Origin of the sequence: Arthrobacter sp. PsM3, from assembly GCF_030433895.1 — a bacterium.
Taxonomy (GTDB): Bacteria; Actinomycetota; Actinomycetes; order Actinomycetales; family Micrococcaceae; genus Arthrobacter.
On the sequence record NZ_JARUXE010000014.1, the window covers coordinates 1 to 101,467 of the forward strand.

Annotated in this window: 93 protein-coding genes and 3 pseudogenes; 58 read left to right on the forward strand and 38 right to left on the reverse strand. The window is 64.7% G+C overall.

The features are described 5' to 3' along the window. Positions 1-55 precede the first annotated feature (55 nt). The gene (locus QCD75_RS09305) at positions 56-796 is read left to right on the forward strand and encodes a RusA family crossover junction endodeoxyribonuclease (RefSeq protein WP_301227876.1); all 741 of its coding nucleotides are present in this window, start codon (positions 56-58) and stop codon (positions 794-796) included. 634 nt (positions 797-1,430) lie between these two features. Here QCD75_RS09305 and QCD75_RS09310 read toward each other — a convergent pair. The 3 genes from QCD75_RS09310 to QCD75_RS09320 form a co-directional block, all read right to left on the reverse strand. Then, positions 1,431-2,048, reverse strand: a complete 618-nt coding sequence (locus tag QCD75_RS09310) for a hypothetical protein (protein ID WP_301227878.1) — start codon at positions 2,046-2,048, stop codon at positions 1,431-1,433. A 272-nt stretch (positions 2,049-2,320) separates the two neighbouring features. Continuing rightward, a complete protein-coding gene (locus QCD75_RS09315) occupies positions 2,321-3,076 on the reverse strand; it encodes a hypothetical protein (protein ID WP_301227880.1) in 756 nt (251 codons plus the stop codon). A gap of 828 nt (positions 3,077-3,904) precedes the next feature. After that, positions 3,905-4,399, reverse strand: coding sequence for a hypothetical protein (locus QCD75_RS09320; RefSeq protein ID WP_301227882.1), 495 nt, complete (start codon positions 4,397-4,399; stop codon positions 3,905-3,907). A 666-nt stretch (positions 4,400-5,065) separates the two neighbouring features. Between QCD75_RS09320 and QCD75_RS09325 the strand changes: the two genes are divergently transcribed. The 8 genes from QCD75_RS09325 (at position 5,066) to QCD75_RS09360 (ending at position 15,094) form a co-directional block, all read left to right on the forward strand. Beyond that, the gene (locus QCD75_RS09325) at positions 5,066-5,554 is read left to right on the forward strand and encodes a hypothetical protein (protein ID WP_301227884.1); all 489 of its coding nucleotides are present in this window, start codon (positions 5,066-5,068) and stop codon (positions 5,552-5,554) included. 1,109 nt (positions 5,555-6,663) lie between these two features. Then, complete coding sequence (locus tag QCD75_RS09330; protein ID WP_301227886.1) at positions 6,664-7,719, forward strand: LacI family DNA-binding transcriptional regulator; 1,056 nt, start codon at positions 6,664-6,666, stop codon at positions 7,717-7,719. Positions 7,720-7,842: 123 nt separating this feature from the next. Next, the gene (locus QCD75_RS09335; RefSeq protein WP_301227888.1) at positions 7,843-9,162 is read left to right on the forward strand and encodes an ABC transporter substrate-binding protein; all 1,320 of its coding nucleotides are present in this window, start codon (positions 7,843-7,845) and stop codon (positions 9,160-9,162) included. Positions 9,163-9,256: 94 nt separating this feature from the next. Next, entirely contained in the window at positions 9,257-10,333 is a 1,077-nt protein-coding gene (locus QCD75_RS09340) for a carbohydrate ABC transporter permease (RefSeq protein WP_301227890.1), read from the forward strand. Next, the gene (locus QCD75_RS09345; RefSeq protein ID WP_301227892.1) at positions 10,330-11,250 is read left to right on the forward strand and encodes a carbohydrate ABC transporter permease; all 921 of its coding nucleotides are present in this window, start codon (positions 10,330-10,332) and stop codon (positions 11,248-11,250) included. Before QCD75_RS09340 ends, QCD75_RS09345 begins: the two co-directional genes overlap by 4 nt. After that, complete coding sequence (locus QCD75_RS09350; protein WP_301227894.1) at positions 11,247-12,887, forward strand: alpha-amylase family glycosyl hydrolase; 1,641 nt, start codon at positions 11,247-11,249, stop codon at positions 12,885-12,887. The genes QCD75_RS09345 and QCD75_RS09350 overlap by 4 nt, the downstream gene beginning before the upstream one ends. A gap of 416 nt (positions 12,888-13,303) precedes the next feature. Next, positions 13,304-14,032, forward strand: coding sequence for a hypothetical protein (locus tag QCD75_RS09355; RefSeq protein ID WP_301227896.1), 729 nt, complete (start codon positions 13,304-13,306; stop codon positions 14,030-14,032). Positions 14,033-14,470: 438 nt separating this feature from the next. Next, a complete protein-coding gene (locus QCD75_RS09360) occupies positions 14,471-15,094 on the forward strand; it encodes a DUF4190 domain-containing protein (protein ID WP_301227898.1) in 624 nt (207 codons plus the stop codon). 364 nt (positions 15,095-15,458) lie between these two features. On the opposite strand, the gene QCD75_RS09365 is transcribed toward QCD75_RS09360, so the two are convergent. Then, positions 15,459-15,635: a hypothetical protein gene (locus QCD75_RS09365; protein ID WP_301227900.1), complete on the reverse strand. Its 177-nt coding sequence runs from the start codon at positions 15,633-15,635 to the stop codon at positions 15,459-15,461. Between the two features lie 262 nt (positions 15,636-15,897). Beyond that, positions 15,898-17,205 (reverse strand): hypothetical protein, encoded by a 1,308-nt coding sequence (locus QCD75_RS09370; RefSeq protein WP_301227902.1) that lies wholly within the window; start codon positions 17,203-17,205, stop codon positions 15,898-15,900. Between the two features lie 385 nt (positions 17,206-17,590). Here QCD75_RS09370 and QCD75_RS09375 point away from each other — a divergent pair. Together QCD75_RS09375 and QCD75_RS09380 are read left to right on the forward strand one after the other, a co-directional pair. Then, positions 17,591-18,211, forward strand: a pseudogene (locus tag QCD75_RS09375) (alpha-amylase family glycosyl hydrolase). Beyond that, positions 18,163-18,363: a hypothetical protein gene (locus QCD75_RS09380; protein ID WP_301227904.1), complete on the forward strand. Its 201-nt coding sequence runs from the start codon at positions 18,163-18,165 to the stop codon at positions 18,361-18,363. Before QCD75_RS09375 ends, QCD75_RS09380 begins: the two are co-directional and overlap by 49 nt. Before the next feature lie 35 nt (positions 18,364-18,398). Here QCD75_RS09380 and QCD75_RS09385 read toward each other — a convergent pair whose 3' ends face one another. The 4 genes from QCD75_RS09385 to QCD75_RS09400 all read right to left on the reverse strand — a co-directional run bounded on the left by QCD75_RS09385 (position 18,399) and on the right by QCD75_RS09400 (position 22,315). After that, complete coding sequence (locus QCD75_RS09385; protein WP_367400643.1) at positions 18,399-18,851, reverse strand: hypothetical protein; 453 nt, start codon at positions 18,849-18,851, stop codon at positions 18,399-18,401. 118 nt (positions 18,852-18,969) lie between these two features. Continuing rightward, positions 18,970-19,653, reverse strand: a complete 684-nt coding sequence (locus tag QCD75_RS09390) for a GntR family transcriptional regulator (RefSeq protein WP_301227907.1) — start codon at positions 19,651-19,653, stop codon at positions 18,970-18,972. A 99-nt stretch (positions 19,654-19,752) separates the two neighbouring features. After that, a complete protein-coding gene (locus QCD75_RS09395) occupies positions 19,753-21,282 on the reverse strand; it encodes an APC family permease (protein ID WP_441005458.1) in 1,530 nt (509 codons plus the stop codon). Between the two features lie 67 nt (positions 21,283-21,349). Beyond that, a complete protein-coding gene (locus tag QCD75_RS09400; protein ID WP_301227908.1) occupies positions 21,350-22,315 on the reverse strand; it encodes an alcohol dehydrogenase catalytic domain-containing protein in 966 nt (321 codons plus the stop codon). 99 nt (positions 22,316-22,414) lie between these two features. On the opposite strand from QCD75_RS09400, the gene QCD75_RS09405 reads away from it, so the two are divergent. The 5 genes from QCD75_RS09405 to QCD75_RS09425 all read left to right on the forward strand — a co-directional run bounded on the left by QCD75_RS09405 (position 22,415) and on the right by QCD75_RS09425 (position 28,213). Next, on the forward strand, positions 22,415-23,758 hold the full coding sequence (locus tag QCD75_RS09405; RefSeq protein WP_301227909.1) for a glutamine synthetase family protein: 1,344 nt from the start codon (positions 22,415-22,417) through the stop codon (positions 23,756-23,758). An 8-nt stretch (positions 23,759-23,766) separates the two neighbouring features. Next, positions 23,767-24,471, forward strand: coding sequence for a type 1 glutamine amidotransferase (locus QCD75_RS09410; RefSeq protein ID WP_301227911.1), 705 nt, complete (start codon positions 23,767-23,769; stop codon positions 24,469-24,471). Positions 24,472-24,571: 100 nt separating this feature from the next. Next, positions 24,572-25,297, forward strand: a complete 726-nt coding sequence (locus QCD75_RS09415) for a gamma-glutamyl-gamma-aminobutyrate hydrolase family protein (protein ID WP_301227913.1) — start codon at positions 24,572-24,574, stop codon at positions 25,295-25,297. A gap of 118 nt (positions 25,298-25,415) precedes the next feature. Beyond that, positions 25,416-26,672: a cytochrome P450 gene (locus QCD75_RS09420; protein ID WP_301227915.1), complete on the forward strand. Its 1,257-nt coding sequence runs from the start codon at positions 25,416-25,418 to the stop codon at positions 26,670-26,672. Between the two features lie 35 nt (positions 26,673-26,707). Beyond that, complete coding sequence (locus QCD75_RS09425) at positions 26,708-28,213, forward strand: aldehyde dehydrogenase family protein (RefSeq protein WP_301227917.1); 1,506 nt, start codon at positions 26,708-26,710, stop codon at positions 28,211-28,213. 33 nt (positions 28,214-28,246) lie between these two features. On the opposite strand, the gene QCD75_RS09430 is transcribed toward QCD75_RS09425, so the two are convergent. Then, on the reverse strand, positions 28,247-28,909 hold the full coding sequence (locus tag QCD75_RS09430) for a GntR family transcriptional regulator (RefSeq protein ID WP_301227919.1): 663 nt from the start codon (positions 28,907-28,909) through the stop codon (positions 28,247-28,249). 157 nt (positions 28,910-29,066) lie between these two features. On the opposite strand from QCD75_RS09430, the gene gabT reads away from it, so the two are divergent. The 3 genes and pseudogenes from gabT to QCD75_RS09445 form a co-directional block, all read left to right on the forward strand. Next, a complete protein-coding gene (gabT, locus tag QCD75_RS09435; RefSeq protein ID WP_301227921.1) occupies positions 29,067-30,413 on the forward strand; it encodes a 4-aminobutyrate--2-oxoglutarate transaminase in 1,347 nt (448 codons plus the stop codon). Positions 30,414-30,477: 64 nt separating this feature from the next. Then, a complete protein-coding gene (locus QCD75_RS09440) occupies positions 30,478-32,001 on the forward strand; it encodes an aldehyde dehydrogenase (RefSeq protein WP_301227923.1) in 1,524 nt (507 codons plus the stop codon). A 176-nt stretch (positions 32,002-32,177) separates the two neighbouring features. Then, positions 32,178-32,855 (forward strand): annotated as a pseudogene (locus QCD75_RS09445) (transposase); the annotation flags it as partial. 437 nt (positions 32,856-33,292) lie between these two features. Here QCD75_RS09445 and QCD75_RS09450 read toward each other — a convergent pair. The 7 genes from QCD75_RS09450 to QCD75_RS09480 all read right to left on the reverse strand — a co-directional run bounded on the left by QCD75_RS09450 (position 33,293) and on the right by QCD75_RS09480 (position 39,427). Continuing rightward, on the reverse strand, positions 33,293-33,796 hold the full coding sequence (locus QCD75_RS09450; protein WP_301227925.1) for a flavodoxin domain-containing protein: 504 nt from the start codon (positions 33,794-33,796) through the stop codon (positions 33,293-33,295). A 24-nt stretch (positions 33,797-33,820) separates the two neighbouring features. Next, positions 33,821-35,119, reverse strand: coding sequence for an FAD-dependent oxidoreductase (locus tag QCD75_RS09455; protein WP_301227927.1), 1,299 nt, complete (start codon positions 35,117-35,119; stop codon positions 33,821-33,823). Then, positions 35,119-35,628 (reverse strand): HtaA domain-containing protein, encoded by a 510-nt coding sequence (locus QCD75_RS09460; RefSeq protein WP_301227929.1) that lies wholly within the window; start codon positions 35,626-35,628, stop codon positions 35,119-35,121. The genes QCD75_RS09455 and QCD75_RS09460 overlap by 1 nt, the downstream gene beginning before the upstream one ends. Before the next feature lie 342 nt (positions 35,629-35,970). After that, positions 35,971-36,738, reverse strand: a complete 768-nt coding sequence (locus tag QCD75_RS09465) for a GntR family transcriptional regulator (protein WP_301227931.1) — start codon at positions 36,736-36,738, stop codon at positions 35,971-35,973. 80 nt (positions 36,739-36,818) lie between these two features. Next, positions 36,819-37,991 carry a CaiB/BaiF CoA transferase family protein gene (locus QCD75_RS09470; RefSeq protein WP_301227933.1) on the reverse strand — a complete coding sequence of 391 codons (1,173 nt, stop codon included), beginning with the start codon at positions 37,989-37,991 and terminating at the stop codon, positions 36,819-36,821. Beyond that, on the reverse strand, positions 37,992-38,822 hold the full coding sequence (locus QCD75_RS09475; RefSeq protein WP_301227935.1) for an HpcH/HpaI aldolase/citrate lyase family protein: 831 nt from the start codon (positions 38,820-38,822) through the stop codon (positions 37,992-37,994). A gap of 38 nt (positions 38,823-38,860) precedes the next feature. Then, on the reverse strand, positions 38,861-39,427 hold the full coding sequence (locus QCD75_RS09480; protein ID WP_301227937.1) for a MaoC family dehydratase: 567 nt from the start codon (positions 39,425-39,427) through the stop codon (positions 38,861-38,863). Positions 39,428-39,651: 224 nt separating this feature from the next. On the opposite strand from QCD75_RS09480, the gene QCD75_RS09485 reads away from it, so the two are divergent. From QCD75_RS09485 to QCD75_RS09495, 4 genes are all read left to right on the forward strand, one after another. Continuing rightward, the gene (locus QCD75_RS09485; protein ID WP_301227939.1) at positions 39,652-40,815 is read left to right on the forward strand and encodes an acyl-CoA dehydrogenase family protein; all 1,164 of its coding nucleotides are present in this window, start codon (positions 39,652-39,654) and stop codon (positions 40,813-40,815) included. Positions 40,816-40,935: 120 nt separating this feature from the next. Further along, positions 40,936-41,247, forward strand: a complete 312-nt coding sequence (locus QCD75_RS22195; RefSeq protein ID WP_367400645.1) for a carboxyltransferase domain-containing protein — start codon at positions 40,936-40,938, stop codon at positions 41,245-41,247. A 551-nt stretch (positions 41,248-41,798) separates the two neighbouring features. After that, a complete protein-coding gene (locus tag QCD75_RS09490) occupies positions 41,799-42,152 on the forward strand; it encodes a hypothetical protein (RefSeq protein ID WP_301227941.1) in 354 nt (117 codons plus the stop codon). A gap of 96 nt (positions 42,153-42,248) precedes the next feature. After that, positions 42,249-43,130 carry a potassium channel family protein gene (locus QCD75_RS09495; protein ID WP_301227943.1) on the forward strand — a complete coding sequence of 294 codons (882 nt, stop codon included), beginning with the start codon at positions 42,249-42,251 and terminating at the stop codon, positions 43,128-43,130. A 165-nt stretch (positions 43,131-43,295) separates the two neighbouring features. On the opposite strand, the gene QCD75_RS09500 is transcribed toward QCD75_RS09495, so the two are convergent. Further along, positions 43,296-43,676 carry a VOC family protein gene (locus QCD75_RS09500; RefSeq protein ID WP_301227945.1) on the reverse strand — a complete coding sequence of 127 codons (381 nt, stop codon included), beginning with the start codon at positions 43,674-43,676 and terminating at the stop codon, positions 43,296-43,298. A 329-nt stretch (positions 43,677-44,005) separates the two neighbouring features. Here QCD75_RS09500 and QCD75_RS09505 point away from each other — a divergent pair, with 329 nt between their 5' ends. The 4 genes from QCD75_RS09505 (at position 44,006) to QCD75_RS09520 (ending at position 47,094) form a co-directional block, all read left to right on the forward strand. Then, positions 44,006-44,458, forward strand: a complete 453-nt coding sequence (locus QCD75_RS09505; RefSeq protein ID WP_301227946.1) for an SRPBCC family protein — start codon at positions 44,006-44,008, stop codon at positions 44,456-44,458. 51 nt (positions 44,459-44,509) lie between these two features. Next, complete coding sequence (locus QCD75_RS09510) at positions 44,510-45,268, forward strand: DinB family protein (RefSeq protein WP_301227948.1); 759 nt, start codon at positions 44,510-44,512, stop codon at positions 45,266-45,268. A 140-nt stretch (positions 45,269-45,408) separates the two neighbouring features. Then, positions 45,409-46,488, forward strand: a complete 1,080-nt coding sequence (locus QCD75_RS09515; protein WP_301227950.1) for a glycerophosphodiester phosphodiesterase family protein — start codon at positions 45,409-45,411, stop codon at positions 46,486-46,488. A 69-nt stretch (positions 46,489-46,557) separates the two neighbouring features. Next, positions 46,558-47,094, forward strand: coding sequence for a hypothetical protein (locus QCD75_RS09520; RefSeq protein WP_301227952.1), 537 nt, complete (start codon positions 46,558-46,560; stop codon positions 47,092-47,094). A gap of 119 nt (positions 47,095-47,213) precedes the next feature. Here the strand turns inward: QCD75_RS09520 and QCD75_RS09525 are convergent, their stop codons facing one another. Continuing rightward, positions 47,214-47,633: an ester cyclase gene (locus QCD75_RS09525; protein WP_301227954.1), complete on the reverse strand. Its 420-nt coding sequence runs from the start codon at positions 47,631-47,633 to the stop codon at positions 47,214-47,216. Between the two features lie 381 nt (positions 47,634-48,014). On the opposite strand from QCD75_RS09525, the gene QCD75_RS09530 reads away from it, so the two are divergent. The 6 genes from QCD75_RS09530 (at position 48,015) to QCD75_RS09555 (ending at position 54,530) form a co-directional block, all read left to right on the forward strand. Next, the gene (locus tag QCD75_RS09530) at positions 48,015-49,025 is read left to right on the forward strand and encodes a sigma-70 family RNA polymerase sigma factor (RefSeq protein ID WP_301227956.1); all 1,011 of its coding nucleotides are present in this window, start codon (positions 48,015-48,017) and stop codon (positions 49,023-49,025) included. Positions 49,026-49,155: 130 nt separating this feature from the next. Beyond that, positions 49,156-50,565 (forward strand): MFS transporter, encoded by a 1,410-nt coding sequence (locus tag QCD75_RS09535; protein WP_301227958.1) that lies wholly within the window; start codon positions 49,156-49,158, stop codon positions 50,563-50,565. 47 nt (positions 50,566-50,612) lie between these two features. Then, positions 50,613-51,314: a FadR/GntR family transcriptional regulator gene (locus tag QCD75_RS09540; protein ID WP_301227960.1), complete on the forward strand. Its 702-nt coding sequence runs from the start codon at positions 50,613-50,615 to the stop codon at positions 51,312-51,314. A gap of 66 nt (positions 51,315-51,380) precedes the next feature. Beyond that, a complete protein-coding gene (locus QCD75_RS09545) occupies positions 51,381-52,526 on the forward strand; it encodes an acetamidase/formamidase family protein (protein ID WP_301227962.1) in 1,146 nt (381 codons plus the stop codon). Then, the gene (locus QCD75_RS09550; protein ID WP_301227964.1) at positions 52,523-53,779 is read left to right on the forward strand and encodes an amidase; all 1,257 of its coding nucleotides are present in this window, start codon (positions 52,523-52,525) and stop codon (positions 53,777-53,779) included. Before QCD75_RS09545 ends, QCD75_RS09550 begins: the two co-directional genes overlap by 4 nt. After that, positions 53,772-54,530 carry a YoaK family protein gene (locus tag QCD75_RS09555; RefSeq protein WP_301227966.1) on the forward strand — a complete coding sequence of 253 codons (759 nt, stop codon included), beginning with the start codon at positions 53,772-53,774 and terminating at the stop codon, positions 54,528-54,530. Before QCD75_RS09550 ends, QCD75_RS09555 begins: the two co-directional genes overlap by 8 nt. Here the strand turns inward: QCD75_RS09555 and QCD75_RS09560 are convergent. Both QCD75_RS09560 and QCD75_RS09565 read right to left on the reverse strand, forming a co-directional pair. Next, entirely contained in the window at positions 54,454-55,815 is a 1,362-nt protein-coding gene (locus QCD75_RS09560; protein WP_301227968.1) for an MFS transporter, read from the reverse strand. The genes QCD75_RS09555 and QCD75_RS09560 overlap by 77 nt on opposite strands. Before the next feature lie 174 nt (positions 55,816-55,989). After that, positions 55,990-57,015, reverse strand: coding sequence for a LacI family DNA-binding transcriptional regulator (locus tag QCD75_RS09565; RefSeq protein WP_301227970.1), 1,026 nt, complete (start codon positions 57,013-57,015; stop codon positions 55,990-55,992). Positions 57,016-57,178: 163 nt separating this feature from the next. Here QCD75_RS09565 and QCD75_RS09570 point away from each other — a divergent pair, with 163 nt between their 5' ends. The 3 genes from QCD75_RS09570 to QCD75_RS09580 all read left to right on the forward strand — a co-directional run bounded on the left by QCD75_RS09570 (position 57,179) and on the right by QCD75_RS09580 (position 60,738). Beyond that, complete coding sequence (locus QCD75_RS09570) at positions 57,179-58,114, forward strand: dihydrodipicolinate synthase family protein (protein ID WP_301227972.1); 936 nt, start codon at positions 57,179-57,181, stop codon at positions 58,112-58,114. Positions 58,115-58,229: 115 nt separating this feature from the next. Further along, positions 58,230-59,627 carry an MFS transporter gene (locus QCD75_RS09575; RefSeq protein ID WP_301227974.1) on the forward strand — a complete coding sequence of 466 codons (1,398 nt, stop codon included), beginning with the start codon at positions 58,230-58,232 and terminating at the stop codon, positions 59,625-59,627. Between the two features lie 679 nt (positions 59,628-60,306). Continuing rightward, on the forward strand, positions 60,307-60,738 hold the full coding sequence (locus QCD75_RS09580; protein ID WP_301227976.1) for a hypothetical protein: 432 nt from the start codon (positions 60,307-60,309) through the stop codon (positions 60,736-60,738). Between the two features lie 300 nt (positions 60,739-61,038). Here the strand turns inward: QCD75_RS09580 and QCD75_RS09585 are convergent, their stop codons facing one another. The 5 genes from QCD75_RS09585 to QCD75_RS09605 all read right to left on the reverse strand — a co-directional run bounded on the left by QCD75_RS09585 (position 61,039) and on the right by QCD75_RS09605 (position 65,838). Further along, positions 61,039-61,641 carry a class I SAM-dependent methyltransferase gene (locus QCD75_RS09585; protein ID WP_301227978.1) on the reverse strand — a complete coding sequence of 201 codons (603 nt, stop codon included), beginning with the start codon at positions 61,639-61,641 and terminating at the stop codon, positions 61,039-61,041. A gap of 130 nt (positions 61,642-61,771) precedes the next feature. After that, the gene (locus QCD75_RS09590) at positions 61,772-62,539 is read right to left on the reverse strand and encodes an amino acid ABC transporter ATP-binding protein (protein WP_301227980.1); all 768 of its coding nucleotides are present in this window, start codon (positions 62,537-62,539) and stop codon (positions 61,772-61,774) included. Further along, the gene (locus QCD75_RS09595) at positions 62,536-63,573 is read right to left on the reverse strand and encodes an amino acid ABC transporter permease (protein ID WP_301227982.1); all 1,038 of its coding nucleotides are present in this window, start codon (positions 63,571-63,573) and stop codon (positions 62,536-62,538) included. Before QCD75_RS09595 ends, QCD75_RS09590 begins: the two co-directional genes overlap by 4 nt. A gap of 6 nt (positions 63,574-63,579) precedes the next feature. Continuing rightward, positions 63,580-64,482 (reverse strand): ABC transporter substrate-binding protein, encoded by a 903-nt coding sequence (locus QCD75_RS09600; protein ID WP_301227984.1) that lies wholly within the window; start codon positions 64,480-64,482, stop codon positions 63,580-63,582. Between the two features lie 84 nt (positions 64,483-64,566). Continuing rightward, positions 64,567-65,838 (reverse strand): alpha-hydroxy acid oxidase, encoded by a 1,272-nt coding sequence (locus QCD75_RS09605; protein ID WP_301227986.1) that lies wholly within the window; start codon positions 65,836-65,838, stop codon positions 64,567-64,569. Between QCD75_RS09605 and QCD75_RS22200 the strand changes: the two are divergent. Beyond that, positions 65,838-66,008 (forward strand): annotated as a pseudogene (locus QCD75_RS22200) (helix-turn-helix domain-containing protein); the annotation flags it as partial. The gene QCD75_RS09605 and the pseudogene QCD75_RS22200 sit on opposite strands and share 1 nt — an antisense overlap. A gap of 42 nt (positions 66,009-66,050) precedes the next feature. Here QCD75_RS22200 and QCD75_RS09610 read toward each other — a convergent pair. Together QCD75_RS09610 and QCD75_RS09615 are read right to left on the reverse strand one after the other, a co-directional pair. Beyond that, positions 66,051-67,403, reverse strand: a complete 1,353-nt coding sequence (locus QCD75_RS09610) for a diacylglycerol/lipid kinase family protein (RefSeq protein ID WP_301227988.1) — start codon at positions 67,401-67,403, stop codon at positions 66,051-66,053. 70 nt (positions 67,404-67,473) lie between these two features. Continuing rightward, on the reverse strand, positions 67,474-67,809 hold the full coding sequence (locus tag QCD75_RS09615) for a cupin domain-containing protein (protein WP_301227990.1): 336 nt from the start codon (positions 67,807-67,809) through the stop codon (positions 67,474-67,476). Between the two features lie 191 nt (positions 67,810-68,000). On the opposite strand from QCD75_RS09615, the gene QCD75_RS09620 reads away from it, so the two are divergent. Together QCD75_RS09620 and QCD75_RS09625 are read left to right on the forward strand one after the other, a co-directional pair. Next, positions 68,001-69,761 (forward strand): RecQ family ATP-dependent DNA helicase, encoded by a 1,761-nt coding sequence (locus QCD75_RS09620; RefSeq protein WP_301227992.1) that lies wholly within the window; start codon positions 68,001-68,003, stop codon positions 69,759-69,761. 159 nt (positions 69,762-69,920) lie between these two features. Next, positions 69,921-70,676, forward strand: a complete 756-nt coding sequence (locus QCD75_RS09625; RefSeq protein WP_301227994.1) for a hypothetical protein — start codon at positions 69,921-69,923, stop codon at positions 70,674-70,676. A gap of 13 nt (positions 70,677-70,689) precedes the next feature. On the opposite strand, the gene QCD75_RS09630 is transcribed toward QCD75_RS09625, so the two are convergent. Then, entirely contained in the window at positions 70,690-70,995 is a 306-nt protein-coding gene (locus QCD75_RS09630) for an acylphosphatase (RefSeq protein WP_301227996.1), read from the reverse strand. Between the two features lie 200 nt (positions 70,996-71,195). Here QCD75_RS09630 and QCD75_RS09635 point away from each other — a divergent pair, with 200 nt between their 5' ends. Genes QCD75_RS09635 through QCD75_RS09645 form a run of 3 tightly spaced genes read left to right on the forward strand, consistent with a single transcriptional unit; the run spans position 71,196 to position 73,766 of the window. Then, complete coding sequence (locus QCD75_RS09635; RefSeq protein ID WP_301227998.1) at positions 71,196-71,459, forward strand: YegP family protein; 264 nt, start codon at positions 71,196-71,198, stop codon at positions 71,457-71,459. Positions 71,460-71,511: 52 nt separating this feature from the next. Beyond that, complete coding sequence (locus QCD75_RS09640; protein ID WP_301227999.1) at positions 71,512-72,486, forward strand: ABC transporter ATP-binding protein; 975 nt, start codon at positions 71,512-71,514, stop codon at positions 72,484-72,486. A gap of 2 nt (positions 72,487-72,488) precedes the next feature. Continuing rightward, positions 72,489-73,766, forward strand: coding sequence for an ABC transporter permease (locus QCD75_RS09645; protein ID WP_301228001.1), 1,278 nt, complete (start codon positions 72,489-72,491; stop codon positions 73,764-73,766). A gap of 12 nt (positions 73,767-73,778) precedes the next feature. On the opposite strand, the gene QCD75_RS09650 is transcribed toward QCD75_RS09645, so the two are convergent. The 3 genes from QCD75_RS09650 to QCD75_RS09660 form a co-directional block, all read right to left on the reverse strand. After that, positions 73,779-74,936, reverse strand: coding sequence for an alpha/beta fold hydrolase (locus QCD75_RS09650; protein WP_301228003.1), 1,158 nt, complete (start codon positions 74,934-74,936; stop codon positions 73,779-73,781). 95 nt (positions 74,937-75,031) lie between these two features. Further along, positions 75,032-75,832 carry a hypothetical protein gene (locus QCD75_RS09655; protein WP_301228005.1) on the reverse strand — a complete coding sequence of 267 codons (801 nt, stop codon included), beginning with the start codon at positions 75,830-75,832 and terminating at the stop codon, positions 75,032-75,034. 1 nt (position 75,833) lies between these two features. Next, on the reverse strand, positions 75,834-76,574 hold the full coding sequence (locus tag QCD75_RS09660; RefSeq protein ID WP_301228007.1) for a hypothetical protein: 741 nt from the start codon (positions 76,572-76,574) through the stop codon (positions 75,834-75,836). Between the two features lie 189 nt (positions 76,575-76,763). On the opposite strand from QCD75_RS09660, the gene QCD75_RS09665 reads away from it, so the two are divergent. Then, positions 76,764-78,080, forward strand: coding sequence for a mechanosensitive ion channel family protein (locus QCD75_RS09665; protein ID WP_301228009.1), 1,317 nt, complete (start codon positions 76,764-76,766; stop codon positions 78,078-78,080). Between the two features lie 146 nt (positions 78,081-78,226). After that, entirely contained in the window at positions 78,227-79,993 is a 1,767-nt protein-coding gene (locus QCD75_RS09670) for a glycoside hydrolase family 13 protein (protein ID WP_301228011.1), read from the forward strand. A 392-nt stretch (positions 79,994-80,385) separates the two neighbouring features. On the opposite strand, the gene QCD75_RS09675 is transcribed toward QCD75_RS09670, so the two are convergent. The 3 genes from QCD75_RS09675 to QCD75_RS09685 all read right to left on the reverse strand — a co-directional run bounded on the left by QCD75_RS09675 (position 80,386) and on the right by QCD75_RS09685 (position 83,427). Then, complete coding sequence (locus QCD75_RS09675) at positions 80,386-81,183, reverse strand: alpha/beta fold hydrolase (RefSeq protein ID WP_301228013.1); 798 nt, start codon at positions 81,181-81,183, stop codon at positions 80,386-80,388. Positions 81,184-81,417: 234 nt separating this feature from the next. Then, on the reverse strand, positions 81,418-82,329 hold the full coding sequence (locus QCD75_RS09680) for a pullulanase X25 domain-containing protein (RefSeq protein WP_301228015.1): 912 nt from the start codon (positions 82,327-82,329) through the stop codon (positions 81,418-81,420). A 231-nt stretch (positions 82,330-82,560) separates the two neighbouring features. Next, complete coding sequence (locus tag QCD75_RS09685; protein WP_301228017.1) at positions 82,561-83,427, reverse strand: DUF1295 domain-containing protein; 867 nt, start codon at positions 83,425-83,427, stop codon at positions 82,561-82,563. Between the two features lie 165 nt (positions 83,428-83,592). Here QCD75_RS09685 and QCD75_RS09690 point away from each other — a divergent pair, with 165 nt between their 5' ends. The 3 genes from QCD75_RS09690 to QCD75_RS09700 are packed head-to-tail and all read left to right on the forward strand — an operon-like array spanning position 83,593 to position 86,350. Then, positions 83,593-84,054, forward strand: coding sequence for a MarR family winged helix-turn-helix transcriptional regulator (locus tag QCD75_RS09690; protein WP_301228019.1), 462 nt, complete (start codon positions 83,593-83,595; stop codon positions 84,052-84,054). Beyond that, positions 84,051-85,919 carry an AMP-dependent synthetase/ligase gene (locus tag QCD75_RS09695; RefSeq protein WP_301228021.1) on the forward strand — a complete coding sequence of 623 codons (1,869 nt, stop codon included), beginning with the start codon at positions 84,051-84,053 and terminating at the stop codon, positions 85,917-85,919. The genes QCD75_RS09690 and QCD75_RS09695 overlap by 4 nt, the downstream gene beginning before the upstream one ends. Continuing rightward, positions 85,916-86,350 (forward strand): DUF2177 family protein, encoded by a 435-nt coding sequence (locus QCD75_RS09700; protein WP_301228023.1) that lies wholly within the window; start codon positions 85,916-85,918, stop codon positions 86,348-86,350. Before QCD75_RS09695 ends, QCD75_RS09700 begins: the two co-directional genes overlap by 4 nt. A gap of 79 nt (positions 86,351-86,429) precedes the next feature. Here QCD75_RS09700 and QCD75_RS09705 read toward each other — a convergent pair whose 3' ends face one another. Continuing rightward, a complete protein-coding gene (locus tag QCD75_RS09705) occupies positions 86,430-88,163 on the reverse strand; it encodes a SulP family inorganic anion transporter (RefSeq protein ID WP_301228025.1) in 1,734 nt (577 codons plus the stop codon). A 253-nt stretch (positions 88,164-88,416) separates the two neighbouring features. On the opposite strand from QCD75_RS09705, the gene QCD75_RS09710 reads away from it, so the two are divergent. From QCD75_RS09710 to QCD75_RS09720, 3 genes are all read left to right on the forward strand, one after another. Continuing rightward, complete coding sequence (locus QCD75_RS09710) at positions 88,417-89,391, forward strand: aldo/keto reductase (RefSeq protein WP_301228027.1); 975 nt, start codon at positions 88,417-88,419, stop codon at positions 89,389-89,391. A gap of 301 nt (positions 89,392-89,692) precedes the next feature. Continuing rightward, entirely contained in the window at positions 89,693-90,727 is a 1,035-nt protein-coding gene (locus QCD75_RS09715; protein WP_301228029.1) for a TerC family protein, read from the forward strand. A gap of 25 nt (positions 90,728-90,752) precedes the next feature. Beyond that, positions 90,753-91,127: a helix-turn-helix transcriptional regulator gene (locus QCD75_RS09720; protein ID WP_301228031.1), complete on the forward strand. Its 375-nt coding sequence runs from the start codon at positions 90,753-90,755 to the stop codon at positions 91,125-91,127. A gap of 109 nt (positions 91,128-91,236) precedes the next feature. On the opposite strand, the gene QCD75_RS09725 is transcribed toward QCD75_RS09720, so the two are convergent. Next, a complete protein-coding gene (locus tag QCD75_RS09725) occupies positions 91,237-92,328 on the reverse strand; it encodes an adenosine deaminase (RefSeq protein ID WP_301228033.1) in 1,092 nt (363 codons plus the stop codon). A 48-nt stretch (positions 92,329-92,376) separates the two neighbouring features. Between QCD75_RS09725 and uvrA the strand changes: the two genes are divergently transcribed. Further along, entirely contained in the window at positions 92,377-94,983 is a 2,607-nt protein-coding gene (uvrA, locus tag QCD75_RS09730; RefSeq protein WP_301228035.1) for an excinuclease ABC subunit UvrA, read from the forward strand. A 262-nt stretch (positions 94,984-95,245) separates the two neighbouring features. Further along, the gene (locus QCD75_RS09735) at positions 95,246-95,938 is read left to right on the forward strand and encodes a transglycosylase family protein (protein ID WP_301228037.1); all 693 of its coding nucleotides are present in this window, start codon (positions 95,246-95,248) and stop codon (positions 95,936-95,938) included. 168 nt (positions 95,939-96,106) lie between these two features. On the opposite strand, the gene QCD75_RS09740 is transcribed toward QCD75_RS09735, so the two are convergent. Continuing rightward, entirely contained in the window at positions 96,107-96,634 is a 528-nt protein-coding gene (locus tag QCD75_RS09740) for a hypothetical protein (RefSeq protein ID WP_301228039.1), read from the reverse strand. A gap of 215 nt (positions 96,635-96,849) precedes the next feature. Here QCD75_RS09740 and QCD75_RS09745 point away from each other — a divergent pair, with 215 nt between their 5' ends. The 6 genes from QCD75_RS09745 to QCD75_RS09770 all read left to right on the forward strand — a co-directional run. Then, on the forward strand, positions 96,850-97,752 hold the full coding sequence (locus QCD75_RS09745; RefSeq protein WP_301228041.1) for an MSMEG_6728 family protein: 903 nt from the start codon (positions 96,850-96,852) through the stop codon (positions 97,750-97,752). Positions 97,753-97,902: 150 nt separating this feature from the next. Beyond that, the gene (locus QCD75_RS09750; RefSeq protein ID WP_301228043.1) at positions 97,903-98,784 is read left to right on the forward strand and encodes a nuclease-related domain-containing protein; all 882 of its coding nucleotides are present in this window, start codon (positions 97,903-97,905) and stop codon (positions 98,782-98,784) included. A 47-nt stretch (positions 98,785-98,831) separates the two neighbouring features. After that, positions 98,832-99,770: an SDR family oxidoreductase gene (locus QCD75_RS09755; RefSeq protein ID WP_301228045.1), complete on the forward strand. Its 939-nt coding sequence runs from the start codon at positions 98,832-98,834 to the stop codon at positions 99,768-99,770. 47 nt (positions 99,771-99,817) lie between these two features. Continuing rightward, positions 99,818-100,207, forward strand: coding sequence for a DUF1622 domain-containing protein (locus QCD75_RS09760; protein ID WP_301228047.1), 390 nt, complete (start codon positions 99,818-99,820; stop codon positions 100,205-100,207). Positions 100,208-100,275: 68 nt separating this feature from the next. Continuing rightward, positions 100,276-101,091, forward strand: a complete 816-nt coding sequence (locus tag QCD75_RS09765; protein ID WP_301228049.1) for a YqjF family protein — start codon at positions 100,276-100,278, stop codon at positions 101,089-101,091. Between the two features lie 135 nt (positions 101,092-101,226). Next, positions 101,227-101,467 (forward strand): hypothetical protein (locus QCD75_RS09770; protein ID WP_301228050.1); only part of this gene is annotated, 241 nt, incomplete at its 3' end.

Genomic DNA, 101,467 nt, shown 5'->3' on the forward strand with positions numbered 1-101,467 from the left:
GGGGGTTTTGCCCCCCCCCCCCCCCCCCCCCACGTAGCGCCGACTGAGGACAGAATTGAGACGAACTACCACGGCGGAAGCCGCCCACTTCAGCGTTACCCAGATCATTGGCTTCGACTCGGCAGTCAGAATTGAAGCCACTGTTGATCCCGTTTCACTGCAAACAGATTCCGACCGGAAGAAGACCTTTCAGTCAGCTCTCGCCGCGGCTATAAAGAACAACACGGATCGCATCTTCACTGGTGATGTCAAAGCAGAAATAACTTGGTTCATCTCAGAAGAACGCCGCTACAACACCCACATCGTGGCGGACATCGACAACATCATCAAGCCGTTGTTCGACGCGGTGACCGGTCCCGGTGGGATCATGATCGATGACAATCAGGTCCAACAGATCGGGGCATCGTGGGACGACGCCGAGCCTGGCAAACTGAAGTTCACGATGGTAATAACAGCCCTTTTCCCGTCTGAGTTCATTCCGAGACACAACTTAGAATTTGTCGATCTTGGACGCCCCTATGGATGCATGCTCGTCCCCGACATGCCAGCGGAGATAAAGCTCATGCTAATAACGTCGGTGGCGGACGCGGTCCGCCGCCATCGGGCACTCTTAGCCATGGGGAGTGAACCCGGTGCAGCGAAAATGCACATGCCCATGCAGCGGTTCTATCCTTCTGCACGGCTGAAGGGCTTCGAAGTAAAGCCGCTTCCTGGAACAGTTGGTTCGTTACTGCCGGACTCGCAGACCGTCCCGGCATTGCTTCCGCTAGACAAGAATTTGGACGCAGATGCGTAACCAGGGCCGGCAGAGCTATCTGCAACAGCCAGACAAATGGCGGTAGGGCCGGGATCTGGCTGGCCCACCGAACTGGCCGAGATCCTCACTGTTCTAGCCCCTTTTGTATGCCTGGAACCACGACAGAAATAACTTCTCGGCAAGGTCATCGCCACAGATCACTTCACGCGTTGGGTTCTGGAAGGGCTGGGGCGTGACGTGGGCCGAAAAAGGGCAGATCGAGCGCCAAGCATCAGCCTCGAGTCTGGTGTGGCTGGTGGACACTTGTTCTAGCTCAGTGCGTAGTTACTCGTTCGGCGGCGACGATAACCGGGGGACTTCTCATGCACTGGCCGCTGGTGCAGCGGCGCGTCAGCACCACACCATAGGATTTTCGTAGCACATGTCGCGGGGTTGCTGCACTGGTTTTCACGGAACAGCTGTAGCGGTCCGCCTTCATGTTCTGAAGGCGGACTACCGCCTGATCGTGGGCCGAAACGTCATGGGCACGCCTGGAAACCCAACGAACCCCGAAAACGCTCCCTGACGGCCTACGACCACTGAACCCAATAGGACTGAATCATCCAGAGGAGATGCAGCTTGATGCACCGGGTGGATGGATTTTTAACATCCCTTCGATGAAGCTTCTTGGTTGCTACTTGTGTGAAAAAGTGACGCTATTTCCACCGAGTCCATCAATACGGACATTGAAGGTAGGTTTAGAAGCGTCGTTGAAATTCCAGCCAGTTCTCATAGTTGAGCTTTGTCCTGGCTGAAGTTTTGCATCCCAGTAGGCTTTCACCTTGTCATCCTGGACGGTACGGATGTCAGAGTCGCCATCCTTAGCACTGTTGGCGACTAACTCGACGTCACTACGTCCCAAAATGACCTTTTCGGACAAATTCTTGATGGAGATATCGAAGAAAAGGTTGTCGGCACCTTTCTCCTGTTTACCCCCAAGGGTCGTGGTAGCGAAGTGCGCGTCTTTCCCAGGCTTGAATTCTTGAGGTTCTTGCACCGTGATCTCGAGCAAAACCTGATCCCCACTACGGCGGGAGTCTTTATATATCGCTGTTTGCCCATAAAAGCATTTGCCGAAGTTCTCATCGATGTTGCAAATTGTGTCTTCAGCTTTGGCTTCTGGTTCAGCCACTCGTTGTTCGACTTCGACCTGGGTTTGACCAGGTGAAGATGCTGGAGATGCTGGAGATGCTGAAGATGCACATCCGGAAACGACTAGAATTAGAGCCAGAACTAGTGGGAGCTTCTTCATAAAGTGCAATTCTCCTACACGAGATGTCAGTTCAAGTTGTGTCTTCGGATTCTGGTTAGGAAATCCCGCCAATTGTAGCCTGTGATGTCTCAAGGCATCACAGGCTCAACACGCTCCTGTCACCGATGTCTTGAGAGATAACAGGCTTGACACTCTCCGCACGCAATTAACAGGCCCTTGCCCAAGTGGGCTGCGCCTGACTGATGACTGCGCAAGCGCCGTGCCCGCTTGCCTTCGGGGTAGTGGTCACGTAGGACATGCCACCGGCTCGACTACGATCTTCGAACGCCGGTGCCTGCCGGCTCGGTTGCATACCTGCACGCCGAACATTCGTCCCACTCCATTAGTTCACCGTCGGAGCCCCAATTGAGCGTGCCTGCGAATCTGTGCGACTGGCACAGCGGGCAGCGCAGGCCGCCATCCTTCACTGCGTTCACTCTCATGTACATGAACCCTTCTAAGGCATGGTTCACGGCATTCACTGCAAGCTCGGCGTCCCAAGCCACAGCAGTCGAGTCGTGTTGGAGGTGGACCACGAGGTCCCAAGTCTTTTCCCATATGGCACGCACGTAAGCCCGCTGCCGCCGCTTAGAAGTCATCTTTACCGCAAAGATTTGCAGCCAGTCCTTGATGTTCGCCAGTTGAGGCGGGTCCGAAATATCGGCTACCCAGTCATGCGCCGCTTGATCCTTGACCAAGGCAATCATTGCCTCGCGAAGCCGAACGCCTACGGCCTGATAGTCCTCTGCATCGTTGGCTTCTCCGAGCGCCTCCACAGCGACCGCGTACTTTCGCCAAGCCGTCTCGCTGACCGATCGCGGCTCGGTTTCGACGGTTACGCGATCGCGCTCCCAGAGCCGCATCGCCAAGCCCACATGGAAAGAGAACGCTTCGTCCGCCGTCCTGAACTGGTCCTGGCTGTAGAGGTTGGTCAGGTTGGTGATAACCCACCAACGGGACCGAGCGCAACGCACATCGAACGCTTCATAGGCCTGACTCAAAACGCGGTGGCGTTTGACGAGTTCCACGGACTCAACGTCTTCGTCCGACTCTAGTTCGACGTAGTGCCTGATTGCCCGTTCTTCCGCCGTCTCCACTCGTAACGAAGGCCTCCGTCTCGGCTCGTGACGGGCTGGATCGCCCCAGGCCATCAGACGGTCTCCTACGGCAGCCGCCAGCCGATGAAGGCGGTTGCTCCTAGCCATGTCGTCCCCAGATTCAGTCATAGACACCATCTAACCGCAGCGAGACGATCCGCTCAGCATGAAGGCCTCCGCTTCGGGCTCCTCGGCGCCGCTGCTGACCGAGCCCCGTCATCCGGTAGTCGGCCCGACAACGGGAGCTGCCGTGCGTTCCAGAGTCTTCCGGCGGACCGAACTGATAGCAGGCGGGCGCATGGGGCTCAAACCCAGACTGTCAGCCCTGGGCTCTTAGGTGTGACGACCTCAGGTATTCCGAGTTCTACCAAGTTCTAGGTGGTTCTACGGTTTTTCCTAGAACCAGCGTTCGCAAACCAACTGAAACGGCGGTTAGCTAAGGGCAGTTTTGCCCTACTGGCCCTATCGCTGCGGATCGACCCTCGGCGATAGGGCGGTAACAGGACGTGTGCAGTTAGTGATCAGGCGTCGGGAACCAGATGGTTGTTGCTTGGCTGGCCTCAGGTAACGGACCATCAGGCGCGGCGGCTCCCGAACCATATGATCCGGTCCACCGATACTCGCCCCCATTCGTGTGCCTCTGGGAATGACGATTCGTCAGCGCGGGCGATGACCTTTGTCTTTTGGGCCAACAAAAATATGTGAAGTTCTTACTCATGTCCGTCACTGTAAGGCCAAGGGTCAAGGGGCAGCTGGCACCTAGAGGTTACGACCTGACCAATTTCGGAAGCCGGGTCTGTTTTGATCCAGCTCCAAGTCGGCCCGGATGTCCTCTTTCATCATGTGCCTGAGAACTTTGGTGTCCTCGTGGATTTGGGCAACAGCAGCCTCCATTTCCGGATTCCAGATAACTACCTCGTCGGGATTAATGAGCTTTTTCGTTTCGTCGTAAATGTCTTCCGCAGCTTTACTTATGTCGGCCGGCCCAAGCAGCATGATAGCCGTTGGCCTTAGGTCACCGAGAAGTTTTTTCCTGCCCTTCAGCAACTTCGCAGGATCCGGTTCACGTTTTGCCAGATTGATCATCTCGCGCCGGGCGTCGAGAAATCGCACATATGCTTCTTGCTTGCGACCAAGAAGCCAGTGCCTGTTCTGAGTTTTCCGCTGGTCCGAAGCCACCCTCAAATTGAAGAGGCTCGTAACAAGTGCGGCGAAAACCGCCGCGAAGAGGGCAACGTCTTTGGGTTCTACCACAACGAAAAGCGTAACCGAAAAGCGAGCCCGCTTATGCCAGGCTGTCTTATCCCCAAACGTCACGGAAATGGTAGGGGGACCACCCCCAGCTCCGCCCAGCGTTCGCACCTCCGGCATAGCAACAAATATCCCCCGCGGGTTCAATCGATGAGCCCTTGCAAGGCCCTCAGGCCGGTATTGCCCTGCCGTGGCGCGGTACGGTCCTCTGGCGTATGCGAGTTAATAAGGCAGTTTTGAGGCCCTTTGAGGGGCCTTTCTGAGGTTAAAGGAAGTGATGTCTATAGCTGTGCCGAGAGGTTTGAAGGCTGCGGGTAAGAAGCTGTGGGAGGTTTCGGCGCGTGGTGCCCGTGGCGTGTATGGGGATCGCCGTGGTTAGGCGCAAGCCGAGGGAGCCCGGCTCTGTCCTTGGCGCGCCCGCTGCCCTTGCTGTTTTCGTGCCATTGGAATGGCTTGGAACTTCGGAGTATCAGCTTTGGGCGGCATGGGCCGGGGCACGGCGCTCGTGGGCTGAGGAGAACCTGCCCGACGGTATGGCCACTATAAGTGGCCCCCGGGATGATCGGCTACCTCGAGTTTTTCCGGGAGACGCGGGAAACTTACCGCCGGGCACTTGAACTGAAGTAGTGCAGAAAAGGGACTGTCCACGGCTGTAGCTAGACTCAGTCGGTGTACCTAGACGTAATTCAAGTAGAAGTAGTTGGCGGCGACCCCTGGTCTGCGCTCTGGCCTGCAATCGCAATCCTGATTTCGTTGGCCTCGGTTGGGCTGACATTCTGGTTCCGGTGGTCGGATAGTGCCAGAGTCGAAGTCAAAGTTGGCACGGCCCTAGTCGGGACGGACCCCGATGATTTCGTCATAGTGACAGCGACGAACAAGGGGCGGACAGGTACGACAGTCGTTGAATCGGTCGTGCTCGTGCCAAACACGGGGGGAGGAAAGATCACTCCTACTCTTTTCCAGCGGTGGGAGGATCCTTTGCCTTGGACGTTGGGGCCTGGGCAGTCAAAAACGCGGTATTTTCCTCAGCAGTGGGTGGCGAACGCTGCAAAGGATCACAATCTTGACCCCAAGGGGTTTCGTGCTGTGGTCACTACAGGACACGGAGACGTTGAATCTGAGTTGACGGACTGGCCGATTCAGCTTGTGGAGCAGTAAAAACCGCTGGCCCAAGCCCCCGCCGACCACAGGACCACAGGACCACCCAAGACTAGCCGAAGGGGAGAGGCGAAGTACGAAAGGTTCTCGCGCTTACGTGCCTACCCGCTGGGCCCTTGTAGTCTCAAGGCATGAAGACTCATAAGAATCAGGTCGCCCACTGCGAAACCTGCCAAGAGAATACGGATCACCGCGTGACGTACGTTGTGCAAACTCGCGCAGACGGAACAAAGCAGGAGAACTTCCTTGCCGCTATCTGCCTGAAGCACGAAGCATAGGAGGAGTAGCGCCGACCTCGTACGCCCCCCTGCCCGCTTGCGATTTGCAGGGTGCCGACAAAAAAAGGCCCTCACCAGCATCAACGCCGGTGAGGGCCTTTTTGTATGGTATTACTTGGCGGGGTATGCCCATCCCCAGCCAGCCTTCATGAAACCCTGCTTGTGGACAAGCACGCCGGTAGCTGTCGGTACATCGAGGATGATCTTCCCGGTGGCCTTTTCCCCGGGCCCAAGGCAGATGGGAATCGCTCCCCGTCTGTGAGGTACATTACGGAAGGGAAGCTCATCAGGTCGCCGTTGAATGTCGTCCCGTTATCGGCGATCGCCTTCCACGCATAGCCGGGCCGGGCTACATCACGGAATTGGGCAAATGTATTTTTGGCGGCGCCGCCATTGGAGTTGCGAGAGACAGAGGCCAAAAGTGCCCCGCTACCTCCGCGTTGATCTTCCCTCCGGCGCCCGCACCGAACGCAGCATTTGCATTTCCCTAGCGCGGGCAGGCACCGACTTTACAGCTGCAGATCGCCCCCGAACAACCACCCCATGCACACAGTCCTGACTGCAGCAGCAACTGCCGTCCCGCTAGCGGCTGCCACCGCTTCTCCGGCAAATCCCGCCGTCGTCGTCCTTTTCGCCGAAACCGGCATGCCGTCTGGAACGCAGCTGCGCGGAATACGCGCCAGGCTCACTCGTTTACGAAACGCAACGCGATCCCGCACGCACCCCCTAGTGTTGACCCTGCACCTAACGAAACCGTTTACGTAAACCGTTTTCCGAAACCGATTACGTAACGCGGGCAGACAACAAAGACACCCTCAGGGAGGAGGAACAGTGGTCACCATCCGCGATGTCGCCAAGCACGCCGGCGTCTCCCCGGCCACCGTCTCCCGGGTTGTCAACGGGCTCGTCGGCTACTCGGACGAGACCCGCGAACGGGTCGAAACCGCGGTCAAGAGCCTCAGTTACGAAACGGACTACCTTGCCCGGGGCCTGAAGACCCGGCAGACCTCCGTGATCGGGCTCCTCGCCCCCATGGTGTCGGACGCCCTGGCCTCCCAGGTCATGCAGGGTGTGGAGGAGGAGGCCCAGGAACGCGGCTACGCCGTGATGCTCGGCCGCACCGGCGCCAAATCCGCCTACATCGCCGGCTACCTACGAACCATGCGCACTTATCGGGCCGCCGGCGTCATTCTCATCTCCGCGGTGATTACGCCGGAGACCAGGCAGCTGCTGGGCCCCAACGTCCCCATCATCTCCGTCGCCATCAGCGACAAGTCGGGCTCCCCGAGTGTGGCCATCGACGACGAGCAGGCAGCCTACGACGCGACGCGTCACCTGTTGCGGCTCGGCCACCGCCGCATCGGCCTGCTGACCGGCGACCCGGCGTCGATCTACGTGGCCCAGCCCCGAAGGCGCGGCTACCTCCGCGCCATGACCGAAGCGAACTGCACTCCGGTGACGGCCACCGGCAGCTTCTTCTACGAAAGCGGCGCCCCCGGCGTCGGCGAGCTGCTGCAACAGGACCCCGGCATCACCGCGATCTTCGCGATGAGCGATGAGATGGGTGCCGCCGTCGTCAATGAACTGCAGCGCCGCGGGCTCCGGGTGCCGGAGGACGTGTCCGTCCTGGGCTTCGACAACACCTCCACTGCCTTGCACGTGAACCCGCCGCTGAGCACCATGGCCCAGCCCCTTGAGGAAATGGGCCGGATGGCCGTGAAAAAGCTGCTCCGCTCCCGCGACCTGGGGCCAAAAATCATGCCGCACCGGCTGATCGAGCGCGGCTCCACCGCCCCGCCCGGTTCAGCCCCGGCCGGCACCCCGGAGCGCGGCTCCACCGCCCCGCCCGGTTCAGCCCCGGCCGGCACCCCGGAACCCGCCAGCTAACCCCAACAGACCACCACTCCACCGGCGGCAGCCGGCACCCCCCCGTGCCACCAACCAGGCAGCCGCCGCAGTTCCGCATGCACCAAAACCACCCGCACCACCCCAGATAACAAGGAGCAACACATGAGGCAGCGCCGCCGCACCTGGCAGACTCTTCTCGCCACCACCGCCACCCTGACCGTCGCCGCCGTCGCCCTCACCGGCTGCGGCGGGACCGCCACGGAAGCGAAGAGCACCCCGAAGGCCGCCGCCGCGTCCTTCGAGGGCAAGGGCCCCATCAACTACGTCTCCAACCGGGACGCCTCGGGTGCCGCGAACAAGAGCATCGAGGAATGGAACGCCGCCCACCCGGAGGAGAAAGTCACGTTCATCGAACTGCCGGACTCCGCGGACCAGCAGCGCCAGCAGCTCATCCAGAACGCGCAGATCAAGTCCGACACCTTCAGCGTCCTGAACCTCGACGTCGTCTGGACCTCCGAGTTCGCCGCCAACAAGTGGATCCTGCCGCTGCCCGCGGACGCCGTCCCCACCGAGAAGATGATCCCCGCCACGGTCAACGCCGCGACCTACCGGGACTCCCTGGTCGGCGCCCCGTACTACACCGACGGCGCGCTGTTCTACTTCCGCTCGGACCTGCTGAAGGCCGCCGGCATCGCCGCCCCGCCGAAGACCTGGGACGAGATGAAGACCGCCTGCAAGGCCATCCTGGCCCTCCCCGAAGCCGCCGGCATGTCCTGCTACACCGGCCAGTTCGACAAGAACGAGGCCCTCACGGTCAACTTCTCCGAGGCCGTGGCCTCCGCCGGCGGCTCGATCGTCGACGCCGACGGCAAGCCCACCGTCAACACCCCCGAAGCCAAGGAGGGCCTGAACCTGCTGGTGAACGGCTTCAAGGACGGAATGTTCCCCTCCGACGCCATCACCTATCTCGAGGAGCAGGGCCGCCGCGCATTCCAGGACGGCAAGCTCGTCTTTATGCGCAACTGGCCCTTCCTGCATGCCTCCCTGAGCGCCACCGACGGATCCAGCAAGGTGGCCGGAAAGTTCGACATCACCTCCATCCCCGGCACGGACGGCCCCGGCGTTTCCACCCTCGGCGGCCGCAGCCTGGCCATCTCCCCGTTCACCCCGAACAAGGCCACCGCCCTGGAGTTCGTGAAGTTCTTCACCAGCGAGGAGCAGGCCCAGAAGCGCCTCGCGCTGTCCTCCCGCGCCCCGGTCTACGCCTCGCTGTTCGAGGATCCCGCCGTCGTTGCCAAGCGTCCGTTCTTCCCCACGCTGCTGACCTCGCTGAACAACGCCCAGCCGCGCCCCAAGGTGGTCCAGTACGGCGCCACCACCAAGGCGATCCAGGAAGAGGCCTACGCGGCCATCACCGGAGCCAAGGACACGGACACGGCCCTGAACGACATGCAGGCCAAGCTCACCGAGCTGACCAAGTAACCCGGCCGTAACCCCCGCAGTCCAGACCACACGCCTGGCCGGCCGGTCCACCCCGGCCGGCCAGGCACGCTGCAACTCCAGTTAGGTACCAAGCATGACGACGACGACCGCCCCGCCCGCCGGCGCGCAGACCGGCACGCCCCACGCCCCCGGGCCCCGCAAACGCGGCCACCGCTCCCCCGGTGAAGGCCGCATGGCCGCGATGCTGCTCTCCCCCACCCTCCTGGTGCTGGCCCTGGTGATCGTGTACCCGCTGCTCTCCGCGGTGCACCAGTCCCTGTTCCGCGCCGAATCCGGCCTGGACGCGGACGGCTTCGTCTCCGACGTGGAATCCTTCGTGGGCCTGGCCAACTATGCCGACCTGTTCGTAGGCGAATCCGGCCGGCGCTTCCTGAACGCCTTCGCCAACACCACCTTCTTCACCGTCACCACGGTGTTCCTCGAAACCGTCCTGGGCCTCTGCCTGGCCCTGGCCATGAACCGCGCCTTCCGCGGCCGGCCCTTCCTGCGCGCCAGCATCCTGGTCCCGTGGGCCGTGCCCACCGCAGTCTCCGGCCTACTGTGGCGCTGGATCTTCCAGTCCGACGGCATCGCCAACACCCTGCTCGGCAGCGAAATCCTCTGGACCGCCGAAGGCAACGCCTCCAAGCTCGCCGTCATCATCGCCGAAGTCTGGAAGACCGCCCCGTTCATCGGCCTGCTGGTCCTCGCCGGCATGCAGGTCATCCCCGGCGAAGTGTACGAAGCCGCCCGGATCGACGGCGCCGGCTGGTGGCGCCAGCTCGGCTCCATCACCCTCCCGCTGGTCAAGCCCACACTGTTGGTCGCCGTGCTGTTCCGCATGCTCGATGCCCTGCGCATGTTCGACCTGCCCTTCGTGCTGATCGGCCCCGGCAAGGAATCCGTGGAAACCCTCTCCATGCTGGCCTGGGACGAATCCAACCAGCTGCGCTACGGCTCCGCCTCCGCGTTCGCTGTGATGCTCTTCCTGTACGTCGCCGTCGTCGCGATCGTCTTCGCGAAGGTCCTCGGCGCCGATGTCACCGGCGCCAAGGAACTGAAGCTGCTGTCGAAGAAAACCGCCCGGAAGAACCGCCTTGCGGCAAACCAGACACAGGCGGCCGCTGACCTGTCGAACGCTGACCAGAAGAAGGCCGAGGCCACCCGATGACCATCTCCGACCTCCGCAATGCCGCGGCCGACTCCGGCGCCGGCTCCTCGAACGCCCCAGCCGGCGCGCCGCCGTCGAACCGGCCCAAAGCCAAGCGCACCTGGCGCTCCTACAGCGTCTACGCCGGCCTCGCCCTGATCTTCGCCTACTGCCTGGCCCCGTTCTACTGGATGCTGGTCTCCAGCCTCCGCCGCACCGCGGACATCTTCGACAACACCCTGCTGCCGGCCCCGTTCTCGCTGGAGAACTACGCCAAGGTCTTCGACGGCTCCACGATGTTCGGCCAGGCGCTGCTGAACTCCCTGATCGTCGCCGGCACCACCACCTCGTTCGCGCTGGTCCTGGGTGTGTTCGCCGCCTACGCGATCTCCCGGCTGAACTTCCGCTTCAAGTCGGTGATCCTCGGTGTCATCATCGCCACCTCGATGTTCCCAGGCATCTCCGTCGTCGTGCCGCTGCTGCGGCTCTTCACGGACATCGGCTGGATCAACACCTACCAGGCCATGATCGTGCCGAATCTGTCCTTCGCGATCCCGCTGGCGGTCTGGAACCTCACCACCTTCATGAAGGCCCTGCCGTTCGACCTCGAGGAGGCGGCCATGATCGACGGCTGCACCAAGTGGCAGGCGTTCCGCAGGGTGCTGCTGCCGCTCGCCGCGCCGGGCGTCTTCACCACCGCGATCCTGACGTTCATCCACAGCTGGAACGAGTTCATCATTGCCCTGTCGATGATCAACGACCCGAAGATCCAGACCGCCACGGTCGCGATCTCCAAGTTCACCGGTGCCACCGAATTCCAGGCGCCCTTCGGCGAGCAGATGGCCGCCGGCGTGATCGTCACCGTCCCGCTCGTAATCATGGTGCTGATTTTCCAGCGGCGGATCGTCGAGGGCCTCACCGCGGGCGCGAGCAAATGAGTCCTGTCGAATCCGGCACCGTCGAGGAAACCACGCTCACGCCGGACGTGCAGTGGTGGCAGTCCGCCGTGATCTACCAGGTCTATCCGCGCTCCTTCGCCGACGGCGACGGCGACGGCGTGGGCGACCTCGCCGGGCTGACCGCGCGGCTGCCGTACATCGCCTCGCTCGGTGTCGACGGGATCTGGATGACCCCGTTCCAGCCCTCCCCGCAGCTGGACCAGGGCTACGACGTGTCCGACTACTGCGGCGTGGACCCGCTGTTCGGCACCATGGAGCAGTTCGATGCGCTGCTGGAGCTGGCGCACTCACTCGGCCTGCGGATCCTGCTCGACGTCGTCCCCAACCACTGCTCCTCGGAGCACCCGCTGTTCCAGCAGGCCCTCGCGGCCGGCCCGGGCTCGCAAAAACGGGACATGTTCCACTTCGTTGAGGGCTCCGACGACGACGTCCCGCCGAACAACTGGCAGAGCGTCTTCGGCGGCCGGGCGTGGAGCCGTGCCAACCCGGAATCGTTGACCGACACGGACTGGTACCTGCACCTGTTCTCCGCCGGGCAGCCGGACTGGAACTGGCGCAATCCCGCCGTCGGCGACTACTTCGACGGCGTGCTGCGCTTCTGGTTCGACAAGGGCGTGGACGGGCTCCGGATCGACGTCGCACATGCCCTGTTCAAGGCCGAGGGCCTGCCCGACTCGCCCTCCGCCGGCGGGGTGGTGGACGGGCTGCGGTCCAACCCGCAGGTCTCGGACCAGGAGGAAGTCCACGAGGTCTACCGCCGCTGGCGCACCCTGGCCGAGAAGTACGAGCCGCACCGGCTGCTGGTGGGCGAGGTCAACCTGGAACCGGCCCGCGCCGCCCGCTACACCCGTGCGGACGAGATGCAGCAGGCCTTCGCGTTCGCATTTGTGAAACTCGGCTGGGATCCGGCCGCCTGGGCCGCCGCCGGGAACGAGCTCGAAGCTGCCCGCCGGCTCCACGGCGCCACTCCGACGTGGGCCCTGGAAAACCACGACATCGTCCGCTCCGTCACCCGCTTTGGCGGCGGCGAGCTCGGCGCCATGCGGGCCCGGGCCGCGCTAGTGGCGTTACTGGGGCTGCCCGGCCCGGCCTACCTGTACCAGGGCCAGGAGCTGGGCCTTCCCGAGGTCGACGTCCCGCTGGAGTGCCGGGTGGATCCGATGTGGGCCCGCGGAGGCGTCTGCCGCGACGGCGCCCGTGTTCCCTTGCCTTGGATCGCGGACGCGGCGCTGAACCACGGCTTTTCGCTGGCTGAACCGGCCATCGCGTTTCAGGCATCAGAACCGTGGCTTCCGCAGCCCGCGGACTGGGGCACCCACGCGATCGAACTCCAGCAGGAGGACCCGGAGTCCTCGCTGGCGCTGGTCACCAAGGCGCTGGAAATGCGCCGGCTGCTGTGGAAGAGCGAGGTCTTCGGCCCGAACGACGGCGGCTCCTGGCGCGTCGAGGCCGGGAACCTGCTGATCTGCGAACGGAGCGCCGACTTCTTCGTGGCCGTTGCCATGGGTACCGAACCGGTGAAACTCCCCGCGGGGACCGTTCTTCTCAGCGCCGCGCCGCTGGCCGAGGACGGCTGGCTGCAGCCGGACAACGCCGCATGGGTGCTGCGCCGCTAGCCCTCCCACACAGAAGGGCCGTCCACGTTCCATCGGGGGAAACCCGTCGCTGTATCACTCGTATCTCCTATCAGCGCTCAGAACGAGCCAAGAATTGGCGCAACAGGAACGTGGACGGCCCTTTCGCATGTGCTCTGGATACCAGCTGCGCAGGGAATCGGTGCCTTTCCGCGCGACTCGGTTGGAGGCGTGGGTAGCGCCCAGACCAGAGGAAGGTCCGACTTGCTGACACCATGCTCGGACGCGCATAGTCCGCTGTGGCCAGACCACGCATCTGAGCCGCTATGATCAGCTAACAGCCAGCGAGCGTTCAGGTATCGCTCAGCTATTCTGATGCTTTTGCTCAGAATTTCCTGACCCGGCCCAAGTCAATGAGCAGGGTGCGCATATGGCGTTTCGCAAGGAGATACAACCCCGTGAAGAACCCCTCATCGGATGATTCGTCCAAGCACGAATTTGTCCAACCAGTTGGACCGCCGGTGGCTAGCAGCAGCTCACACGTTGGTTTAGACCTGGAGCCAGACTCTGCAGCCGATGCGCAGCAGAACGACCAGCAGACGAGGGTCTGCCGCAAATGCAGTGTTCAGACCCAAACCGTCGGCGATTACTGCCCGAGTTGCGGAACGGCCTACGTTGCCAAACGACGTTTCGCGAAGGTGAACAAGCGCATTGCGCTCATAGTTGTTATCGTCCTCGTTGCCGTGATTGCCGGAATCGGAATCGCCCTAAATGTCCAACACACGAATCAGGTGAACGCCGAACAAGCAGCAGCGGCGGCAGCCACCGAAGCCCAGAACAGCCGAGAGGCCGAGGCCGCTCGAGCAGCGGCAGCCGCGACCGCAGCAAAACAAGCTGCCGATGCATCAAAGCGGACGCAGCGCAAAGTAATAGTCACGGCCTTGGAGGAGTCAATCCTCAAGGATGCTGAGTCCCGCGTCACCAAGGGAGTCCTCACAGGCCCAATCACCCGGGCTTCCTGCACGCCGCTGGGTGGAGGATCGTCAGACGACTTGACGGCCATCACGGGAACTTTCCAGTGCATCGCGGTCAATAAGACGGAGGCAGATAGTTCGTCCTCCGGCTACCGCTTTTCGGCAACTGTCAATTGGAACGAGGCTAGCTACTCCTGGCATCTGGGCAGCTGAGCAGTCAAAACTTCTCGGCAGCTGTAACGACGCCCCAATGCCTGCTCTAAAGCATCGAGCATTTGTTGCGGGCGCACACCCGTTTATGTCGTGATATTCTGCCTCAATTTGGTCACAAATATCGACTGCGGCAGTGGCTCAGGCCGGAGATTATCTTTAGTTTGAGGCCTCGACTGCTCGATCTGGGATTCATGATAATGCCCGCGAGTAGGCCGCCTGCCCGTACTTCATTTTATGTCATCGCCATGACATATGCTTCAGCGTGAACCACCGAACGATCACAATCGTTAACACGCGTATCATCAGCTGACTTATCAACGGCAACGGACTTCATCCGCTACTGCCGCCTCAAACGCGGTAAATTCAGCCAGTCGATGCGCGCCTTCCGCAGCGTCACTCCAGTGGTCTCAAACGAACTCGAACAAATAGGGGAAAATAATGTCCGAAATCAAGAATGAAACCGCACCTGCGGTCGTACCCGAACCGCGGGTTCAGAACGTGCAGCTCGTCGATGGAAAGCGCAAGAACGGCCTCGGCGTCGCGGCCCTGGTCGTGGGTATCGTTGCAGCGGTATTCAGTATTATTCCGCTGGTAGGCATGATCGCCTTCTTCCTGGGCCCGGTCGCCATCATCCTTGGCATCATCGCTTTCTTGCTCAAGAACCGGAAAAGGGGCATGGCAATCGCCGGAACCATTCTCGGCGTCGTCAGCCTCATCGTCGCCGGAATGATCACGGCCGCCATCGGCGCCGCCGCTAAGGCCGTGGACGAGAGCATCAATGCCGAGCACACGGTGGAATACGTCATCACCACGTCAGGTCCTGCCACGGTCTCTTACTGGACTGGCTCTGGCAGCTCGACCGAGAAGGTTACGGCTGACTGGAAGAAGTCCATCACGTCCAAAGACCTTAACATCACAAGCCTTTCCGTGATTGGTGACTTCAGCGAAGCCACGGCCGCTGTCAGCTGCGAAATCATTGTCGACGGCAAGAGCGCAGGAAAGAACATCGGAAATGGTGCAGGCGCTAACGCTTCCTGTTCAGGAAGCACCTGGACGAAATAAATCCAGTCACGCGGGATTTGGCTCCGCAGTCTAGAGGCTGTCCACGTTTCCAAGAGGAACGTGGGCAGCCTTTTCTGTGCCCGGCGGCGGTCTTGCCAGCCGCCGCCGGGCTTCGGTCGCCAACAATCACTGAGACAGGTCAGCCCGGAGCCTTGTCGTGTGGGGAAGATCAATCGGCTTTGGTTTGTAGGCATGTCCGCGCTGTTGGCGGATGTTCGGTCGAGCCCGGTTCGACACGCAGCCGAGATAGTAAGTAGATCAGGACGAAATTTGCGGGCGCGTCTCCGGGAAGTCCGGGATAGCCGTGCATCGGACAGGAATGACGCTTGGCAGGATCCGCCTCAGAAAAGCGGAACCTGGACGATCAAACGGGCATTTTTTGCGAAGTCTGGCCCAAGACGACAACTGGCCATCCAACGATTAGTAGGGCGGAGTCACTTGGTTCGTTTTCCTGACTGACCGACTTGCCGCCGGTCGAGACCGTTTCCATGGCTTTGATCGGCCCATCGGCGGCCGCCGATGGGCCGATCTTGTTAACCAAGCCCGGGACACCTTATGACGTCGGCAGAACTGTGTGACCGCACCCCTCTCAGCGTCGTCAGGCCATGTCGCCACCAAGTGCGGGACCTTGATATCAGGGCGCATTTTGCTCATGACCCGAGCAAAACCCGTCCGAGTGTCCACGATGTCCTGGGACACACTGTCCACGATGTCTTGAGACTCGACAGCTGCCATCAGCGGCGAAGAACGACCACAGGTGATAGTGCATCCGCACCACGGTCCGCAGTAGACTAACCTCCGGGTTATTTATCGACCAATTCCTCGCGGCCGGTCTCAGACTCGTCCACCGTCTGTTCGCCGCGCTTTTTCCGTTTGAACAGCCCTGCAACGCTCCCTCCGACCGAGCCCGCCGTACCGGCGATGGCGCCACCGACCCCCTTGACCACGGTGAGGGCCTGGGCCTCATCCGGGATCCCGTCCCCGTCGATGTCCACGCTCCGGAACGCGCGCGTTACCGTGTCGGCCGCGGTGGCTACCCCGGCGCCCACTGCCACAGCGCTCGTTGCGACGCCGCCTCCGACTGTGCTGGCAGTGCCAGCAATCCAGTTTCCCGTCACCTTCGCGGCGTCCTCCATTGCTGCGAGAGCTCGGTTCTGTTCGACATCGCGGTCTTCGCCTTCAGGATTATCCTTCATACTGACGGCCAGATGTTCGGGGAACATGTCTGGTGCATCGGCGAACGCTGCCCGGGCAGCGACGATGACGTCGCGACCGAACACGAAGCGCGTGACTCCTCCCGCCAAGGCTCCAACTCCATATTCAATCGTTGCCTGCTGCTTTCCACTCAAATTTTCTCGCACGACGTCCAGCTGACCCGTCTCCATGGTCCGAACCAAACTCTGCGCGGCGCCTCCAGGGAGGGTGTCCGCGAGCGTGTTCGCCCAGTGCGACCAGTCGGTGCGGCCAGCAGAGATCCTATTGCCGATGCCGACGATGCTTTCAGGCGACGCGCCCGATAGGTCTGTCGCCATCGTTGCGATTTGCTTCTGGCTCACGCGTTCGTTCGAGAGTCCGTAGACAAGGGCGAGGGCCTGGTCTTTGTCGAGGTCCATTCCGTGAATATCGGCAATAGCGAGCGCGAAAACCGCGGTGATCTCGAACTGCAACTGCTCATCGCCTGCGGGAAGGAGAGCAGCGGCTCGCTGTGCACCGTTCTTCGCAGTACCCAGCGCCATGTTCTTTGCGGCCTGTTTCGCAGCGCTCTTTGCGGCAAATTTGACGGCTTCCTTGCTAGTCTTCTTGGCTGCCTGTTGTCCCGCACTCTTCATGCCGGCTGCTGCCGCCCCGACTCCAGGAATCATCGCGATACCAATATCAGCCGCGATCGCGCCGGCGCTGATGAGGGCACCAGCAGTAGTGATCGAGGTTCCGTAGTGACGCTCCAACATCTGGATCACCTCAGCGGGCGTTGCGTCCGGGTGCCGCCGCCGGAGCCGCATGACGTATTTGCGAGCGATCGAATGACGAGCACTCACGGCCTTCGCAATGTCACGCGTTGCGTCCTCGCCGACGAGCTCCGCCTCAAGCGTGATGCTCTCAATATTGGTCATCGCCTACTCCTTTGTGGTTGCACCTCTCCGGGAGGTGGGAAGGCGGCTGATATGAGAATCCACCAGTGCCCCCTGGATCTCTGGTGATTGTATTCATGGATCCTCGCTTGGCAGGTCGCGGCGCGTTCAAACTCCTGGACTAAGTGACTTTCCACTGGCCACAAAGAGAACCGGCCCTGAACCTACCGAGGTACTCAGGTGGGGTGGGGCCCACAGCCAGCCACCATGTCCTGGGTGGTCTGCCTAACGAAGCCATCGAAGAGCGCCGTTATCGGCGCTGGTGTTGCTGATCTTACTGGCGGGGACGTCCCGCCGAACAACTGGCAGAGCATCTTCGGCGGACTGGAACTGGCGCAACCCCGCCGTCGGCGACTACTTTGACGGTGTGCTGCGCTTCTGGTTTAACAAGGGCGTGGACGGGCTCCGGATCGACGTCGCGCATGCACTGTTCAAGGCCGAGGGCTTGCCGGACTCGCCCTCCACCGGCGGGGTGGTGGACGGGCTGCGGTCCAACCCGCAGGTCTCGGACCAGGAGGAAGTCCATGAGGTCTACCGCCGCTGGCGCACCCTGGCCGAGAAGTAGCAGCCGCACCGCCTGCTGGTGGGCGAGGTCAACCTGGAACCAGCCCACGCCGCGCGCTACACCCGGCCCGATGAAATGCAGCAGGCCTTCGCGTTCGCGTTCGTGAAACTCGGCTGGGACCCCGCCGCCTGGGCCGCCGCCGGAAACGAACTCGAAGCCGCCCGCCAGCTCCACGGCGCCACCCCCACGTGGACGCTGGAAAACCACGACACCGTCCGCTCCGTCACCCGCTGCGGCGGCGGCGAGATCGGGGCCCTGCGTGCCCGGGCCGCGCTGGTGGCCTTGCTGGGTCTGCCCGGCCCGGCGTACCTGCATCAGGCCAGGAGCTGGGGCTGCCCGAGGTCGACGTCCCGCTCGAGTCCCGGGTGGATCCGATGTGGGCCCGCGGCGGCACCTGGCGGGTCGAAGCCGGAAACCTGCTGATCTGCGAGCGGAGCCCGGACTTCTTCGTCGCCGTTGCCATGGGCACCGAACCGGTGCAGGTGCCGGCCGGAACCGTGCTGCTCAGCGCTGGGCCCCTGGTGAAGGACGGCTGGCTGCAGCCGAACAACGCTGTCTGGTTGCTGCGCGACTAACTCGACCGGTCACACGAAGGGCCGTCCACGTTTCTCTAGAACATGGACGGCCCTGAGACGTCTCCAACGGACGTCGAGCTCCCCGCCGTCGTCGAACGGGCCGCGTCAAGTACCCCGGTAGATTTTCCAGGCGACGCCGTAGCCCAACGGCAGTCCCTTAGATCGCTTCGGTGGGTCCGTTGGAGGCGCCGTTGGTGTCGAAGTTTCGGAGCTTCTGGTAGCGCTGCCAGGCGAGGGTGACTTCGTGGTTGGGGTCTCCCTTGGTGAGCTTCGCGTCCAGCCGGGATGCCTGTTCCTCGGTGAGGTGTTCGGCGCCGATCTGAGGGGTCCGGCGGATTACGTGCGGGTGTGGTCCACGATTCGGGTGACCATACCGGCTCCGGGTGGGCCGGTGTGTGCCAGACAGTGTGCCAGGAGACGCCGAGCTGGTGGGCCAGGACCGATACCGAGGTGTCGCAGTGCTGGAGCGCATCGGGTGCCCAGTTCACGGCACGGACGGTGAGTTTCGCCCGTGGCCCGGTCAGTGGGTGCTCCTCGGTGAACGTCGTTCTTGGGCAGTCCGGATCCGGGCTGCCCAAGAACCACGCTCATCTGCGAAGGGCCGGATTAGGCTTCCGGGAAGAAATTCACGCGTTGCAGTGCTTCTGCCGCCCGGACTCCGTTGACTGACAGATGGTTCTCCATGGCGGTTCTAGCAGCCTCGGGATCACCCTGGCGGAGCGCTTCGAGAATCTCGTCATGCTCTTCGGCTGCCTGCTCATCCCAGCCGGGAATGATCTCGCTGAAGCGTAGGGACATGGTTTTGGAAAGTATACGGAGCACCGAAATGAGGCGGTGGGAACTTCCCGTACTGTTGATGATCTTGTGGAACTGGAAGTTGTAATTCTCTTGGTTTTCGGGGTCCTTCCCCGCACGCATAGCTTCGTTGATTGTCTCGAGTTCGTGAATCTGTTCAGATGACAAGATCTGGGCGGCGCGGGCGGCCGCCATGCCCGCCACTCGTCCGAAGATTTCGTAGTGATCGATAATGTCCTCGGGCCGGAGCGCCTGGACGAAGTGGCCTCGGCGTGGGTAAGACATGACCAGACCCTCGCCTTCGAGAGCTATCAAGGCTTCCCGGACAGGCAGCTGGCTGACTCCCCACTCATCAGATATAGCGACCAGATCGATTCGGCTGCCGGGCTTGAATTCACCCGTGAGGATTCTGTTCCGGAGACTTTCTGCCACTTCTTCGCGAAGATTCCGGCGACGTTGCACGGTGCGCGGCGGGGGATATTGGGCCGGTGTCATTGACACAGCGTATTTCAACGGCGCGTCCTTAGAGTCGTTGTCCCGATGTTTTGATGGCAGGAGTGCGGGACGGCGGCGGCCGCCGTCCCGCTTCCCGCATCAGGAAACGAATTCCTTTAGGACCTCAGTGTCGCTCTTCTTGCGCTCGAGGATGAATCCGTAGACCAGCGCAATCGCGAATGTAACGAAGGGGAGTGCGACGAGGCACCAGCCGGTGGCATTCATTTCCCATTCTGGGCTGTCGGCGCCCGCCGTCCCACTGATGAGTCCGAAACGCGAGAGCAAGAGGTACTCGGCCACGATTATGGACACCAGTCCCAGCAGGGGTGCAACCAACGTATTCCAGATGCGGGTGTCCGCCCGGGTTTCCCTGAAGAAGCGGATGACCGCGATGCAGACCAGCCCCTGGATGAACGTCAGTCCCAGGATGGCGGTGATAGCGAACCAGTAGAAAAGGGTTACGACCGGGTCGAGCCCTGCCAGGGCAAAGGCCACAATGGTCACCACGCCAATGGTGGTCTGAAGTACCGATGCGCGTACGGGTGTCTTGAAGCGGCCGGTGACGCCGAGGCTGGCCGGCAGCAGCCCCGAGCGGCCCATCGCGTAGAAGTAACGTGTGGCGGAATTGTGGAAGGCCAGAACGCCGGCGAAAAGGCTCGAAATTAGCAGCCAGCTCATGACTTCGGGCAGCCAAGGTCCCACGTATTGCCCTGCGACGGAGAATAGCAACTGGGTGGGGTCGGCCAACGGCGTGCCTTGGAGAGTTGTGACTTCGAGCGTCTTATTGACGATGTCCGCCGAACCGGCACCGGAGATGACGGCGAACGATGTCAGGGAGAAAACCAGGGTAATGATGGTAACTGCAGCATAGGTTGCCCGGGGAACGGTGCGTTTGGGATCACGGCATTCTTCGCCGTAGATTGCGGTGGCTTCGAATCCGATGAAACCTGCAAATGCGAAGGCAAATGCAATCCCTGGTGCGCCTTGGAATACGTTTACGGGGCTGAACGACGCTGCAAAGTCCAGTCCATTGGGTCCTCCGCCTTGGAAGACGACGGCAAGTCCGGTGACAATCATCGAGACGAGCTCCAGCGAGAGCAGGACCCCGAGGACTTTGGCGCCGAGGTCAACATTGAGGACGCCGAAAATCTGGACGACGCCGATGCACAGTAGGCACCAGAACCACCACGGCAGGTCAAGCCCAAGGGATGCCATTTTCTGCGAGACGGTTGCCCCGAAGAATCCGTAAATGGCCGTTTGGACCAGACAGTAGGACAAGACCGAGACGAAGGCCGCGGCCACACCCCATGGCGCACCCAAGCCCCGCCCCACGTACGCAAAGAACGCCCCGGCGTGGGTCACATGGTGGCTCATGGTCGCGTAGCCGACAGCGAAGAACATCAGCATGATGCCGGCAATAAGGAATGCTCCGGGTGCTGCAGCCCCGTTGCCCAGGACGATGGTGCTCGGGACGAGACCGGTCATACCCGCAATGGGTGCGGCAGCTGCCACCACGAAAAATACGATCCCGGCAACTCCCATGGAGTTCCGATGCAACTGGTTGTCAGGCGCCTCCCCCTCCCCCGCTGGCCTCTGGGGAACGGTCAATACTTCTTCTGGTGACGTCATTTGCTAGTCCACTTCCTTGTGTTCTATAACGGTTGATTTGGGATGTACGGATGGGTGACCCGGAGGCCTAGCCCATAACCAAAACGGCGCGGCCCTTGATGCCCCCGGCCCGAAGACGGTCATGTGCATGCTGGGCCTGGTCAAGCGGGATGGGCTCGACCGCGTGTTGCAGCGGATGATTTTGGGCGAACTCCAGAAGCTCCTTGAGCTCATCAAGGCTTCCCCAGATGCTCGTGGTGAGAACTGCTTCGCTGGGAAGGACTCCGACCCCAAACTCAATACGCCCGCCCCACAGGCCGACGACGACGATGATGCCCTGTCGGTCGATGCTCGATGCCGCAGCTGCCATTGTCGCGTCTGCTCCAACAAAGTCGATGACTGCATCGTATTTGCCGCTAAGCCCGTCCACGCCGCATGTCATGTCCGCGCCAAGACTCTTGGCCGCCTCCAACTTTTCGAGTGATGTATCCACGACGGTCAACTCTGTGTTGGTCAGGGCTTTGAGGAACTGAATGGCGAATTGCCCCAGACCGCCGGCTCCTATGACGATCGCCCTGGAGTTCTTGCCCTGGAGGTGGGGCAGCGCCCGCTTGACCGCGCGGAAGGCGGTCAGGCCCCCACAGGCGAGCGGTGCCGCGGAAGCCGGATCCATATCCCCGATGGGGATGAGGTAGTCGCGTTTGGGGACCCGCATGTATTCGCTGTACCCGCCGTCGGAGACTATGCCCGCTTCGCGACCGTCCGGACAGATCATCTCCAAGCCTGATGTGCACTGACGACACTCTGGCCGGCCACAACCCCACGGTGCGTAGACGAGGACTCTGCCCAATTCAGGGTGTTCTCCCACCACTTCGTGTCCCAGCACGACAGGGTAGGGTCCACCGAAATCACCATCAGCTACGTGCAGGTCAGAGTGGCAGACACCGCAAGCCAGAACCCGGATCACTTCCTCCTCCGGTCCGCGCGGAACCGGAATTTCCCGGTCCACCAGTTCCAGTGGGGAGTGAGGCTTGTTCACGACTATTGCTTTCAAGAGGATCTCCGTTCATATTTGGTATACGGGATACGCTACCTAGTGACTTAGATTACACTGATCAAATATCGAATATCTAGTAAGAGATCGAGGAACCTCATGAACCCCATCGCTTTGACACCGCCGTCAACCTTGGAGGACTGTGCCAGGATCGCGGAAGAAAATGGCATCCACACCGTCGAATGCGTCTTCACGGACACGTGGGGACTGCCCCGCGGCAAGATGCTGCCCCTGGAACAGTTCCTGACAGGAGCGGGATTCAGCATCGCGCAGGTGGCGTTCTCCTGGGACATGCGCAGCGATATCCACCCCACTCCGTGGGCACCAGAGGGATGCGAATTTCCGGACATGCACGCGGTGCCCGATCTTCCAACCTTCCGGGTAGCCGGATGGACGAAGGGCATGGCGACGGTTATGTGCGACATGCGCGATCCCAAGACCGATGAGCGTATCGCCATGGATGGGCGGGGCATGGTGAAGGACACGCTCAAGGAGTTTGAGGCATTGGGCTATCGCGTAGACATGGCCACGGAACTGGAATTCCACTTGTTCACCAGCGACTGGAAGCCCATCTCGGACAAGTCCTACTGCTACTCGCTGGACAGGGCAAATGAACTGGAACCGGTGGTCGGTGCCATCCGTGCCGCGCTCACGGCGTCCGGTATCACGGTCGAGGCGAGCAATGTCGAGTACGGTCAGTCCCAGGTTGAGATCAACCTAAAATACGGCGACGCCATCACAATGCTGGACAACACGATTCTCTTCCGCCACATCGTACGCCAGGTGGCCCGGCAACATGGATACAACGCCACCTTCATGGCTAAGCCCATCAACGGGGGCGCCGGCAGCGGACTCCATGTGCATCAAAGCCTCTGGAACAGCGACGGAATCAATGTGTTCTCGACGAAGGACGCTGAGGGCCCGGTGCACTCGGAGGTCATGCGCCGCTACCTGAGCGGGCTTGTGGCGCACCAGCTGGAGCTTCAGGCGATCGCGCTTCCGACCGTCAACGATTACAAGCGCATAGTGGACTACTCATTCTCCCCGACCCAAGTGTGCTGGGGCCTGGACAACCGCATGGTGGGTGTGCGGTGCATTACCAATGCCGGTCGTGGGACGCGACTTGAAGTGCGCTGGGCCGCCGCGGACGCAAACCCCTATCTGGTGGCCCAAGGCTACCTCCGGGCGGGCCTGGACGGGCTGAGGAATGACCTGCCGCTGCAGCCCATTTCATCGGGGGATCCCCATGTTGACCCCAGCCTCCGGAGGGTAGCCTCGACACTGGCTGAGGCCGTGAACACCTTCGCCGGCAGCCCGTTCGCCAAGGCGGCTTTCGGCGGGATCTTCGTGGACACGTTCTGCGCGATGCAGCGCGTCGAGTTGGCTGCATTCGCTGCCCACGTCACGGACTGGGAGTTCAACCGTTACCACGACATTCTCTGATGGAAGACATGACTTCCAGAGCAAAGACCGTACTCCTCATCACGCACGAACAGACGTCCTCCACTGACACGGGCCTCATCGGCCAGGTTCTGTTCGACGCCGGGCACATCATCAAAACGCATGAAGTGTTCTCCCTCAACGAGGACGGCACCCGGACGACCAACTCCCGCTTCCCTGCCCCGGGGGACTTCGACGCCGTCATAGCTTTCGGCTCCTTCAGCCATATTTACGAGATCGCAGAGGAGTGGGTTACCCGGGAGATCCAGTACATCTCGATGATCCACCAGCAACGGATCCCATACCTTGGGATCTGCTTTGGCGCCCAGCTACTTGCCGAGAGCCTGGGCGGGCGCACTGTGCGCGCCGACAGGATCGAAGCGGGGCTGATCACTTTCGAACCGGGACACACCTGTCCGATAGTGCCCGGACCATGGTTCTCCTGGCACAGCGACAAGGTCGAACTGCCCGACCATATTGACGTACTGGCCAGGACCACCGTCGCTTCGCAGGTCTTCCAGAGCGGCCGCTCCATCGGAGTTCAATTCCACCCGGAGGCCAACGTGGAACTAATGGACGAGTGGATCAAAATCGGCGGCCACGAGTTGCAGGGGATCCTGGAGGTCGACGACTTCCGACGCGGATGGGCGGCGCACGAGCCAGCTGCCGAACGTAACACCAAGGAACTGCTGGATTGGTTCCTGAACGCACGGTAATTCCTGGTGCCGAGAAAGTCCGTGTTCTGGGCTGAAGGACCAAACAGACAGCTATCAACCGGTGCGCCGTAGCACCCAGAATTTTTGAATGGACGGGAAAATGGAGAGACAGCATCGCAGACCCCTCATTGCCGTACCGGGCCGCTTTTCCGAGAGCGCTTCTGCGCTGAGGTACAAGGCACTCGTCAACGCCCATGCACTCATCAAGGGCGTCTACGAGGCCGGGGGCGAGCCAGTGACCATCCTTCCGGTCGCAGATCCCGGAACGTCAGAAAGCGCACTCTATGAGGAGGTATCGCAGCGGCTGGCTTTCGCTGACGCGGTACTGCTTCCCGGGGGCGGGGATATAGCAGCCTGGCGCTACGGGCAGGAGGACCATACCGAGTCCGACGCCGGGGACGACCTGCAGGACGTGTTTGATCTCGCCGTTGCCCGGTACGTGGTGGAAAACAAGGTACCAACCCTCGCGGTTTGCCGCGGCATGCAGATTTTGAATGTGTCCCTGGGCGGCGATCTCGAACAGCACCTTCCCACCCCCCACATGAACCAGATCCACACTATTACTTTGGACGATGCCAGCTCATTGACGTCATCGATCGCCCGAAACCCTCAGGTCTCCTGCTATCACCACCAGGCAGTCGGGAATCTCGGGAAGGGCCTTCGGGCCACAGCCTGGGCCGACGACGGCACCGTCGAAGCACTGGAACTTCAGGGTGCTCAGTTCTGGATCCATGCCGTGCAGTGGCACCCCGAGGACACCGTGGCTTCGGACCTCGCCCAACAGGCCCTGCTCAAGGAATTCATAGCAAACATCCCACTGGGCTGAGCCCGGAGGACAACTCAGACAATGGCAACAGTGGCCAGCCAGACGATCGCTAAGATACCGTATACGGTATGCGCAAATACCGTCTGTCTGGCCGGCATCACCAAGGAGACGCATCATCATGAACCAAACCCAAGTGCACAGCCACGACGCACTTTCTGACCATGCCTTCGAGGATGGGGTCCCGTACGAGTACTTCGACGCGGCCAGAAGAGAAGACCCTGTCCGCTGGATCGAGGAAGAAGACGGCCCGGGCTACTGGTCCGTGACCCGTTATGCTGACGTCGTCGCCGTCACGCGCAATTTCCAGCAATTCTCGTCGGAGACGGGGGGAACCACCCGTGAAGACATCGGGCACGAGGACCTGATGGCGCGGCAGACGCTGATCGATACCGACCCGCCCCTGCACACAGCGATGAGGCGAGTCCTTTCCCCCCGCTTCACTCCCGGCAACGTCCACAAGGAGTGGGTTGGCTTTGTCGAAGAGCTGGTCCAGAAGACGCTCGACCAGGCGTTTTCGCGGTCCAGCTTCGACTGGGTGGCCGACGTGGCCTCAGTCATCCCCATGATTGTGCTCGGCGAGCTGCTCGGGGTTCCGACCGAGGACAGGGCCTACCTCAAGGCACTCGGCGATGAAATGATTGCGGGTGCGGACCCTGACCACGCTCCCCGCACGGCTGACTCCCCCGAAAACGTCAAGGAAAACAGCGGCTACCCGTTCTCCAGCCCCGCGGGCAGGGACATCTGGAAGTATGCGGATGCCCTGCGCGACCGCAGGGACGGCAACCTGGGCCACGACGTGTTCTCGCTGCTCATGACCGGGAACCTCAACGGGCGCAAGCTCACGGGGCGCGAGCTGGACAATTTCTTCTCCCTTCTGGTGGTTGCAGGCAATGAGACCACCCGTATGGCGCTTTCCCACGGACTCCTTGCGTTCGCCCAAAATCCAGACCAGTTCCGCCGCCTCAAGGAAGATCCATCCCTCCTAAACACCGCTGTTGAGGAAGTGCTCCGCTGGGCTACCCCCATCCATCATTTCCGCAGGACGGCGCTGGTTGACACCACGATCGGTGAAACTCCGATCAAGGCCGGGGACAAAGTAATCATCTGGTACGCGTCGGCGAACCGGGACGAGACTGTGTTCGAGGCACCGTACACGTTCGACATTTCACGCAAGCCCAACCCGCATGTGGCGTTCGGCGGCGGGGGTCCCCACATCTGCCTGGGCAATAGCCTGGCGCGGCTGGAACTGCAGATTGTTTTCCGCGAGCTTGCCACGCGGGTACAGACCATTGAAATTGACGGCCCGGTGCACCGCCTTCGCTCCAACCTCACACACGGAATCAAGGAACTGCCGGTCCGTCTGACCTACGCCTGATCCAACAACACTTACTTGCCTCGAAAGGGATAGCCATGACATACGACGCAGTACTCCCGGCGACCTCACACAGGGTTTCCACCGCAACGCAGGCCTTCATTGAACGGGCACAGGGCCTACGAATTGGCGCTGACACAGATCGCGAAGCCAAATCAGGGGCCACCTTCCAGTCCATCAACCCCGCGACGGAGGAAGTCCTCGGCTCCATCGCTTCCGGCACGTCAGAGGATGTTGACTCCGCCGTTGACGCAGCCAGCGCAGCCCTCTCCTCAACGCAATGGGGCGGTGCGAGCCCAGCCGCCCGCGCCCAGTACCTGTTCGATCTGGCCGACGCCGTAGACGCCAACCGCGAGCAGCTGGCAGAACTGGAAACATTGGACATGGGTAAGCCCATCTCCCAGGCGCTGGACGACGTAGGGGGCGTGGCGGCCGTTTTCCGGTACTACGGCGGCTGGCCAACCAAACTCGAGGGTTCAATTAACCCCGTCCGCCAACCCTATTTCGGCATGACCCAGATAGAGCCTCTGGGTGTCTGCGGCGCCATTACACCCTGGAATTTCCCGCTCGTGATGGCTTCGCACAAGATCGGACCCGCCCTCGCCGCCGGCAACACGGTGGTCATCAAGCCCGCCGAGGTTAGCAGCTACTCAACACTTTTCTTGGCTGACCTTGCTCGCCAGGTGGGCCTGCCCCCTGGAGTCCTCAACGTAGTTACCGGGCCCGGGCGCACTGTGGGGCAGGCGATCGTGGATCATCCCGACGTTGTAAAGATCTCCTTCACGGGGTCCACGCCTGTTGGTCGCCGGATCCTCGAAGCAGGCAGCCGGCAGATGAAGAAAGTCAGCGTCGAACTCGGTGGAAAGAGTGCGAACATCGTCTTTCCTGACGCTGACATCCAAGCGGCCGCCCGAGGTTCAGCTGAAGCCATGTGGGAGAACGCCGGACAAGTGTGCGTGGCGCCCACCAGAATGTTTGTCCATGAGGACGTCTACGACGAGCTCGTGGAGGCGCTGGCCCGGGAAACCAGGACCCTGCGGGTCGGCGACCCGCTGCGCACCGACACGGACGTGGGCCCGCTCGTCTCCAAAGACCAGTACATATCAGTCCAGGAGTACATCAACATCGCACATTCTGAAGGAGCGCACCTCAGCGTTGGAGGGCGGGCTTTGGACCAGTTGGGATACTTCGTCGAGCCGACCATCTTCACCGAGGTCCGGAACGATATGAGAATCGCCCAGGAAGAGGTGTTCGGCCCGGTTCTATCGGTGCTTCGTTTCCGCACAGAAGCAGAAGCCATCAGGCTCGCTAACGACTCACCGTATGACCTTGCTGCCGCCGTGTGGACCCGGGACATCGCCAGAGCCCTTCGCATGAGCAAGGCGCTCAAGGCCGGTACGGTATGGGTGAACACCCACGGGCGGTTGGATCCCGCACAAAGCTTCGGAGGCTACAGCAAGTCCGGAAACAGCCGTGAGCTCGGCCGTGAAAGTGTACTTTCCTACACGAGGTCCAAAGCAGTCATGATCGATTTGTCTGCCTAAACCGTGGGGTGTAGCCCGGCCTTTAGGGGCGGGCTACACGCTGTGGACTGCGTGCAGTCCGCGGCCGGCGAGAATGTGCTCGTGTGCGACTTTGCTCGCCAATTCCGGATCCCCGGATTCGGCGGCCTCCACAATTGGCCGGTGCTGCTCGGGGAAATCAACGGACGTGCGGCTCTCCAGAATGTCGGCCCAAACGTGCGCGGCCATAGCCGTCTGCCAAATCACGTCGAACATACTAAGGAGATATTCATTGTCCAGTGCCTCCACGGTGCAGCGGTGGATCGCTTTATTAACCAGGAAGACCTCCATGGCGGTGGTCTGGGGGGCTGATACCAGCTCCTCAAACGTTGACCTCACATACCGTGCCGCTGTGCCGCCGCGCCGCGCAACCTCCGCCAGGGCGAACGGTTCGATGGCACCTCGGGCGGCGTACTGCTTGTCCAGCTCCGCGTCAGTCAGCTTGCGCACAATGTAGCCACGGCGACCGCCAGGCTCGATCACACGTTCCATCTCCAGCCGGTGCAGGGCCTCACGGACCGGAGTCCGGCTGATACCCAAACGGGCTGCCAGGTCGTCCATCAGCAGCCTGGTGCCTGCACCCAGATCCTGCGTCAGGATGCCCTCGGCGATCTGCGCATAGGCAGCGTCAGCGAGCGTCTCACGAGCAAACTCAATTTTCTTCACGGTGTCCGCCACTTTCCTGTTTTTCACAGCCTACCGGCTATTGGCTTACATGGGATTTCCGTATACCGTATACCTTATTCGGGACTACCCATTCTTTTCGTCCTCACCAGCTGACCCGTGAGCGTCACGAACCACCATTGAAAGATCCAATTACGAAGGAGGCGGCCCCATGACCGCACACATCACAGTCGGCGGCACTGACCTTGTTCAGGAGCGCAGGCTCGTCACCGGAATCCCGGGCCCCCGCTCCCGCGAGATTCTTGAGCGCAAGGAGGCGGCAGTCGCCCGGTCAGTCGGCCACACCTTGCCCATCGTCGCTGATGTGGCCGGGGGCGGGACGCTTCTGGACGTCGATGGTAACTCGTTCATTGACCTGGGTTCAGGTATAGCCGTTACCAGCGTCGGCAACTCGAACCCACGCGTGGTTCGTGCGGTACGCGATCAGCTGGACCGCTTCACGCACACGGCCTTCACCGTGGTGCCGTACGAGAGCTACATCGCGGTGGCAGAGAAGCTGAACCAGATCACGCCCGGCGACTTCACCAAACGCACCGCCCTGTTCAATTCGGGTTCGGAAGCGGTGGAAAACGCCGTTAAGATAGCCCGGCACGCTACAGGTCGCCAAGCCATCGTGGCGTTCGAACACTCATTCCACGGACGCACCAACCTTGCCATGGCCCTCACCGCGAAAAGCGCGCCCTACAAACAGGGTTTCGGCCCGTTCGCCCCAGAGATCTACCGCGTTTCCGGGTCCTATCCTTACCGCGATGGCGGCCTCACCGGGCAGGAAGCAGCCCGCCGGGCGATCGAGCATATTGAAAACGAGCTCGGGTCCCAATCGGTTGCCGCCATCATCATCGAACCGATACAAGGAGAGGGCGGCTTCATCGTCCCCGCCGAAGGCTTCCTGTCAACCCTGCGGGAATGGACGGAGTGCAACGGGATTGTGTTCATCGCAGATGAGATCCAGTCCGGCTTTGCCCGGACGGGAATGTGGTTCGCAGTTGACCACGAAGGCGTCGTCCCCGACCTCATCACGATGGCCAAAGGCATAGCGGGCGGGCTGCCGCTTTCCGCAGTTACGGGGCGTGCTGAACTGATGGACGCAGCCCAGGTCGGTGGCCTCGGAGGTACATACGGCGGTAACCCGCTCGCGTGCGCAGCGGCGCTTGCCACCATCGAATCCTACGAGGAGGACGGATTGCTGGAGCGCGCCCGGCGGATCGGGGACATCCTGACTGATCGCTTCACCGAATTGCAGCGGGCTGACCCCCGCATCGGCCAGGTGCGCGGACGCGGAGCGATGATTGCGATCGAGCTTGTCGACCCGGACACACTGAGCCCGGATCCGGCGCTGACTTCCAAGGTGGTGAAGTACGCCCACCAAAACGGGGTCATCCTCCTCGCCTGCGGAACCTACGGAAACGTCATCAGGTTCCTTCCCCCGCTGACCATCGAGGATCCATTGCTCCACGAAGGAATCGGAATCGTCGCGGACGGATTGGCGCGTTCATAATCCACTTTCAGACCCGGCGGTTACCCCGCACCGATCTCCCCGTTCAGCAAAGGATGAAACAGCCATGACAGCACAGAGCAGTGATTTGATCAGCCGTCTCGAGGATAGTGAAGGCCTGACGCAGTACAGTCACTACATCGGGGGCGCCTTCACCGGACCCGAGGATGGCGAGTACTTCGATACCGTCAATCCGTACACCGGAGAAGTCTGGGCACGGATCGCCAAAGGCGGCCCGGCCGACGTATCCCGGGCAGTGGCTTCCGCTTCGGGGGCTTTCAAAAGTTGGAGCAGGACCAAGCCTCAGTACCGCGGCAAGTTGCTCATGGATCTGGCAGATCTCATCGAGGCCAACAGCGAACACCTTGCCCGGGTTGAGGTCCGCGACAACGGAAAGCTCTACGCGGAGATGGCCGCACAGACCCGCTACATGGCCGGATGGTACCGCTACTACGGTGGCATGGCCGACAAGATCGAGGGTTCAGTCATTCCCAGTGACAAGCCCAACATCCTCAACTACACCCGGCTGGAGCCTCTCGGCCCGATCGCCATGATCACGCCGTGGAACTCTCCCTTGCTTCTTCTGGCGTGGAAACTGCCGGCGGCTCTGGCGGCAGGCAACACCGTCGTCATCAAACCCTCGGAATTCACCTCCGCGTCAACGCTGGAGTTCATGACGCTCTTCGAAAAGGCGGGGTTTCCCCCCGGCGTGGTCAACACGGTTACGGGCTTCGGGCAGGATGTCGGGGCCCCGCTTGTCAGTCACCCGGACATTGTGAAGGTGGCCTTCACCGGTTCCGAGACGGCCGGTCAAAAGATCTACGAGAACGCCGCGAGCCAGTTCAAGCATGTTTCACTCGAGTTGGGCGGGAAGTCCCCGAACATCGTCTTCGAGGATGCGGATCTGGATGCCGCTGCTGCCGGTGTTATTTCCGGGATCTTCGCAGCAACAGGTCAGACGTGCATTGCCGGCTCGAGGCTGCTGGTCCAACGCTCCATTCACGACGCGTTCGTCCAACGGGTTGTGGCGCTGGCCGAACAAGCCAAGATCGGCGACCCGATGTTGCCCGATACGCACGTGGGGCCCGTGACCACCCGTCCGCAGTTTGAGAAGGTTCTCGACTACATCGACATCGCCAGGCGTGAGGGGGCCAAATGCGTATTGGGAGGCGCGGCTTACACCGGGGAAGGCGCATCCGGGGGACAGTTCGTCCAGCCAACGATCTTTACGAATGTTCGCAATGAGATGCGCATCGCCCAGGAAGAAGTCTTTGGCCCGGTCCTTGCGGTCATCCCGTTCGACGACGAAGAGGAGGCACTATCCATTGCGAATGACATCAGCTACGGCCTGGCCGCCGGAGTCTGGACACGTGACATTGGCAGGGCCATCCGCCTTTCGGAAAACCTGCAGGCAGGCACAGTATGGGTCAACACTTACCGCGCCGTCAGTTTCACGTCCCCCTTCGGAGGATACAAGCGCAGCGGTCTGGGCAGGGAAAGCGGAATTGACGCTATGAAGGAGTACCTCCAGGTCAAGTCAGTCTGGATTTCCACGGCTCCGGATTCGTCGAACCCGTTCGTCATCAAGTAGCCGTTGCGTGGAAAGGTCCGGGGAGTACTCCCCCGGACCTTTTTGCCGTCCCGGTACCAGATGATGCCGGCGCGCCGGATGGGCCTCCAGAGCCCCTGAAATACCGCAGGACCGCAGTCCTATGGCAGCGCGCCCTATCCGGATAACAAGGCGTCAAGACGGGAAGGATTGGACTGCCCGTTCGTTTCCTGGACGCCACCTACTGGAAGGCCCGCGTCGTGTGCCACGTCGTGTCCCAGCCAGTCATGGTCGCCTTCGGTGTGGTCGCGGACGGGCGGCGGGAAGTCCTGGGCTTCGACGTCGGCGACAGCGCGAACGGGGGATTCTGGACCGCGTTCCTGCGGTCCTTGAAGGCCCGCGGACTGGACGGAGTGAAGCTGGTGATCACCGGCGCCCACAGCGGCCTGAAGAACGCCATCGGCACGGTGCTCCAGGGTGCGGCGTAGCAGCGACCGGACACGTGAACACCCAGTTCGACGAAGTCACCCGGATGCTTCTCAAATCCCGCCGGCAGGTCGCCGCCATGCTCGGCGACGCCCGGGACGAAGTGCTCGCGTTCACCGGGTTCCCGGCCAGGCACTGGCGCCAGATCCGGTCCACGACCCCATGGAACGCGTCAACAAGGAAATCAAAAGACGAACCGACGTCGTCGGGGTCTTCCCCAACCCGCTGCCCTTCTCCGGCTCGCCGGCGCGGTCCTGGTCGAGCAATATGCCGAATGGGAAGCCGGGGACCGCCGCTACCTCTCCGAGGCCTCCATGGCCGACCTCAACGCCAGGGACACCGCACCCGCCGCGCCGATCGAGGAGACAATTTTGCTTCCCGAACGCACGGCAGCATCGTCAAATAGCTGACCTGCACGGTGTTGAGAAAACTCCACCACTCAGCGGGACGTAACCACCGGGCCGTACCAACGCCGGCAGCAAGAGCACCGCCCCGCACCGATCCGACGGTGAGCATCGCCCACCGACCGCAATATACTGACCGCCCAGCCACAGGCCGGCAGCACGGCGTGACCACCATACCGGGCATAAACACAACATGGTTACAGCGGTTTGCCTCCGATTCGAAGGCAATGGGGTCCCGTGAAGGCGCCCCTGTTGCGGGAGCACACCGGCAGACCGCCGGCGTGCGTGATCGGCGGCCGGAACTGGCCGGGAATCCTCGACAGGATCGGTCAGGCGTACCGGGCTCTCCTGGAGACTGCCGTTTCGAACAGACTGTTATCGGTCTGTATCACGGCCCGAACACACCGGGGCGGGGCGGTGACAAACCGGATCAGCACCAAGACTCATGCGGCCGGATCAAGCCCATGCTGGCCAATTCTCTGCAGCCAGCGGACTGCGGACACGTCCTCGAGCACTCCGGCGAACCAGGCTACTGCGCACTCGCCGACCGGCTCCCAGGTCGAGGCGTCGTAGCGGCCGATTTTCCCGACACGCTGCGCCCCCAGCTCCGTGAGTTTGTCGTCGAGTTTGGTGGCACCGTGTCCGTAGGTTTCCGTGTAGAACGTATCGCCAAGACCGAACATTGCATAACGCATGCCGGAGAGGTCCGGGCGGACGACTGATAGGTCTGCATAGAAGGGCAGCGCCGTGTTGGGCAGGTCGCCCTCACCATAAGTGGAGCAAAGAAAAACGTACATCGAGTCATGCTGCAGTTCCGCAATTGAGAACGACGACAGGTCCTGTACTTCCACTTCCTGGCCGTCGTTCCTGACCGACTGGGCGAGGTCTTCAGCCGCTACCTCTGCATTGCCCGATTCCGTCCCGAAAAGAACTTGGATTTTCATCATTTTCTCCTGTCTAGAATGCCTGAGTTAGTTAGCGCCGGGGCCGGCGGAGGTCTGAACGAAGTTGTTGTGTGCGATGGCGACCATGTGTTCATGGCTGGGGAACTTTCGGCGGGAGCGGTCCGCTGGCGCAGCGTCCGTCTCGGCGGAGTCCACCCTCTTCCAGGCGGAATAATCGATAGCCCGCGCGCGGACTTCTTCCGGCAGGCCACCGTAGCCCGGCTTTGTCTGTTGTTTGAGAGTATCCACGCCTGCGACGATCTCTTCCGCCACAGCCTTGGCACACGATCTGTTTTCGGCGATCGTTCCACGAGAACCCCGCTTGATCCAGCCCGTGCGGTAGAGCCCGAGATCCATAACCCCGGTTTCCAGGTTTGCCTTGAGCGCGCCGAGTCCGTGCCAGTCACCACTGTCGTAGTCAAAACCGACGGCTGTTACCACTGAGTCGGCATCCAGGTGCAGGTTGGGTCGGACGTCATTGACGGAGCGCAGTTCCACGTTCCGGACGTGCCCGTCCCCGTTGATGCTCACAGGTGCCCAACCGAAGTGCAATGCCACTTCCACACGCGTTTCGGTGCCCGGGTCGATCTCAAGAAGCCCCGCAACGGCCTTGGCCCGCGCCAAGGCGGCACGGGGAGCGTCCTCCGCAACGTCGATGGGGTCCGAGCATGAGAATCTCACGCCGCGTATGCGTCCGAGTTCGGAGAGCATTACCGGATCGGAGGGTGCGTTCGTGATTGTCGACCGGCAAATGAAGTCGATACGGCCCGCAGGCGCGCGGACGTAATCAGCCAGGACGGCGTCGTCGATATCGCTATTGACAAAATCTTCCGGCTGTTTGATGAGCATACGCAAGACGTCGATGGACACGTTGCCGCCGCCGATAATGGCTACGGATTTCCCGAGATTGGGAACGCCGGTCTGCTCAAGCGGGTGGGCGTTGAAGAGTCTTGTCAGGCGGCCGGCGCGATACACCTCGGGCAGGTTTTCACCCGGAACCCCCACCGTGCGGTCCTCCGGCAGACCGGCAGCCAGCACGACGATGTTATGGGCGTTGCGGAGCTGGTCCAGGGAGATGTCCCTGCCGACCTCGATGTTCCCAGCGAAGCGGACATCTTCGCGCTCAAACAATCGGGCAAACTGCGACTGAATTGATTTGGTGCTCTGATGATCCGGCGCGACGCCGTAGCGAACCAGCCCATAGGGAGACGCAAGCCGGTCGTAAATTGTGATCTCCGACTGGGGAAATGATCGGCGAAGGCTTTGGGCAATGTAGCAGCCGGAGGGCCCGCTTCCTATCACGGCGATCGAGAGAGGTGTATCCATCAGTGAGCTCCTTCGGTTAAGGCCATGCCGATGGCGGGCGCAGGCAGGAGAACGGTCGCGGGCGCCAAGGGAGCGCCTGCTGGGTACTTGCCAAAGAACAGTTCCGAGCCCCGTTCTGTCAGCCGAAGATCAAGCATCACGGGGCCCACCCGCCCGGGCTCAAGGGTTGCCGTTGCGAGTTCGAGCCGCGTTCCCGCCGGGGCGGCGTCGTCCACGATGTACATGCGGACCATATCCCGGGATACGTGCAAGCTTGGATCAGCTATCCGAAGCGAAAGAACGCCCAGATAGGCACGAAATTCGACGGAGCCGCCGAATTGCAGGTTTCCGCTGCCCGAAGATGTATCAATTCTGGGGAAGTGGTAGTACCCGTCGTCATCGCGTGAGGCGCCGGCCGAAACCGTGATGGTTCCGTCACCGGTCTGATTCCGGACGTAGTTATCAAAGGAGGCATCAATGCGCCATTGCAATGAGTCCGCGCCTCCGGGGGCCCGCCTGAGTTTGATCACGTCAGCTCCTTCAAGATCAATTCTGTGTGCCAAGCGTATACCGGATACGAAATACGTACAAGGGTTGCCCAAGGTGAATTGCTCCGTCTGTTAGCGCGGTACTGGACCTGCGCGACGGCGGGGCGGACCGCGTGGATAGTATCCGCGTCCTTGTCCTGCGTCATTGGATTGGTCGCGGACGACGGCAGAGCGTCGCGCGGTTGAATTCAGTGGTTCCGGCAGACCCGGGCCAGGCTTGTGGTCGCAGGCGTTCGAGTACGCACGGGCGAGCTGTTTTTGGGAGGCTGTCGGAATGGTCGAACTTATGCCCGGGCCTGGCTCCGGCCATCTCCCGGACGTGGGCTATGCGCTTGCGGCGTCCAAAGCGGCTGGTCCGGATCTTTCCTGGGCGGGTTCGGCATCGGTTGCCGGAAGTGGCGCGGCCAGTCGCTCATCGAAGTTGGCTGCGAGCAGTTCCCCTGAATGGATGATGTGCGCCACCATGGCTGCGCGCGTCTTTTCCGGGTCCCCGGTGCGGATTCCCTCCAGCAGTTCCTCATGGTCGGTCACTGTTGCCTGGGGCCAGCCCGGGATGGAGGAGTAGAACTGCCTCGGGACATACCGGGTGACCAGCCCCAGCATCCAGATGATCTTCCTCGAACCGGCCATCAGGTTGATCTCACGGTGGAAGGCGTGGTTCTTCTCTTCGAGGCGGTCGTGGTCATTCCGGGCGGCGGCCGCGATCAGCTCATGGTGCAGGGCCTCCAGCTCGGCCACATCCTGCTCGCCCGCGTTGGCAGCGGCGCGGGCGGCAAGTTCCCCGCCGATGAGGGCCTGGACCTGGAAAAGATCCCGGATGTCCTGTCCGGTCAGTGGCGCCACAACGAACCCGCGCCGTGGCACGAGCTCCAGGAAGCCCTCCACCCGCAGGGCCTGCAGCGCTTCGCGCGCCGGAGTAGTGGAGATGCCGAGGTCCTCACCGATGGTCTCGGGCCGGACCAGGGTCCCGGGGCGCAGTTCGCCTGACATGATGAGGCCCCGGATATGGGCGGTTGCTTTCTCGCTCAGTTGCGGGCGTGCGCTGCTGCGGGGACTGCGGCTGGTCATGGTCTGCGGACTCTTTCTGATCATTTTCCCCACCTAACATACGGCATCAGCCACGGCAGGCCGGGAGTACAGGCCTGCCGTGGCTGACGGACACCAAGAGAGCTTCAGTTGGTGGTTTCGGGCCGGGCCAGGGCGGGTCCGTCCAGCCCCAGTTCGGCCAGGATCTTTTCCGTGTGCTGGCCGATCCCCGGCACTGGGTCCATCCGCACGTCCGTTTCCCGGGACGTGACGGGGGGGAGCAGGCTGCGCAACGGACCGACCGGGGATTCCACGTCGCGCCAGCGATTGCGTTCGGCAAGTTGCGGATGGTCGGCGAACTCGTGCATGTCCCGTAACTGGGCGTTGGCTATGCCCGCGGCGTCGAGTCGGGAGAGGACCTCAGCCGCCGGCAGTCCACCCAGGACTGCGTCAATGGAATCGTGCAGTGCCGGACGGTTGTCCACGCGCAGCGCGTTGCCTGCGAAGCGCACATCCAGCGCCAGTCCGGGCTGCCGCAGGACTTCCTCGCAGAATTTTGCCCATTCGCGCTCGTTCTGGATGCCGAAGAACACGGTGCCATCATTGGCGCCGAACGGCCCGTAGGGTGCGATGCTGGCATGTTCGGCACCGCTACGTATAGGCGGGGCACCCCCGTATTGCGCGTAGAAGTAAGGCTGGGCCATCCATTCGCCCAGCGCCTCGAGCATGGATATTTCCAACACGTCACCCCGGCCCGTGGTGGCCCGCTGCAACAGCGAAGTCAAGATACCGGAGAAGGTGTACATGCCGGCGGAAATATCGGCGATCGAAATGCCGACCTTGGCCGGGGAGTCTGGGGTGCCTGTGACGCTCAGCAGGCCTGCTTCGCACTGGACCAGTAGGTCGTACGCCTTCTTCTGTTCGTAGGATCCCCCGCGGCCGTAGCCGGAGATAGAAGCGTGGATCAGCCGGGGATTCAGTGCGAGGGCCTCGTCCGGCCCCAGCCCAAGGCGTTCGACAGCGCCGGGCGCGAGGTTCTGGACCAGCACGTCAGCACGGGATACAAGCTCTCGCAGGACGGCGATGCCCCCTGCGGATTTCAGGTCCAGGACAATGCTTTCCTTGGACCGGTTCAGCCAGACAAAATAGCTGGCCATGCCGTGGACCTTGGTGTCGTAACCACGTGCGAAGTCCCCGGTGTCCCGTTCGACCTTGATGACCCGGGCGCCGAGATCGGCGAGCTGCCGGGTCGCGAACGGGGCCGCGACGGCCTGTTCCAGGGAGACGACGGTGATTCCCTCAAGAGGTAGCCTGCCCATTTACTGCTCCTTCTCTGCTCGCTGCAGTATTCGTTTGGCCCGCTCCGTGACAGGGCGGTCGATCATCTGGCCACTCACCTGAACAGCGCCGCCTTCGGCCCTGATGACGGACAACGCCCATTCGACGTCGGCCTTAGTTGGTGTGAAGGCTCCGTGTACGGCGGCCACCTGGATCGGGTGGATGCACAGTTTTCCGCCAAAGCCGAAGTTACGGGCCAGCCGCGCGGAATCTGCCACCGCTCCGGCGTCCGTAATGTCGATGGACGGTGAATCGAGCGGCGCCCCAATGCCAGCCGCGCGGGATGCGAGGACAAGCTGCGCTCGGGCTTGGTCCAGGAAACGGTCCCCACCATCTGCGTTGATGTCCAGCGCGAAGTCGATGGCGCCAAAGGCCAACCGGGTCACGCCCGGCACCCGTGCCAGTTCCAGCGCGTTCACCATGCCCAGTGCCGATTCGACCAGTGGAACCAGGGCCAGGTGCACCGGCATCCTCGCGCGCAGCAATTTCAGGGCATCGGCGTCTTCCGCCTTCGGCACCACGATGCCGACAAGGCCCGACTCCGGCGTCTCGGCAGAGGAAAGCAGCGCGGTGATTTCGGCGTCGTACTGCTTGGAATCCATAGGGTTCACACGCACCAGGGCACGCACCGGGTCGCCGCCGCGGGTCGGGGCGAGTCCCTCCAGGACTGCGGCCAGCGCACCGGCCTTGGCGTCCGGCGCGACCGCGTCCTCCAGATCAATGATAACGACGCCGGCGCCCGCGGCGGCGGCCTTGGCGAACCGCTCGGGGCGGTCACCGGGGACGAACAAGGCGGTGACCGCCGCCGCCACAGTGCACGCACCCCCTGTGATGCTGCCTGCCGGTGCCCTCATCGGAAGTCCCCGAGTTTCGGCAGGCTGGACTCGTCCGGGCGGGCAGACTCGACGCCGGGCAGGTGGCCCTGGCGGTACACCATGAAGGTGCGGCGGTAGCTGATCACGATCTTGCTCTCCTGGTTGAATCCTTCGGTGGCCACGGTCACCAGGCCGAGGTTGGGCCGGGAGTTCGATTCCCGCACGGCAAGGACCTTGGAGCGCGAATAGATCGTGTCCCCTTCATAGACCGGGTTGGGCATGCGGACCTCGTCCCAGCCCATGTTTGCGAAGACGTTCATGGACAAATCGATGGTCGACTGACCGGTCACCAGGGCCAGTGTGAACGTGGAGTTAACCAGCGGCAGGCCGAACTCGGTGGCCTTGGCGAAATTGCGATCCACGTGGGTCTTGGCCACGTTCTGCGTCATGAGCGTGAAGCTCTGATTGTCCGCCTCGGTCACCGTCTTGCCGAACGGATGGTAATAGATGTCCCCGGGCGAGAAGTCCTCGAACAAGCGTCCTGTCCAGCCCGGCACCACGCGACTTTCGGATGCCCCTACCTGTGTTACGTCTTCGGTCATCGATGATCTCCCTGGCTTTTATGCATCCTCTGCGGCCGTCTCTACTGAGTGCCGAAACCTAATATATTGATGCTCCCAAGTGATTATGGCCAAAAAACCCTGCAAACGTCAAGAACCTGGGGTTGCAGGTACTGAGTAGGAATCTCTTGCCAGACGCTAATATATTGGCGTATCGTCAGCCAGGGGTGACGAAGGCTCGCCCGGATCGACTTCAAGGAGCAACGATGCAAACCCTGACCACCGGACTGGAACAGCTTCGCGAGCAGACCCGCCTCTTCTGTGCAGGTTTTCCCGATGAATACTGGCGCGAGACGGACCGCAACCGCCGATACCCGCAGGAGTTCGTTGACACCCTGACGGAATCCGGCCTCCTCGGCGCCCTGATTCCCACCGAGTACGGCGGGCTGGGCCTGGGCCTGACCGAGGCGAGTGTCATCATGGAGGAAATCAACAAATCCGGCGGTCATTCGGCGGCCTGCCACGCGCAGATGTACACGATGGGTGCCCTGCTTCGCCACGGCAACGACGCGCAGAAGCAGGAGTACCTGCCGCAGATCGCCGCGGGCAAACTGCGGTTGCAGGCCTTCTCCGTCACCGAAGACAAGGCCGGCTCGGACACCACCAGCATCGAGACGGCCGCCGTACGCGACGGCGACGACTTTGTTATCACCGGGCACAAGAGCTGGACCAGTCGGATCGAGGAATCCGACCTGGCCTTCGTGCTTGCCCGCACAGCTGCGAAAAACGCTAACAAGACCGAGGGGATCACCCTGTTTCTCGTGGACCTGCGCCAGGTCCGTGCCGAACAGCCCGACACACTCAAGGTGACGAAGGTTCGCACCATGTTCAACTACGCCACCAACCAGGTCCACTACCAGGGCATGCGGGTTCCGGCCTCCGCGGTCATCGGCGAGGTGGGCCAGGGCTTCCGCTACGTCATCGATGGCTGGAACGCCGAACGAATCCTGCTCGCTTCCGAAGCAATCGGCGATGGCTACTGGTTCACCCGACGCGGTGTGGACTACGCCAACAGTCGTGAAGTCTTCGGCCGGAAGATCGGCACCAACCAGGGCGTGCAGTTCCCCATCACCGATGCCTACATGAAGGTCCGGGCCGCAGACATGATGAGGTACGAGGCCGCTCGACTCTTCGACGCCGGCCTCCCCTGCGGTGCCGAGGCCAACATGGCCAAGCACCTAGCCTCTGAGGCAAGCTGGGCCGCTGGAAACGCCTGCTTGGACACCCATGGCGGCTACGGCTTCGTCGACGAATACGACGTCGAACGTAAGTTCCGCGAAACCCGTATGTTCCAAGTCGCCCCGGTCAACAACAACATGATCAAGAGCTTCGTCGCCACCAAGGTCCTCGGCCTCCCCCGCTCGTACTAAGGACTCCGCGGGAAGATCCGGTCTAACGCCCAACGCAACCGACTCCGGACGCGAGGGGCGGTGCCCGGACCTCCACGTCCCTATCTGCCTCTTGCTACCAACCCGAACAAGGAGACTCGAATGGCGCGGAGCCTAAACTCGCTACCTCTGGACGGCAACATATTTTTGTTTTCACCAACCTTCACCGTGGTAAATGTCGGTTCAACGGCGGTGCGCGCCATCGTCAGCGGCGCAGACAAGATGGCGGTTCATAAGCGTGTACACGCTCTCTCGCGAGAGCTAAGCGCCTGGGACGTACCGGGGCTCGGCCGATTGGTGCCAACGAACGATTCTCTTCTGGTGGAGTTCGACCCGTCTCTTGTGGAAGCTCCAACTCTGAAACGGTTGGTCAGATTAATCGATGCTTCAGCCTCGGGGACTGAAGATGGCTAGCCCCAGGTCGGCCGGCGTGTGGGCCGAACGCAGGCGCTGCGCTGCCAGCGAGGCCCGAGGCCGCGGATCGTATCGGTCACCCTCGCTTAGAACATTCCGCATGAGACAGGCCGCCCACTGAAGAACGTAGACGGCCTTCTTGCGTCTCCGGCCCCTTCACCAGGCCCGCACCTTTGAATTCACCCGAGGTCCAGCTCCCCGAATTCCCTGGTCCGTCTCTCCTCCTTACGATGGTCGAGTCGCCGGCGCAGCGCCGGTGACCGTCATTCAGGAGGAACCATTCCCCTGCGCACACCCCCGACTGCCGCGGCCACCGCCGCGCTCATCCCCCTCTCTCTGGCGAGCCCCGCCGTCGCCGGTCCCACCCCCGAAGCCGGCTCTGCGCCGTCGTCGAACGCTTCTGCAGCGGCAATGCGGTGGTCGCTGGCAGCATCGCGAGAGGAGCTGCTGACCCCAGCCGCGGCTTCCTCGCCGATGGCGGTACCGCCGGACCTTCACGGCCCCGTAGCTAGACTGCTGGTGACGCGTCCCTCGACTATTAGGAGAAGTTCATGAGCTACAGCGGAAGCCCGTCCGAGAAGCCGGTAGCAGCCGGCGACCTGGACCGCAGCCATATCGGTCAGACTGTGAGCTTTGAAGCGAACGACTTCACAGTTGTCTTCGGAACAATCTCCGGCGTTGCCCGGACCGACGCCATGGTGTACCTGTCACTTCAGGGAGTGGGCGGCGGCACCCATCTGAAGAACGAATACGACTTGTCTGTCGGCCAGAACGTCTACCTCCAGATGGATCCCCTGAGCAGTGCCGGGAAGACCCTCGCGGAGGCGGAACGGGTCCTCAAGGAGAAGTTTGACGAGATTAAGAAGAACCTCCGGGACCGGGAACAGAAACCCGGTTCCGAGTAACCGGCATCCAGCCGGCGCGGGACCCCGCAGTGCCCAGAAGCACTGCGGGGTCCTTCTGTTTGTCACTGGGCCCGGGCGCCGCCCATAAGATGAGGCATGGACTTTGAGGACACGCTCTGGACGGTTTTAGGGGCCGGGCTGGTTCTGCTGATGCTCGTCGACGTCTTTCGTACGCTGCTTTATCCCCACGGCTCCGGTCCCTTGGGCCGGGCGATCATGCGCGGATTCTGGCTGGTGTCCAGAAAACTGCGCGGCCGGGGCTCCTTCATCGCAGCACCTTTGGCGATGGCCGCTGTCATTGGCGCCTGGGCAGGCCTCGCGGCCATCGGCTGGGCCCTGCTGTACTTGCCCCATCTGACGGACGGTTTTGTTTACGGACCCGGGATTCCGCTGCGGGCCGACTTTGCCGAAGCCCTCTACATCTCCCTGGTCACTCTCTCCACAGTGGGGTTCGGCGATATCGTTGCAGTGCATCCGCTGCTCAGGCTGGTTGTGGCCCTCCAGGCCGTCACCGGCTTCGGGTTGCTGACAGCAACGGTCACTTGGATCCTGCAGATGTACCCGGCCCTTAACCGCCGCCGGGCCCTTGCCCACGAGCTGAACCTGTTCCGGGAGGCTGCTGGTCCTGCAGGTGTACTGTCCCTGGAACCCCGGCATGCTGCCGGGCTGCTCGAGTCAATGGCCGGAAACGTGGCTCTGGTGAGCATTGATCTGCTGTCGTTCCATGAAACCTATTACTTCCGTGAAGTCGAGCAGCGCGGCTCCTTGCCGGCCACCGTCGCCTACGCCCAGGAGCTTGCATCCCAGGCCCAGCGCAGTGACAACCCTGAACTCCAGTTCGCCGGCCGGATGCTACGCGCGTCGCTGGACGGACTCGCGGACGTCCTTCGCGGCAAGTTCGGCCATTCAGGAGCCACGTCGTCTGATGTGTTCGACAGCTACGAGCTGCACCACCGGCACCTGCGGGGCGGGAAGTAGACAAGAAGTAGCGTGCGGGTGGCCGCTGATTTGCAGGTGCCGCGTTCTAACTCTCTCGTAGCCAGCTGAAACCGGCTCCCGCCTTGATCGCGGAAGCCGGTTCCCTTCGGCTTCGCTGCCGGCGGCAGCGATGCTTTGCGTCGTTGATCGGGACCAGACTCCGGCCTACGCGCGCTGGGCGATGTTGATAATGTTCCCCTCGCTGTCCAGGAACCAGGCTGCCTTCCCCCAGGATGCGGTGGCAACGCCGTTCTCCGTCTTCAAGCCGGGAAAATCGTATTCTTCAAAGACGACGCCGCGGCCCCGCAGTTCCGCCATCTCGCTTTCGAGATTGTCCGTTTCCCAGCCCATCTGGGTGTTCTTGGCTGTCCCGGCATTGTCTGTCTGGTAGACGAGGAAGCGGGTTCCCTGACCGCAGCTGTAGGTCAAACTGCCCTCCTCCATGGAATCGGTGGGTTCGATTCCCAGCTTGTCCCGGTAGAACTCCTTCGCCCTGTTGATGTCCTTCGCGGGGAGGACAGCCATGATGTTTGAATCCTTGAGCATGATGTTTCCCTTCAGTGCGTTGATGATCGCAGCGATGGCGTTGGTCCCCCCAGGTTTCGGTCCCCGGAATCCTCGTCCGGAGCCCGTGACCGCCCCGTGCGCCGAGCCGGGGCAGCCACCTGGGACTCTTCAACGCCGCGCCACCCATTCACCCGCGCGAGGGGTCCCCGAAGCTTATGAGGCCATTATGGACCGATGTGGTCCCGCGGAAACAGGGGTGCCAAGTGTCCGGATGAAGGTCTTTGGGGCCGCCCCCGACGGGGTCCAGCAGCGCCGCCGTATCGGCCGCACCGCTTCCGTCAGCGTCCGCAGGATCACAAAGTTGAATGATGAATGAGGAAACTGGCGGACTGGTCCTGAACCTCGAATACACGCTCGATGCTCCCCCGGAAGAAGTCTTCAGGATGCTGACGAAATCGAGCGAACTGGTGAAGTGGTGGGGTCCGCACGGCTTCACCATCCCTGCAGCCGAACTGAACCTTACGGAAGGCGGCCGCTACGGCTTCCGTATGACGCCACCGGACGGCGAACCGTTCCACCTCTCCGGCGAGTTCCTGAAGATCGATCCTCCATGGCGCCTTGTGTACACATTCCGGTGGGAGGAACCGACACCGGACGACCGGGAAACCGTCGTCGACCTCGCACTCGGAAGTACCGGCGAAGCCACATGCCTGGTGCTCTCGCAGGGACCGTTCCTGACGGAGGAGCGGCTGGCCCTGCACCGCACCGGATGGACCGAGTCGTTCGAGAAATTGCAGACGGTATTAGACAGCCGCACGTGAAACCGCCACGGGGTGCTGCGCGGCTGACGCAACCGTGGGAAAGTTGCTGTCATGGCAGATTTCAGTCAGTCCGATGACCTCCGTGGCGCACAATTCGTCGCCGTGAACCTGCGGGGAGCGCGGTTTGTCCGGTCCGACCTGTCCGGCGCGGTGATGCGCGGCGTGGACGTATCCGGGGCAGACGTCGACGCACCCTGGCTGTTCGACGGCGGGAACTTCCTGCGCGTCAACGGCGTCGATGTGGTCCCCTTCGTCGAGGCCGAGCTCAACCGCCGCTTTCCCGGACGCGCCGAAAGACGCGCCGGAGATCCGGAGGGTCTTCGTGCCGCCTGGGCCAAGCTCGAGCGGACCTGGTCGTCGACGCTTGATCGGGTCGCGGCCATGCCGGCTGGCACGGTCGATATCTCGGTGGATGGTGAGTGGTCGTTCGCCCAGACACTGCGCCATCTGGTCATGGCCACCGACACGTGGCTTCGCAAGGCGATCCTGGAGGTCGAACAGCCGTACCACCCCGTTGGCCAGCCGAATGTGGAGTATGAGACCGACGGTTACGACCTGTCGGTCTTCGCGGCGGCCGCTCCCTCGTATGAAGAAGTGCTGGAGGCCCGGGCGGGCCGACAAGCCATGGTGCGCGACTATCTCGCTACCGTAACCCAGGACCAGCTGTCCCTGGCCCGCCAGAATCCCTGGGCCCCGGGGCAACCGGAGGCTGTCCTCTCGTGCCTGCACACCATTCTCGACGAGGAGTGGGAGCACCACCGCTACGCCATCCGTGATCTGGATGCGATCGAGGCCGGATCACACCACTAACGCTGCCGAGGGCAGACGTTCGGCGTCGAACTGTTCACCCGAGGTCCAGTCCCCCGAACCCGGCAGTCCACTTCGCCTCCCTAGGGTTATCGGGTCGCCGGCGCAGCGCCGGCAACCGCCACCCAGGAGGAACCACCACCATGCGCACAGTCCTGACTGCCGCGGCCACCGCCGCGCTCATCGCCGCCCTGGCGGGCCCCGCCGTCGCCGCTTCACACCCCGAAGCCGGCTCCGCGCCGTCGTCGAACGCTCCCGGAACGGCTGCCGCAAAGGCAACAACCATCAAGACCAACGAAAGCAACGGGTCCTTTGACCTGCAGGCACACCGCGGAGGCCGCGGCGAGTGGACCGAGGAATCCCTGGCCGCCTTCGCCCACTCGCTGAAGCTGGGCGTGACCACCCTGGAACTGGACACCCACCTGACCTCTGACGGCAAGACCATCGTCTGGCACGACGACACCATCCAGGCCGACAAATGCCAGGACACTGCCCCGGCCACGCCGGGCGACGCCGCCTTCCCGTACGTCGGCGACCGGGTGGCCGAGCTCTCGCTCGCCCAGATCAAGACCCTGGACTGCGGTTTCACCCAGCTCAAGGGCTTCCCGGAGCAGGACGTGATCGAGGGCAACCGGATCGCCGAGCTCAAGGACGTGTTCCAGCTGGTGCGCGACGCCGGCGCCGGGAAGGTCCGCTTCAACATCGAGACCAAGGTTGAAGACGGGAAGTCCGGCGGCGAAGGCATGGTCGCCCTGACCAAGGCCGTCGTCGCCCAGATCCGGGCCTCCGGAATGGCGGAGCGCAGCACCGTGCAGTCGTTCGACTGGTCCTCGCTGAACCTGACCAAAAAGATCGCCCCGGAACTGCCCCTCGTTGCCCTGTCCAGCGGCGACGCCTGGCTCGAGGTCGGCCAGCCCGGCGCCAGCGCCAACCTCGGCGGCATCGACATCGACACCTACGGCGGATCCCTCGCCAAGGCCGCCGCGGCCCAGGGCTACGATGCCATCTCCCCCGCCTTCAAATCCGTCACGCCCGGCATGATCGCTGACGCCCACGGGCTCGGCCTGCCGGTCATCCCCTGGACCGTCAACACCACCGCGGACATGAACCGGCTGATGGACCTCGGCGTGGACGGCATCATCAGCGACTACCCCACCCGCCTGCGCACCGTCATGGACGAGCGCGGACTGAAGCTGCCCAAGGCCTACGCACCCAAGGCCTAGCAGAACGACGACGGCGGGCGGCGCGTCACGGCGCCGCCCGCGCCGGCGGTTGCGGCCTAAGCTGGTCGCATGACGCCGACTCCGTCGCCGACACCCATCGAGGTCTTCGTGCACACCGGCCCCGCCGAGTGGTGGCAGATTCTTGCCGCCCTGGGCCCGCTGGCGGTCCTCCTCGGCGCCCTGGTCGCCGGTGTCATCGGCTGGCGGACCCTGAAACAGAAAGCTGAAGCGGACAACCGCGCCGAATGGTGGAAGCGGACCCAGTGGGCCCTGGATGCCGTCTACTCGGGGGACAAGAAGCGCGGCACGATCGGGCTGAAAGTCCTTAAGGTCCTGGGAGAAAGCGAACTGGCCGGTGCCGGAGAGCTCGCCGTCCTGGAAGCCGCATCGGAGAAGCCTCTTGAACGGGCGGCCCACCCACTCACGCACGGCGCACGCGCGCTGCCCGCACAGGTCCAACCGGAACCAGTCTTCGACGACGATGACCGCGCCATGCAGATCGCGGCGGCCCAGCTCCGGGAAGAGACGGACCGGCGCCTGGGCAAGGTGACCCCTGGATGGGTCACGGCCCTCGCCCGGGAACAGCCGCCCAGCCATACCGGTTGAGTCGGGCCGCACGACGGTCCGCACGCAGAAAAGGCTGCCTGCGTTCCCTTTCGGAACGTGGACAGCCTTCGTTGTGCCCGGCGGAGGTCGGTCCGGCCGCCGTCGCGCCTTGGTTCTACTCAGGCCATAGCCATGGCGCCGATCTGCCGCATGATGCTCATGTTGTCGGTGGTGCCCCAGTGCTCGGCCACCTTGCCGTCGTCGACGCGGATGATGTCGGTGCAGTCGAACTCCACGCTCTTGCCCGTCGGCGGGATGCCGGCCAGCTCACCACGATGGGTGCCGGTCAGCACCACGTGGCACGCCTCCAGGTTCCCGGCGCTCAGCGAGGGCGTGATCTCCTTGACTTTGATATCCGGGAAAGCCGACCGCATCGTGTTCACGAAGAACTTAACACCCTCCCTGCCCGGCGGCTGCCCGGGGAGGCCTTCCTCATGATCCAGGAAGCTGTCCGTCGCCAGCTCATCAACGAGCGCCAGATTTCCGCTCTCTATGACGTCCTTGTAAAACCGCTCTAGCAGTCCAATACCTTCAGACATTTCCGACTCCTTGTATGCGAGAGACCGAATTTGGATCCCCCAGCGAGTTGTTCGGGCACGCCGCGCGAACCCACGGCGCCAGGCTGCCATTCCGCCAGGGGACGCGCGGAGCGCCGAGAACGACTGTGGAAAAGTAGTGTGGACCGAGCGAATTGCCCTGTTAAGGCAGAAGATATTCCGGTGCTCCGAGCGTGTCAAGGTGCCTGGGTTTGCCGCCTTGCTCCGCCTGCCGCCGTGCCGAGGAACGCTGGCTGACGAAGCGTTTCCCGGGCCGCAGGCGCCAGAACCAGCTCGGAATCAGAGCGGCTTTTCCCTCGGATTATTGTCACACCGGCCGCGTAGTCTGCCTTCACAAGCTTGAACCGTCCGACAGGGGATGACATGGCTGAGTTGATCCACGGGGCAATCGGCGGGTTAACCGACGACGCCGTCGGGGACTACCTGCGCCGGCTGAGCCAATACGGCCTGCTCACCGCCGGGCAGGAAGTGGAACTGGCGCGAGAAATCGAGGCGGGGCTCTTCGCGGAACAGCTCCTGGCGGACGGCACCCCGCGGCCAAGTCAGGACGAGAGGGAGCTTCGGACCATTGTCTTTCTGGGCAAGCGCGCCGCCGACGGGCTGTTCCACGCCAACCTGCGGCTAGTCGTGTCGATCGCCAGGCACTACACCCACCGGGGCCTCGACTTGCAGGACTTGATCCAGGAGGGAAACCTGGGACTGCTCAGGGCTGTACGCACGTTCGACTTCAGCAGAGGTTTCAGATTCTCCACCCACGCCACGTGGCATATCCGGGGCGACATCACCCGGGCGCTGGCTGATCAGACAAGACTTATCCGGCTGCCAACGAACGTCGTCGAGCAACTGCGGAGAGTCCGTTCGGCGCAAGGGACTGCCGCTATGACAGGGACCGTTTGCAGCAGGGAAGACCTCAGCCAACTGACAGGCAATCCGGTCGGGAAGGTTGAATGCCTGCTGACTGTGGACCAGCCGATCCTTTCGCTGGACTCGTGGGTGCCCGACGGCACGGGTGGAACCGAAGCCCTGGCCGACCAGCTGTGGGATTCCTCAGCTCCAGACGCGACCGATCCGCTGTTCCATCAACAAGTGCAGGCGCAGGTCCATGCCGTACTCGCCACGCTCGAAGACCGGGAGGCCCGGGTCATTGCGAGGCGCTTCGGCATAACGGGTGGCGGAGGGACGGGCCTGGATGCGGTCGCCAAGTCCTTCGGCCTGACCCGCGACAGCATCCGTCGGATCGAGATCGCGGCAATGGAAAAGCTCAAGGACCCGTCCCGGTCCAACGTCCTGCGGCAGTACCACTTTGACGGCGAGAGCGAGTCCGCGCCGCCGGCCCGACCAGCCGGCGGTTCCCGCAACGAAACCGACATCTGAGTGGTCCTGCGAGTCGGGCGGAAGACGGTCATGTGAACGTGATGTTAAACCCCGTTTCGCGGCTGTTAATTGGTTCTAACCCCCGCAAATTCAAGGATTTTGCCCCCTAGCTTGGTAATTGGTTCGACCAATGAACCAATCAGCCAAGAGCCTCCAGGAGCATCCCTTGAACGTTTCCACCGCAGAAAAGCCGGGCGCAACGGACACCACACCGCCGGGCACGGCCGCCACCCCGCCAGCCACCCGGCGTCGGCTGCTTCCCGTCATCGGAAAGCGGCCGGGCCCGGTCGCCGTCACCGTCCTGTTCTCGCTCGGCTGGGTCTTTATGTACGCGGACCGGAACATCCTCTCGCCGGTCATGAGCGTCATCCAGGAGCAGTGGGGCCTGAACAAGGGCCAGCTCGGCCTGATGTCCACGGTCTTCTTCCTGACGTACGCACTCATGCAGATCCCCACCGGCTACCTCGCCGACCGGATCGGCCGCGTCAAAGTGGTGGTGGCCGGCTACGTGGTCTTCGGCATCGGCACCATCCTCAGCGGCTTCGCCCCCGGCTTCATGATCTTCCTGCTGATGCGCGCCTTCACCGGGATCGGCGAGGGGACCTTCTACAGCCCTGTTTACGGGATCTCGTCCAGCTACATCTCAGACAAGTGGCGCGGAGTCTCCGCCGCGCTGATCAACAGCGGCATGGCCGTGGGCATCTCGCTGGGCTTCATCGGCTCCAGCTACCTCACCTTCACGCTGGGCCTGGAATGGCACGTTTCCTTCCTCATCTTCGGCTCCGCCACCCTGATCGTCGCCTTCCTCATCAACTACTACCTCTCCCCGATCGACGCCGAGCACAAGGCCCAGGCCGCCAAGACCGCCGAGGCGGACCTGAGCGGGACGGCTCCGGCCGTCAAGGAATCCAACAAGGCGCTCTTCACCCGCAACCACCTCCTGACCTACGTGCTGATCTTCTGCTCCCTTTACGGCTTCTTCTCGATGCTGACCTGGCTTCCCACGTACCTCCAGCAGGCCCGCGGCGTGGCCCCCTCGCAGACCGGCATCATCGCTTCCCTGGTCCCCTGGGCCTCCATCCCCGGCGCCATCCTGCTCAGTATGCTGGCCCGCCGCCTCCGCAACACCCGCCCGCTGATCGTCCTCCTCGCCGTCCTCGGCGGCCTGTGCCAGATCCTGGTTCCGCTGACGGGCGAATACTCCCTCATGATCGTCGGCCTCGTCGTCTACGGCCTGGTCGGGAAGCTCGCTCTGGACCCCATCCTCATCGCCTTCCTGGCCGAAAACACGCCGCGGTCCATGTACTCCCGGGCCTATGGCTACTTCAACTTCGCCGGTATGCTCTCCTCCATCTTTGCCCCCTACATCACCGGCGCCCTCGCGGATGCGACCGGTGCCCTCGAAGCCGGTTTCTACCTCTCCGCAGTGCTGCTCCTGATCGGCGCCATCGCCTTCTGCTTCACCAAGCCGGCGGCCGTGCCGGAGCTGGAGCCGGTGGCCGGACCGGCCGTCGAGCCTGTTCTTCAGTCCGCCAAGTAGTCCCCGACGTCGATCCCTCCCCGCACAGTCCGCAGAAAGGCCGCACCGTGACCCCGAGTACAGACCCCCGCCCCACCCTTCGGCGCAGCGCCCCGAGGAGCGCGGAAGTGGCCGCCTACCTGGAACGGGAAATCGCCTCCCGGGGCCTGCTCCCCGGAGACAAGCTCCCCACCGAGCGCGAACTGGCGGCGCAATTGTCTGTCTCCCGGGCCACGGTGCGCTCTGCCCTGCAGGAGCTCGAAAGCAAACACCTGCTGGAACGGACCCAGGGCCGGGGAACACTCGTGGCCGCACCACCGGCGCCGGTGAGCGAGCTCTATGCCCGGCTCGCCGGCGTCGGCCATGCCCAGCAGGACGTGGCGGAACTGCGCGGATCCATGGAACCCCTGGTGGCCGAACTGGCCGCGGTGCGCTCCAGCGCGGCGGACCTGATCCAGCTCCAGGACGTAGTCAACAGCTCCAACGAACACCTCTCACCCGAGGAGGCCCTGCGCCTGGACATCCAGTTCCACACGCTCCTGGCCCAGGCCGCCCGGAACCAGCTGATGGCGACCGTCCTCACGCTGACCAGCTCGTGGACCACAGACGTCCGGCTCCGCTCCCACTCCACCCTCGAGGGCCGGCGGAGCTCCATCGACGGCCACCGCCACATCCTCGACGCCATCGAAGCCCGGGACGCTACCGGCGCGGGCATCGCCATGCGCGACCACCTGGCCGACGTCGCCATCCTCATCCGGGGCCATGAATGACACCACCCTGTACCGCGTCCCGCATTACACTGACCCTGCCGCTCCACACCCGACCGGAGAACAACCGTGACCACCGCTCTCATCCCGCCCGCACGTGCCACCCCGTCCGCTCCCGCCACCCCGACCGCTGCCGCCCGTGCGCTGCAGCCCTGGGACGGCATCCCGGACGGCGCCCGCTACCTGCCCTCCGCCACGGAAAATGTGCTCTGGGGGTCCCTGCCCTGTGCCGGTGACCGGCCCGTCCTCAGCATCGACTCCGGCACAGACGTCACCATCGACACGATCAGCCATGAAGGCATTCTCGAGGACCAGGGCCGGGATCCCCGCGCCTTCTTCGGATCCCACGGGGTCGACGCCGGCATGGTCCTGAGCGACGCCGTCGACCTGGCAGCCTCTGACATCCAGCGGCTGGCCGGCGGGCTGGGTCCCCACGTGGTGACCGGCCCCATTGCAGTCAAGGGCGCGCGGCCCGGTGACCTGCTGAAGATCACCGTGCTGGAGACCACGCCCCGGGTGCCCTACGGAGTGATTTCCAGCCGCCACGGCCGGGGATCCCTGAGCGGCGAGTTCCCCCTCGGGCCGGACACCTACAGCGCCTTCGCAACCGTCCGCGACACCGACGACGGCACCCCGTCCGGCTGGTTGCCACTGCGGCCCGGGGCGGAGCCCTCCGTGCATTTCCCGCTCAAGCCGTTCCTGGGCATCATGGGGGTCGCGGTGGACGGCATGCAGCGCCCGCACTCGGTCCCGCCCGGCAGCCACGGCGGCAACATCGACATCAACCTCCTGACCGCGGGCAGCTCGCTGTACCTCCCGGTCCAGGTCCCCGATGCGCTGGCCTATGTGGGCGATCCCCACTTCGCCCAGGGCGACGGGGAGGTCTCGCTGACCGCCATGGAAGCCTCGCTCCGGGTCAAGCTGCGGTTCGACGTCGTCCCGCAGGACGAGGCGGTGCGCAACTTCGGCGTCCTCAGCGGCCCGATGGCGCAGACGCCGGACTTCCTGGTCCCCACCGGAATGGACGAGGACCTCGACACCGCCGTTCAGAACTGCGTCCGGGCGGCCGTCGGGCTCCTCCAGGCGCGCTACGGCATGGACCCCAGCCTGGCCTACGCCTACCTCAGCGCCGCCACGGACTTCAACATCTCCCAGGTGGTTGACCTCGTCAAAGGGGTCCACGCCCGCATCCGGGTCGAAGACTTCCTGCCGTGACCGCCGGGTCACGGGTCCCGGCGATCGCGGATCCGACCGTGTGGCGCGAAGCGGGCAGCCCCCTGCTGCCGGCCACCGGCGCGGGGCCGCTGACCGGGATGTCCGTCGCGGTCAAGGACCTGTTCGCGCTGGAAGGGTTCCGCGTCGGGGCCGGCAACCCGGAATGGCTCGCCGGTGCTGAAGCGGAAACGACGACGGCGCCCGCGGCCGCCGCTTTGCTGGCGGCCGGCGCGGTGGTGGCCGGGATCGCCCGGACGGACGAGTTCGCGTACAGTCTGGCCGGCACGAACTCGCACTACGGCACGCCGCCCAACCCCAGAGCACCGGGCCGGATCAGCGGCGGCTCCTCCTCGGGATCCGCAAGCGCGGTATCGCTGGGCCACGCCACCATCGGCCTGGGGACGGACACCGGCGGGTCCATCCGGGTGCCGTCCGCCTACCAGGGTCTCTTCGGCATCCGCACCACCCACGGCGCGGTGTCAACCACCGGCCTGCTCCCGCTGGCACCGTCGTTCGACACGGTGGGCTGGATGGCCCGGGACGCGGCGACGCTCACCGCCGTCGGGAGCGTCCTGTTGCCGCAGAACCAGCCCGCGGTGCCGCTGGCGGACGCGGTGTTCGTGCCGGAACTGCTCGCCCTGGCGGAGCCCGACGTGGGCCGTGCCGTGAAGGAATGCCTCAGCGACTGGGCCGGAACCCCGGGGCTCCCGAACCTGGACACAGCATCCCTGCGGACCGGCGAGCTTCCCGAGTGGCTCGCAGCCTTCCAGACCGTCCAGGGACACGAGGCCTGGCAGCAGCACGGACCGTGGGTCAGCCAGCACTGGGACTCCCTCGGCGCTGACGTGGCCGGCCGGTTCAGGGCCGCCTCCCTGATTGGGCGCCGCCAGGCCGACGACGCGCGGGATGTGCTCCGCGCTGCCCGGCAGCACATCCGGGCCGTTGTGGGCGGCGGCCTGCTGGTGCTCCCCTCGGCGTCGTCCGTGGCGCCGCTCCTCGGTGAAGCCGCCCTGGCCGGGGACGTCATCGAGCGGGTGCGCCGCGCCACCATGCGGCTGAGCTGCATCGCAGGGATCGCAGGGCTGCCCGCCGTGAACCTGCCCTTGGCCACCGACGGCGGGCTCCCCTGCGGCCTGAGTGTCGTTGGCCCCGCCAACCGCGACGCCGAACTCCTCGCCCTGGCGGTCCGCCTCAGCGGCTCGCTCCTCCAGCCACTCCACCCACTACACCCACGAAAGGCTTCCCTTGCTTAACCGCCTGAAACCCACCGATCACGGCCGCCTCCACTTGATTCTCATGCTGGTCCTGACCTTTTCCACCGGCGTCATCGACGCCGTGGGGTACCTGGGTCTGGACAGGGTTTTCACCGGGAACATGACCGGCAACGTCGTGATCCTGGGAATGGCCCTCGTCGGCGCGGACGAGCTGCCCGTGCTGGGCCCGTCAATTGCCCTGGCCGGTTTTGTGGCCGGCGCCGTGATTGCCGGCCGGATCCTCCGCCCCGAAGCCGCGGGCTGGAGCCGGCGCACCACCGGCCTGCTGACCGCCGTCGGACTGGTCATGGCCGCTGTTGCTGCCGTGTTGTTCGTGGACCCGCCGCGGGCCGGGGCACCGACCACCCTGGTCATCACGGCGGCGCTGGCCATGGCCATGGGCATCCAGGCAGCCAGCGCCCGGCATCTGAGCGTCAAGGACGTCACGACGGTGGTGGTGACGTCCACGCTGACCGGGCTGGCCGCGGATTCGCGGTTGGGCGGCGGAACCGGGGCGCACTGGGGCCGGCGGCTTGGCGCCGTGGTCCTGATCCTGCTGGGAGCCGCGGCCGGAGCGGCGCTGCTCCATGTCCATGTCGGGCTGGGCGTGCTGCTGACAGCGTTGCTGAGCCTGGGTGTGGCAGTTGCAGGTGGCATCGCCCGCCGTCGAACGCCTAGCCCCTCCGCTCCCGCCACAGCAGCGACACCACAAACACCACCGCACCGAGTCCCAGCATCACAAAGACCATGAGCCCCCAGTTGGCCTGGTTCACCCCGGTGCCGTAGAAGATGCCGATCAGCACGGTGGCCGTGATCGCGCCGAGGTACCGGCAGGTCTGGAAGATCCCGGCAGCCACGCCGCGCTCCTCCGGCCGGGTGGACACGTACATGCCCTGGCTGGAGGCGATGCTGACCACCCCGTAGGGCACGCCCAGCAGCGCGGTCAGCGCAAACACCAGCGGAACGGCCAATGAAGCCGTCAGCAGCCACATCGTCCCCGAGGCCACCAGGAGCAGCACGACGCCGGCGATCAGCACCCGCTTCACGCCGAAACGGTCGATGGCGCGGACGGCGAACGGGGTCACCACCACCGACATCGCGGCCAGCGGCAGCATCAGCAGGCCCACGACGCCGGGACCGTAGCCGCCGGCTTCCTGCAGCAGCTGCGGCAGGCCGAAGAACGCGAAGTAATAGACGCCGCTGAAGACCGCAAAGCCCAGATAGACCAGCAGCAGCGGCCGGTTCCGGCCCAGCAGCCGCAGGTCCAGGAACGGCGGGGCGAAGCGCAGCTCACGCCAGACGAACAGCACCGCCATCAGGGCACCTCCCCCGAGCAGCCACCAGCGGTAGGCGGGCAGCACGTTCAGCAGAGCCATCATCACCAGGACCATGGAGCCAAGGAACGCCAGAATCCCGGGGATGTCCGAGTCGCGCAGCAGGTCCGAGACCCGGCCGCGTTCCCGGTCCTCATCCGCCGGAGCGAAGCGGCGGACCAGCAGGATCGCGGCCAGCGACAGCGGGACGTTGACCAGGAACAGGGCCTGCCAGCCGACGAACCCCACCAGCAGCCCGCCCACCACCGGCCCGACTGCGGCCGCGGAGGTGTTGGCCATCTGGATCCGGCCCAGCGGCCGGGTGGACTTCACATGCGCCTGCTTCGCCAATGCCCCGACCATCACAACGGCGCTCGGGTACGCGGTGGCCGTGCCGAGCGCCATGAAGCCGCGGGCCACGCAGAGCACCGCAAAGTTCGGCGAAAACGGGGCCAGCGCACAGGTCACGGCCACCAGTACCATGCCGAGCATAAACAGCCGGCGCGGCCCGAACCGGTCCGCCAGCCGGCCCATCAGCGGCTGGCCGGCCGCGGAGGTGAGATAGAAGGAGGTGATCACCCAGGTGACGGTGGCGACGTCGAGCCCGAAGTCGGCGCGCAGCACCACGAGGGCGACGGCGATCATCGAGGAGTTCAGCGGGTTCAGTGCCGTGCCTAGGCTGAGTCCTGCGACGGCGAGGCCCGTCCGGGGAGAGTTGCTCACGGCAACAGTCTGTCCCACCGCGCTAGCCTAAATCGAACCGGACGACAAATTCCGCGATGACAGGACTTGTGATGCGTCACGCAAGGCAGACACTTGGCCTTGCGGTTGTGGATCTGAACGCTCTCTGGCGGCGTTCCGTGATCGCTTGGTGTCGCATTCAGGGATGCGACGCTGTTAGTGCTTGTGCCTGGGCGGTCCGCTGGATTCCCTGGGTATGAGGGTGGGCATGGATTTCCGTATGTGCGGCTCCTTGCCCGGGTTGACGAGGAGATCGATGGCAGTGCTGGCGATCTGGGCGAGGGGGACACGGACCGACGACAGCGGCGTGGCGAGCCGGGCCGAAAGCGGAGTGTCGTTGTACCCAACGAGTGCCAGGTCCTTCCCGACCTCGATCCCCAAGCGATGGGCTGCCGCGATGATTCCCAAGGCTATGTTGTCGTTGGCCGCAAACACGGCCGTGGGGCGTTTACCGGTGCTTTTACCCAGCAACGACTCACCAGCGGAGAACCCGTTTTCGATGCCATAGCCGGAGGCGAGGAGCCATTCTTCGGGCGGCGTGATGCCGGCCTCATCGAGGGCGCGTCGGGCGCCTGCGAGGCGGCCGACGGCGCTGGAAGTGAATGACGGCCCGGTCACGACCGCGATATCCCGGTGGCCCAGATCGATAAGGTGGCGGACGGCGAGATATCCGCCTACTTCGTCGTCTCCGACTGCCGAGGGGCTCACGCCGTCAGTGCGCAGCACCAGTACGTGGGGGACGCCGCGCTGGCGCAGGCGCCGGGGCAGCTCGTCATCAAGACGGGCGGTGGCCAGAATCAGGCCGTCCACGTTGCGGTCCAGCAGCGTTTCGGTGGCGCGGCGTTCGTCTTCCGGGTCATCTCCGCTCGTGGCGACCATCGCGAAGTATCCCCGGTCCGATGCCGCGCGCTCGAGTTCCTCGAACATGAGCGCCATCACCGTATCGCTGAGGCGCGGGACAAGCACGCCCAGGGTCCGCGTTTCCCCGCGCCGCAGGCTCGACGCAAAGGAGTTGCGGCGGTAGCCGAGTTCCTCGGCCACCTTCCGGACGTGCTCGGCAGCGGCGGAGCGTGATGCCGTGCCTCGTTCATCCAGAGCGCGGCTTGCGGTCGAAAGACTCACCCCGCTGGCCGCGGCAACGTCCCGCAGTGTGACGCTTGCACCTGTGACTGCCGGTTCCATGCGAATTTCTCCCGTTCACGATTGTCTTAGAAGACACTCTATTTCCTCCTTGTGGGCAGCCGGGCCTTGACAGTGAGCTGGGACACGTCGCACAATGAAAACGTTCCCGCAAACGTTCTCACATCCTATCGGGACTACGATCAAGAAAACAGAGGAAGCTCTCATGACCATCGATCTTCGCGGACTTGTTCCCGCACCTGTAACGCCGTTCAACCGTGACGGCAGCGTCGACGTCGACGCGATCCACCGCCTCGGTGGCTGGCTGGCCAGCGTCGAGGGCGTCAAGGGCCTCGTTGTTCTAGGCCACGCCGGCGAAGGGACCTTCCTGACCCAGGAGGAACAAGCCCTCGTCATCCGCGCCTTCAAGGAATCCGTCAATGGCGAACTGCCGATCATCGCCGGCATCACGGGTGAGGGCAACATGGTCGCTGCATTGGAAGCCAAGCGTGCAGTGGAGGCCGGCGCCTCCGCCGGTCTGGTCTACCCGTCCCATGGCTGGCTCCGCTTCGGATACCAGAAGGGCGCGCCGCAAACGCGCTACAAGGAAATCTACGAAACCTCCGGGCTGCCGCTGATCCTCTTCCAGTACCCGGACGCCACCAAGGCCACCTACGATCTGGAAACCCAGCTCGAGATCGCTGGCCAGGAAGGCGTGTTCGCCACCAAGAACGGCGTGCGTAACATGAAGCGCTGGGACACCGAAATCCCGGTCCTGCGCGCAACCTACCCGGACCTGCAGATCCTCACCTGCCACGATGAGTACCTGCTGCACACCATGTTCGACGTAGACGGCGCACTCGTCGGTTACGGCGGACTGGCGCCCGAGCCGCTGGTGGAGCTCATCGCCGCCGGAAAGGCCAAGGACTACGCCGCGGCCCGCGCCATTCATGACCGCCTCCTGCCGGTGACCAAGAATGTCTACCACCGCGGATCCCACATGGAAGGCACCGTCGCCCTCAAGGAAGGCCTCGTCGCCCGCGGCATCCTCGAGCACGCTACCGTCCGCCCGCCACTGCTTCCGCTTGCCGAAGGCGCCGGCGATGAGATCGCACTGGCTCTCAAGTCCGCCAACCTGGGCAGCGTAACCGTCCCCGCCTGATCTTCGGATCCCTGAGGATGGCGGGCAACCCGCCCGCCATCCTCTCCAAACTTTCACTCTCCCACTCTTGGTCAATGACGACCCCAGCAACGCAGCTGGAGAAGGAGGACTCGCAGTGCGCGAGCCGAACAACACCGCAACCATGGCCAGCGGCCCGGAGGCCGCCAGAATCAACGCAGAGCTGGTGGCAAGACTCGAACGGCTCCCGGTCACTCGACGTCTGAGCCTCATCCGCATCATCATCGGATCAGCAACCTTTTTCGACGCTTACACCGTCCTGGCCATCGCCTTCGCGATGCCCCAGCTGGTGACGGAATGGCACCTGAGCGCAGGCGAAATCGGAATGATCCTTTCCGCCGGCTATGTCGGCCAAATCTTCGGGTCCCTCTTCTTCGGACACCTGGCCGAGAGGATCGGACGGCTGCCCGTCCTCCTCATCACCATCCTGCTGTTCGTGTCCATGGACATCGGTTGCCTATTCGCCTGGGGAGCCTGGTCCATGATCGTCCTCCGCTTCCTCCAAGGCATCGGCACCGGCGGCGAAGTACCAGTCGCCAGCGCCTACATCAACGAATTCATCGGGGCCAAGAAGCGCGGACGCTTCTTCCTCCTCTATGAAGTGATCTTCCCCGTCGGCCTCATGTTTGCAGGCATTGCCGGCTACTTCCTGGTACCGGTCTTCGGCTGGAAGGCCATGTTCATCGTCGGCCTCATCCCCGCGGTACTGACTATCCCCATGCGGGCCCTGATGCCCGAGTCACCGCGCTGGCTCGCCTCCACGGGCCGCGTCAAGAAGGCCGACGCCGTCGTCAGCATGCTCGAAAACGAGGCACTCAAAGCCGGGGCCACGCTGCCCGAACCCGTCGTGCGCCCCGTGGACGCCAAGGCCACCGCCCGCTCGGACTGGCGGGAACTTTTCAAGGGAATCTACCGCAAACGCACCTTCACCATCTGGTTCCTGTGGATCTGCGTATACATGGTCAACAACGGCCTCATCACCTGGCTGCCGACCCTATACAAGCAAACTTTCAACCTGCCACTGCAGACCAGCCTCGCCTACGGCTGGGTGACATCGGCGGTCGGCGTAGTCGCTTCCATCCTCTGCGCCCTGCTCATTGACAAGGTCGGCCGCAAGCGCTGGTACTCCGTGGCCTTCCTCGCCTCCACCGTTCCCCTCATCATCCTCACGGCCCTGGGCGCCGTCTCCGCGACACAGGTCGTCGTGTTCGCCAGCATCGCCTACGCCATCCTCCAGACCATCTCGTTCTCGCTGTACCTCTACTCTGCAGAGCTCTACCCGACCCGCCTCCGGGCCATCGGCACCGGCTTCGGCAGCGCCTGGCTCCGCGCAGGATCCGCCGTCGGACCGCTCCTCGTCGGATGGATCGTCGACAACTACGGCATCAGCTACGTCTTCACCGTCTTCGCAGCAGTCGCCCTCATCGGAGGCCTCATCACCATCGTCTTCGCCATCGAGACCAAGGGCCGGGTCCTCGAGGAACTCTCGCCCTAACCCAGCCCCATACACCGCGCGCAAATTACCAAGCCACGGCGGCCCAGACCTCAAAGAGGCTGGGCCGCTCCGGCTTGCCAGGGCACGACGCGCGGTATCTCAGTGCAAGGGCCAGCCAAGCGTGGATGACCTTCAGAAGGATTCCTCCGCACGGGGCAGCGAATATGTGGGCCGCCCGTGAGTATGTCAACCCGATTCAGGCCTGTGGAGTCCCTCGCCCGGATCCCTGAATATGTTTTTTCACGTTTCATGTAACCAAAGCGGGTTCGCCGGAAACTACTGGAATGAACGGCTAAATTTGCCTTCGAAGAAATCAATGGGGGACAGAAATAACATGAATTACCGGTCCAGCTCTGTCAGAAAAGCAACACTCACTGCTCTTGCGTTGAGTCTTACTCTTTCTGCCTGTGCGCCTGCCAAACAAGAAGCAGCCCCGTCAGCATCTCCCTTAACGTCGGTCATTGCGACGGAGACTGTTCCTGCCACGGCCGCCCCTACCGCAACGGCTACGCCGACACCCAGCCTCACGGCGACGGTAGAGCCAACGGTGGCTCCTGCTCCTACCCCTGAGCCAGCCGCACCGGGACTCGCAACCTTCACTTTCCCTGACGGTCATATCTCCTTTGACCACCCTGCCAACTGGACCATCAAAACCCAGCAGGGTCCGTACCTTGATCATGTGAATGAAACAGACAAGGCAAAGTCAGTAGAGGCTCACATTTACGATGAAACCGGCAACCAGGTTTCAGTCATCACAAGCGGTGGATACGGTGGCGGTGCAGCAGGACCATCACTGCTGACGGTTCTGGATTCCCAGCCGGTCCCCAGTTTCCCGGTCAGGGATGGTGCCACAGTCTTTGCCTTCATTAAGTATGAGAATCCTGTTGACCACTCAGTCTTTTACCGCATGGGCAACATGGGCACAGAGCATGTCACCAACGGTGAAGGTACTTCCGGTAGCTATGTTCGCATTGTGGGAAATGGCGCGTCCGAAGCACATGTTGACTTTGGCAGCCCCGCATTCAGCTCCCCGGAGAGTGCAAAAGCGTGGATGAAAACCCAGCAATACAGCCAGCTCAAAGCAATGCTGACCAGCATGCGCTACGTGTAGTAGCCCGGGGTTTATGTCGGGTTGGCAGAGTCACGCCACGGCTTCAGGCTGGGCCGGGCCGGGCCGGGCCGGACCACGCCGCCCCATGTTCGGCTCCCGTCACCAGCGAAAGGCGTCAAAGAACCTTGGAAAGGAACGCCTTGGTCCGGTCGTGCTGCGGATTGCTCAGGATCTCCACAGTCGACTGATAAGGCCGCGGTCGTCCACGTAACAAAGTAGTCCACCGGGATCCGACGCGGACCGGCGCCTCCGAAGTTGGTCCGCGTCGGATCCGCGGACCGCGGCAAACGGTGTAGCGAGTTACAACTGGCGGGCGATGACGTCGTAGATGTGCCAGTGCTTGGGACCCCGAAACGACAGGCCCTCGGCGTCGTACACCTCGAATGTCTGGATCTGCAGCCCGTCGAAAAGCCGGCGTGCCTCCACCTCGGTGTGGAAGTTCCACTCCGGGACGTCCGCCCAGGAATCCCGGTCCCCGAACAGGTTCACGGCCACAACGCCCTCGCGCCGGAGGGCTCCCAGCATCATCCACCAGAAGCGTCCGAATTCCGCCGGGCGGATGAAAGGCAGCGAATAGCCAGCGAAGATCAGGTCCGCTGCCGGGAGGTCCCGGAGTTCCTGGAAGGGGCGGACCTCGATACTGAGCCGGCCGTCCGCGTCCGTCGGTACGATCCCCAGCAGCCGCTCCCTGGTGTCCAGCAGAGAATCCACGGCGTGCACCCGCCAGCCATCGCGCAGCAGGGCCAGCGTTTCTTTTCCGGCGCCGCAACCCAGGTCAATGGCACGGCGGCCGTTCCCCTGACCGGCGAAAGACATGGCCTCGATGCAGAGCGGGCGCACGGGACGGTCCGCCTGGGCCGCGTTGTAGTCAGCCCAGACCTTGCTGTCCGCGAGGCTTTCCACAGCATCATTTTTCCACTCGCGCGGCGGCAAAGCCACAGGTCAGGGCCGCGTAAGGCCCGGCCCAGGCAGGGCGGGGCCCGCCAGCGAGTGGTCGGCTCCCGGCCTCAGCGAACGTCGCCAGCGAAAGGCGTCAGAGGACCTTGGAAAGAAACGCCTTGGTCCGGTCGTGCTGCGGATTGCTCAGGATCTCCCGGGGCGGTCCGGCCTCCACCACCACGCCCTCGTCCATAAAGACCAGCGTGTCCGCCACTTCGCGGGCGAAGCCCATCTCGTGGGTCACCACGATCATGGTCATCCCGCTCTTGGCCAGTTCCTTCATGACGTCGAGCACCTCGCCCACCAGTTCCGGGTCCAGGGCGCTGGTGGGCTCGTCGAAGAGCATCAGCTTCGGGTCCATGGCCAGGGCGCGGGCGATGGCCACGCGCTGCTGCTGCCCGCCCGAGAGGTGCGCCGGATAGGCGTCCCCCCTGTCGCCGAGCCCCACACGCTCCAGCAGTTCCATGGCCCGTGCAGTGGCTTTGGCCTTGGAAATACCTTTCACCCGCATGGGGGCCAGAGTGATGTTCTCCACCGCGGTCAGGTGCGGAAACAGGTTGAACCGCTGGAAGACCATTCCGATTTCCTGGCGCTGGAAGGCTGCTTCCTTGAGCTTCAGCTCGTAGAGCTTGTCCCCCTTTTGGCGGTAGCCAACCAGCTGGCCGTCGACCGAGAGCCGGCCGCCGTCGACCCGTTCGAGGTGGTTGATGCACCGCAGGAACGTCGATTTGCCCGAACCGCTGGGCCCCACAATGCAGAGCACCTCGCCCGGGTCCACCTCCAGGCTGATTCCCCGCAGCACCTTGTTAGTGCCGAAATTCTTGGAAACCCGCTCCGCAAGCACCATCGGCGCGTCCGTCATCCTTTTCCTCCAAAGTCGTTTCCGAGCGGTGCTCCGGGCTCGCCGGGACCCGCCGTCGGTGCCGTTGCCGGCGTCGCCGGTTCCTTGCCTGTCCTGACCCGGCCGGTTCCTCGCGAGAAGCGCTTCTCAATAAAGTGCTGGCCCACCATCAGGACAGAGGTAAAGAGCAGGTACCAGAGCGACGCCACCAGCAGCAGCGGCACCGGAGTGAACGTCACCGCGGAGATACCGCGGGACACCCCATAGAGGTCGATGCTCAACGGAATAGCGGCCACCAGGGAGGTGGTCTTGAGCATTGAGATCACCTCGTTGCCGGTGGGCGGAATGATGATCTTCATGGCCTGCGGAACCACCACGAACCGCATCGTCTGGCCCCAGGACATCGCCAGCGCCGTCGAGGCCTCTGCCTGTCCCTCGTCCACGGACAACAGCCCGGCGCGCACGATCTCGGACATGTAGGCCGCTTCGTTCAGCGCCAGCCCAATCACGGCCGTGATGAAGAGGTTGGTGAAGATCTCGTTCGGGATGGTCACCCACGGGTCCGTAAACGGAATGCCCAGCGTGAACACCGGGTAGATCAGGGACACGATGCCCCAGAAGACCAGCTGCACGTAGACCGGGGTGCCGCGGAAGATCCAGATGTACAGCCAGGCGATGCTCTTCAGCACCGGGTTGGGCGAAAGCCGCATGATGGCCAGCAGCAGGCCGATGACGATCGCGCCGATCATCGCGTAGATGGTCAGCCAGAGCGTCACCCAGGCTGCCTGGCTGATCCGGCGGTCGAAGATGTACTTGCCCACGTCCGGCCAGCCGTAGTCCGGGCGCTGGGCGGCGTCCAGCACAAAGACCGCCAGCCCGAGCACGAGGATTACTGCCACCACGTTCCGCCAGGGGTGGCGCAGCGGGATGGCGACGATGGCTTCCGGCGGCGCGTCGTCGTCGTGACGGCCCCGGCCGGCCCGGGGCGTCCTGCCGGACTCCCCGTGCCTGCCGGGTTCGGCCTCAAGCATCCGGTCGGATTCCGGCTCGCTCATCTGCTATCACCCTTTGGCTGCCACGTTGAGTGCCGCCGTCTTGATGCCGCCGGCTTCCACTCCCCACTTGGACAGGATCTTGTTGTAGGTACCGTCGTCGATCAGCGTCTGGAGGGCCTTCTGCAGGACCGGGGTGAATTCGCTGCCCTGGGCCACGGGGATGCCGTACGGGGCCACTTCGAAGGCGTTGCCGGCGGTCTGCAGCTTGTCCTTGGTCTTGGAGATCGCGTAGAGGGTGACGGGCGAATCGGCGCTCATGGCGTCCACCTGTCCCACCACGAGGGCGTTGGTGGCCTGGTCCTGCGCGTCGTACTTGAAAATGGTGATGGCCGGCTTGCCGGCGTCGGTGCAGGCCTTCGACTTTGCGGGCACCTCGTGGGTGTCCTCATAAGTGGTGGCCTGGACGGCGACCTTGAGTCCGCAGGCGTTGTCCGGGTCCACGGTCTTGCCCTTGGGCGCGGCCCACTGGATGCCGGCGGAGTAGTAGTTGACGAAGTCGACCTGCTTTTCGCGTTCCAGGGTGTCCGTGAAGGAGGACATGCCCATGTCATCCTTTCCTGCGCGCACGGCGGGGAGGATGTTGTCGAAGGTGCCGATGTCGAAGTTGACCTTCAGGCCCATGACCTTGCCCAGGGCGTTGGTCAGGTCCACTGACCAGCCTGCCGGCGCACCGTTGTCGTCCTTGAACTCGTTGGGCGGGTAGTTGTTGGCCATGCCGACGTTGAGCACGCCGGCGCTCTTGATTTTCTCCGGCAGCGACGCGGCGATGGCGTCGTTCTTTTTGACGTCGATGGCGTCCGCGGTTCCGGAGGCCGAGCCAGTGGCGGCCGGTTCGCTGTTGTTGACGCAGCCGGTGAGCGAGAGGGCCGTGGCTATGGTGAGAACGGGGAGGAGGTATCGGGTGCGCATGGTTTCCTTAGCTGTTCAGAGAGTCCCTGGGTTCCCGCAAGTCTGCGGGAGGAAGGCACTGTGTGCCTGCAAGTTCAGAACTCGTTAGTGCGTGTTGCCTGACGCTGTTGCTTCAAGAATTTCTCCGGAATGACGGATGTCCCGCAGAATTTCCCCGCCTCGAGCCTTCAACTCGGAAATGCTGGAAACGCCCACCAACGTCATCGTACGCCGCAGTTCGTCTTCGAAGATCTCAATGATGCGCCCGACTCCCGGCGAGCCCGCCGCCACCAGTCCGTAGAGGTAGGCCCTGCCGATCGAGCAGGCGTCGGCGCCCAGCGCCAGCGCCTTGAGGACGTCGCTGCCCCGGCGGATGCCCGAGTCCACGTAGATCTCAATGGAATCGCCCACCCGCTGCCGGGATTCCTGCAGCACATCCATCGGACTGAGCATGTGGTCGAGCTGGCGGCCGCCGTGGTTGCTCAGCTGGACGGCGTCCAGCCCGATCCGGGCGGCCTTGTCGACGTCGGCCGGGTTGACGCAGCCCTTGAGCACGATCTTGCCGTGCCACGCCTGGCGCAGGGCTTCCAGTTCGCCCCATCCGCTGGTCGCGTCCGAGTGGCCCAGGATGTGCTGCCACATGGACGGGGTGACGACGGAGGTGGCTGCGGCGCTGCGCGGATCCAGGTTCGGGAAGCTGATGCCGTCCGACTTCAGGAAGTTGATCCACCAGGAGGGCCGCCGGGCGATGTCCGCGATGGTGGACAGCGTCAGGGCGGGAGGTGCGGTGAAGCCGTTGTGCAGGTCCCGTTCCCTGGCGCCGAGGGCCCGGGTGTCGACGCCGACAATCAGTGTGTTGAACCCGGCGGCCTCGCAGCGCGCCAGTTTGTCCTTCAGTGCCTGGGCGTCGGAGGTGAGCCCGAAGTTGAACCAGCGGTCCAGGCCCGGGTGGTTCTGCGCAATGGTTTCCATGGCGACGGTGCTCAGCCCGGCCAGCCCGTAGGGGATGCCGGCCCGGTCGGCCGCGGCCGCGACGGCCAGCTCGCCCTCAGGATGGAACAGCCGGGTGGCGCCGGTCGGCGTCAACGTCAGGGGAAGGGCACTGCTTTTTCCAAGCAGGGTGGTGCTGGTATCGGGTCCGGAGACCGGCCCCCAGCTGGGCATGAGCGCCCAGGAATCGAAGACGGCGCGGTTGCGGCGGAGCGTCACCTCGTCTTCGGAGCCGCCGTCGAGGTAGTCAAAGATCCCTGCCGGCAGGACCCGCTGTGCCGCTTTGCGGTATTCCTCCACATTGTAGGCGTTGGCCAGCACCCGGCGTCGTCGGGAAAAGACGGGGGCTTTGACCTGGATGAGCTGTTTGGCTTCGCTGATTTTCAATGACGGCCTTTCCCCTGCGTGCGTGCGTTACGGTTCAGCGTAGCGGCGGCAACGCGATCGAGGCCGCAAAGTCCTTGGATGTGCACGTCAACACGGTCCGCTGCCGCTTGTCCCGGGTGGAGACCCTTTTCGGCCTGGACCTGGACGATCCCGAAACGCGGCTGCTCGTCGGGCTGCAGTTGTGGGCCGGGCACAACCGGTCGTTCCGCGGGTCAGGCCCCCGCGGCTGCCGGGGCGGACGACCGGGCCACGTGCCCCCACGCGAGCTCACGGAGCCGGACCAGGTCCAGCGCCGGCTGGGCGGGCGGGACGCCGGGACGGTGCCGCGGGACCAGGACGCGCAGCGCGGCGGGTTCGATCGTGCACCGCACCGGGGTGGGAATCATCAGCGCCTCGCCGTCCACTCCGACGGGGATCTCGGGGGCATCGGCGTCGACCACCACCTCCGCGGCGGTTCGCTGGATCAGGCCGCGCTTCGTCGCCCGGCGCAGCAGGCCGACAGCCTCGCGGGTGCTGGAGGCGGAGAGCGCCACCGCCCCGAGCACGCCCCGGTCGAGCCGGGTGCGGCGGCCCAGGCCGGCAAGGTCGTGGCTGCCGTAGGGGCAATTGCTCACCAGCACCGCCTGCGGCCCGTCCACCCTCGTGCCGTCCATCCGGGCGTGCAGCCGCGCGCCCTTGTCGCCCTTGATCAGGTCCGGGAGCATCTGCAGCACGGTGCCGGCTTTGTCATCGCGGTACTCCGGGCTCTGCACCACCTCGGCGTAGACCCCGAAGGAGGCATTGTTGACGAAGGTGCGGCCGTTGATCTTGCCCAGGTCGACGTGGAGCTCGACGCCGTCCCGGAGGGCATCCAGGCAGCCCGTGGGGTCCTCCCGGTCCAGACCGAGGTCCAGGGCGAAATGGTTGCGGGTGCCGGCGCTGATCACCAGGAACGGCAGGTTGTGCTCGGCCGCGATGCCGGCCACCAGCGCCTGCGTTCCGTCGCCCCCGGCGACTCCGAGCAGATCGGCTCCCCGTTCCACCGCGTCCCGGGCCAGGGCGGCGACGTCGATCTTGTCCGGGCCCTCCAGCAGCGCCACCTCGGCGCCGAGTTCCTCCGCCTTCCGCTGCAGCTCGAACTTCACCACCTTGCCCCCGCCGGACCGCGGATTCATCACCACGAAGGGATGCCGCCAGATGGGGGCCGGGTACTCGGCCATCTTCGACCCTTCACGCGGCTCCCGGAGGGCCGCTCGGGCACAGACCAGCGCCACAAACACCAGCCCGACGGTGATCATGACCTCCAGCAGCAGGCCCGCCTGGATGAACAGGAACAGGACCACCAGCGGGGCGAGCACCGCCAGCGCCAGCGCACACCAGCGCAGAATGCCCCGGCTGATGAGGAACCAGTAGATTCCCGCCACCATCACCACCAGCCCGCCGGCCGCCGTCACGAGCAGCGCGACAGTGCCCGCGAGCCCAGCAGCCACCAGCGGGACCGCCGCCGCGCAGAAGACCGCGACAAAGGCGAACCGAGCCCACCACCGCCGGGTCTCGGGGACTTCTTCGAGAGGGATGACAGTCATGTCCTGCTCCTTGCGGTAATCCGGCCCGGGGCCGGCGCCTCGCCTGGTCTGCCGGCCTGCGGCCCAGCCGTCAGGTCTTTATTTTCGCGACGGTCATCAGGATCGCCGAGTCCTCTTCCGCTTCCAGGCTGTGCAGCCCGTCCGGCACGATCAGCAGGTCACCGGTCTTCCCCTGCCAGGATTCATTGCCGGCGCGAAGCCGGACGCAGCCGCGGAGCACAAAAACGGTCGCTTCGCCGGGGTTCTGGTGCTCGCTCAACTGCGTTCCCGCCCGGAACGCCATCACTGTCTGGCGGAGGGTCTTCTCATGGCCGCCAAAGGCCGTGTCCGCGGCACGCCCGCTCGGGGCCGCCACCGCAGCCGCGATCTGCTGACGGGCAAGGGCGTCGAGCGATATCTTCTGCATGGGGCCACCCTACTCAGAAACGGGCCCGCTGCCGAGGGACCTTTGCCCCGGTCGGGGCGCGGGCTGCCTTCCCGGCGACCCCGCACTTTGTGCAATTTTCCCGGGAAGTCCTACCCTGAAACCAACGGCCCGCACCGTGGCCGGCCCGTCCCACCCCAAACTGTCGCGACCTGCCGCACTGGAGCTGCCCCATGACCGAGGCCATCGACGACGCCGGGCTCCGCCGGCTCGCGGACGTCACCTTTGGCCTGACGCACCTGCGCGAGGGTCAGCTCGCCGGGATGCGTGCCCTCGCCGCCGGCCGGGACGTCCTCGCCGTCATGCCCACCGGCTACGGGAAGTCGGCCATCTACCAGGTGCCCGCCCTGCTGCTGCACCGAGAGCAGCAGCGGCCCACCGTCGTCGTGTCCCCGCTGATTTCCCTGCAGGAGGACCAGCTGGACGGGCTGCGGGAAGCGGCGGGGCCCGGCGGAGCCGTCGCGGTCAACTCCTCGCACAGCGCCGCCGGGCAGGAGCGTGCGTGGCGGGCGGTGGAGAACGGCGACGCGGCGTTCCTCTTCCTCGCTCCGGAACAGCTGGCCAAGCCCAGCACGGTGGAACGGATCGCGGGGCTGAACATCGTCCTCTTCGTGGTGGATGAAGCGCATTGCGTCTCCGCCTGGGGCCACGATTTCCGGCCCGACTACCTCCGGCTCGGCGAGGTCCGCGAGCGCCTCGGCAACCCGACCACCGCCGCGCTGACGGCCACAGCCTCTCCCCCGGTGCGCGAGGAGATCCTGGGCCGCCTCGGCATGGCCAACCCGCTGGTGCTGGTCCACGGCTTCGACCGGCCCAACATCCGGCTGGAGGTGCTCCGCCACCATGAGGACAAGGCAAAGCGCCGGGCCGTTACCGAACAGGTCGCAGGGCTCAGCGCCGGAGAGCGCGGACCCGGGCTGGTGTATGCCGCCAAGCGCAAGGACACCGAACGGTACGCCCTGAAGCTGGCCCGCAGCGGCCTCCGCGCGGCGGCCTATCACGCCGGCCGCACGCCCGCCGAGCGGGAGCTGGTCCACCAGCAGTTCCTCGACGGCGGCCTGGACGTGGTGGTGGCGACCACGGCGTTCGGCATGGGGATCGACAAACCCGACGTCCGCTTCGTCATCCACGCGGACATCCCCGAGTCCCTCGACAGCTACTACCAGCAGATCGGCCGTGCCGGACGGGACGGCCAGCCATCCCTCGCAGTGCTGCACTACCGCTCCGAGGACCTCGGGCTGCGGCGCTACTTCGCCACCCACACCCCCGACGAGTCCGCGCTGCTTGCGGTCCTCACCGTGCTGCGAGAGGCAGGCAGGCCGCTGCCGCCACAGACACTGGCCGAGTGGACCGCCTTCCCTCTCCGGCGCGTCACCGGCCTGCTGAACGAGCTGCAGGACACCGGCGCCGTCACGGCCGGCCACGACGGCGTCCGGCTCGACCCGGCCGCCGACCCCGCGCAGGTGGTGGAACGCGCTGTCGATCTCGCCGCCGCCCGCGAGCGGGTGGACAAGTCCCGGATCGCGATGATCCGCAGCTACGCCGAAACGCACCGGTGCCGCCGCCAGTTCCTGCTCGGCTACTTCGGCGAGGACCTGCCCGAACCCTGCGGGAACTGCGACAACTGCACTGCAGGGACGGCGCTGCTGCCGGAGCACGACGGCGGGGCTGCCGCCGTCGGCGTCGCTGTTGTTGCCGCTGGCCCGGGCGCTGCCGCACAGGGTGGGGACGCCGGCGGTTCGGACGCCCACGGTTCGGACGCCGGCGTCGTCGAGCCGTTCCCGTTGAACTCACGTGTGGAGCATGCCCTCTGGGGTCCGGGACTGGTCATGGGGCACGACGGTGACCTCCTCACCGTGCTGTTCGACCGCGAGGGCTACCGGACGCTGTCCCGCAAAGCCGTCCTGGGCCACGGCCTCCTCACGCGGTCCTGAGGCTGAAATCTTCGGTTCCTGCTCCACGCCCCGTTCCGCGGTCGTACGCTCTTCCCTCTCCATTCAACGGCCCCGGCACTGGCGGATTACTATTGACGATCATTTCGCAATCTGCTAAACCCGTCGAACAATTGATACGCGCAAGATTTGGGGGCTCTCATGAAAAGCAGACCTCGACTGGTCCGGGCGATTTCGCTGAGCGTCGTTGCGCTTTTCCTCCTGGCAGGGGCTTCCGACTGTGGCCAAGCGATCAAATCCGCAATTGCGGCCGTCGGAAAAGGTAGCGACGATGCAGCCAAGGTGGTCGTTCATTCTGCACAGCCATCGGAGTTGAACAGTGCGGCCAAGAACCTGGATGATCTGGTTGCCAAGGTTCCCGAAAGGGGCTCTCTCAGCCCTCAAGAGCTGAAAATCATTGCCAATGCGGAGGACCGCGCTGCAGCGTTCCGTGAATTTGCGACACTACTTGGCGTTTCTGACGGGGTCTCCTCTTCCATTACCAGCGAGTCGTGGATCCTGGTGAGGGGTTCCTTAATTGGCGGGAGCCATCCATCAGATGCATTCGTAGCGTATATGGACAATCTGGTGAAAGGATTGGTCAAGGACACAACATGCTCATCTTTTGCCGCTCTAATGTCCGCACAACAAACGCAAGACGTGGCCCAATACACGACCACCTTCACACGTATCCAACCTTCTGAGGCAGGCGTTCGTAAAGGCGTCGAGGATCACCTGACCACCGCGGGCTACATGCTAGAGGAAGTCCGCTGGTTCTTGGACACCGCCGGTTTTTCGTCAAAAATTGTCGGAACAGCCAAGGGATACGTCGGCAAGATGAAATCTGCCGTAAGCGCTACGGCGTGGAACAACTCAGGGGCGACAAACGCATATCTGCGGCTTTGCGTCTTCAATTGACCGCCAAACCGGCCTAGTACACCACCCGGAAATTACTGAACGCCCCCGTGGCCCGGGAGATTGATTCCTCCACGGTCTCCACCTGCCCCGGCGCCTCCGGGGAGCGCAGCCAGCCCCGGAACTGCAGCACCACTGACTGGGGACCCTCCGCCACGATGGCCACCGAACCGTCGCTGTTGTTCCTGACCGTCCCCGTCAGCCCCAGCTCCTCGGCCTGGCGCACCGTCCAGTAACGGAAGCCGACGGCCTGCACCACGCCGTCCACCCGCGCCGACAGCCGGACCCACTCGCCGGAATCACCCCTCGGAAACTCAGCCATGGTCCAATGTAGCGCCCCTTCCGGTGGGCAACGCCAGAGGAGATTTGCGCTATCCATATAGGGACCTTTGCCCCTTACCTTCCATGACAGCCAGCGGGAAAATTGTCTGGTGCGTTGCGGGGACGTGTCGAGAAAACGGCATGGCACATGGAAGTGTCTCACCCTCCCGCCGTGCTGCATTGCCCGAAAGGACAAAAAAGATGGCAGGACAATTCGAAATCTTCACGGACGCTGAGGACAGCGTCCGTTTCCGGCTCCTCGGCGCCGACGGTACAGTTTTGGCGATTTCCAAGGCTTTTGATGACAAGCAATCCGCCGCGGTCGGCATCATGGCAGTCCGCGAATGCGCCGGCACCGGCCTGATCAAGGAGGCCCACACCAACGCATGGGGCGGTACAGGCCGGACCAGGGCAGGCCTGCCGACGCCGTCCCACCGCCGGCACCGGCATATCCCCGCCGTCTAAGCGGAGAAACAGTAAGACCCGGGCAGACAGCCCGGCATTATCGGGAGCCGCAATGGGCGAAGCACGGGTCCACATCAGCGGCTTCCGAATGGACTTCGGCGACACCACCGTGGTCCGCGACCTCTCCTTTGACGTGCACGCCGGCGAGACCTTCGGTTTCCTCGGCAGCAACGGCTCCGGCAAGACCACCACCATTAGGGCGTTGCTGGGCATTTACGAGCCCACCGCCGGAATCCTCCACATCAACGGCCGGGACTTCAAACCGGAGCACGGCGACAGGCTGGGCTACCTTCCCGAAGAGCGCGGGCTCTACAAGAAGGAAAAGGTCATCGACATCATGACCTACTTCGGCCGGCTCAAGGGGATGGAGCGGCGGACCGCGAAGCGATGGTCGCTGGAGTACCTGGACCGGGTGGCGCTGGCGGACCGCGCCTCCGCCGTGCTGGACAAGCTCTCCAGCGGGCAGCAGCAGAAGGTCCAGCTCGGGGTCACGATCATGAACAATCCCGAGCTGCTGATCCTGGACGAACCCACCAAGGGCTTCGACCCGGTCAACCGCCGCCTGCTGATGGACATCATCGAAGAACAAAAACTCGCCGGCGCGACCGTCATCATGGTTACCCACCAAATGGAAGAAGTCGAGCGCCTCTGCGACCGCGTCATCCTGCTCAAGGACGGCACCGCGGAAGCCTACGGGACGATCGACGAGGTGCAGAACAAGTACGGCGGCCGCATCATCCGGATCAGGCACACCGGCCCCATCCCCCGCTCACCCCACTACGAGGTGATGCTCGAGGAGACCAACTATTCGGAGCTGTCCATCACCGACGCCACCGACGAAGCCGTGATCCTCAAGGACCTGGTGGACGCGGGAGTGACCGTCCGAAGCTTCACCACCACCAAGATCTCCCTCGAGGACATCTTCATCCGGGTCTACGGCGACCAGAACAAGCCTTCCGTCTCTGGAACTGCCGGGGCCGCCGGCAGCGCCGGCCCCGGACAGTCCCGGCCGCGGGGAGGGGTGTAGCCGTGGCGCAGCACAACCTGGGCACGGTTGTGAGCTTCGAGTTCATCCGTACCGTGACCAAACGCCGGTTCTGGATCGGCACCCTGTCCGTCCCGATCATCATTGCCGTGGTCTTCGGGCTGATCTTCCTCAGCAACAGCACCACGGACACCGCTGCCGCGGCCCAGAAGAGCGCCCAGTTCAGCATCTCCTACACCGATGCCTCCGGACTGATCACCGCCAAGGATGCTGCGCTCTTCGGGGCCACCTCCGCGGTCTCCCCCGACGCCGGGATCCAGGCCGTGCAGTCCGGCACCGTGGACGCCTACTTCGACTACCCTGCCCACCCCGAAACGACGGCCGTCCGCGTCCACGGAGCGGACAAGGGGATCTTCGAGAACGGCAAGTATGCCGCCGTCGCGCAGGCCATGCTGACGCACGCCGTCGAACAGAGGATCGGTTCACCCCAGCTGTCCGCGCTCGCGGCCGGGAAGGTGCAGGTCGAGACCGTCACCTATGACGGCACCAAGGAATCCGGCGGCCTTGGCTCGGTGATTCCGCCGCTGTTCTTCCTGGTCATCTTCTACGGGCTGATCGTGCTCCTGGCCGGACAGATGCTCAACTCGACTCTGGAGGAGAAGGAAAACCGCGTCACCGAGATGATCCTGACCACACTCAAACCGAGGACGCTCATCGCGGGCAAGGTGATCGCGCTGTTCGGGATCGGACTGGTGCAGATGCTCGTGTTCCTGTCCCCCGTCGTGATCGGCCGGCTGTTCTTCCCCGAGGCGCTCAGCCTCACTGCCCTGGACCTGCCGCCGCTGATCCTGGACCCGTTCCGGATGACCGTGGGCCTGCTGGTCCTGGTCGGCGGCTTCGCCCTGTTCACCACCACGCTCGTGGCCATCGGCGCCGTGATGCCCACCGCCAAAGAGGCCGGCAACTTCATGGGCGTGATGATGGCGCTGATCTTCGTGCCGTTCTACGCAGTGGCTCTGGTGGTCTCCGATCCGCAGTCCCTCATCGTGCAGATCTTCACCTACTTCCCGTTCTCGGCCCCGGTCACCGCCCTGCTGCGCAACGGCTTCGGCTCCCTGAGCCCGCTCGAGGCCGGAATCGTGATCGTGATCCTCTTCGTGGGCGCGGCCGTCATGCTCCGCCTCGCTGTGAGGCTGTTCCAGTACGGTTCGATCTCCTACACCTCGAAGGTCAACATCCGGACCGCGCTGCGTGCCGGGTCGCGGCACCCCGCCGCTGAGAAGCCCCCCGACGACAACGGACCGCTGAAGACGGACAGCTGAGGACGGTCCCGGTTACTGGGTTGCGAGGAACTTCCTGATCGCCTCGGCCATGGCCCTGGACTGGGTCCAATGCAGGTAATGGCCCCCGGCGAGGGGGACGATTTCGTGGCGTTTGACGTTCTTCAGGAGATTTTCGAGCGCTGCAGCCCTGCCGGCGGTCTCCGGGGACCCGTCGTCGGCGACGAAAGCGAGCACGGGCAGCCCGTCGGGATAGCTCATTCCGCGCAGGTCCGAGGCGTTGTTCCCGGTTCGTGCCGTCTCATCAGCGACGGCCTGGTTGCCAAAATTCCAGCTCATCATCAGGCGCATGCGTTCACGTTCCTCCGGCGTGTAGGCATCCCCGTCCGGTTCCGCGAGGCCGGGGGCCACCGCGAGGACGTCGCGGACCACTCCAGTGACGGAGAGCAGCCGCGCCGCCGCACCTAGGATTCCTGACTCCACGCCCGCCGGGCCGCCCATGGCTTTCGGCACGGTGGCGTCGATCCCGATCACGGCTGCCACCTCCGCAGGATAGCGGTTGGCGTAGTCCAGCATGTAGAATCCGGCGATCGAGTGGCCGGCCAGAACATAGGGCTGGGTGATGCTGAGCTTTCCCAACACCTCGTGGAGTTCAGTGTTGATGTTCTTGTTGCTGCGTTCGCTGGCGCTCATGTCGGAGTAGCCGTAGCCGAATCCCTCAACAACCGTGACGTTGTAGTCGCCCAGTTCGCGGATCAGCGGTGCGAAGTCCAGCGCCGGCGCGGCCGTTCCCAGGCCGCTGAGCAGCACGATCGACTGGCCGGTGTGGCCGTTCCGGAAGACATTGACCGCTCCACCGGAGATCTCAATCCGTTCGCCATAAGGGGTGATGCTGGCCCGTTCCTGCCGCTCCAGCAGCAGGTTGGCCCCGGTCGACGCCAGGCCCAGACCGACTGCGGCCAGGGCCGCCACGGCGAGGATGCGCCATCCCTTCCGCCGCCTCGGCGGGCGCCGGCCGGGAACGGAGTCCACAGCGCTGGGGGTGGCATCGGCGGCAACGTTGGGGGTGCTATCGGCGGCAGCACTGGGGGTGGCATCGGCGGCAACACTGGGGGTGCTGTCAGCGGGAAAGGGGTCGGAAGCTTTGGGGTCGCCATCGGGGGCAGCCGGCTTGGGTGAGGAAGCGTCCGTGCGACGAGGGTTGATCCTCATGGCGGGCCTTTCAGTGCCGAAAGCGGTGCCAGGACGAACGGGCTGGTACCGCAAGGGTAACCCCGCGGGCACTGCGCCGGGCAGCCCCGGAACGGCTATTTCCCGGCCGGCGCACCCACCGGGTTTCCCGCCGGACGTAGGGAGGTGATCATCTTCCGGATGTCCTGGTACTCCGGGGTCGAGGTGTACAGCCTGGCCTTCTCCAGATACGGCAGGGCGGGATCCCCGGGCGTAACGTTGTTCTCCGGGTTGTATGTCCCGCCGAAGAAGGCGCCGCCCGGCGGCCAGAGGAACAGGTGGAACATCGGGCACGCCGTGTCGCCGGCCTCTTCGGGCACCATGGTGATGCCGTAGGCGGCGACGGTGGACTGTGTGGCCACCGCCCCGGTGTCCTCGCCCCGGGACTCGAAGACGTACCGGGGCACCCCGCCGTCGCCGCCGCCGCTCTCGGCAAGGGCAATCATGGGCGCCGAATCGTAGGCCTGGTACGGGGCCTTATCGCGGCATTCCGCCCCGGTGACGATGTTGGTCCGAAGACCCGCCACCGGCTTCCCCGCGGCGTTCAGCACGTCCACGAAATCCCCGGCGAGCGCCCCGCCGGGGTCCTTGACCGTCCAGCCGGCGGGGTAGTCGAACGACAACTCCCCGTTCGCCGTCGTAAACGTCGTCCAGCCCGAGGTGGGCCCCTCCGACGGCGGGCCGTCCGACGGCGGCGACCCGGCTGGCGTCGTGCCCGCTGACGGGGACGCCGTGTTTCCCTGGCTGTGGCTTTCCGAAGCGTCGCCGGCCGGCGGGGCCGGGGCCAAACCGCAGGACGTCAGCAGCAGGACCGCGCTGAGGGCTGCGCCGGCAGCGGCGCAGAGGACGGCACCGGGTGAACCCGCCGGAATCCTCACGTCATTGCTTTCCGACCGGCCGCAGTGAAGTGACCGCCTGCTTGACGTACTTGTATTCGGTGGTGTCCTTGTACACCTCAGGGGTATCCACGTGCGGGGGGCCGCCCGGGGTGGTGTCGAACGGGTCGTAGACACCACCAAACGCAGCGCCGCTGGGGGGCCAGGTGAAGACATGGGATATGGGGCAGGCGGTGTCCCCGGAGGGCTCCGGCGCAGAGGTGATGCCATATGCCAGGCTGAGGGACTCCGGCGGATCATTTGAGGACCCGTCCCCGGGATCACCCGGGTACGGGTCGGTCCGCCCCTCGTAGACGAACCGCGGCGTCACCCCGCCCTGGGCCAGGGCCGGGACGGGCTCGGCGTCGTACACCATAAATGGGACCTTCTCCGTGCATTCGTCCGACGCAGCCACGTTGGTCCGCAAGGTCGCCATCGTCTTGCCGTAGTCACTGACGAGCGCCACGAACGCACCGTCCTCCGCGGACTGACCGGCCTTGACCGTCCACTCCTCCGGGTAGTCGAACGCGAGCGTGCCGTCCGAGGTCGTGAACGTCTTCCAGCCCGCCGGGACCATGCCGGCGGGTGAGGGGGCGCTGGTCTGCGGAGGGCTGGCTGTTGCGCTGGCAGCCGTGGCCGGCGCGGAGCCGGTGGCGGGGGCCGCAGCCGGTGACCCGCATCCGGCAACGACGGCGGCTGCGCAGACAGAGGAAAACGTTGTGGCGAATGGCGCACCCCGGCGCATGGCACCCTCCCCCTGGGAAAATTGCGTGGTTGGACAATTCTCTGGTCTTTGGCCGCCAAAACTAGGGCCTTAGGACCCCTGCCGGACAGCCGTGACGGCGGCGGGACACCCCGCGCTCCGGCCGTGATGCTTCCCACGTTGCCCCCCGCAGATTTCAATTGGCCGCGGAAGCTTGCTAGAGCTTAAGTAATGCAAGACGTCCTTGATCCCGCCATGCCCTTCCTGGCCCCCATCCTCGCAGTGGCTCTCGCCGTGGCCTGCGGGCTCCTCGCCTCCTGGCTGGTGCGCCGGATTGTGCTCCAGCTCAACCGCAACCGGCCCGCCCTCCGCGAGAGCTCCCGGGTGGCGCGCCTGCCGCTGCGTTTTGCGCTCTGCCTGATCGCCGTCCGGATCGCCCTGGGCCTGACCACGGACGACGCCGAGTGGCGGCGCAACCTGGACCACGCGCTGCAGATCGCGCTCATCGGGTCCCTCGCCTGGCTGGCGGTCGCGGTGTTCCTCATCATCGAGACCATGGTGCTCTCCCGCTACCGGGTTGATGTGGCGGACAACCGCCGCGCCCGCAGGCTCCGCACCCAGGTCATCCTCGCCCGCCGGATCGGCGTCGCCCTGATCGTCATTGTGGCCCTGGGCGTGGCCATGCTGACGTTCCCCGCGATCCAGGCCCTCGGCGCCGGGCTGTTGGCCTCCGCCGGCGTGATCTCGATCGTCGCCGGCCTCGCCGCGCAGACCTCGCTGGTCAACGTCTTCGCCGGCATCCAGCTTGCCTTCACCGACGCGATCCGGGTGGACGACGTTGTGGTGGTGCAGAAGGAATGGGGCCGGATCGAGGAGATCACCCTGACCTACGTGGTGGTCCACATCTGGGATGACCGCCGGATGATCCTGCCCTCGACCTACTTCACCACCACCCCATTCGAGAACTGGACCAGGCGGCAGTCCGAGGTCATGGGCACCGTGGAGTTCGATCTCGACTGGCGCGCCCCGGTCGAGGACATGCGCGCCGAACTCAAGCGGGTCCTGGCGGGCACCGAGCTCTGGGACAAGCGTGTGGGCATCCTGCAGATCACCGATGCCACGGCCGGTTTCGTCCGGGTCCGCATCCTGGTCAGCGCCGCCGACAGCGCCACGCTCTTTGACCTGCGCTGCCTGATCCGCGAGGAGCTCGTGCTGTTCCTGCAGCAGGAGCACCCGACGGCGCTCCCCCACGTCCGGCTCGAGTCGCTCAGTTCCGCCGCGCTCGGGTCCGGCAGCACCGCCGCGGCCGGGGCGTCCGGCGGCTCCGGGGCGTCCGGTGCGGCCGGCGGCTCCGACTCATCCGACAGTTCCGCTAAGCGGCCGGGCAAGATCTCCGCCGCGGACGAACACAGCCGACACCCGGCCGATCCGCACGACTCGCAGCTGTTTACCGGATCGATCGAGGCGATCGAGCGCTCCAAGGCGTTCACCGGCCCCGGCGAAGAAGTGTTCGAGGACCGCGACAAGAACATCGCGGCCCAGAACTAGGGGCTCCAGACGGCTGCTTGTGCTGGCCCGTCCACATAGCTCAGGCGGGGTCTTCCCTGCCTGCGGGAACTGTTCAATAATCAGACGTTGGTGAGTCAGCGTCGATGCTGACCGCCGGAGCCCGCTGGAGCAGCTGAGGAGCCACCATGACGGTAGAACGGCCGACTGACGAATCCCTTACGGCTCCTGCCCGCGATTGGTTCCAGAGCGCCGTCGTCTACCAGATCTATCCGCGAAGCTTCGCCGATTCCAACGGGGACGGCATCGGTGACCTGCGCGGCATCATCAGCAAACTGGACTACCTGCACAAACTCGGCGTCGACGTCGTCTGGCTGTCCCCGATCTACACCTCGCCGCAGGACGACAACGGCTACGACATCAGCGACTACCGCAACGTCGACCCAATCTTCGGCACCCTCGAGGAACTGCGCGAACTGACCGACGGCCTGCATGCCCGAGGCATGAAGCTGGTCATGGACCTGGTGGTCAACCACACCTCGGACGAGCACCCCTGGTTCGTGGAATCACGCTCCTCCAAGGACAACCCGAAGCGGGACTGGTACTGGTGGCGGCCGCCGCGCGGGACTGCCGCCGACGGCTCCGGCGCCGAACCGAACAACTGGGGTTCAGCGTTCTCCGGCCCCGCGTGGGAGTTGGACCAGGCCACCGGCGAGTACTACCTCCACATCTTCTCCAGGAAGCAGCCGGACCTGAACTGGGAAAACCCGCAGGTCCGTGCGGCGGTGTACGAGATGATGAACTGGTGGCTGGACCGGGGCGTGGACGGCTTCCGGATGGACGTCATCAATTTCATCTCCAAGGACACCCACCTGCCGGACGGGCCCATCGCCGCCGGCAAGCTCTACGGCGACGGCACCCCGTTCTACATCGGCGGGCCCCGGATCCATGAATTCCTGCAGGAGATGCACCGCGAGGTCTTTGCCGGCCGCCCAGGACCGCTGCTGACCGTCGGCGAAATGCCCGGCGTCACCGTGGACGAGGCCATCCTCTTCACTGACCCGGAGCGCGCCGAGGTGGACATGGTCTTCCAGTTCGAGCACGTCGCCCTGGACCAGGAGGACGGCAACAAGTGGCGGCCCAAGAAACTCAAACTCACGGACCTCAAGAAGACCCTGGGACACTGGCAGACCGGCCTGGCCGGGCGCGGCTGGAACAGCCTCTACTGGGGCAACCACGACCAGGCCCGTGCGGTCTCGCGCTTCGGCGACGACGGCCAGTACCGTGAACTCTCCGCCAAGATGCTCGCCGGCATCCTGCACCTGCACCGCGGCACGCCCTACGTCTACCAGGGCGAGGAACTCGGCATGACCAACATGATGTTCGGGGCGATCAGCGACTACCGCGACATCGAGGCCCTCAACCACCACCGCGAGGCCACCACCCATCTGGGCCACACCGACGCCGACGTCCTCGCCGCGCTGGCCCCGCTGAACCGCGACAACGCCCGCACCCCGGTTCAGTGGGACGCGTCCCGGCACGCCGGCTTCACCACCGGATCGCCCTGGATTGCGGTCAACCCGAACGCCAACCACATCAATGCCGCCGCCCAGATCGACGACCCCGACTCGGTGTACAGCTTCTACCGGAAGGTGATCGAGCTGCGGCATGCCGAGCCCGTGGTTTCGCACGGGGATTTCACGATGCTGCTGCCGCGGGACGAGCACGTCTATGCCTTTGTCCGGTCGCTACCGGACACCCGGCTGCTGGTGCTGGGCAACTTTTCCGGCCAGGACCAGGAGGTGGCGCTCGACGACGCCGATGTCCCGCTTGCGTGGGGCAGCGCGGAACTGGTGCTGGGCAACTACCCCGCGGAGGCCACGGTGCCCCGGCTGCATCTGCGGCCGTGGGAGCTGAAGGTCCTGCGCGCCGGAGCAGCTGGGCCCGCCCGGTAAGCCCGGACCTACCATCCTGTACAACGTTCAACGATGAGTGAGGGAGCCTGACATGACCATTCCACCGGCCCGCGAACCTGAGCCGTTTCCGCCGGAGCCCGGGCCGGTCCCGCCCGAGCCGCAGCCCGGGGACCCGTTCCCGCCGGAGCCCGGGCCGGTCCCGCCGCCGGCGCCGATCCCGGAACCGGGCCCCTCTCCGGCGCCCGGTCCGTTCCCGGTACCCGGTCCGTTCCCGGTACCCGGTCCGCTGCCGATTCCGGATCCCGGCCCGGTCGCGCCTCCGCGCCCGGACCCGACACGGTTCTAGAGCCGCTCGGGCTGCGGGCCGGCACGGTTCCGGCCGCTCGGTCCGCGGGCCGGCACGGTTCCGGCCGCTCAGTCCGCGGACCGGCTCACGTCGCAGCGATGCCGTGCAGGAAATTCCGCACTTCCCTGTTGAACGCGTCGGGCGCTTCCATCGGGGCGAGATGCCCGACGTCGGGAATCACCGCCAGTTGTGAGCCTGAAATCTGGCGGTGTAGTTCGTGGGCCACGCTCAACGGAGAGCGCTGATCGTCTGCGCCATAGAGCAGGAGCGTGGGAATGCTGATGGTGGGCAGCACGGGGCGGTAGTCGGCCCGGCCGCTGGCTGAGAGGAGGGCCCGCATCCCGGCCGGGCGCACGTCGGCCATGATCCGGCTGACTGCTGCAACCACGGCGGGATCGGCCTTGTCCGTGAAGAGGGTGGGAAGCCACTCGTTGATGAACTTCTCCGGCGGCTGGCCGATCTCGGCCAGCACCTGGGCGTAGCGCCTCTCCACCTCCTCGGGCGGCAGGGAGCCCGCCCAGCCGGCGTAGGCGGAGGCCAGTACCAGTGAGGAGGACATCCCGGGGTACCCGCGGTACAGCTCCAGGGCCACCAGGGAACCCCACGACAGCCCGAGAAGGTGCGGCTTTGCCGGCACGGCCGCGCGCAGGAACCCGGCCGTGAGCGCGCCGAGCTCCTCTGCGGACAAGTCGGGAGCGGGGTCGTCCGACTGCCCGCACCCGGGAGCGTCCCAGGCGAACACCGTGAACTCGTCCGATAGGCCCTCCAGCTGCGGACCCCAGATCCGGCTGTCCTCCCCGACCCCGTGGAACAGGACGAGTGCCGGTCCCTGGCCAACCCGCTGATACGCGATCCGCAGCCCCTCAACGTCGACGGTTTCCATAATCCAATGCTAGGCCGGTCCGCCGTGCCCGGTGCGCAGTGCCACGGGTCCACGACGCGCCAAGCCGCCCGTGACGCGCCAACGACCCCTCGACGCTGGAAGCACGCCGCCCACCAGCCCTGCCACGGGTCCACGACGCGCCAAGCCGCCCGTGACGCGCCAAAGACCCCTCGACGCCGGAATTCGGCAGCGAGGGGTCTTTGGCGCGACGGCAGGAAAAATGCGCGTCGCTGGCTACGGCAGGATGATGTCGCGGGTCCGGTGGTCGTAGTGGATGACCAGCAGGCCGCCGGGGTGGTGCACCTCGTGGTTGGCGCCGTCGAAGGCACCGAAGGCGCCGAAGTTCTCGTCCCAGGAGCGGTTCAGCGCGATCTTGAAGGTGTAGGAACCGGCCGGGAGATCCGCCACAATCTTCCAGAGCTGGTCGACGAGATCCAGTTCCATCTGGGATTCATCGTATTGCGGGGCCCAGTTGGCCGGCGCGCCCAGGAGGACGTTGAAATCGCCTGCGACGGCTACCGCTTCCGGCTGCTCAATGGTCTCGACGCTGACGGCGGGCGCTTCAGCCGCGGGGGCTGCCGCAGGAGTCGCGGCCGTAGACGTTTCGGCGGCCGGGGCCGTGGCCGTAGCGGGTGCCTTGCGTTTGCGGACCGCCTTGGCGACGGGAGCAACCGCATCTTCGACCAGTTTGGCAGCCTTGCCGGCGACCTTTTCGGCAACCTTGGCCGCTTTCGGGGCTGCCTTCGGGGCGGCTGCTTTCGCAGCCGGCTTCACGGCGGGCTCCGACGGAAGCGGGGTGTCGGCGGGAACGGGAGTTCCGGCGTCGAGCGCTGCGGCGAAAGCGGCAGGGTCAGCGAACGCGACGGTGGCACGCTGGCCGTCCTCGGTGATCGTCCAGCCCGAACGGCCCTTGACGAGCCAGCCTGCCTTGACCAACTTCGCCGTGGCGGTGGTCAGGGTCTTGTGGCCGCGGGGGATTCCGCCGCTGAGCAGTTCACGCTCGAACTCGTTGAGCGGAACGCGTGCGATTGCCTCGCCCAGGACTGCACCGGCGTTCAGCTTCTCGCCCGTCCACACCTCCTCTGCCAGAACGTCCAGTACGGCCTTCAGTCGACGGTTGGTGTTTTCGGCAGTGTTCTCGGCCATGGGTCTCCTTTAGAAGCAATTGATCCACCTGCATTTTGCCAAGGATCATCGAGTTTCCGCGAGTCTGGATCGGTTAACTCTGTGTGTCGTGACCCACTATTACACCCCAAACCGGGGTCCGCGAGGGGCGAAAGCACGGTACCCGCCAGTAGAAGAAGCAACGCGGGGTCACGTACGGCCCATCCGGGACCCCGGGATGGGCCGTACGTGACCCCGCGTTGCTGGATGTTACTAGGGCTTGGGGATCAGGACGGGGGTGCTCCGCTTGTAGGCTTCATAATCGGCCTGGCCGCCCCACTTCCTGTCGGACTTCGTTTCCAGAAGCGGCACGCCGCTGACCTTGGTGAGCAGCAGCGTGACAAACACCGGGGAGATCAGGGCAACCCACTGCCAGGCCTGCAGCGCCGGAAGGGCGATGATTGCGACACCGATCCAGAGCAGGATCTCGCCGAAGTAGTTGGGGTGGCGGGACTTGGACCACAGCCCGGTGGAGATGAATTTGCCCCTGTTGGCGGGGTCGGCGTTGAAGCGGCTCTTCTGCTGGTCGGCCACAATTTCGAATCCGAAGCCGACGGCCCAGACCAGGAAACCGACCAGCGCGAACCAGTCGAGGCCGACCCTGGTGACCGACGTGATGGCCACCCACGCTGCGGCCGCAGTAAGAACAACCCAGAGCCCCTGGATGGTCCACACGTTGAGGAACCGCACGAAGGAGGGCTTGATCTCGTCGAAGCGGTCGTCCTTGCCGGCCTTGCTGATGCGGCGGAACAGGAAGGTGCCTAGCCTCAGGGCCCAGGCGAGCACCATGGCCGCCAGCAGCAGCGCACGGGCGTCGACCCCCGGAGTGAGCAGGACCAGCAGCAATGTGATGGCGATATAGGTCAAGGAACCCGTCAGGTCGAAAAACCTCTCGGTCTGGGCCTTGAACGAGGGAATGAACACCAGCCACTGAATCAGGAACGCGGCCCCAACGGCCATGGAGAAAACGGGAATCCCTCCCAGGGTGGCCCCGCCCTGGGAGCCGGCCGCGGCGACGAGTGCCGCCAGCAACACCACCACGGGGAGGACGATGAGCGACTTACGGTGTGAATCCTTCACCAGGATTTCCTTTCATCCGCGGAGCGGGCCGCGGCCAATTCGGCTGAAGACGTCGTTCCGGGCATCAACAGTTTTAGCAATCCAAGGAGATGATCAAATAAGATTGAATAATAGTTCATCGAACTAGATTGTCGAAGAACGCGATACGGAACCTAAGGAGTGGACATGAGCGCGCCGCAGCACCACCCGGCCACGCTGGCCCTGCAGAGCCTGTTCACCCTCGCCAATGAAACCGAGTGGGAGATTGCCCGCGGCATGGGGCTGACACTCACTGATTTCCGGGCACTGTCCGCGCTCGGACGTTCCGGGCCGGTCACCGCGGGCAAACTCGCCGAAGAATTGGGCGCAACGCCCGCCACCACCACCGCCACCATCAGCCGGCTGGAGTCCCGCGGCTTCGTGGCACGCCACCGGAGCACCGATGACCGGCGCCAAGTCCAGGTGAGCGCCACCCCGGCGGCCTCCCGCGGAATCATGACCCTGATGCGGCCCCTCCTGGACGCCGCCAACGAGCACATCAAGGGCCTGCCCGCCGCCGACCAGGCCGCCGTCGCGGACTTCCTCGGCGTCGCCCAGCACCTGATGCGGGACCACTTGCACACACTTTCGGAGAAGGACGCCCGATGAGAGAGTTCACTACCCCGCTGCTGGTCGATCCGTCCGGTCACCGGAACGCGACGGAACTGCTCATGCAGCGGTTCCGGACCTCCCCCGAACACATAGCTTTCGAGGTACGGTCCGCGGATGCCGCAATTACCGATCCCTGGCGCCAGGTGACCACCCGTCAGTTCGTTGACGAGGTCCGTGCCCTGGCCAAGGGCTTCATCGCGGCCGGCCTCCGGCCCGGCGAATCGCTCGCCATCATGTCCCCCACCCGGTACGAGTGGGCGCTGGCGGACATGGCAGCGTGGTTCGCGGGCGCCGTCGTCGTCCCGGTCTACGAGACGTCGGCGGCTCCCCAGGTAACGGCGATCCTGGCCGACGCCGACGTACGCCTCGCGATAGCCGGCACCGCTGGGCATGCCCTCCTGCTGGAGCAGGGGTTCGAACAGGCAGGGACGCCGGGACTGGGGGTCTGGACCATGGATGCCCGCCCGGGGGCGGACCTGGCCGAGCTGGTGCGCCTTGGCGCCGGGATACCCGACAGTGCGGTCGAGGAGCGGCGCCTGCTGGCCGATCTGGACTCGGTGGCAACCATCGTCTACACCTCCGGCACCACGGCCGCGCCCAAAGGTGCCCTCATCACCCACGGCAACTTCGTGGGGCAGGTGCTGAACGTGGCGGCCGCCTACACCGGGGTGGTCCGCGAGAGCGGAAACACCATCATCTTCCTCCCGATGGCCCATGTGCTGGCCCGCGGGCTGCAGCTGACCTGCCTGGCCAACGGGATGCGCATTGCGCACCTGTCCGACCCCCGGGACGTCGTGCCCGCCCTCGGCGCCCTCAAGCCCACCTTCCTCGTAGTGGTCCCCCGCGTGCTGCAGAAGATCCAGGCGTCCGCGGCGGCCGCCGCGGCGAAAAAGAACCTCGGACCGGTGTGGGCGTCAGCGCAAAACACCGCTGTGGCCTGGGGCCGGTTCGCCGAAGCCCGCGACGCCGACCCGGCCACGCGGCCCGCGCTGGGCCTGCGGGCCAGGCACGCCCTGTTCGATCGCCTGTTCTACGCACGGCTCCGGAAGCTGATGGGCGGACGCCTCGACTACCTGCTGTCCGGCGCCGCCGCGCTCGACGCCGAGCTGTCCCTCTTCTTCCGCGGCCTCGGCCTGCCGGTCATCGAGGGCTACGGCCTCACCGAAACAACCGCCCCGCTGACCGGGAACATGCCCGGGGCGATCAAGGCCGGGACAGTGGGCGTTCCGATGCCCGGCACAACGGTTCGCCTGTCGGACCGGGGCGAAGTGCTCGCCCGCGGCGTCGGCGTGTTCGCCGGCTACCGCAGACCGGCCGACAACGCCGATGCCTTCGTGGACGGATTCTTCCGCACCGGCGACCTCGGCGAACTCGATGAGCTGGGACGGCTCACCCTCAAGGGCCGGATCAAGGATGTCATCGTCACCGCGGGCGGGAAGACCATCACCCCCGCCATCTGGGAAGGCTACGTCGAGGGCGACCCGCTCGTGGCCCACGCCGTGATGGTGGGCGAAGGCAAACCCTTCCTCGGCGGGCTCGTGCTGCTGGACCCGGAGTCTGTCGCGGCCTGGGCGGAACGGGAGGGCATCGCCGATCTGGCCGGCCTGCGGATCCCGGACGACGGCGGCGCCGTCCAGATCGACGACGCGCGGCTCCTCACCGCCATCGGCAAGGCGGTCAGCGCCGCCAACGCGAAAATCGCCCGCTCCGAGCAGGTGCGCCGTTTCGTGCTGCTGCTCACCGATCTCAGTGAGGCCAATGGCATCGTGACCCCCACGATGAAACTCAAGCGCGGCGCCTTCACCGACCGAGTCCACCACATCGTCGACAACCTCTACGCCGATCCCAGGAGCCAAGCATGAGCATCCCAGTCAAGAGGTGGCTGCTGTCCTACGCGGTCGCCGCCGTGATTTTCGCCGCCATCGACGTCGTCTGGATCGTCACTGTGGCGAACAACCAGTACAAAAGCCAGATCGGCGACCTGCTCGCGCCCAGCACCAACATGGCCGGCGCCGTCGTCTTCTACGTCGTCTATGTGGTGGGGATCCTGCACTACGGCGTCCGACCCAACGATCCGGACGCCACCCTGCGGCAACGGGTGGCGGGAGCCGCCATCTTCGGATTCTTCACCTACGCAACCTGGGCCCTGACCGGGCTCGCCGTGCTCAAGGGTTTCCCGCCCGTGGTGGCCGTGACCGACATCGCCTGGGGCGTTGCGGTGTGCAGCGCCGTCACGTGGCTCACGGCGACCCTCCTGCGGCGCACGCTCGCGCGGAGCGGAACACCGGAGTAGCAACACCAACGCGGGGTCACATACGGCCCATCCGGGACCCCGGGATGGGCCGTATGTGACCCCGCGTTGCTGGTGGGTGTTAGTCCCCGGAGCCCCAGTCGGCCCCGGTCTCGGCCATGTAGGCGGCCACGGCTGCGTCGATGGTGCGGTAGAAGTGGCGCGGATCGATTTGGCGGGTCAGTTCGTAGCGCTCGATCTTCGCCCGGACCCCGTGTTTGAGCTCCGCGAACACGAGCGAGGTGCCCTGCGCGTTCAGCTCCACGTCCAGCTCAAGCAACACATCCGAAGCGGTCGTGTCGACGTCGGTGATGGGTTCGGCCGCGATGACGATCCACCGCGGTTTGGGTTCGGTTCGGGCCAGCCGCCGGATGTTTTCGCGGAACGGCCTGACGTTGGCGAAGAACAGCGGCGCGTCGAAGCGGTAGATCACCAGGCCCGGCAGGTGCTTCGCGTCCGGGTGGACGTGCACGTCATGAAAGCCCTCCAGCCCCGGCACCCGCCCGATCACCGTCTCGTAGGGCCACCAGGCCCGGCGGAAAATGTTGAGGACGGACAGCCCCACCGCAATGCCGATGCCGGGCAGCACGCCCAGCAACGCCACCCCGAGGAAGGCCGCAATCGACAAAGAGAACTCGGTCCTGCGCTGGTGCCAGAGACGGACGGTGCCCGGGATGTCAGCCAGGGAGATCGAAGCGGTGATCACAATGGCCGCGAGGGCCGGCTGGGGCAGATTCCGGAACAGCCCCGGCAGCAGCACCAGCATGAGCAGGATCAGCACGGCCCCCGTCACGCCGGTGAGCTGGGTCTTCGAGCCGGAACGTTCCGCCACCGCCGTCCGCGAGCCGCTGGTGCTCACCGGGAATCCCTGGAAGAGGCCCGCGGCCAGGTTCGCGGCACCGATGCCGATCATCTCCTGGTTGCCGCGGATCTCCTCACCGGAGCGCGCGGCGAACGACGACGCCGTCGAGATCGTGTCGGTCAGCGACACCAGCGCGATCCCCAGGGCGCCGGCGAACATCAGGGCGAGGTCCGAAAATGCCAGCGTGGGGAGTGTGAACGGCGGGAAGCCCTGCGGGAGCTCCCCGACGAGTGAGACGCCCCGGTCGGCGAGGTCGAAAAGCGAGGCGGCCCCGATCGCGAGCACCACCATGACGAGCACCGACGGGACCTTGGGCAGCCACCGCTGCAGCGCCAGGATCAGCACGATCCCGGCGATCCCGACGGCGGCCGCGGCCGCCACCGTTTCGCCCCCGGCCAGGCCCTGGATGAAGCCGACGAGGTCCCCGATAAACCCCTCGCCGCTCACCGAGAACCCGAACAGCTTCGGGAGCTGGCCGACCAGGATGGTGACCGCGAGACCGTTCATGTAGCCGACCATCGTGGGCTTGGAGATGAGGTCCGCGATGAAACCGAGCTTGGCCACCGAGGCGAGGACCATGATGACGCCAACCATCAGCGCGAGCATCGATGCAAGCACAACAGCCTTCTGCGGGTCGCCGTCGGACGCGACGAGCGGCAGGACCGTCGCAGCGATCATCGGACCGAGCGAGGAGTCCGGGCCGAGCACGAGGATGCGCGACGGACCAAAGACTGCATAGGCGAGCAGGCAGAGGACGGTGGTGTACAGCCCGGTGATCGGCGGCAGCCCCGCCAGCTCCGCGTAGGCCATGCCCTGCGGAACCAGCAGCGTCGCCAGGACAATTCCGGCGACGATGTCCTTGCCAAACCAGCTTCCCTGGTACTGCGCGGCGACGTCGAGTCCGGGCATCAGCTGGCGCAGCCAGCCGCTCCGCCGTTGTCCCGTCGTCGTCATAGGGGCACTCTGCCGGGCAGCGGCGCCCGGTGCATCCTCCGCCGGGGGTGATCCGGGTCAGCCGCCTCGGCGGCCCGCCAGGGAAGCCCGCGGGGCTCCACCCGCGGGCTGCAACCCGGGGCAGCTCCCGCCCGACCATCCGTTGTGTCCCACGCCCGATGGGCCTAGAGTGGCCGTCTGCCAACTGCGTGCCGTTCCGCTGCCCGACCAGGTACCGGAGGCCGCCTCCACCGTCCTCGTAAAGGAACTTTCTATGGAATCCCGTACGCTCGGTTCGCTCACCGTCTCCGCCTTGGGTCTGGGCTGCATGGGCATGAGCGAGTTCTATGGCCCCGGCGAGGAAAACGAGTCGATCGCCACCATCCAGGCGTTTCTCGACGCCGGCGGAAGCCTGCTCGACACCGCGGACATGTACGGTCCGTTCACGAACGAGGTGCTTGTCGGCCGGGCCATTGCGGGCCGGCGGGACGACGTCGTCCTGGCCACCAAATTCGGGAACGAACGCCTGGCTGACGGATCCTGGGTGGGCATCAACGGCTCCCCGGGCTATGTGCGTGCCGCATGCGACGCGAGCCTGCAGCGGCTGGGTGTGGACCACATCGATCTGTACTACCAGCACCGGGTGGACAAGACCGTCCCCATTGAGGAAACCGTCGGGGCCATGGCCGAGCTGGTCCAGGCCGGCAAGGTCCGTCACCTTGGTCTGTCCGAGGCCAGCGCCGACACCGTACGCCGCGCCCACGCGGTTCACCCCATCACCGCATTGCAGACCGAATACTCGCTGTGGGAACGCGAGCCGGAAACCAAGGTCTTTCCGGTCCTCGCCGAGCTCGGCATCGGCTTTGTTCCCTACAGCCCGCTGGGCCGCGGCTTCCTGACCGGCCAATTGCGCAGCCCCGATGACTTTGCGGCGGACGATTTCCGCCGGCACTCCCCGCGCTTCCAGGGCGAGAACTTTGCCCGGAACCTGGAACTCGTGGATCGCGTCAAGGAGTTGGCGGGCGCGTTGGGATGCAGCCCGGCGCAACTGGCACTGGCGTGGCTCTTGGCCCAGGGCGAGCACATCGTTCCCATCCCGGGCACCCGGAAGCGCGAACGCCTGCGGGAGAACCTCGGCGCCGTCGACGTCGAACTCTCCGCCGAGGACCTCAACCGCCTGGACGAGCTTTCCCCCGCCGGGGCGGCGGCCGGAGCGCGTTACCCGAACATGGGCACGATCGACGTCTAGGCTCGCGGCGGTTCATCCGCAACGCCGCCACTGGCAACGCGGGGTCACATCCGGCCCATCCCGCGCCCCGGGATGGGCCGGAAGTGACCCCGCGTTGCTTGTGCGGTGGTTCCCGGGCGGTCGGCCGCCGTCGCCTCTTGCCGTCATAGGTGAAGTATGTTTCACTAATTGGACGGAGGGGAGTATCCCCAGAATGTCCCGTCGTCAGTACGGCCGACCCTGAGCGGCCCGGCGGGACAGGTCCCTCGGGGCCGGGAGAGACCTCCAGTTAGTTGAACTGACTGGAAAGTGGTGCTCCCTGATGAATGTTCCACTATGGGCCTGGTTGGCCGTTCTTGCCGTTATTGTTTTGATGCTGGCCGTGGACCTGTTCGCGCACCGCAGGGCGCACGTCATCGGGGTCCGCGAAGCCGCGTTGTGGTCCGGAATCTGGGTTGCCTTCGGCGTGGGCTTCGGCGCCCTGGTCTGGCAAATCTACGGAGCGGAATTTGGCCAGCAGTACTTCGCCGGGTACCTGATCGAGAAATCCCTGGCGGTGGACAACGTGTTCATCTGGGCGATCATCTTCACGTACTTCGCGGTCCCCCGCGAATACCAGCATCGGGTCCTGTTCTTCGGGGTGCTGGGCGCCCTGATCTTCCGGGGCATCTTCATCGCGGCGGGCTCCGCGATCATCGCCAGCGCAGGGTGGGTGCTGTACATCTTTGCCGCGTTCCTGCTCCTCACCGGCTACCGGATGATCCGCCACCGCAACGACCACCTGGACCCGGAAAAGTCCCGGGTCCTGAAACTCTTCCGCCGGCGCGTGCCCATGACGGACGACTTCCACGGCCAGCGTTTCCTGATCCGCAAGAGCGGTGCCATGCTGGCCACTCCGTTGCTCGCCGTACTGGTCCTCATCGAGGTCACCGACATCATCTTCGCAGTGGACTCCATCCCCGCGATCTTCGCCGTCACCGACGAAGTGTTCCTGGTCTTCACGGCCAACGCCTTCGCCATCCTGGGCCTCCGGGCAATGTATTTCCTGCTCGCTGACCTGATCCACCGCTTCATCTACCTCAAAATCGGACTCGCGCTCGTCCTGATCTGGGTCGGCATCAAAATGCTCCTCAAAATCGATATCTACTACATCCCCACCCCGGCATCCCTGGCCGTTATCGCCACAATCCTCGGGGTGTCCATCGGCGCAAGCCTCTGGGCCACCCGCGGACAGAGCCGCAAGACACCCGCGGCGCCGGCGCATTCCCCGTTCGGCACCGCCTCACCCGAGGAAATCGCCGCTCTGGAACCACTGTGGCGCAAGCGCCCCGACACGAAAGCTTCGTCGTCAGCCTAATCGGGATCGTCAGTAAGGAAAACCCATGACAGCCGCCCCGCCGGGTCCGGAAAAGGGCTCGGAACCCCCGGTCCCCGCACGTCCCACCTGGACCTTTCTTACGAACCACGGGCACGTGCTGCTGTCGGTGGCCGCAGACCCTCAAGTCCGCATCGCCGACATCGCCGCGAGGGTCGGCATCACACCGCGCTCAACCCTCCAGATCCTCAAGGATCTCGAAGAGGGAGGGTACCTTCAACGCATCCGGGCCGGACGACGAACCCGTTATGCCATCGAACCCCACCAGCACTTCCGTCACCCGGCGACCGCATCCTGGGAAATCGACGGCCTGATCGGCCTCTTCTCGAACGTCGCACCTTCAGCCGACGCGGGGGCGCCCAAGGAGGTCCCCGGCCGGTGATGAGCAGCAACTGACCCCGCGTTGCCCTGTCAGTTTTGGTTCCCATCCTCCGGTTTTGGCAACCAGGAGTGATAGGGCAACTGGGGGGTTAGGGCAACTGGGGGCGGGGTTAGTGGCCGGACGAGGCGAGTTCGGCCAGCATCTCCGTCTTGCGTTCCTCGCTCGCGAAGGAGGAACGGATCGAGTTCGCCGCCATCCGCACGCAATCGAACTCGGACAGCCCAATCACCGATTTCAGCTGCGCAAAGTTGTCGTCCACGTACCCGCCGAAATACGCCGGATCATCGGAGTTCACGCTGACGTTCAACCCGGCCGCGAGCATGGCCGGCAGCGGGTGCTCCGCCAGGGTGTCCACGGCGCGGAGCCGGACGTTGGACAGCGGGCACACGGTCAGCGGTGTGAGTTCGTGCACCAGCCGTTCCACCAGTTCCGGGTCCTCCATGCAGCGAATGCCGTGGTCGATCCGCTCGACGTCCAGGAGGTCCAGCGCGTCAATGATGTACGACGGCGGCCCCTCCTCGCCGGCGTGCGCGATCCGGTGCAGCCCGGCCTCTTTCGCCCGGGCGAAGAGCCGCTGGAACTTCGCCGGCGGGTGGCCCACCTCGGCCGAGTCCAGGCCGATGCCCGCGATCGGTGCCTTCATGGCGAGCAGCTGCTCCAGCACCTCCAGCGCGGAATCCTCGGACAGGTCCCGCAGGAACGCGGCGATGAGAAGGGTGGAGATCCCGAACTCCTGCTCCGATTCGGCCAACACCGACGCCACGCCGTTCACGCAGGTCTCCAGGGCCACCCCGCGGGACACGTGCGCCTGCGGGTCCAGCATGATCTCGGCATGCCGAACGCCGGCGAGCGCGGCCCGGGACAGGTAGGCCCGGGTCATGTCCGCGAAGTCCTGCTCCGTCCGCAGCACGGCCATGTTGGCGTAGTAGAGGTCCAGGAACGACTGCAGGTCGGTGAACTCGTAGCGGGAGCGCAGCTCGTCCAGGTCCGCGTACGGCAACTGGATGCCGTTGCGTTCGGCCAGGGCGAAGATCAGTTCGGGCTCGAGGGTTCCCTCGATGTGCAGATGGAGTTCAGCGACCGGCAGCGGACCATGAACTTCCTCGGGAACCTCGGCGAAGGCGGGAATGTCAGGGATGGACTTTTCTGCGTTGTCCGGTGCAGCGTCCCCGGTGGCAGCGACGCCGTCGTTAGTTTCCATTCGGTAAGGATATGCCCGCAGGCAGCAGACACCGATAGAGTCGATAGGATGCACACTGTTCAGCATGCTTCCGATCTTTCCGCACCGGCCATCCCAGCGCTCGACGCCGGCCGCCCCACCGACGGCTTCGTCCGGGTGCGCGGCGCCCAGGAAAACAACCTGCGGAACGTGGACGTCGACGTGCCCCGCGACGCGATCGTCGCCTTCACCGGGGTTTCCGGTTCCGGCAAGTCCTCGCTGGCCTTCGGGACCATCTACGCGGAGGCCCAGCGCCGCTACTTCGAGTCCGTGGCGCCCTACGCCCGCCGGCTGATCCAGCAGGGCCACAACCCCAAGGTGGAGATGATCACCGGGCTGCCGCCCGCCGTCGCGCTGCAGCAGCGCCGCGGGACGCCCAGTTCCCGGTCCACGGTCGGCACGGTCACCACACTGTCGAATTCGCTGCGGATGCTTTTCTCCCGCGCCGGCAGCTACCCCGACGGCGCGAGCCCGCTCGATTCGGACGCGTTCTCACCCAACACCGCCGCCGGCGCCTGCCCGGAGTGCCATGGCCTCGGCATCGCGCACACCGTCACCGAGTCCTCGCTGGTCCCGGACACCTCGCTGAGCATCCGCGACGGCGCGATCGCCGCCTGGCCCGGCGCCTGGCAGGGCAAGAACCTGCGCGACATCCTCACCCAGTTGGGCCACGACGTCGATACCCCCTGGCGGAAGCTGCCGAAGAAGGACCGCGACTGGATCCTCTTCACCGAGGAACAGCCCGTGGTGGAGGTGACGCCCCAGCGCGACCGGGTCGCAAAACCGTACAAGGGCCGTTTCTGGAGCGCGAAGAGCTACGTGCTGCACACCCTCGCCGACTCCAAGAGCACCACGATGCGCGACCGGGTGCTGCGCTACATGGAAACGGGGCCGTGCCCGGTCTGTGCCGGCAGCGGCCTGACCCCGGCCGCCCTGGCCGTGACGTTCGCCGGCCGCACCATCGCCGAACTCAACGCCGTCCCCATGACGGAACTCGCCGGGATCATCCGCCCCACCACCGAACTGAAGACCGCCGGCACCGCCTCGCGCAAGCAGAGCTCCGGGGAGTCCAACGAAGTGGCCGTCGCGATCACCCGGGACCTGCTGCAACGGGTCACCGTGCTGCTGGACCTCGGCCTGGGCTACCTCGCGCTGGGCCGGTCCACCCCCACGCTCTCCCCCGGCGAGATGCAGCGGCTGCGGATCGCCACCCAGCTCCGCTCCGGCCTCTTCGGGGTGATCTACGTGCTGGACGAGCCTTCCGCCGGCCTGCATCCGGCCGACGCCGAGCCCCTCCTCGAGGTCCTGGACCAGCTCAAGTCCTCCGGCAACTCCGTCTTCGTCGTGGAGCACAACATGGACATCGTCCGCCACGCGGACTGGCTGGTCGACGTCGGCCCGCACGCCGGCGAAGGCGGCGGCGAAGTGCTCTACAGCGGCCCCGTCGCCGGTCTCGCCGAGGTAGCCGAGTCCGTGACCCGGCCGTTCCTGTTCCCGAACGGGTCAGGTTCAGCGGATGGCTCCGGGGATAAGTCGAAAACCGCGGACGACGCCGGCTCCCCCGCGGCCCGCGAACGCCGGGAAGCTGCCGGCTGGCTGGAGCTGCGCGACATCAGCCGCCACAACCTGCGCGAACTCGACGCCGACTTCCCGCTCGGCGTGCTGACCGCGGTCACCGGCGTCTCCGGCTCCGGCAAGTCGACCCTGGTCAGCCAGGTCCTCGCCGAGGTCGTCGGCGCCCGGCTGCATCCCGAGGCCGACGCAGCGGCGAAAGCCACCGAGGACCTGGAGTCCGCGGCCGACGAGTCCGCCGGTCCGCTCAGTGTTGGCCCGGTCACCGGGCTGGACCAGCTGGACCGGCTCGTGAAGGTGGACCAGAAACCGATCGGCCGCACCCCACGCTCCAACCTCGCCACCTACACCGGCCTGTTCGACGCCGTCCGCAAGGAATTCGCGGCGACGGATGAGTCTCGTGCCCGCGGCTTCGGCGCGGGCCGGTTCTCCTTCAATGTGGCAGGCGGACGCTGCGAGACGTGCCAGGGCGAGGGCTTCGTCGCCGTCGAACTGCTGTTCCTACCCGGCAGCTACGGACCCTGCCCGGAATGCCACGGCTCGCGCTACAACCCCGAAACCCTCGAGGTCACCTACCGCGGCAAGAACGTGGCCGAAGTCCTCGGCATGACGGTCAACGCCGCCGCCGAGTTCCTGGATGCGGTCCCCGCCGCCGCACGCAGCCTGCAGACCCTCCGCGAGGTGGGCCTGGGCTACCTGAGGCTGGGCCAGCCCGCCACCGAGCTCTCCGGCGGCGAAGCCCAGCGCATCAAGCTCGCCACCGAACTGCAGCGCGCCCAGCGCGGGCACACGCTCTACCTGCTGGACGAGCCCACCACCGGCCTGCACCCCGCCGACGTCCAGCTCCTGATGGCGCAGCTGCACCGGCTGGTCGACGCGGGCAACACCGTGATCGTCGTGGAGCACGAGATGGACGTGGTGGCGGCCGCCGACTGGGTGATCGACCTGGGTCCTGCCGGCGGTGATGCCGGCGGCAAGATCATCGCGGTGGGGACGCCCGCCGTCGTCGCCCTGTCCAAAAAGAGCCGGACGGCGCCGTATCTGGCCACGGTACTCGGCGGCTGAGCTGCCTTTGGCCTCCGGGAGAGCCCGGCTGACCATGCCGCAAATAAAACGAATTTACTGACTATAACGACTTGATCACGGCCGGGGCGTGGCCTAGCGTAGAGTCCGTGCCCTGACAAGGGCACGAATGCCCGGTGCTGCCACCACCACATACTGCCCGACCGGTAGACACCGCAACGACCTCTATTGTCAGGGGCGGGCAGTAGTGCGACAACGTCCGGGGACGGACCGAGCACCGGTGGCCCTCAGGAGCATCTGTCCCATGAAGAAATCCACTTACAGCACTGCCGCGCGCCGCGGAGTCACTTTTGCGGCCGTCTCGATCGCCGGCGTCGCACTGTCCGCCTCGGCTGCCAACGCAGCTGTCCCGGCCGCCACCGCCGGTTCCGTCTGGGATTCCCTCGCCCAGTGCGAAAGCAGCGGCAACTGGGGCATCAACTCAGGAAACGGTTTTGCGGGCGGGCTGCAGTTCACCCCGAGCACCTGGGCCGCCTATGGCGGAACAGGCTCTGCGGCCAGCGCCAGCCGCGAGCAGCAGATTGCCGTTGCAGAGAAGGTGCAGGCCAGCCAGGGCTGGGGAGCGTGGCCGTCCTGCGCCGCGAGTCTGGGCCTGTCCGGCGGCGCAATAGCTCCGCAGAGCACACCGGTGCAGGCCGCTGCGGTTCCGGCCCCGGCAGCCAAGGCTCCGGTCCAGTACGCCGCACCCACGGCTGCCTCCCCCAAGGCTGCCGCGCCCAAGGTCTCGGCCCCCGCGGCTGCCGCGCCGGCACGCCACGTGGCGGCCGTAGCCCTGAGCGGCGAGAGCTACACCATCCAGGGCGGCGACACCTTGAGCACGGTCGCTGAGAAGCTCAACATCGCCGGCGGCTGGCAAATGCTGGCCGACGCAAACGCCGCCACCATCAGCAACCCTGACCTGGTCTTCCCGGGCCAGGTGCTGCAGCTCCCGGCCTGACCTGCGCCGGGCGTCCCTCGGCAGCATTGGTTAAACCACGACGCCGGAGCGTTCCCTTGCGGGGACCCTCCGGCGTCGTGCTGCCTACTGTCGGTGTGCTGCTGGCTGTGTGCCCGGCGTCGTGCCGTCTGTGTCGTGCCGTCTTACGGGAGCCGTGGCCGCCCGGACTTACGTGCCCCGCGGAATCTCGCGGACAATCCGCACTTTCCAGGCGGTGTCGTCGCTGGTGTCCAGCAGGGCCACTGTGCCCATGGCGAGGTGCAGGGCGACCCGTTTGGCCGCGAGCAGTTCAAGGTAGAGGTTCTCATTCATCCGGGCCGGGGCGTCGATGACGTACTTCACGGCGTCGCGGACCTTGCGGTAATTGGCGCTCTTTTCGCGGTGGAGGTGAAGTTCAAGCAGCCCTCGCTGGCGGATCTTGGGTTCATGGCGGTTCAGCCAGGACACGGCGGCGTGGACTGCTACCACGACGGTCAGGGAGATAGCGTAGATCTCCCAGCCGCTGGAGAGCAGAAACAGGGGAAGATTGGCGATCGCGATGACGGCGATGAAGAGCCGGAGCGCCAGGATGCGCCGCATGGTCAGCGCCATGTTGGCAAGCGCCGTCCGGAACCCGTGCTGTTCCTTGCGGGCAGCCGCCGGATCGATGGTGAACTCCTCCAGGACAAGAATCCCGTTCGCTTCGGGGCTCAGCATTTGTCCGTATTTTGGGAGGTTTCCGGGCGCAAGGTCCGCCCGGGCTGTGGTTACTGGATTCGTCGACATGAGGCGTGTCTTCCGGGCGGCAGGGGCGGTTTGTGCTAGTTTACGCGCCGAAGCTGAAGGTTGTCTGTCCCGTTCCGAAATGTGAACACGCTCACCCACGGCCGCCAGCAATTGGCGCATTGGCTTCATGGCCTCAAACTGGAGAGATGCAGACTTTTCTCCCCTTCCCCGATTTCCAGCAGAGCGCCGCGGTTCTTGACCGCCAGCGGCTCGGCAAGCAGCGCGTTGAAGCGCTGCAGACCCTCCGCGCGCTGGTGATCCCGGAGTACGGCTGGCAGTCGCACCCGGCCATCCGGATGTGGATGGGGTACGTCCCGGCGCTGACCCTTTACGGCCTGACCGTGGTCGACGAGTGGACGGCCAGGGGCGGCGAGGACACCACCCGCGAGAAGATCATGGAATTTGCACCCCAGGCCGCGCACCCCGACTATGCCGCGAAGATCCCGATGCCGCCGTGGCTGGGAGCCCCAGAACTTCACCTGAGCCACCGCTCCCGGCTGATCGCCAAGGACCCGCGGTTCTACACGGACCTGTTCCCTGACACGGAGCCTGACCTGGAGTATGTCTGGCCCGAGCCCAAGCTTGAACTGGTGCCGGAGGATCCCTCCGGCGACCGCATGTGGGTCCTCCGACTGCCGCTCGGCGACACCGATCCGGAGAAACTGGACAAGGTCAGCCTGCCCCTCGTGGGCAAGGCGAAGGCCGCCGCGGCCAGTGACGACGACTACCAGTTCGTGTACGCGGACTCCGGAGCCCGCCGGCCGGCGAAGGTGCGCAAGCTCCCGCCGAAGCAGCTCGTCAAGAAGCCCACCCGCAAACGCCAACAGCAGGAGGAAGCGTTCAACACGCTTCCCGGCAACTCGATCGTTGCGGTCCCGTTCGGCGACGGCGCGTCCTTTGCCGTCGGCAAGGTCTTGGGCCGTCCAATCACTGTGGACGGCCGCTTCGCGCGTAACTTCCAGGTCGACGAGATCCTGGACCGCTCGTCCTTCGATTACCCGGCGCTGTTGCAGGATCCGCGGGTCTTCTTCCCGATACCGGCGCGGTAGTCCGCAGGTAGTGCCCGCCCGTTCCGCTGACGGGGCAACCGGGCCGGATGTTTTGTTGGGACTTCTGCCGTTCGCTGGATTAGGGTGGCAGCCATGCCTCTGCATCGATTCGCGGCAGGACGGCAAGACCATCGCTAGTTGGGGGACAACATGGCTGCAGGGGACAGGGCTGCCGAGCAGTCGCGGCTGGCCGCAGAACGCGTGCAGCGGCTGCGACGACAGTTGGAGCATGCGGAGCGCAATGCCCATGCATGGTCAGTAGGCGCGGCCGGCGAGGCACTGGTGGCGGAGAGAATGACGGAACTGGGGCCCGATGGTTGGCTCACCCTTCACGACGTTCATTGGCCGGGACGGCCGAAGGCAAACCTTGACCACGTACTGGTGGGGCCGGGCGGCATCTTGGTTGTTGATGCCAAGAACTGGAGCGGTGACGTCCGGCTGCGAGACGGTATCCTCCGCCAGAACGGATATTCCAGGGAACGAGAAGTCTCGGGAGTCCTCCAACAGAGTGCTGCCCTGGCGGCAGTCCTGGAACCCGATCACCGGCGTCTGGTCCAAGGGTGGATTTGTGTGGTCGGACAGCCGGAGCTCCAGGGAACGACGGCCAGCGGAATAAGAATTGAGGGTCTGGACACCCTTGGTTCGGCGGTAGCCGGACTACCAACTGTTCTCGATCCGACCCTCGTTCCCGCTATCCACCGCCACTTGCAGGGGTTGCTGGGCGGCGCCGCCAGTCCTCAGCTTCTGACCACGGCGCAGTTTGACGTCGACGACGCCCCGGCCGCGTCCCTGCAGCACTGGCGGACGCGACCGGCGCCAGCAACCCGCAACCTCATTCCTCTTAGGAAAACTCGACTTAGGAAACCTCGAGGGCGGTCAAAAGGCCCGGGCTGCGGGAAAGTGCTGCTGCAAATGACGTTGTTGATCGTAGGCGTATCAATGCTGTTGAATTTCGCTGCAAACTATCGTCCAACGGCTCCAACGACCCCGCGCCCGTCGCCCAGCATCAGTCAGACTGTCCCGGCGCGGTAGCCCGGCTTCGGCGGCCGAGGCCGTCGAAAACTGGCAGACTGGCCACCATGACTGTACTTATGGCCGGTTGCGGCGATCTGGGCACCGAGGCCGGACTGCGGTTCGCCGCCGCGGGACACCGGGTGATGGGCTGGCGACGCTCTCCGGAGAAACTTCCGGCCGCCATCGAAGGTGCCACGGCTGACCTAAGCTCCGGTGAACTGCCGCCCATCCCGGCGGACACCACCGCCGTCGTCGTCGCGATCGCGGCCGACTCCCCCACCGAGGCTGCCTACCGGGCGGCCTACGTGGACGGGCTCTCGAACGTTTTGGACGCCGTCCTCGGCTCGGGCGCGCCCGTCCGGCGGCTGCTGTTTGTCTCCTCGACCGCCGTCTACGGCGACGCCGGCGGGGACTGGATTGATGAACGCACGACGCCGGAGCCCGGCGGGTTCTCGGGCCGCATCATCCGCGAGGCGGAGGAGCTCCTCTCCCGCCGGCTGCGCGGCACCGGAATCACGCCGGTGGTGTTGCGGCTCGGCGGTATTTACGGCCCCGGGCGGACCCGGCTCATTGACCAGGTCCGCGGCGGATCCGCGGTGATTCCGGCAGAATCACGGTTCACGAACCGGATACACCGGGACGATGCCGCCGCAGCGATCGTCCACCTGTGCACGATGGATTTCGTCCCGGCACCGGTGTATCTGGGCGTGGACAACGAGCCTGCCGAGATGGGCGAGGTCCTGCGCTTCCTGGCCAGCGAGCTGGGACTTACCCTGCCGCCGTCGGAAACGGCTGAAGGCGCCACGCAGGGTGAGGTGAGCGGCACCGCACAAGCCGGCGGCACGCAGGGCGGCGGCGGCCCGAAGACCGGCGAGCCGTCCCGCGGCGGCAACAAACGCTGCAGCAACGCACTGCTGCGGAGCACCGGATTCGAGTTCACCTACCCGAGCTTCCGGGAAGGCTACCGGGCCATCCTCGCCGGAGTGGGCGTACGGCACCCCTGAGGTAGCTGCTCCAGATAACAACCTGCGAGTTTCCAGTGAGGGGAACAATGGATTTTCAGCACATTATTGAAGCGGTCGGCAGCTACATGGACATCGCCGGCGTGGCCGTTATGGTGATCGGCGCCGTCGTGTCCATCCCGATGGCGATCCGCGGCTACCAGCCACAGCGCCTGCCGGAAGGGGCCGAACGGCTGTCCGTGTACCGCTCGTACCGGCAATTGCTGGGCCGTTCCATCCTGCTCGGGCTGGAGCTCCTGGTCGCGGCAGACATCATCCGGACCGTCGCCGTCACCCCGACCTTCGAAAGTGTCGGCGTGCTCGCCATCATTGTGCTGATCCGGACTTTCCTGAGCTTCTCACTCGAACTCGAAATCACCGGCCGCTGGCCCTGGCAGAAGCAACCAACAAGCTCCGCGGCTGCCTCACCTGCGGGCTGAATCGCTTCCTGTGTCGCAGGCTCCGGTTAGGCTCGGGGCATGACTGACTCCGCGGCGGATGCCGACTGATGGGTTTTGATCCCTGGCCAAGTGCCCCTGAGCTTCCGGCGCCGATCATCATGGATCAGCGGTGGACGGATGCCGTTTTCCTGCACTGGCGCATCCCAGAGGCCGTTGCGGCACCGTTCATGCCGCCGGGCGTGGTGCCGGACACCTTTGACGGATCCGCCTGGGTGGGGCTGATCGGATTCCGCATGCAGGGCGCCGGCCTGGGATACGGGCCGGGAATCCCCTATTTCGGGAGCTTCAACGAGATTAACGTGCGCCTCTACTCCCGGGAGCCGGACGGCACGCGGGGTGTGGTTTTCCTGAGCCTGGATGCGACGCGTTTGGCTGTGGTGCTTGCCGCGAGGGCGGCCGGGATTCCGTATGTGTGGGCGCGGGCGGGGTTCCGGGGTGTGGCGGCCGTGGCCACTTCGACCGGTGCCGTTCTGGCGGGGCGGGAAGGGCCGGCGGGTCTTGCGGGCCCCGAAGGGCCGGCGGGTCTTGCGGGCCCCCGAGCCGGGTACTGGGTGCGGCGGTTCCGGGGCGGCGCCCGGAGCGACTTTGCGGTGGCACCGGAGTTCGACGCCGAAGCCACGGACCCGCTGTCCCTCCACCTCACCGCTCGGTTCGGGCTGCACACCCGGTTCCGGGGCAGGACCATGTATGTTCCCAACACCCACACTGCGTGGCCGTTGTACCGGGCCGAGCTGACTCAGGTTGAGGATCAGCTGGTCGCTGCTGCCGGAATCACCGTCGCGGGACCGCCCGAATCGGTGCTCTTCTCCCCCGGAGTCCGCACGCAGTTTGGCCGGCCAAGGTTCCTGGACGGCGGGTCCTGAGTCCCGGGCCCGGATTCGACTGAATCGGGCTGAACCGCGGGTGCTGATTCGGCCAGTCGGCGGGATTTTGACGCCGACCGGTGCACTACGGGTGGAGTCGCTAATAATGTCCGAGCCCTCTGGCAGGGTGGTTCCATGGAAGCCGTCAGGGATTTCATGGATTTGCAGGGCGCGGACTGCAGCACGGAACGCGGCACGGGCTGCGGTACCGCCCGGCCTGCGCAGCCCTGTGAGCTCGCGGTGTCCGGGGTGGATGAGGCCCTGGCCGGGCTGCGGGATGACAGTTCGACAGAGGTCCAGGACGCGGTGTGTGCCTCAGGTGGAGCACCGGCCGCGACCCTGCGGCCGGTGTCCGGCCCGGCTAATCCTGTCGGAG

Coding starts and splice junctions, on each gene's coding strand:
- QCD75_RS09310 (WP_301227878.1), bottom strand. CDS start 2,048: ATGAAGAAGCTCCCACTAGTTCTGGCTCTAATTCTAGTCGTTTCCGGA.
- QCD75_RS09335 (WP_301227888.1), top strand. CDS start 7,843: ATGAGGCAGCGCCGCCGCACCTGGCAGACTCTTCTCGCCACCACCGCC.
- QCD75_RS09340 (WP_301227890.1), top strand. CDS start 9,257: ATGACGACGACGACCGCCCCGCCCGCCGGCGCGCAGACCGGCACGCCC.
- QCD75_RS09345 (WP_301227892.1), top strand. CDS start 10,330: ATGACCATCTCCGACCTCCGCAATGCCGCGGCCGACTCCGGCGCCGGC.
- QCD75_RS09350 (WP_301227894.1), top strand. CDS start 11,247: ATGAGTCCTGTCGAATCCGGCACCGTCGAGGAAACCACGCTCACGCCG.
- QCD75_RS09360 (WP_301227898.1), top strand. CDS start 14,471: ATGTCCGAAATCAAGAATGAAACCGCACCTGCGGTCGTACCCGAACCG.
- QCD75_RS09370 (WP_301227902.1), bottom strand. CDS start 17,205: ATGACCAATATTGAGAGCATCACGCTTGAGGCGGAGCTCGTCGGCGAG.
- QCD75_RS09380 (WP_301227904.1), top strand. CDS start 18,163: ATGTGGGCCCGCGGCGGCACCTGGCGGGTCGAAGCCGGAAACCTGCTG.
- QCD75_RS09390 (WP_301227907.1), bottom strand. CDS start 19,653: ATGACACCGGCCCAATATCCCCCGCCGCGCACCGTGCAACGTCGCCGG.
- QCD75_RS09395 (WP_441005458.1), bottom strand. CDS start 21,282: ATGACGTCACCAGAAGAAGTATTGACCGTTCCCCAGAGGCCAGCGGGG.
- QCD75_RS09405 (WP_301227909.1), top strand. CDS start 22,415: ATGAACCCCATCGCTTTGACACCGCCGTCAACCTTGGAGGACTGTGCC.
- QCD75_RS09410 (WP_301227911.1), top strand. CDS start 23,767: ATGACTTCCAGAGCAAAGACCGTACTCCTCATCACGCACGAACAGACG.
- QCD75_RS09415 (WP_301227913.1), top strand. CDS start 24,572: ATGGAGAGACAGCATCGCAGACCCCTCATTGCCGTACCGGGCCGCTTT.
- QCD75_RS09420 (WP_301227915.1), top strand. CDS start 25,416: ATGAACCAAACCCAAGTGCACAGCCACGACGCACTTTCTGACCATGCC.
- QCD75_RS09425 (WP_301227917.1), top strand. CDS start 26,708: ATGACATACGACGCAGTACTCCCGGCGACCTCACACAGGGTTTCCACC.
- gabT (WP_301227921.1), top strand. CDS start 29,067: ATGACCGCACACATCACAGTCGGCGGCACTGACCTTGTTCAGGAGCGC.
- QCD75_RS09440 (WP_301227923.1), top strand. CDS start 30,478: ATGACAGCACAGAGCAGTGATTTGATCAGCCGTCTCGAGGATAGTGAA.
- QCD75_RS09450 (WP_301227925.1), bottom strand. CDS start 33,796: ATGATGAAAATCCAAGTTCTTTTCGGGACGGAATCGGGCAATGCAGAG.
- QCD75_RS09455 (WP_301227927.1), bottom strand. CDS start 35,119: ATGGATACACCTCTCTCGATCGCCGTGATAGGAAGCGGGCCCTCCGGC.
- QCD75_RS09465 (WP_301227931.1), bottom strand. CDS start 36,738: ATGATCAGAAAGAGTCCGCAGACCATGACCAGCCGCAGTCCCCGCAGC.
- QCD75_RS09470 (WP_301227933.1), bottom strand. CDS start 37,991: ATGGGCAGGCTACCTCTTGAGGGAATCACCGTCGTCTCCCTGGAACAG.
- QCD75_RS09480 (WP_301227937.1), bottom strand. CDS start 39,427: ATGACCGAAGACGTAACACAGGTAGGGGCATCCGAAAGTCGCGTGGTG.
- QCD75_RS09485 (WP_301227939.1), top strand. CDS start 39,652: ATGCAAACCCTGACCACCGGACTGGAACAGCTTCGCGAGCAGACCCGC.
- QCD75_RS22195 (WP_367400645.1), top strand. CDS start 40,936: ATGGCGCGGAGCCTAAACTCGCTACCTCTGGACGGCAACATATTTTTG.
- QCD75_RS09490 (WP_301227941.1), top strand. CDS start 41,799: ATGAGCTACAGCGGAAGCCCGTCCGAGAAGCCGGTAGCAGCCGGCGAC.
- QCD75_RS09495 (WP_301227943.1), top strand. CDS start 42,249: ATGGACTTTGAGGACACGCTCTGGACGGTTTTAGGGGCCGGGCTGGTT.
- QCD75_RS09500 (WP_301227945.1), bottom strand. CDS start 43,676: ATGCTCAAGGATTCAAACATCATGGCTGTCCTCCCCGCGAAGGACATC.
- QCD75_RS09505 (WP_301227946.1), top strand. CDS start 44,006: ATGAATGAGGAAACTGGCGGACTGGTCCTGAACCTCGAATACACGCTC.
- QCD75_RS09510 (WP_301227948.1), top strand. CDS start 44,510: ATGGCAGATTTCAGTCAGTCCGATGACCTCCGTGGCGCACAATTCGTC.
- QCD75_RS09515 (WP_301227950.1), top strand. CDS start 45,409: ATGCGCACAGTCCTGACTGCCGCGGCCACCGCCGCGCTCATCGCCGCC.
- QCD75_RS09520 (WP_301227952.1), top strand. CDS start 46,558: ATGACGCCGACTCCGTCGCCGACACCCATCGAGGTCTTCGTGCACACC.
- QCD75_RS09525 (WP_301227954.1), bottom strand. CDS start 47,633: ATGTCTGAAGGTATTGGACTGCTAGAGCGGTTTTACAAGGACGTCATA.
- QCD75_RS09530 (WP_301227956.1), top strand. CDS start 48,015: ATGGCTGAGTTGATCCACGGGGCAATCGGCGGGTTAACCGACGACGCC.
- QCD75_RS09535 (WP_301227958.1), top strand. CDS start 49,156: ATGAACCAATCAGCCAAGAGCCTCCAGGAGCATCCCTTGAACGTTTCC.
- QCD75_RS09565 (WP_301227970.1), bottom strand. CDS start 57,015: ATGGAACCGGCAGTCACAGGTGCAAGCGTCACACTGCGGGACGTTGCC.
- QCD75_RS09570 (WP_301227972.1), top strand. CDS start 57,179: ATGACCATCGATCTTCGCGGACTTGTTCCCGCACCTGTAACGCCGTTC.
- QCD75_RS09590 (WP_301227980.1), bottom strand. CDS start 62,539: ATGACGGACGCGCCGATGGTGCTTGCGGAGCGGGTTTCCAAGAATTTC.
- QCD75_RS09595 (WP_301227982.1), bottom strand. CDS start 63,573: ATGAGCGAGCCGGAATCCGACCGGATGCTTGAGGCCGAACCCGGCAGG.
- QCD75_RS09600 (WP_301227984.1), bottom strand. CDS start 64,482: ATGCGCACCCGATACCTCCTCCCCGTTCTCACCATAGCCACGGCCCTC.
- QCD75_RS09610 (WP_301227988.1), bottom strand. CDS start 67,403: ATGACTGTCATCCCTCTCGAAGAAGTCCCCGAGACCCGGCGGTGGTGG.
- QCD75_RS09615 (WP_301227990.1), bottom strand. CDS start 67,809: ATGCAGAAGATATCGCTCGACGCCCTTGCCCGTCAGCAGATCGCGGCT.
- QCD75_RS09620 (WP_301227992.1), top strand. CDS start 68,001: ATGACCGAGGCCATCGACGACGCCGGGCTCCGCCGGCTCGCGGACGTC.
- QCD75_RS09625 (WP_301227994.1), top strand. CDS start 69,921: ATGAAAAGCAGACCTCGACTGGTCCGGGCGATTTCGCTGAGCGTCGTT.
- QCD75_RS09630 (WP_301227996.1), bottom strand. CDS start 70,995: ATGGCTGAGTTTCCGAGGGGTGATTCCGGCGAGTGGGTCCGGCTGTCG.
- QCD75_RS09635 (WP_301227998.1), top strand. CDS start 71,196: ATGGCAGGACAATTCGAAATCTTCACGGACGCTGAGGACAGCGTCCGT.
- QCD75_RS09640 (WP_301227999.1), top strand. CDS start 71,512: ATGGGCGAAGCACGGGTCCACATCAGCGGCTTCCGAATGGACTTCGGC.
- QCD75_RS09650 (WP_301228003.1), bottom strand. CDS start 74,936: ATGAGGATCAACCCTCGTCGCACGGACGCTTCCTCACCCAAGCCGGCT.
- QCD75_RS09660 (WP_301228007.1), bottom strand. CDS start 76,574: ATGCGCCGGGGTGCGCCATTCGCCACAACGTTTTCCTCTGTCTGCGCA.
- QCD75_RS09665 (WP_301228009.1), top strand. CDS start 76,764: ATGCAAGACGTCCTTGATCCCGCCATGCCCTTCCTGGCCCCCATCCTC.
- QCD75_RS09670 (WP_301228011.1), top strand. CDS start 78,227: ATGACGGTAGAACGGCCGACTGACGAATCCCTTACGGCTCCTGCCCGC.
- QCD75_RS09675 (WP_301228013.1), bottom strand. CDS start 81,183: ATGGAAACCGTCGACGTTGAGGGGCTGCGGATCGCGTATCAGCGGGTT.
- QCD75_RS09680 (WP_301228015.1), bottom strand. CDS start 82,329: ATGGCCGAGAACACTGCCGAAAACACCAACCGTCGACTGAAGGCCGTA.
- QCD75_RS09690 (WP_301228019.1), top strand. CDS start 83,593: ATGAGCGCGCCGCAGCACCACCCGGCCACGCTGGCCCTGCAGAGCCTG.
- QCD75_RS09695 (WP_301228021.1), top strand. CDS start 84,051: ATGAGAGAGTTCACTACCCCGCTGCTGGTCGATCCGTCCGGTCACCGG.
- QCD75_RS09700 (WP_301228023.1), top strand. CDS start 85,916: ATGAGCATCCCAGTCAAGAGGTGGCTGCTGTCCTACGCGGTCGCCGCC.
- QCD75_RS09705 (WP_301228025.1), bottom strand. CDS start 88,163: ATGACGACGACGGGACAACGGCGGAGCGGCTGGCTGCGCCAGCTGATG.
- QCD75_RS09710 (WP_301228027.1), top strand. CDS start 88,417: ATGGAATCCCGTACGCTCGGTTCGCTCACCGTCTCCGCCTTGGGTCTG.
- QCD75_RS09715 (WP_301228029.1), top strand. CDS start 89,693: ATGAATGTTCCACTATGGGCCTGGTTGGCCGTTCTTGCCGTTATTGTT.
- QCD75_RS09720 (WP_301228031.1), top strand. CDS start 90,753: ATGACAGCCGCCCCGCCGGGTCCGGAAAAGGGCTCGGAACCCCCGGTC.
- QCD75_RS09725 (WP_301228033.1), bottom strand. CDS start 92,328: ATGGAAACTAACGACGGCGTCGCTGCCACCGGGGACGCTGCACCGGAC.
- uvrA (WP_301228035.1), top strand. CDS start 92,377: ATGCACACTGTTCAGCATGCTTCCGATCTTTCCGCACCGGCCATCCCA.
- QCD75_RS09735 (WP_301228037.1), top strand. CDS start 95,246: ATGAAGAAATCCACTTACAGCACTGCCGCGCGCCGCGGAGTCACTTTT.
- QCD75_RS09740 (WP_301228039.1), bottom strand. CDS start 96,634: ATGCTGAGCCCCGAAGCGAACGGGATTCTTGTCCTGGAGGAGTTCACC.
- QCD75_RS09745 (WP_301228041.1), top strand. CDS start 96,850: ATGCAGACTTTTCTCCCCTTCCCCGATTTCCAGCAGAGCGCCGCGGTT.
- QCD75_RS09750 (WP_301228043.1), top strand. CDS start 97,903: ATGGCTGCAGGGGACAGGGCTGCCGAGCAGTCGCGGCTGGCCGCAGAA.
- QCD75_RS09755 (WP_301228045.1), top strand. CDS start 98,832: ATGACTGTACTTATGGCCGGTTGCGGCGATCTGGGCACCGAGGCCGGA.
- QCD75_RS09760 (WP_301228047.1), top strand. CDS start 99,818: ATGGATTTTCAGCACATTATTGAAGCGGTCGGCAGCTACATGGACATC.
- QCD75_RS09765 (WP_301228049.1), top strand. CDS start 100,276: ATGGGTTTTGATCCCTGGCCAAGTGCCCCTGAGCTTCCGGCGCCGATC.